The 85,060-nt window shown below is 44.7% G+C and carries 83 protein-coding genes; 42 read left to right on the top strand and 41 right to left on the bottom strand.

Translation table 11 applies throughout. From position 1 onward, the window contains the following. Positions 1 to 126 precede the first annotated feature (126 nt). Positions 127 to 777, bottom strand: coding sequence for an orotate phosphoribosyltransferase (pyrE, locus tag PV763_RS05380; protein WP_044108820.1), 651 nt, complete (start codon positions 775 to 777; stop codon positions 127 to 129). 40 nt (positions 778 to 817) lie between these two features. On the opposite strand from pyrE, the gene PV763_RS05385 reads away from it, so the two are divergent. Then, on the top strand, positions 818 to 1,636 hold the full coding sequence (locus tag PV763_RS05385) for an exodeoxyribonuclease III (RefSeq protein WP_180038179.1): 819 nt from the start codon (positions 818 to 820) through the stop codon (positions 1,634 to 1,636). A 473-nt stretch (positions 1,637 to 2,109) separates the two neighbouring features. Then, positions 2,110 to 2,460, top strand: a complete 351-nt coding sequence (locus PV763_RS05390) for a Spx/MgsR family RNA polymerase-binding regulatory protein (RefSeq protein WP_191112658.1) — start codon at positions 2,110 to 2,112, stop codon at positions 2,458 to 2,460. Positions 2,461 to 2,533: 73 nt separating this feature from the next. On the opposite strand, the gene PV763_RS05395 is transcribed toward PV763_RS05390, so the two are convergent. Then, positions 2,534 to 2,971 carry a DUF2147 domain-containing protein gene (locus tag PV763_RS05395; protein WP_005105342.1) on the bottom strand — a complete coding sequence of 146 codons (438 nt, stop codon included), beginning with the start codon at positions 2,969 to 2,971 and terminating at the stop codon, positions 2,534 to 2,536. Between the two features lie 156 nt (positions 2,972 to 3,127). On the opposite strand from PV763_RS05395, the gene PV763_RS05400 reads away from it, so the two are divergent. After that, entirely contained in the window at positions 3,128 to 4,039 is a 912-nt protein-coding gene (locus PV763_RS05400) for an alpha/beta hydrolase (RefSeq protein ID WP_044108817.1), read from the top strand. Positions 4,040 to 4,101: 62 nt separating this feature from the next. Here PV763_RS05400 and PV763_RS05405 read toward each other — a convergent pair whose 3' ends face one another. Continuing rightward, on the bottom strand, positions 4,102 to 4,671 hold the full coding sequence (locus PV763_RS05405) for an FMN-dependent NADH-azoreductase (RefSeq protein WP_044108816.1): 570 nt from the start codon (positions 4,669 to 4,671) through the stop codon (positions 4,102 to 4,104). 342 nt (positions 4,672 to 5,013) lie between these two features. Between PV763_RS05405 and PV763_RS05410 the strand changes: the two genes are divergently transcribed. Further along, positions 5,014 to 6,210, top strand: a complete 1,197-nt coding sequence (locus PV763_RS05410) for a GGDEF domain-containing protein (RefSeq protein WP_191112659.1) — start codon at positions 5,014 to 5,016, stop codon at positions 6,208 to 6,210. A gap of 25 nt (positions 6,211 to 6,235) precedes the next feature. Here the strand turns inward: PV763_RS05410 and dsbD are convergent, their stop codons facing one another. The 4 genes from dsbD to PV763_RS05430 form a co-directional block, all read right to left on the bottom strand. Further along, positions 6,236 to 8,077 (bottom strand): protein-disulfide reductase DsbD, encoded by a 1,842-nt coding sequence (dsbD, locus tag PV763_RS05415; protein WP_191112669.1) that lies wholly within the window; start codon positions 8,075 to 8,077, stop codon positions 6,236 to 6,238. Between the two features lie 19 nt (positions 8,078 to 8,096). Continuing rightward, positions 8,097 to 8,852, bottom strand: coding sequence for a transporter (locus PV763_RS05420; protein ID WP_191112660.1), 756 nt, complete (start codon positions 8,850 to 8,852; stop codon positions 8,097 to 8,099). A gap of 21 nt (positions 8,853 to 8,873) precedes the next feature. Next, positions 8,874 to 9,416, bottom strand: a complete 543-nt coding sequence (locus tag PV763_RS05425) for a hypothetical protein (protein WP_039902494.1) — start codon at positions 9,414 to 9,416, stop codon at positions 8,874 to 8,876. Between the two features lie 127 nt (positions 9,417 to 9,543). Further along, entirely contained in the window at positions 9,544 to 9,909 is a 366-nt protein-coding gene (locus PV763_RS05430) for an HPF/RaiA family ribosome-associated protein (RefSeq protein ID WP_004647220.1), read from the bottom strand. A 1,006-nt stretch (positions 9,910 to 10,915) separates the two neighbouring features. Here PV763_RS05430 and PV763_RS05435 point away from each other — a divergent pair. The 4 genes from PV763_RS05435 (at position 10,916) to PV763_RS05450 (ending at position 13,904) form a co-directional block, all read left to right on the top strand. After that, positions 10,916 to 11,641, top strand: a complete 726-nt coding sequence (locus tag PV763_RS05435) for an outer membrane protein OmpK (RefSeq protein WP_191112661.1) — start codon at positions 10,916 to 10,918, stop codon at positions 11,639 to 11,641. Positions 11,642 to 11,722: 81 nt separating this feature from the next. Beyond that, positions 11,723 to 12,235, top strand: a complete 513-nt coding sequence (locus tag PV763_RS05440; protein WP_278356825.1) for a GNAT family N-acetyltransferase — start codon at positions 11,723 to 11,725, stop codon at positions 12,233 to 12,235. A gap of 172 nt (positions 12,236 to 12,407) precedes the next feature. Beyond that, positions 12,408 to 13,130: a hypothetical protein gene (locus tag PV763_RS05445; protein ID WP_338840402.1), complete on the top strand. Its 723-nt coding sequence runs from the start codon at positions 12,408 to 12,410 to the stop codon at positions 13,128 to 13,130. A 66-nt stretch (positions 13,131 to 13,196) separates the two neighbouring features. Then, positions 13,197 to 13,904, top strand: a complete 708-nt coding sequence (locus PV763_RS05450) for a phospholipase D family protein (RefSeq protein WP_004281281.1) — start codon at positions 13,197 to 13,199, stop codon at positions 13,902 to 13,904. A gap of 243 nt (positions 13,905 to 14,147) precedes the next feature. On the opposite strand, the gene urtE is transcribed toward PV763_RS05450, so the two are convergent. The 7 genes from urtE to PV763_RS05485 all read right to left on the bottom strand — a co-directional run bounded on the left by urtE (position 14,148) and on the right by PV763_RS05485 (position 22,593). Then, the gene (gene urtE, locus PV763_RS05455) at positions 14,148 to 14,846 is read right to left on the bottom strand and encodes an urea ABC transporter ATP-binding subunit UrtE (protein ID WP_039902488.1); all 699 of its coding nucleotides are present in this window, start codon (positions 14,844 to 14,846) and stop codon (positions 14,148 to 14,150) included. A 10-nt stretch (positions 14,847 to 14,856) separates the two neighbouring features. Then, positions 14,857 to 15,675, bottom strand: coding sequence for an urea ABC transporter ATP-binding protein UrtD (urtD, locus tag PV763_RS05460; RefSeq protein WP_004281279.1), 819 nt, complete (start codon positions 15,673 to 15,675; stop codon positions 14,857 to 14,859). Beyond that, complete coding sequence (gene urtC, locus PV763_RS05465; RefSeq protein WP_338840400.1) at positions 15,672 to 16,745, bottom strand: urea ABC transporter permease subunit UrtC; 1,074 nt, start codon at positions 16,743 to 16,745, stop codon at positions 15,672 to 15,674. Before urtC ends, urtD begins: the two co-directional genes overlap by 4 nt. Positions 16,746 to 16,749: 4 nt before the next feature. Beyond that, entirely contained in the window at positions 16,750 to 18,384 is a 1,635-nt protein-coding gene (urtB, locus tag PV763_RS05470; RefSeq protein WP_420937472.1) for an urea ABC transporter permease subunit UrtB, read from the bottom strand. Between the two features lie 94 nt (positions 18,385 to 18,478). Beyond that, positions 18,479 to 19,759: an urea ABC transporter substrate-binding protein gene (gene urtA, locus PV763_RS05475; RefSeq protein ID WP_338840397.1), complete on the bottom strand. Its 1,281-nt coding sequence runs from the start codon at positions 19,757 to 19,759 to the stop codon at positions 18,479 to 18,481. A gap of 358 nt (positions 19,760 to 20,117) precedes the next feature. After that, positions 20,118 to 21,998, bottom strand: coding sequence for a DNA topoisomerase IV subunit B (gene parE / locus PV763_RS05480; protein ID WP_338840396.1), 1,881 nt, complete (start codon positions 21,996 to 21,998; stop codon positions 20,118 to 20,120). A gap of 1 nt (position 21,999) precedes the next feature. Continuing rightward, positions 22,000 to 22,593 carry a YqiA/YcfP family alpha/beta fold hydrolase gene (locus PV763_RS05485; protein ID WP_004729106.1) on the bottom strand — a complete coding sequence of 198 codons (594 nt, stop codon included), beginning with the start codon at positions 22,591 to 22,593 and terminating at the stop codon, positions 22,000 to 22,002. Positions 22,594 to 22,839: 246 nt separating this feature from the next. On the opposite strand from PV763_RS05485, the gene PV763_RS05490 reads away from it, so the two are divergent. Continuing rightward, positions 22,840 to 24,171 (top strand): hypothetical protein, encoded by a 1,332-nt coding sequence (locus tag PV763_RS05490; protein WP_004729104.1) that lies wholly within the window; start codon positions 22,840 to 22,842, stop codon positions 24,169 to 24,171. 52 nt (positions 24,172 to 24,223) lie between these two features. On the opposite strand, the gene PV763_RS05495 is transcribed toward PV763_RS05490, so the two are convergent. Together PV763_RS05495 and gshA are read right to left on the bottom strand one after the other, a co-directional pair. Continuing rightward, the gene (locus PV763_RS05495) at positions 24,224 to 24,751 is read right to left on the bottom strand and encodes a disulfide bond formation protein B (protein WP_004729102.1); all 528 of its coding nucleotides are present in this window, start codon (positions 24,749 to 24,751) and stop codon (positions 24,224 to 24,226) included. Positions 24,752 to 24,770: 19 nt separating this feature from the next. Then, on the bottom strand, positions 24,771 to 26,348 hold the full coding sequence (gene gshA / locus PV763_RS05500) for a glutamate--cysteine ligase (RefSeq protein ID WP_005245643.1): 1,578 nt from the start codon (positions 26,346 to 26,348) through the stop codon (positions 24,771 to 24,773). A gap of 211 nt (positions 26,349 to 26,559) precedes the next feature. Here gshA and PV763_RS05505 point away from each other — a divergent pair, with 211 nt between their 5' ends. From PV763_RS05505 to PV763_RS05515, 3 genes are read left to right on the top strand one after another with little or no spacing between them, the layout of a single operon-like run. Further along, complete coding sequence (locus PV763_RS05505) at positions 26,560 to 27,099, top strand: DUF924 family protein (protein WP_420937473.1); 540 nt, start codon at positions 26,560 to 26,562, stop codon at positions 27,097 to 27,099. Positions 27,100 to 27,150: 51 nt separating this feature from the next. Then, a complete protein-coding gene (locus PV763_RS05510) occupies positions 27,151 to 27,702 on the top strand; it encodes a CC0125/CC1285 family lipoprotein (RefSeq protein ID WP_004729097.1) in 552 nt (183 codons plus the stop codon). An 11-nt stretch (positions 27,703 to 27,713) separates the two neighbouring features. Beyond that, positions 27,714 to 29,015 carry a DUF445 domain-containing protein gene (locus PV763_RS05515; protein ID WP_004729096.1) on the top strand — a complete coding sequence of 434 codons (1,302 nt, stop codon included), beginning with the start codon at positions 27,714 to 27,716 and terminating at the stop codon, positions 29,013 to 29,015. A gap of 88 nt (positions 29,016 to 29,103) precedes the next feature. Here PV763_RS05515 and PV763_RS05520 read toward each other — a convergent pair whose 3' ends face one another. Next, positions 29,104 to 29,391: a DUF2798 domain-containing protein gene (locus PV763_RS05520; RefSeq protein ID WP_004729094.1), complete on the bottom strand. Its 288-nt coding sequence runs from the start codon at positions 29,389 to 29,391 to the stop codon at positions 29,104 to 29,106. Between the two features lie 259 nt (positions 29,392 to 29,650). Between PV763_RS05520 and argS the strand changes: the two genes are divergently transcribed. Both argS and PV763_RS05530 read left to right on the top strand, forming a co-directional pair. Beyond that, positions 29,651 to 31,441 (top strand): arginine--tRNA ligase, encoded by a 1,791-nt coding sequence (gene argS, locus PV763_RS05525; protein WP_004729091.1) that lies wholly within the window; start codon positions 29,651 to 29,653, stop codon positions 31,439 to 31,441. A 204-nt stretch (positions 31,442 to 31,645) separates the two neighbouring features. Next, positions 31,646 to 32,263: an SPOR domain-containing protein gene (locus PV763_RS05530; RefSeq protein ID WP_005245641.1), complete on the top strand. Its 618-nt coding sequence runs from the start codon at positions 31,646 to 31,648 to the stop codon at positions 32,261 to 32,263. 316 nt (positions 32,264 to 32,579) lie between these two features. Here the strand turns inward: PV763_RS05530 and asd are convergent, their stop codons facing one another. From asd to PV763_RS05555, 5 genes are all read right to left on the bottom strand, one after another. Continuing rightward, a complete protein-coding gene (gene asd / locus PV763_RS05535) occupies positions 32,580 to 33,431 on the bottom strand; it encodes an archaetidylserine decarboxylase (protein WP_044108796.1) in 852 nt (283 codons plus the stop codon). Further along, positions 33,428 to 34,276, bottom strand: a complete 849-nt coding sequence (locus tag PV763_RS05540) for a sulfurtransferase (RefSeq protein WP_044108795.1) — start codon at positions 34,274 to 34,276, stop codon at positions 33,428 to 33,430. Before PV763_RS05540 ends, asd begins: the two co-directional genes overlap by 4 nt. Positions 34,277 to 34,461: 185 nt before the next feature. After that, the gene (pncB, locus tag PV763_RS05545) at positions 34,462 to 35,667 is read right to left on the bottom strand and encodes a nicotinate phosphoribosyltransferase (protein WP_044108794.1); all 1,206 of its coding nucleotides are present in this window, start codon (positions 35,665 to 35,667) and stop codon (positions 34,462 to 34,464) included. 119 nt (positions 35,668 to 35,786) lie between these two features. Further along, positions 35,787 to 36,317: an ankyrin repeat domain-containing protein gene (locus PV763_RS05550; protein ID WP_129716209.1), complete on the bottom strand. Its 531-nt coding sequence runs from the start codon at positions 36,315 to 36,317 to the stop codon at positions 35,787 to 35,789. Positions 36,318 to 36,501: 184 nt separating this feature from the next. Next, positions 36,502 to 38,016: a catalase gene (locus tag PV763_RS05555; RefSeq protein WP_129716249.1), complete on the bottom strand. Its 1,515-nt coding sequence runs from the start codon at positions 38,014 to 38,016 to the stop codon at positions 36,502 to 36,504. Positions 38,017 to 38,243: 227 nt separating this feature from the next. On the opposite strand from PV763_RS05555, the gene dtd reads away from it, so the two are divergent. After that, positions 38,244 to 38,684, top strand: coding sequence for a D-aminoacyl-tRNA deacylase (dtd, locus tag PV763_RS05560; protein WP_044108792.1), 441 nt, complete (start codon positions 38,244 to 38,246; stop codon positions 38,682 to 38,684). A gap of 10 nt (positions 38,685 to 38,694) precedes the next feature. Here dtd and PV763_RS05565 read toward each other — a convergent pair whose 3' ends face one another. From PV763_RS05565 to serB, 5 genes are all read right to left on the bottom strand, one after another. Beyond that, positions 38,695 to 39,135, bottom strand: a complete 441-nt coding sequence (locus PV763_RS05565; RefSeq protein WP_044108791.1) for a hypothetical protein — start codon at positions 39,133 to 39,135, stop codon at positions 38,695 to 38,697. 63 nt (positions 39,136 to 39,198) lie between these two features. Then, positions 39,199 to 39,678 carry an SCP2 sterol-binding domain-containing protein gene (locus PV763_RS05570; RefSeq protein WP_044108790.1) on the bottom strand — a complete coding sequence of 160 codons (480 nt, stop codon included), beginning with the start codon at positions 39,676 to 39,678 and terminating at the stop codon, positions 39,199 to 39,201. Between the two features lie 141 nt (positions 39,679 to 39,819). Continuing rightward, positions 39,820 to 40,155 carry a ciprofloxacin tolerance protein AciT gene (gene aciT / locus PV763_RS05575; protein ID WP_004647188.1) on the bottom strand — a complete coding sequence of 112 codons (336 nt, stop codon included), beginning with the start codon at positions 40,153 to 40,155 and terminating at the stop codon, positions 39,820 to 39,822. 373 nt (positions 40,156 to 40,528) lie between these two features. Continuing rightward, a complete protein-coding gene (locus tag PV763_RS05580; RefSeq protein WP_004647187.1) occupies positions 40,529 to 41,599 on the bottom strand; it encodes an RNA-guided endonuclease InsQ/TnpB family protein in 1,071 nt (356 codons plus the stop codon). A 166-nt stretch (positions 41,600 to 41,765) separates the two neighbouring features. Beyond that, positions 41,766 to 42,986, bottom strand: a complete 1,221-nt coding sequence (gene serB, locus PV763_RS05585) for a phosphoserine phosphatase SerB (RefSeq protein ID WP_004647186.1) — start codon at positions 42,984 to 42,986, stop codon at positions 41,766 to 41,768. Positions 42,987 to 43,063: 77 nt separating this feature from the next. Here serB and PV763_RS05590 point away from each other — a divergent pair, with 77 nt between their 5' ends. Next, entirely contained in the window at positions 43,064 to 44,317 is a 1,254-nt protein-coding gene (locus PV763_RS05590) for a hypothetical protein (RefSeq protein WP_420937474.1), read from the top strand. Positions 44,318 to 44,411: 94 nt separating this feature from the next. Here the strand turns inward: PV763_RS05590 and ppk1 are convergent, their stop codons facing one another. The 4 genes from ppk1 to mhpT form a co-directional block, all read right to left on the bottom strand. Continuing rightward, the gene (gene ppk1, locus PV763_RS05595; RefSeq protein WP_374956089.1) at positions 44,412 to 46,475 is read right to left on the bottom strand and encodes a polyphosphate kinase 1; all 2,064 of its coding nucleotides are present in this window, start codon (positions 46,473 to 46,475) and stop codon (positions 44,412 to 44,414) included. A 178-nt stretch (positions 46,476 to 46,653) separates the two neighbouring features. Further along, positions 46,654 to 47,601, bottom strand: a complete 948-nt coding sequence (locus PV763_RS05600; protein ID WP_420937475.1) for a bile acid:sodium symporter family protein — start codon at positions 47,599 to 47,601, stop codon at positions 46,654 to 46,656. Between the two features lie 128 nt (positions 47,602 to 47,729). Then, positions 47,730 to 48,359 (bottom strand): bifunctional nicotinamidase/pyrazinamidase, encoded by a 630-nt coding sequence (gene pncA / locus PV763_RS05605; RefSeq protein ID WP_004729069.1) that lies wholly within the window; start codon positions 48,357 to 48,359, stop codon positions 47,730 to 47,732. A gap of 308 nt (positions 48,360 to 48,667) precedes the next feature. Continuing rightward, entirely contained in the window at positions 48,668 to 49,873 is a 1,206-nt protein-coding gene (gene mhpT / locus PV763_RS05610) for a 3-(3-hydroxy-phenyl)propionate transporter MhpT (protein ID WP_121979811.1), read from the bottom strand. 724 nt (positions 49,874 to 50,597) lie between these two features. Between mhpT and dapA the strand changes: the two genes are divergently transcribed. From dapA to purC, 3 genes are read left to right on the top strand one after another with little or no spacing between them, the layout of a single operon-like run. Then, positions 50,598 to 51,497, top strand: coding sequence for a 4-hydroxy-tetrahydrodipicolinate synthase (dapA, locus tag PV763_RS05615; protein ID WP_004647179.1), 900 nt, complete (start codon positions 50,598 to 50,600; stop codon positions 51,495 to 51,497). A gap of 14 nt (positions 51,498 to 51,511) precedes the next feature. Further along, positions 51,512 to 52,117, top strand: coding sequence for a hypothetical protein (locus tag PV763_RS05620; protein ID WP_004647178.1), 606 nt, complete (start codon positions 51,512 to 51,514; stop codon positions 52,115 to 52,117). A gap of 37 nt (positions 52,118 to 52,154) precedes the next feature. Next, positions 52,155 to 52,874, top strand: a complete 720-nt coding sequence (gene purC, locus PV763_RS05625) for a phosphoribosylaminoimidazolesuccinocarboxamide synthase (protein ID WP_004281247.1) — start codon at positions 52,155 to 52,157, stop codon at positions 52,872 to 52,874. Between the two features lie 309 nt (positions 52,875 to 53,183). Here the strand turns inward: purC and PV763_RS05630 are convergent, their stop codons facing one another. Continuing rightward, positions 53,184 to 54,452: a replication-associated recombination protein A gene (locus PV763_RS05630; RefSeq protein ID WP_005261508.1), complete on the bottom strand. Its 1,269-nt coding sequence runs from the start codon at positions 54,450 to 54,452 to the stop codon at positions 53,184 to 53,186. A 263-nt stretch (positions 54,453 to 54,715) separates the two neighbouring features. Between PV763_RS05630 and PV763_RS05635 the strand changes: the two genes are divergently transcribed. Next, positions 54,716 to 56,854 (top strand): putative bifunctional diguanylate cyclase/phosphodiesterase, encoded by a 2,139-nt coding sequence (locus tag PV763_RS05635; RefSeq protein WP_191112988.1) that lies wholly within the window; start codon positions 54,716 to 54,718, stop codon positions 56,852 to 56,854. A 19-nt stretch (positions 56,855 to 56,873) separates the two neighbouring features. Here the strand turns inward: PV763_RS05635 and PV763_RS05640 are convergent, their stop codons facing one another. Next, a complete protein-coding gene (locus tag PV763_RS05640) occupies positions 56,874 to 57,326 on the bottom strand; it encodes a YcgN family cysteine cluster protein (protein WP_004647175.1) in 453 nt (150 codons plus the stop codon). A gap of 192 nt (positions 57,327 to 57,518) precedes the next feature. Between PV763_RS05640 and PV763_RS05645 the strand changes: the two genes are divergently transcribed. Beyond that, positions 57,519 to 57,677, top strand: a complete 159-nt coding sequence (locus PV763_RS05645) for a DUF1328 domain-containing protein (protein WP_004647174.1) — start codon at positions 57,519 to 57,521, stop codon at positions 57,675 to 57,677. Positions 57,678 to 57,800: 123 nt separating this feature from the next. On the opposite strand, the gene murJ is transcribed toward PV763_RS05645, so the two are convergent. Both murJ and ampD read right to left on the bottom strand, forming a co-directional pair. Next, positions 57,801 to 59,351 (bottom strand): murein biosynthesis integral membrane protein MurJ, encoded by a 1,551-nt coding sequence (murJ, locus tag PV763_RS05650; RefSeq protein WP_171248494.1) that lies wholly within the window; start codon positions 59,349 to 59,351, stop codon positions 57,801 to 57,803. 60 nt (positions 59,352 to 59,411) lie between these two features. Next, positions 59,412 to 60,002 carry a 1,6-anhydro-N-acetylmuramyl-L-alanine amidase AmpD gene (gene ampD / locus PV763_RS05655; protein WP_180180779.1) on the bottom strand — a complete coding sequence of 197 codons (591 nt, stop codon included), beginning with the start codon at positions 60,000 to 60,002 and terminating at the stop codon, positions 59,412 to 59,414. Between the two features lie 181 nt (positions 60,003 to 60,183). Here ampD and nadC point away from each other — a divergent pair, with 181 nt between their 5' ends. Further along, on the top strand, positions 60,184 to 61,029 hold the full coding sequence (nadC, locus tag PV763_RS05660) for a carboxylating nicotinate-nucleotide diphosphorylase (RefSeq protein WP_420937476.1): 846 nt from the start codon (positions 60,184 to 60,186) through the stop codon (positions 61,027 to 61,029). Between the two features lie 100 nt (positions 61,030 to 61,129). On the opposite strand, the gene PV763_RS05665 is transcribed toward nadC, so the two are convergent. Next, a complete protein-coding gene (locus PV763_RS05665; RefSeq protein ID WP_005261504.1) occupies positions 61,130 to 61,327 on the bottom strand; it encodes a hypothetical protein in 198 nt (65 codons plus the stop codon). A gap of 182 nt (positions 61,328 to 61,509) precedes the next feature. Continuing rightward, positions 61,510 to 62,226 carry a ribonuclease PH gene (gene rph, locus PV763_RS05670; RefSeq protein WP_044108782.1) on the bottom strand — a complete coding sequence of 239 codons (717 nt, stop codon included), beginning with the start codon at positions 62,224 to 62,226 and terminating at the stop codon, positions 61,510 to 61,512. A 210-nt stretch (positions 62,227 to 62,436) separates the two neighbouring features. Here rph and PV763_RS05675 point away from each other — a divergent pair, with 210 nt between their 5' ends. Then, positions 62,437 to 63,138, top strand: coding sequence for a TetR family transcriptional regulator (locus PV763_RS05675; RefSeq protein WP_044108781.1), 702 nt, complete (start codon positions 62,437 to 62,439; stop codon positions 63,136 to 63,138). A gap of 55 nt (positions 63,139 to 63,193) precedes the next feature. On the opposite strand, the gene PV763_RS05680 is transcribed toward PV763_RS05675, so the two are convergent. Beyond that, on the bottom strand, positions 63,194 to 63,808 hold the full coding sequence (locus PV763_RS05680) for a thiol:disulfide interchange protein DsbA/DsbL (RefSeq protein ID WP_121979808.1): 615 nt from the start codon (positions 63,806 to 63,808) through the stop codon (positions 63,194 to 63,196). Between the two features lie 227 nt (positions 63,809 to 64,035). Here PV763_RS05680 and ubiG point away from each other — a divergent pair, with 227 nt between their 5' ends. From ubiG to PV763_RS05750, 14 genes are all read left to right on the top strand, one after another. Continuing rightward, entirely contained in the window at positions 64,036 to 64,764 is a 729-nt protein-coding gene (gene ubiG, locus PV763_RS05685; RefSeq protein ID WP_004729050.1) for a bifunctional 2-polyprenyl-6-hydroxyphenol methylase/3-demethylubiquinol 3-O-methyltransferase UbiG, read from the top strand. After that, complete coding sequence (locus tag PV763_RS05690) at positions 64,761 to 65,450, top strand: HAD family hydrolase (RefSeq protein WP_004281234.1); 690 nt, start codon at positions 64,761 to 64,763, stop codon at positions 65,448 to 65,450. The genes ubiG and PV763_RS05690 overlap by 4 nt, the downstream gene beginning before the upstream one ends. Positions 65,451 to 65,489: 39 nt before the next feature. After that, positions 65,490 to 66,236: a YciK family oxidoreductase gene (locus tag PV763_RS05695; protein ID WP_005094903.1), complete on the top strand. Its 747-nt coding sequence runs from the start codon at positions 65,490 to 65,492 to the stop codon at positions 66,234 to 66,236. A 156-nt stretch (positions 66,237 to 66,392) separates the two neighbouring features. Next, entirely contained in the window at positions 66,393 to 66,812 is a 420-nt protein-coding gene (locus PV763_RS05700) for a hypothetical protein (protein WP_420937477.1), read from the top strand. Positions 66,813 to 66,993: 181 nt separating this feature from the next. Beyond that, positions 66,994 to 67,149 carry a hypothetical protein gene (locus PV763_RS05705; protein WP_171254894.1) on the top strand — a complete coding sequence of 52 codons (156 nt, stop codon included), beginning with the start codon at positions 66,994 to 66,996 and terminating at the stop codon, positions 67,147 to 67,149. A 305-nt stretch (positions 67,150 to 67,454) separates the two neighbouring features. Next, the gene (locus tag PV763_RS05710) at positions 67,455 to 67,841 is read left to right on the top strand and encodes an RcnB family protein (RefSeq protein ID WP_004281230.1); all 387 of its coding nucleotides are present in this window, start codon (positions 67,455 to 67,457) and stop codon (positions 67,839 to 67,841) included. 243 nt (positions 67,842 to 68,084) lie between these two features. After that, positions 68,085 to 68,453: an RcnB family protein gene (locus tag PV763_RS05715; RefSeq protein WP_278357547.1), complete on the top strand. Its 369-nt coding sequence runs from the start codon at positions 68,085 to 68,087 to the stop codon at positions 68,451 to 68,453. A gap of 132 nt (positions 68,454 to 68,585) precedes the next feature. Continuing rightward, complete coding sequence (gene argA, locus PV763_RS05720) at positions 68,586 to 69,929, top strand: amino-acid N-acetyltransferase (protein WP_004729045.1); 1,344 nt, start codon at positions 68,586 to 68,588, stop codon at positions 69,927 to 69,929. 333 nt (positions 69,930 to 70,262) lie between these two features. After that, positions 70,263 to 71,219: a sulfonate ABC transporter substrate-binding protein gene (locus PV763_RS05725; protein ID WP_219307928.1), complete on the top strand. Its 957-nt coding sequence runs from the start codon at positions 70,263 to 70,265 to the stop codon at positions 71,217 to 71,219. Positions 71,220 to 71,243: 24 nt separating this feature from the next. Beyond that, the gene (locus PV763_RS05730) at positions 71,244 to 72,239 is read left to right on the top strand and encodes an aliphatic sulfonate ABC transporter substrate-binding protein (protein ID WP_253174959.1); all 996 of its coding nucleotides are present in this window, start codon (positions 71,244 to 71,246) and stop codon (positions 72,237 to 72,239) included. A 36-nt stretch (positions 72,240 to 72,275) separates the two neighbouring features. Next, a complete protein-coding gene (gene ssuD / locus PV763_RS05735; RefSeq protein ID WP_420937478.1) occupies positions 72,276 to 73,451 on the top strand; it encodes an FMNH2-dependent alkanesulfonate monooxygenase in 1,176 nt (391 codons plus the stop codon). Beyond that, positions 73,451 to 74,266: an aliphatic sulfonate ABC transporter permease SsuC gene (gene ssuC, locus PV763_RS05740; RefSeq protein ID WP_004647159.1), complete on the top strand. Its 816-nt coding sequence runs from the start codon at positions 73,451 to 73,453 to the stop codon at positions 74,264 to 74,266. Before ssuD ends, ssuC begins: the two co-directional genes overlap by 1 nt. Positions 74,267 to 74,287: 21 nt before the next feature. Continuing rightward, positions 74,288 to 75,094 carry an ABC transporter ATP-binding protein gene (locus PV763_RS05745; protein WP_420937479.1) on the top strand — a complete coding sequence of 269 codons (807 nt, stop codon included), beginning with the start codon at positions 74,288 to 74,290 and terminating at the stop codon, positions 75,092 to 75,094. 313 nt (positions 75,095 to 75,407) lie between these two features. Further along, positions 75,408 to 76,028, top strand: a complete 621-nt coding sequence (locus tag PV763_RS05750) for a TetR family transcriptional regulator C-terminal domain-containing protein (RefSeq protein WP_004281222.1) — start codon at positions 75,408 to 75,410, stop codon at positions 76,026 to 76,028. 66 nt (positions 76,029 to 76,094) lie between these two features. On the opposite strand, the gene PV763_RS05755 is transcribed toward PV763_RS05750, so the two are convergent. Continuing rightward, positions 76,095 to 76,658, bottom strand: a complete 564-nt coding sequence (locus PV763_RS05755) for a 5'-nucleosidase (RefSeq protein ID WP_420937480.1) — start codon at positions 76,656 to 76,658, stop codon at positions 76,095 to 76,097. A gap of 231 nt (positions 76,659 to 76,889) precedes the next feature. Between PV763_RS05755 and ribF the strand changes: the two genes are divergently transcribed. The 5 genes from ribF to PV763_RS05780 all read left to right on the top strand — a co-directional run bounded on the left by ribF (position 76,890) and on the right by PV763_RS05780 (position 82,488). Further along, positions 76,890 to 77,891 (top strand): bifunctional riboflavin kinase/FAD synthetase, encoded by a 1,002-nt coding sequence (gene ribF, locus PV763_RS05760; protein ID WP_086044246.1) that lies wholly within the window; start codon positions 76,890 to 76,892, stop codon positions 77,889 to 77,891. Positions 77,892 to 77,955: 64 nt separating this feature from the next. Continuing rightward, on the top strand, positions 77,956 to 80,802 hold the full coding sequence (gene ileS, locus PV763_RS05765; RefSeq protein ID WP_420937481.1) for an isoleucine--tRNA ligase: 2,847 nt from the start codon (positions 77,956 to 77,958) through the stop codon (positions 80,800 to 80,802). Then, complete coding sequence (lspA, locus tag PV763_RS05770) at positions 80,795 to 81,334, top strand: signal peptidase II (RefSeq protein WP_005261481.1); 540 nt, start codon at positions 80,795 to 80,797, stop codon at positions 81,332 to 81,334. The genes ileS and lspA overlap by 8 nt, the downstream gene beginning before the upstream one ends. Then, positions 81,327 to 81,809: an FKBP-type peptidyl-prolyl cis-trans isomerase gene (locus tag PV763_RS05775; RefSeq protein ID WP_164542857.1), complete on the top strand. Its 483-nt coding sequence runs from the start codon at positions 81,327 to 81,329 to the stop codon at positions 81,807 to 81,809. Before lspA ends, PV763_RS05775 begins: the two co-directional genes overlap by 8 nt. A 136-nt stretch (positions 81,810 to 81,945) precedes the next feature. Continuing rightward, the gene (locus PV763_RS05780; RefSeq protein WP_004281216.1) at positions 81,946 to 82,488 is read left to right on the top strand and encodes an NADPH-dependent FMN reductase; all 543 of its coding nucleotides are present in this window, start codon (positions 81,946 to 81,948) and stop codon (positions 82,486 to 82,488) included. Between the two features lie 268 nt (positions 82,489 to 82,756). Here PV763_RS05780 and PV763_RS05785 read toward each other — a convergent pair whose 3' ends face one another. Next, positions 82,757 to 83,152: a tautomerase family protein gene (locus PV763_RS05785; protein ID WP_039902475.1), complete on the bottom strand. Its 396-nt coding sequence runs from the start codon at positions 83,150 to 83,152 to the stop codon at positions 82,757 to 82,759. A 460-nt stretch (positions 83,153 to 83,612) separates the two neighbouring features. Beyond that, positions 83,613 to 84,785: a PQQ-dependent sugar dehydrogenase gene (locus tag PV763_RS05790; RefSeq protein WP_420937482.1), complete on the bottom strand. Its 1,173-nt coding sequence runs from the start codon at positions 84,783 to 84,785 to the stop codon at positions 83,613 to 83,615. Positions 84,786 to 85,060 lie beyond the last annotated feature (275 nt).

An 85,060-nucleotide genomic window follows, 5' to 3' on the forward strand; every position in this document is an offset into this window, starting at 1 on the left:
TGAATCCTGGTCGTTAAAGTGTTTGTTTGCACTCATATTTTAACTGTTAGGACTCAGGTTTTTTTATTTAAAGCAAACTATGGGACAGCAGTGAGCTTAAGCTTCCTTTTCTATGCCAATCCAGGCTTAGATCCCATATTTAACACGGTAATCTTCCATTTTCGCCAAAGCTTCTAGGTCGCCTTTCGCTTCCAGATAGTCCATTAAATCTTTCATGGTAACTAAGGCATGTACAGGAATCTCAAGCTCTTGCTGCACTTCCTGAATCGCAGATAAATCACCCTGACCTTTTTCCTGACGATCAAGCGCCACGAGTACACCGGCAATTTGGGCACCGGCATTTTTCAGGATGGTGACGACTTCACGAATCGCCGTTCCTGCGGTAATTACGTCATCAATGATCCAGACTTTTTTACCTTCTACAGAAGCACCCACCAATACGCCACCCTCACCATGGTCTTTGGCTTCTTTGCGATTAAAACCCCACGGCACACTTACCCCATGATTTTGTGACAAAGCCACAGCAGTTGCTGCCACAAAGGGAATGCCTTTATAGGCAGGGCCGAAGATCACTTCAACATGGTCACATTCAGTCAGTTTTGCAGCATAGCCAGAAGCCAGCAGTGTCAAGGCTTCACCATCATTCAACAGACCCGCATTAAAAAAATAGGGACTCACACGTCCCGATTTTAAAGTAAACTCACCAAATTTAAGCACACCGCGTGATAATGCGAGTTCGATAAAAGCTTGCGGGTTAAACTGAGCTGGCGTTGACATGAGGTGCTCCTAAATCCATTAATTAAGGTAAGACTTGCGCATGATACCAAAGAGTAGCTATCCAGGTGATCAAAAAATTCTTCGCGTCGTTTCAATTAATGTCAACGGCTTACGTTCATCTGTCACCAAAGGCCTATTGGAATGGATGGAACAGTCGGATGCCGACGTGATTTGCATGCAGGAAAGCCGGATCACGCATGCGCAGTGGACCGATAAATTCAAGCCTGAAGGCTGGTACACGCACCTGTTTCCTGCCGAGCGTCCGGGTTATGCCGGTACTGCCATTTATAGCCGTCTGCCTTTTGTGTCTTTAACCGATGGCCTGGGTTTTGAACTGGCCGATTCACAAGGCCGTTTTATTGCTGCTGAATTTGACTTGGGTCTAGAACAAACTGTACAGATCTGTTCCCTGTATCTGCCTTCCGGTTCATCGGGTGATGAAGCGCAAGCACGTAAAGATCACTTTCTGGAAGAATACGCAAAAATTCTGAAACAGTGGCGCGATGAAAATAAATCGGTAATTGTCTGCGGTGACTATAATATCGTGCATAAACGTATTGATATTAAAAACTGGTCAGGCAATCAGAAAGCCTCGGGTTGCTTGCCGCATGAACGTGCCTGGCTAGATCATATCTACGATGAGCTTGGTTATGTCGATACTTTCCGTGAAGTCCGCAAAGAAGCCGAGCTGTATTCCTGGTGGTCAAACCGTGGACAAGCACGCGCCAAGAACGTTGGTTGGCGGATTGATTATCAGGCCTGCTCTCCAGACTGGAAAGAGCGCACCGTTAATGCCTGGGTCTATAAAGAACAATGGTTTAGCGACCATGCCCCCGTGATCATCGACTACAAACTATAATCTACATTATTTAATTGAGTGAACACACGTTCACTCAATTAAGGCTTATCTCTTACATGACATGACGTATTTTTTGGGTTTATCTCAATGTAATAACATAGCATTATAGCGCTACGGCACAAGGACATGTCAGGACGACAACATAAGGACAGGACGCCGTAGGACGAAAATAAAACAGACTATAGATTTAGCTTGTTTTGCATGGATGTGACATTGGACGTTGGATTGAGACCCGCATGATCAGGATGATTAAATGCGGGTTTTCTATTTCTATCATTCCCAAATTTCTATTTTTCTTATTAAGTAAGTTATTCTTTTTCTTAGCGCTCATGTTAAAGCTGCTTGATGTCATTTTGATGACATGACTTTTCTGCTATTTAAAGCTTTTTCCTTTTTTTCATTTGCTTTTACATGGTCTGCTGCTGCCAATTTGGTTAAGCTAGTTCATGATTTAAATTTTTTAGATGGCAGCTATGTTCAAAATTTACGGAATTAAAAATTGTAGTTCGATGAAAAAAGCCTTTGATCTGCTGACGGAGCAAGGTCTGAGTTATGAATTTCATGACTATAAAAAACAGGGCATCGATGCTGAAACCATCAAAACCTGGCTGGATGCCTTGGGTCAGGACGTGGTTTTGAACAAGAAAGGCACTACCTGGCGTAAACTCAGTGAAGAAGAGCAACAGACCGCCCTGTCGAGTGAAGATGCCTTAATTAATGCATTAACCACCCATACCAGTTTAATCAAACGTCCAATACTGGCAACATCTACAGGATTTATTGCCGGTTTTGATGAAACAGCTTATCGTGGCTTAGCCTGCTAATATCATGTATTGAATAACACTCATAAAAAAAGCCTGACATCGGTCAGGCTTTTGTATATCTGCTTAAAATAAATTAGTTGGCACGAATCCAGGTCTGATTACGACCCAATGCCGCTACGCCGATGAAACCACGTAGCTCAAGTTTCTTACCGCCGTCTGCCAGCTGGCCTTTCAACTTATAGGTTTTACCGGATTGTGGATCAAGAATCGAACCGCTGTCATAACTGGTCCCGCCAGCATTTTTCAGACCTTTAACAATGGTCAAGCCTTTCAGAGATTTGTTGTGATATGGACCTTCACATTTCTTGCAGGCATTTTCTTCACCTGGAGTTAACACAGACTGAATACTGGCTGACAAAGTGCCGTTCTTTTGTTCAGTGAATTTAACCATGGCCTTAGGCTGCTTGGTTTTATCATCAATGGTTTTCCATACCGTGCCATTTAAAGGATCCGCGGCATTCGCCAATGCAGATAAGCCTAGTAGTCCTAACGTAAGCGCTATTTTTTTCATTTTTCTTCATTTCCTTAGTCTGAAAATAGACCCATGTAGTATTAAAAAGTCACAACAATTTTTCAATTTTTAGCTGTGACTATTTAGTGTAACCTTGTAAATATGGTTGGTAAATAATCTACACGATCAATAAAAGCACAAAAAGATGGAAGGAAGATGAAGATAAGCCCGCTAACGAAACAATTAATTACAGAAAGCTTTTTAAAAACGGCCATTCGTGCCCCGAGCAGATTCAGTCTTCCACCGAGTTCAATGCGCATTGCTCTGGAACAGATGTGCAAACTTTTCCCTCAGGATAAAACGGTACAGATTCGCTCGCTCCGACTGGCCGGACTGCGCGCGGAAGAAATTAAGCCGCAGCAGGAATCGACCCAGCTGATTTTTCATATTCATGGCGGCGCATTTTACTTAGGTTCTTTAAATACCCATCGCGCCTTTATGACTCAAATTGCGGCTCGAACCCAGATGCAGGTACTGCATGTCGATTATCCGCTATCACCTGAATCTGCCTATCCAGAAGCATTAGAAGCCTTGTTTGATGTCTATAATCTGCTGCTGGATCAAGGTGTTCAGGCCAAAGATATTATTCTGTCCGGCGATTCTTGCGGTGCCAATCTGGCCTTGGCGCTGGCACTCAAAATACAGCAGGAAAGTCTTCCACAGGTCAGCGGTCTGATTCTGCTGTCTCCACTGCTAGATTTAACGTTGACCAGTGAATCTTTACGTTATAACCAGAAGCATGATGCCCTGCTGTCTCTGGAAACAGTTCAAACCGGGATTGAATATTATGTACCGCGTTCAATTGATCGGGGTGATCCGGAAGTTTCTCCTTTTTTTGCCGATTTAACCGGTTTGCCACCGATTCATATTCAGGTAGGTTCCAAGGAAATTCTGCTGGATGATGCTAGCCGTTTTAAAGAAAAAGCGGAACAGGCGGGTGTCGAGGTCGAATTTAAACTGTATACCGGCATGTGGCACAACTTCCAGATGTTCAGTGCCTGGTTCGATGAAGCCAAGCAGGCCCTGACCGATCTTGCAGAATTTGCCCATCGTCTGGACCGGGATTAAACATAATTCAATGCATAAAAAAGGTCAGCCGTAGCTGACCCTTTAAAGAGAGGTTTTAGATTTTAAATGGCCTGAACCTGCTGTAATGCAGTTTGCAATGCTTGGGCTTTAACCGCTTCGCCCATATTGACCCCTTCAGCACGAATCACTTCGATATCATTCACACCGGTAAAGTTAAACACGGTTTTCAGGAAAGCCTCCTGAAAATCAGCCGGGCTTTGCTCGCCATACACACCACCACGGCTGCTGGCGATATACACTTTTTTATTACCCGCCAAACCTACAGGACCTTGTTCAGTATATTTAAAGGTACGTCCCGCGACACAGATCCGGTCAATCCAGGCTTTTAGGGTCGATGGCAAACCAAAGTTATACATCGCTGCACCAATCACCACGATATCCGCCTGCAAATATTGCTCTAAAATTTCCTCGCCCAATGCCGTCTGTTCTGCGTTCTGACCCATTAAAATTTCGGCGGTAAGATGGGGAATAGGCTGTGCAGCCAGATCCAGATATTCAACTTCAATGGCCTCAGCATATTTTTGCTGCAATTGTTCCACCACGGCCTGAGTCAACTGACGCGAAATAGAAGCATCTCCTAAAATACTGGAATCAATCTGTAAAACTTTCATGGCTTCGCTCTTTATCTTTGGTTGTTTCTAACAATGCAGCCATTTTAACGATTGACTATATTGAAATAATTAGTACAAATAAAACACATCATCCTGAATTTAGAACGAAACTGTATACCTCTTAACCTCTTTAATTTTGATTAAGACCCTTTGACATAGCCTGGATCACTTGCGCTATCGGCAAAGACTGAGCAGATCAGATATCAACTAAATCACAAAAATGTTTTAAATATTGTTGTTTATCAAGCATTCAAACTTATGTTATCTTGTGTAAATAAAGTTATAAATATCCAATAAGTCTTAAAAAAAATCTGCCATAACAATTAAAGTCAGACCGGGACCATGAAGCGAATATCGCCTGTATTAGAAAAAGTGCTAAGACACAGAATCAAGAAATATCTGGTCGAAGATGAAGTCGTGATGAACTGGCGCATCCTGAAGAAATGCATCCTGATGCTGACCTTGGGATGCGGAGTACATCTGACCTGGCTCGGCTGGGATATTTTCGTGTTATTAAATCCCGAATATTGGCAATATGTTCATCTAGAACGGGTCTATACACAAATTACTCTGAACAGCAGCTTTCTGGTAATTCTATTTCTCCTGATTTTTCCCTGTTATAAATTTCAGGGGAATCAGCTGATTGAACGTTATCTGCCTTATATGGCAGTGGGTACTTTTGTTATCTCATTGTGTCGTGACGCCTATCTCGTCGGGGTGATCAGCCCTGTGGCCACGACCTCCTATGTCTGTTTAATTATGGTGGGACTGGTGCTGTTCCATCGCACGCTGGTTTATAGCATGCTGATTCCAGCGTCAATTTTCCTAGGCGGATGTGCCTATTTAAGTTTCAGTCATCAATTGCCTTATTCACCGCTATTTAATATCGATGACAAGCTTTTCTATAATGGTTTCTGGCTGTTATCGATGCTGTATTTCATTTTGCCAATTCTGGCCGTCTGTATGGTCTTATTCGAGATTCTGCTCAGTCAATGGCGGCATCGTGAGCAGCTGATCAAACAACTGAGTCAGATTGATCCGCTTACCAATCTGTTTAACCGCCGTAGCATCAACCAATGTCTGGATAAACTGAATGCCGCAGCAACTCCGAATTACGCCTTGGTCTTACTGGATCTGGATCATTTCAAGAAAATTAATGATCACTATGGCCATCATAAGGGCGATCAAACCTTAGTTGAAGTGAGTGCTGTGCTGAACCAGCAATTGCGCGAAAGTGATGTGGTCGGCCGTTTTGGTGGGGAAGAATTTATTTTGGTGCTTAAAAATACCAGTCTGGAAAAAGCCGAACAAGTGGCTGAACGCTGCCGTATCGCCATTCAGCAATTGCAGATTTTCAGTGATGAGGGTGAGCTGATTCCGGTGACCGCCAGTTTCGGGATTGCTATTTCTAGCGCGGAATTACGCCCACAACAATTATTGAGTCAGGCCGATCAGGCGCTTTATCAAGCCAAAGCCGGTGGGCGTAATCTGGTCAAAGCCTATGCTGAACCGGTTCCAGTACAGATACAGGTCTCTTAAACGGGTTCAGCTTTTTAAGACTTGATTATGGATTTTCACTTTGAGCTAGTGCTTGCAGCTGTGCTAGCAATTCTGCCTCGCTAAAGGCACCGGTCAAACGCAAGCCACGAATTTCCTGCTGCTGTGCATTCAAGAATAAATACGTTGGCGGTCCTAGAATTTCCCATTGGTTTAACAGCGCTTGATGAGAGGCATTATATTGGCTTAAATCCAGCTTGATCAGGAAATATGGCGCAAGCGCCTGCTGCACCGCTACAGATTTTAAAATACGATGTTCAATCGGCTGACAGGCAACACACCAATCGGCGTAGATATCAATAATGATCTTTTGCCCTTGTGGAGCCTTGTCCAAAATCTGCTGAAATTCTGCTGCACTGCGTGCTACATGCCACTTGGCTTCTGTGCTCGCCTGCTCCACAAAAAAACGCTGACTGTGCTGATATTGGCTATAAGCAATATAAGGCACGGCCAGTACCAGACATAGGATATACAGCCATCTTAGACCAGTGCGATGCCAGAAAATCCGGAACAGTACGTAAGCCACGAAGACCATGCCCAAAGCTAAGGATAACCACTGTAACGCAGCTTCTGAAATCAACGGGCGAATAAAATATAGCGCCAGCGCCAGCATGATAAAGGCAAAGAGCACTTTGATCTGATTCATCCAGTGCCCGGCTTTAGGTAGAATCCGCGCCCCCAGAATACTGGCCAGCAATAAAGGCGTGCCCATCCCAAAACCCAGGGTAAACAGCAGTAAAGCCCCCTGCCACTGACTTTGTGTCTGGGAAATAAACAATAATGCACCTGCCAGCGGTGCGGTCATACATGGCCCCACCAGAAGCGCCGAAATCATGCCCATAACGCCGGCACTGACCAGACTGCCTCCCTGCTGCATGGCCTGTGCCCGATCCAGACGATGAACCAGACGTTGCGGCAATTTGATTTCAAACAGGCCAAACAGATTCAGAGCAAACAGAACAAATAGCACACTAAAAGCGATCAGGGTTCCCGGTTGCTGCAACCAGCGCTGAAAATTCAGGCCGGCCGAAGACGCAATTAGGCCGAGTACCGCATAGACAGCGGCCATACTGCTGACAAAAGTCAGTGCAATCATCCAGGCTTTCAGGCCTTTACTGTCACGTACGATCAGCGAGGTCAGAATCGGCAGCATCGGCAAGGAACACGGCGTAAAAGCCAGTAAAATTCCCAAGCCAAAGAACAGTAAAAGCCCATAGCCCAAAGAGCGTTCAAGCAGTTGGGCTGACCATTTCTGGTCTTGTGCTGCATAGGGTTCGGTTTGTGTGTGGGCTGATGCAGAGAGTCCATCTGCTGCAGACTCTGAGGAATCCGCTGTATTAAACAGGGTATTGTGTTGCAGTGATGACGTATTCAGATCAAGTAAACGCTTTGCTCCTGATCCGGCAGCTTCAAATTGCACCAGACCGGACAAATCGGTCTTGAACTGAATGGTTTGTGGCGGATAACAGATCCGGTCTTTGGCACAACCCTGCCAGCTGACCTGATAGGATTGCCCCGCCTGAGTCGGAATCTGAAACTTTAACTGCTGATAATAAACCTGGGTATGTCCATAGTTATCATCATATAAATCTTCAGCGGGTGGCAACTCAAACGACACCGGCTGATTGCCCTGCCGGACTTCAATTTTATGCTGATACAGATAATAGTTGTCCGGAATCTGCCAGCTCAGTTCAGCCTGCTGCTGACTGGTAGAGATCACGCTCACAGGAAAGGCCTGCTCGGCAGACAACAATGCAGTTTCTGCCTGAACAGGACTGCTGAACAAGGTGCTTCCCAAAATAACCGGCGCAAGCATTTTCCCCCAGGTCGGGAACTGCGAGTATTTCATCATCTGTGAGTTGAATAACTTAGAACAGCACAGAGAAACCTAGGCCTGAGAAGTAACTTCGATCTGCACCATCCAGATCCACACCGACATTCGCATCTAATTGGACACGATCATTTAAGGCATACATGACCCCGGTACCGAGCGCGTATTGATTATCGACACTTTCAGCTTTACGGTAAATCAGTTCAGAATAACCTGACCAGCGATCAGTAATGCGGTAGCCTAGAGAAGGAATCGCAGACACTGCCCAGTTGCTGTCCTGCCATTCATAACGCATGGTCAATGCGGTACTGACCAAGTCATTATATTGATACGACACGACAGAACCCAAGCTGTAAATATCTTCTTCATTAGTGAAACCGGCATTGCCTGTTGCAATGATAGCTTCGGCCAGCAAAGCCATACTGAGTTTGTCATCATCCAAATCAATGGCCTTTTTCAGACCAATACTAACATCGCCCAGACCATCATCTTCTTCAGTCTGGCCATTGGATTTCACTTGTGTCCAGGTCGGGCCAGCCCAACCTAAACGCAATTCCAGATCATCACTGAGTCCGGTACGTAACAACATATCTGCACTGAGGGTGGTCTCGGTCTGATCGCCCGACTTGCTATAACGCGCTGTAGGCAAGCCTTGCTCCCAAGCGACATTTCCGACTGGCGTAATTCCAGTACTCAGACCCTCACCTGGTCGATCAAATTCAAAATCTGCTGCGAAAAGCTGTGCACTACAACCGGCCAGTGCAATCAAACCCAAGGTTTTTAATGTTGTCATGTTGGAGCTCTTTATTAAAATTTAACTGAGTTCTTTGGTCATTTTTGCGCCATGCTTGCGAAGCAGTTCTAGCGTCTGTTTTTCTTCGTCTAAAGCTTCTGACCAGTTGATTTCATCAAAATCACAATCAAAGAATAGATCACTAATTGAAGATAAAATAGTCATGCCATCTTCATCTTTGCTATTTGGATCGACTTTTTCATCCAGTAAACGCTGTACGGCAGGCGCGCATGCGGCACTTGCGGCATCCCAGAGCGGGCCATAAATTTCTTCTGCATCCCACAAATGCAGATTCACTTTGGCCTGGATCAGTTCTTCCAGAATCTGTAAATGTACGGCCAAACGTGCCTGTTTCTCATCTTCTGAAAGTGGTGTACCGGCTTCATACAGCTCACACACCTCTTCCCACCATTTAAACAGGCCATCTGACCAGACCGAAATCACCGGGCCTTTGTCATGATCAATAAAATTCGGGTTGAGTCCATCTGCCAGCAGCTGTTTGACCTGGTCCAGATTTAATTCTTCGAGTGCTTGCACAAAAAGCTGTTGTTGCGCAGTTAACATGATGGAGCTCACTTTGATTCGTTTTCGACTATTATGCCGAATAAAGCAGGATTTGTTGTGCTTCTCATAACTATATTTTTGTTTAATACGAAAAAAGCCCCGCAGGGCTTTTTCAAATCAGTTCGGCTTAGTCTTCGATATCCGCAGTATCTGTGTCTGCTAGTTCGAGAGCACCAGGACGAACATTGTCTTTTTTCTCGATCACATGTTCCAGACTACGTTTTAGTCGGTCAATTGCACCATGGATCGCGGTATCGACATTATGGCCACGGTGATTGACTACGACAGGTTTCAAGCCTGCAGGGCGCGCTTCAATCATACAGCGAATATCGTCATCGCCGCCTTTGGCGCCATTTTCATCACTGAGATGGACTGAAAAATGGGTAATACGTTCGCTGTGGCGCTGGAATTCTTGATTTAATTCTTCCCGTACATAAGTAATTAAACGATCACTATTCTGAATGTGGTTATCGGTACGAAGTTCAATATTCATATATTACCATCCTCAATCTTTGTAACTTTTGAGTGCAAAATTTTTATCTTGGCACGTTTGTAGCTTGCTGTTTCGCATCGCATTTCACTTCTTCAAATGATTGGAATCACACCCTCCATTTTGAATGATGAACACATTTTTGAGTCTGCAGAATCGTGTCCTTATATCTTGAATATCGGCTGTATCTTGGAAATATGCAAGTGATATTTTGGTTTTTTAGCAAAAGAATAATCCATTGTGACAACTGCTTACTCAGCTCAAAAATACAGGATTTTTCAAACGGAAATTTCACAACCTTTCACATGATTTAATTTGAAATAATTTTTTAGCCAGACCGATAAATCGCTTAAATAACACTCGACCAGGAAACCTAAAAAAGGAGGAATTAAAAGTATTTTTTATCGAAATTAGCTCACTTTTACCTAATAATTTATCTTATAAGATCAGCGCCTAGTCAGCCTTACAGTCCTGAATAGATCATTTGCTTTATCATTATTTAGTTGCTTTTGCATAACCGGGAAAAATACTCTTTCGTCATTTTAAAATAACAACCTGCAAAATAATTTTTTATTGAAATATAAGACCGTTCAATCTCACTTGAAGAGGCTGAGAACAGGCTTATAAAACGACGGTCATTTGAGATTTTCAAACTAACCTCATTACACAAACAGAACAAAGCTGTTCAGCCTCAGGCCCAAATTAATTACTAAACAATCTGTATATCCCCCCCTATTTTTTACTGATTTTGTAAGTTAATCATCGTAAATTGAAGTGATTTTATATTTTTAGTTATACATTCAGTCTTTTAAGGCACTACATATTCAACTTTATTTAAAAAATAATAATTTAGAGAAGTATCAGCGAAAGGCAATGAAAACTGAGGAAGATGATCGTCTGCATTCAACTCATGAGGACTGAAATATATTTAGGTCAGCGATCACTTTTAACTTTATTTTTACTTATTAATCTGTATGCTTATTCTGCTTTCTCGGGGGGATAGATTTAAATGAAATTTACACAACTTGCGGCACTTTGTGCATTGGCTTCAACTGCAGCATTTGCTCAAGCAAAACCAGTTTGGCAGGACTTTAGCGTTACAGGTCTTTATGGTGAAAACTATGCTTACCCTGTCGTTGGTGATGAAATAGAGCAACGTACTGTGACTGCTGAATATGCTGCTGGTCTTAAATATGGTGACTTCTTTGCTTTTGCTGACCGTAGCAACACAGATGCTGGTAATGACACTTATTTCGAAGTTGCACCACGTTTAAGCCTTGGTGCGGTAACTGGCCAAAAACTTGAACTGGGCCCTATCAAAGATGTATTGATCGCAACAACTTGGGAAGGCGGTCAAGGCTTTAACAACTACTTGTATGGTGTTGGTTTTGCTTTAAATGTTCCATATACAAATTATGCAAATGTGAACTTCTACAAAGCTGAAAATGATGGCAGTGAAGATGATTATCAAATGACGATCACTTACGCAGTCCCATTTAAAATTGGCGGTGAAGAGTTCTTGGCTGATGCATTCTTAGACTGGTCAACAGCTGAAAAGAATGGTCACGCAAGTGAGTTAAACTGGACATCTCAGTACAAATGGAATGTAGGCAAACACATTTCTCCAGAAACAAAATTGTATGTGGGTATTGAACATTCAGTTTGGAATAACAAATATGCCATTAAAGGCCTAGATCAAAATGATGTTAGTGCATTGGTTAAATACCATTTCTAATTGATGTATGATCAAAAGCAGAACTCCGGTTCTGCTTTTTTTTAAACTGTGATTTCAGATCAACCTTACCAGAACAAGAATATGCCTGATTTTGACATTCGACCTGCGACCGAACATGATCTTGAAACCATCCTCAAGATTTATAATCAGGAAGTACTTTATGGTACTGCGACCTGGAACAGAACAGCCTTTGATCTGAACTATTTCAAAATCTGGTTTAAACAGCTTAAAAATCAGAATTTCCCGGTTTTTGTGGTTGAAGATATTCAAAATCAAGTCATTGCTGGCTATGCCTGTTATGATCAGTTTCGTAGTATTCAGGGCTTTCAACAGACGGTAGAACATTCCATCTTTTTAAATCCAGATTATGCAGGGCAAGGTTTGGGTTCTAAATTATTACAGTATTTAATTGAACAGGCTCAAGTACAGAAATTGCATATCATGGTCGCAGCGATTGATTCAGAAAACACCTCATCGATTCGTCTGCATGAAAAACTGGGTTTCGTTCAAACTGCCTATATGCCGCAAGTCGGACAGAAGTTTGGGCAATGGCGTGATTTGGTCCTCTTACAACTGAATCTGGATCAAGCTTGATTCATTCTTAGTTTAAAGCTATTCCAGAACTGCTTTCTGGACACTCCTCTTTAGCTTTTTAATACTTGGCCATCACGATATTTGGTTGTTATCCAGTTTAATAAGCACAAGTTCTATTTACTTATACGAGCGGCTATGTTTTATTCAGCTCAAAATCATACTGAATAACACCATGTATAAATCTCTATTGTCTATTGGTCTTTTAAGTTTAAGTATGCTCACTTTTGCTGATTCAGACTTTGAAAAAGAATTGTGTTCAGGCTGTAGCCAAGTGCAAAGCTATGCAAATAATGGCAAGAAATTCTACGACCAAAAACAATATCAAAAGGCCATAGCGCAATTCAAACAACAAGCCGCCTGGTCATCTTTTTGTGCGATGAATGTAGAAGACGGTGGTACAGCTTTTTCTGAGCGTGATATCACCACGGCATTTAATAATGTTGGCTTAAGTTATGCCAAGCTTGGAAAGCCGCAATGGGCACGCGCCTGGTTTTCCGTTTTTCCGAATGCTAAAGCCAGCCAGTTCAATCTAAAACAGTTGCCTGCACCAGAAAAACCGAAGAATCTTGCAGGCAAATATGTCCGCTATGCAGGTTTTGGCCAGTGGAATACGATGGAAGTTAAACGGGCTTCGAATGCCTACCAAATTGAGTTTAATGGACTCTATATGGGTTTGCGCAGTCTGATTTATGGACCAAATATAGGAGAATTTTCAACCCGGATGCCATTGAATAAAGCTCAGACCAATTACAGCGTAGAAGATTGCAAAATTGATTTGAAATTTCAGTTTAACGCTCAAATTGGACAACAGATTGCGGTGAATAGCAGCAATCCGATGTCTTGTGGTTTTGGACATAATGTCTCGGCGGATGGCATGTATTTAAAGGTTGAGTGATTGCTGATTCAGCGATATCTTATTGCCCTATAACAAACATAATATTCAAAATATTACAGGGAAAATATGGCTAAATTTCTAAATACCAGTGCAACTAATTTTTTCTTAGAAGAACTCATTAAAAATGCCAAAGAACGTCTAATTTTAATCAGTCCGTATTTACGTCTCAATGACCGCATCAAAGAATTATTAGAAGACAAAGACCGGCTAAAAATTGATGTTCGCATTGTCTATGGCAAAAGTGATTTGCATCCTGAAGAAATCAAATGGATTCAAAAACTGGACTATGTGCGTTTGAGTTTCTGCAAAAACCTGCATGCAAAGTGCTATCTCAATGAATCGGAATGTATTATTTCGAGTTTGAATTTATATGAATTTAGCCAGGTCAATAACAATGAAATGGGCATTTCAGTTCGTAAGTATGAAGATGATGAGGTTTTTAAAGATGCGTATGAAGAAGCGCAGCGTATTATTCGGATTAGCGAAGAAGTCCGGATCAGCTTAGATGAAGTCAAAGCTAATCCGAACACTGAGGATTTAGGTCAAACTGATGAAGAAGCTAATGCCTTTAGTAAATTGACCACCTCCAAACTGGCTGCCAAATATAAAATTAAAACAGCAGATTTACTTGAAAAGTTAGTGGATAAAGGCTTTTTAAAGCTGAATGACACGGGTAAACATTTTTTAACTGACCAAGGCAAATCCATCGGTGGTGAATACCGTCCAAGTCAGTACGGCGGCTATTTTTTATGGAATGAAAATACGGAGATCTAATCCCTCCATTATTCAAAAAAGAAAATTCCCCTCTCTTTAAGAGATGAGAAGCTCTGCTTCGTAAGAAGAGATTTAAAATTTAATCCCTCCAAACCTCCCTTTCTTACGCTTCGATATAAAGCAGTGCTTATATCTTGCTTAGGGAGGCTTTTTCCCTCTCCTTCTAGGAGAGGATTAGGGAGAGGTAAATAAAGATAAACCCTCATCCCCCGCCTTCTCCCATAGGAGAAGGAGCTAAAAGCCTTAAATCGCCACCAACTCCCGAATACCTTTCTCAGGCATTTCACTGCCCACACCTTGCGCTACAACCTGCCCACGTGCCATCACGGTATAAGCATCAGCAAGTTCTTCAGCAAAATCATAGAATTGCTCTACCAACACAATCGCCATCTCACCCCCATCTGCCAGTTTACGAATGACCCGACCAATATCTTTAATGATTGACGGCTGAATACCTTCAGTCGGTTCATCCAAAATCAGCACACGCGGTTCAGAAGCAAGTGCTCGTGCAATGGCAAGCTGCTGCTGCTGACCACCAGACAAATCTCCGCCACGGCGGTGCTTCATTTCATCCAACACAGGGAAAATTTCATAGAGATGCTCAGGCACTTTGCGTGTCTTTGCGCCTTTAAATTTCGCCATACCAATGAGGATGTTTTCCTCCACAGTTAAAGTTGAAAAAATATCTCGACCTTGGGGCACATAAGCCAGACCTGCACGGACACGCTGTTCAGGACTGAGTTTCGAAATGTCCTTGCCATCCAGCAAAATCTGTCCGGATTTAATCGGTAAAATACCCATCAGACATTTAAGGAGCGTGGTTTTCCCTACACCATTGCGCCCAAGCACCACCGAACACTCACCCACAGGTGCAGTCAACGACACATCACGTAAAATATGACTGCCACCATAAAATTGATTGACGTCTTTGACTTCTAACATCACGGTCTCCTTAACGTCCTAAATACTTTTCAATGACATCTTCATTGGCTTGTACTTCTGCCAATGTGCCTTCTGCTAAAATTGCGCCTTGTGCCAATACCGTGACTTTTTCACTAATCGTATCGATAAAGCTCATGTCATGCTCAACCACAACGAGGGTGTGATTTTTCTTGAGTTCTAAACACAGCTCCGCCGTGCGCTCGGTTTCGGCATCGGTCATGCCTGCTACAGGTTCATCCAGTAAAATCAGTTTTGGACGTTGCATCAACAACATGCCGATTTCTAACCATTGCTTTTGACCATGCGACAGCAAGCCAGCAGGTTTATTAATGAACTCTTGCAGACGAATTTGCGCAAGTGATTCATCCAGGGCATTTTGGGCATCGGGATCGAGTTTGCTAAAGAAACTCTTTTTCACGCGCTTGTCTTTGGGTGCTGCTAGAAGCAGATTTTCCATGACGCTGAAATTTTCAAACACCGTCGGTTTTTGGAATTTACGTCCAATGCCTGCTTCAGCAATTTGCTCGGTACTCATTTTGGCTAGGTCATAGTTTTGCCCGAAAAATGCAGCGCCTTCAGTTGGACGGGTTTTTCCGGTAATCACATCCATGAGGGTGGTTTTCCCCGCCCCGTTCGGTCCAATGATGCAGCGTAATTCCCCTTCTTCGATATACAGCGATAAATCATTTAGGGCACGAAAGGCATCAAACCAGACACTGACTTTTTCCAGATACAATGCAATGCCATGGGTAAAGTCCGCGCCTTGTTCTTTTGGGCGACCATAGCCTTCAGAAGCATGACCACCATGCGGTTGCAGGATCTCGCTCATTCGCTACGCTCCTTTTTAAAACGGTCAAACAGACCAATAATGCCTTTCGGTAAGAAAATGGTGACCACAATAAATAGCGCACCCAAAATGAGTAACCATGCTTCAGGATAAGCCGAGGTGAAATAGGTTTTTACCCCGTTAATGACACCTGCACCAATTAGTGGGCCAATTAAAGTGCCACGACCACCCGCTGCCACCCACACCGCCATTTCAATCGAGTTCACCGGGTTCATTTCACTTGGATTAATAATGCCTGCTTGCGGCACATACAGCGCGCCTGCAATCCCTGCAATCACAGCAGAAAGCACCCAAGCAGAGAGCTTGTACCAAAGCGTGCGATAACCCAAATATTGCAGACGGTTTTCGCTGTCACGAATCGCCCCCAACACACGACCATAGGGTTTATTCATTAAATGACGTAAACCGATAAAGCACAGCAACAACACCAAGGCAGTAATAAAGCACAGGCTGGCACGCATAGATGCCGAGGTAATATCCATCCCTAAAATGGTTTTAAAACCGGTAAAGCCGTTATTGCCACCAAAGCCTGTTTCATTACGGAAGAAAAGTAATGCAGCGGCAAAAGTCATGGCCTGGGTGATAATCGAGAAATACACGCCTTTAATTTTCGAGCGGAAAGCAAAGAAACCAAAAATAAAGGCAATGATGCCCGGCACTAACACCACAAGGGCAAGTGACCAAAGGAAGTATTCCGTACCGACCCAAAACCACGGCACTTCAGTCCAACTGAGGAAGCGCATAAAGTCAGGAATGCCCTCACCTGCCGATTGGCGCATTAAGTACATCCCAAAGGCATAACCGCCAAGAGCAAAGTACAAACCATGTCCCAAACTTAAAATTCCGGTATAGCCCCAAACTAAATCCAGTGCCAAAGCGACCAAGGCCAAGCACATGATTTTGCCAATCAAGGTGACCCAATAAGCGGATAAATACAGTGCTGAATCGGCAGGTAACAAATGCAACCAAGGCAATGCCAATAAAATGGCAAAGCACACGGCAATGGCAATACCGCTATGCGGTTTGTCTGATAATAATTGTGTAATCTTCATGTGCTTACTCCACAAAACGGCCTTTGATGGCAAACAAACCTTGTGGACGTTTTTGAATAAACAAAATCACAAGCACCAAGAGAACAATTTTTGCCAGTACCGCACCAATACCAATTTCCAAGGCGGTACCGCTAATACCCAGACCAAGCGCTGCAAGAACTGCACCCCACACCTGACCTACACCACCGACAACCACCACCAAGAAGGCATCAATAATGTAGTTTTGCCCTAAATCTGGCCCGACATTACCGACTTGTGCCAAGGCACAGCCTGCAAGACCAGCAAGACCTGAACCTAAACCAAAGGCCATCATATCGATACGACTAGAACGAATACCGACTGCTCGCGCCATTTGACGGTTTTGTGTCACCGCACGAACGAAGAGACCAAAACGGGTTTTATTCAGTAGGTAAACCAACAACAAAAGCACTGCAATGGTAAAGACAATAATCGCAATACGGTTATAGGGCAGCATCAAGCTTGGAGTAATCGAGATCCCGCCTGATAGCCACGAAATATTCGACACTTCGACATTTTGCGCACCAAAAGTCATGCGTACCAATTGCATCAAAATCAGGCTGACCCCAAAGGTTGCAAGCAAGGTTTCAAGTTGACGACCGTATAATGGACGAATCACGGTACGTTCAATCAACATACCGATCAGTCCACTCACCAAGAATGCCGCAGGAATCGCGGCGATTAAGTACCACTCGACATAGCTACCCAAATAGCTTTTAAACAGACTTTGCACCACATAAGTAGTATAGGCGCCAATCATAATGAGCTCACCATGCGCCATATTGATGACACCGAGCAAACCATAAGTAATGGCTAAACCGAGTGCTGCAAGCAGTAAAATACTCGCAGTACTCAGCCCTGAAAATAAATGCCCAGTCCATTCACTGGCTTGAATCCGGGTTTTAATACTGCTTTTCGCTTCAAGCAAAGCCGCTTTCAGCTCAGGATGGATAGTCGGCTGTGTCAGCTCATTGTCGATCATCGCCAAGACATCGGGACGATTGGAGTCTTGCAAGGCTTTCGCCGCTTGAATTTTAACTAAGACATCTGCATCTTGATAATCCAGACGCGCTTTAAGCTGGGCCAAACGGGCTTTGACTTTGTTATTTTGTTCGTTCAAATACAGGGCATTGATGTGAGCAACATTCAGCTCTGCCAAGTTGCTTTCATAAATATCAATCGCTTCTAAACGCTCAGAGGCATCATCCGACTTCAACTTGCTTTGTGCCAAACCAAAGTTGAGCGCTTTACGCAAGGTATTCACCAAAGTCACTTGTGATAAGTCACTCGGCCAGTCAGTCACGATGTCTAGACTCGGGTAGCTGAGTAGTTTTTTGTCCGATTCTAAAATATAGGTTTGACCATTGGAACCACTATAAAGCTGCTCATTTTCAACATATTTTGCAAGCTGATCTAACTGTTCAATACTGCCCGGCCATTGCTTCAGTAAAGCACGACGCTGAGCAAAATCACCTTGCACAAATTGCTGGATTGCATCTTGTTGTTGTATCACTATGATTGAATTATTGTCTTGTAAAGAAGTTTCTGCTGTTGCCATTTGCATACAAAATATTTGTATAAACAACAGAAAAATAGTGGCGATATTCACACGAATATTCATTATATACACCCCTATTCCATTGGAAGTTTTCCGTGGAGAGTAAGAAAAAAATCAGAGGATGCCTGCTACGGCTGTAGCAGGCAAAAGATAGGTATTATTTAGGAATGTACGGGCTCCAAGGCTCTGCTTGAATAGTTTGAGATGTTTTGTAGACCACATCAAACTGACCATCACCACGAATCTGGCCAATCATGACTGGCTTGTGTAAGTGATGGTTACTTGCATCCATTTTTAGGGTATAGCCCGATGGTGCTTTGAATTCCTGACCTGCCATCGCTTCACGGACTTTATCGACCTCTGTAGAACCTGCTTTTTCAACGGCTTGCTTCCACATATTAATCCCGACATAGGTCGCTTCCATTGGGTCATTGGTCACCAGTTTGTCAGCATTTGGCAGTTTGAATTCCACCGCATACTGCTTCATTTTGTTGGTGAATTCGGTATTGACCGGATTCTTCACTGACATGAAATAGTTCCATGACGCCAAATGACCCACTAATGGCTTGGTATCAATACCACGCAGTTCTTCTTCACCTACCGAGAACGCCATCACTGGAATATCAGAAGCTTTAATGCCCTGATTACCCAGTTCACGATAGAATGGTACGTTGGAGTCACCATTGATGGTCGAGATCACCGCGGTCTTTTTACCAGCTGCGAATTTTTTCACATTGCCGACAATGGTTTGATAGTTGCTATGACCAAATGGCGTGTACTCTTCCATGATGTCCGCATCAGCCACGCCTTTAGACTTTAAGAAAGCACGTAAAATCTGGTTGGTTGTACGTGGATACACATAGTCTGTACCGAGCAGAACAAAACGCTCCGCTTTACCGCCCTCTTCGCTCATCAAGTATTCCACGGCTGGAATGGCTTGCTGATTAGGTGCAGCACCGGTATAAAAAATATTTTTGGATTGTTCCTGGCCTTCGTACTGTACAGGATAGAACAATAAGCCATTCAGCTCTTCAACCACTGGTAAGACAGATTTACGTGACACCGACGTCCATGCACCGAAAATTACCGCGACTTTGTCTTGGGTAATCAGCTGACGTGCTTGCTCTGCAAAAAGTGGCCAGTCTGATGCTGGATCGACCACCACAGGTTCCAGTTTTTTACCCAGTACCCCACCCTTGTCATTGATTTCCTTAATCGCCATTAAGGCCGTGTCTTTCAGTGAGGTCTCAGAAATTGCCATGGTGCCGGACAATGAATGCAGGATCCCGACTTTAATCGTATCGCCGCTGTCTGCGACTTTGCTTTCCGCGGCCGGGGCTTCTGCTTTTTCAGCAGATTTTGAACACCCCGTTAATGCAACAGCCGCTGCCATGGTTGCGGCTAAAATACTTTTTGAAAATAAATTGCGTTGGAACATCAGATTTTCTCCAAACTTTATGATGGTGCATTTTTCATGCTTGTCTTGTTGTACATCTGGATGGAGTGATTCAATTTCTGTGCCAAGGCTTCAAAAAATAAAAAAATTCACTTTAACTGATCTCATTATTTGTATTATGAATCATGTATTTAGTCATACTAAAAAGACTTAAAGCCCTATTGCAATGTAGAACTCAGACTCAACTTTAAATAAGTTGCATAAAGACCAATCAAAATATGCCAAAACTAAGATAGAAGATGATGTACAAATAAAGTGCAGCACCTTGAATATTTTTTGCACTGTTTTAAAACAAAAAATCCCGCGCTTGCGGGATTTTTTATTGCTTAAATTCGATAGTTTAAACCACCAAATCAGCCAGATTACCTTTTTGCTCTAACCAGTCTTTACGGTCACTGGCACGCTTTTTCGCCAAGAGTTTATCCAATAAACCTGCGGTATGATGAGCATCATCCAGATCCAGTTGCACCAGACGGCGCGTGTTTGGATCAAGTGTGGTTTCACGTAACTGGCTGGCATTCATCTCACCCAGACCCTTGAATCGAGTAATTTGCGGATTCTTGGTTTTGCACTTTTTCAGGATGCTATTCAGCTCGTCTTCATCTAAAGCGTAGTGCACATCTTTATTGTCATCAATCCGGAATAATGGCGGCATTGCAACATATAGATGGCCCTCTTCAACCAGTGTCGGGAAATGTTTCACAAACAATGCGCACAGCAAAGTGGCAATATGCAGACCATCCGAGTCGGCATCAGCCAGAATACAGATCTTGCCATAACGCAGTTCCGATAAGTCATCCGAACCCGGATCAACGCCAATGGCAATCGCAATATTGTGTACTTCCTGAGATGCTAGAACTTCGTCCGAAGAGACTTCCCAGGTATTCAGGATCTTGCCACGAATTGGCATGATCGCCTGGAAGTTCTTGTCACGTGCCTGCTTGGCTGAACCACCCGCAGAATCCCCTTCCACAATAAACAGTTCTGACTGATCCAGATCATGGCCTACACAATCCGACAATTTACCTGGCAAAGTTGGACCTGCCACAATCTTTTTACGTTCTACTTTTTTCGCAGCTTTTAAACGGCGACCGGCTTTAGAAATGGCCATTTCTGCCAGTTGCATGGCGATGTCAGAATTCTGGTTCAACCACAGTGCAAAGGCATCTTTGGCAATATTCTGCACAATCCCTGCTGCTTCACGGCTCGACAGACGTTCTTTAGTCTGACCCGAGAATTGTGGTTCCTGAAATTTCAATGACAGGATATAGTTGACGCCGTCCCAGACATCTTCGGCAGAGAGTTTCATATTCCGTGGCAGCAAATTCCGCAGTTCACAGAACTCGCGCATCGCATCAGTCACGCCTGAACGCAGACCATTCACATGGGTGCCGCCCTGTGCGGTCGGAATCAGGTTGACATAAGACTCCTGAACACTTTCACCGCCTTCAACGTTCCAGCAAATGGCAAATTCTGCGCTGGCACGTTCCGCATCCCCTGTTGCGACAAAAGCCGGTGCCGGAATAATTTCACGGTCTTCCAGCTCATCCATCAAATAGTCGACCAGACCATTTTCAAACTGCCAGGTGATCTTTTCATCATTGATCTGATCAATATAATTGATCTCAAGACCTGCGGCCAACACGGCTTTGGCTTTGAGATTATGTTTTAAAGCTTTTAAGGCAAATTTTGGTGAATCAAAATACTTGGCTTCCGGCCAGAACTGCACCATCGTCCCAGAGGCACGTTTCGGTGCTTTACCTGCCAGCACTTCAAGCGGTGCCACCGGTTCACCATTTTCAAAGGCCATTTTATACAGGTTACCCTGACGCTGAACTTCAACTTCTACCCGGGTCGAAAGCGCATTGACCACTGAAATCCCGACGCCATGCAAGCCACCGGAAAACTGGTAATTATCGGTACTGAACTTACCGCCGGCATGCAGTTTGGTCATGATAATTTCAATACCGCTCTGGCCATATTCCGGGTGAATATCCACCGGCATACCACGGCCATTGTCTTCAACTGACAAAGAACCATCTTTATAGACCGTGACGGTAATCTTGTTGGCATGTCCTGCCAGTGCCTCATCGACAGCATTATCAATCACTTCCTGTGCCAAATGGTTGGGACGAGAAGTATCGGTGTACATGCCCGGACGACGACGTACCGGATCCAGACCAGATAAAACTTCAAGAGATTGAGCCGTATATTGAGACACGTTATTCGGTTTCCTTTTTTATGCAGTCCAATAAAAACTGTAAGACGAACGGAATTTTCTCCGCAAAATCATCTATCCCGTGACTGCCATGCGCTTCAGTCATCAGCATTGCAGGGGGATGCGCAGCACTATAATAACGATGTGCTTCACGATAATCCAAAACTTCATCGCCTTGTTGCAGCAGAACCAGTATTTTGTCTGCATCTTGTGCAACAGGCAGGGCCAATTGTTGCAGTTGTATCAAATCTGCCTCATCCAGACACCAGTTGGGATGTACCTGATAAGGCAGTTGCTCGTCAAACAGTTCACGAAACAGTTGCCATGGTCGCATTGCCGGATTGATCAGTACAGCAGGCACAGCATGCTGTGCGACCAGATGTGTCGCATAAAATCCGCCGAGACTGCTGCCCAATAACGCCACATCATGCATCGATTCAATCAGGCCAGAAACATGTACAATGGCAGCGTTCGGTGACATGTTTAAATCGGGTAAATGTACCTGAATTTCAGGATACTTTGCACAGTAATGTTGCAGCAATTTCCCCTTGATCGAGTTCGAATTACTTTTAAAACCATGCAAATAAATGATATTCATGAACTACCAACAAAAAACCCATCAATCATCAAAATTTAATTTAAATAATGTGAAGTACACTACGTTATAAGACCAGTTAATTGCTTAAATTGTCTGACAAAAAAGCTCAAAATCTTCTCTCATTCTCGTTATTTTAAGCTGAGACCCTCAAAATCAGGAAACTCAACAAGAAAAAGAATTTATACCGCGAAGTTCTTTAAAAAGAAAGATGGCACCACATGCGGCTCATTGAAAGGACAGGATCAGATGCCAAGTTTGACACCGTTACATGAAACCTATTGTCGATGGGACCGAACCCCGCCGAGTCAGGCCGATGTACTGGAAGGTCTGGCGCAGCTGGTGACGATGCGCTTTAACGATGTGGTTCAGGAGCTGATCAAGAGTATTCAACGCGAAATCTTAATGAGTATTTTTGGTTTAAGTGAAAATAATTCAGAAAAAATTCAGAATATTCCTTCAATCGTGCGGCTCTATCAAATGTCTTATGACATGCTGTTTCATTACGGCAATACCCTGATTGCCCCTGCTTTGCGCCAGATTATTGAACGCTTTCCTAAACTGCATAATAAACCGCTGACACCTTCCTTGCATTTCCTGGTCAGTGTCTTAAATGGCATTATCGGGGATTATCTGCTGAAATATCAGAATCCTCTGGCCTTGCCGATGGTGATCTATGACCATTATGGCTCGCTGCAAAAAGGTGAGCTAAGCGGTCGTATTACTTTGTTTGTACATGGCTTATGCATGAACCATTTAGACTGGTCAAATCGCAAATATGAGGGCATTGGGGCAAAATTACTGGCGCAGCGTGACCGCAATACCATGCTCTATCTGAATTACAATACTGGACGCCGGATTTCTGCCAATGGTCGAAGTCTGGCGAATACCTTACAGGATCTGATTGCTCGCAATCCGAGAATTACCAGTATTGACCTGATCGGGCATAGCATGGGTGGTCTGGTCTCTCGTAGTGCGCTGTTTTATGGCAAGCAGAATGTCTATAGCTGGGTCAATATGGTGGAAAATCTAGTCTGTCTGGGTTCACCGCATCATGGTGCGGTACTGGAACGTTTTGGTTTTAGCTTGCAGGACAAACTCGGACATTTTCCATTGATCCGGTTGCTTGGCCATCTGGTCAATATTCGCAGTAACGGTATTCTGGATTTACGCCATGGTAGCGTCCGAGATGATGACTGGGAGCATAATCCGCTTCGGATCGGCTTTATGGACGATCACCGTAAACCTGCCCCGATTCCATCTCATATCGATACCTATCTGGTCGCCGGCACCATCGAGTTTGAAAACCGCAAGAACAAGACCTTGCATGTGATTGGCGATTATCTGGTCAGTATTGAAAGTGCTTTGGGCGAGCATCCCAATCCGCGCTTTCAGCTCAAAGTCCCAGATGCAAACAAGGCGATTTTCTATGGCCTGAACCATTTTGAAATTCAGTATCATCCGCTGGTGGCCGAGCAGGTGGCGCGCTGGTTCTATCCAAGTGTAGAAGATGAAGCCTTTGATCAGATTCATGAATATGTGATGGATCTGGACAGTCTGGAAGGCATTGCCCTGACCTAAACTTAAGCAAAATAAAAAAGCCCTCGATTGAGGACTTTTTTTAAATGCGGAATTAATATTTATCTCTGAGTCGTTTAACCGCTACGGTTTTATATTTACGCAGCAATTGCCATAAACTGACCAGCAATAAAATACTAAAGAAGATCAAAGACCAGACAGGCAAGGACTGACCCAAGAAAGTCCAGTCAATCGCAGCACATTCCCCCGAACCATTTAAGACCTGCTGCAGTACGGACTGCATTGGCAGGGTTTCCAGCCAGTATTCCAGACCGGGACCACAGCTCGGTACCTGATCCGGTGGCAGGTTCTGTAACCAGACATGACGCGCAGCCACGCCCACAGACCACAAAATACTGAGCGAACCCAGCAAGGCATACAGCCGCTTCATGACATTGGATGCAGGATTATGCAGGCATGCGATTAGTGAGATGATCCCGAGTCCGATTAATCCGACACGCTGAAACACACAGAGCGGACAAGGCGCCAGACCTTGTACATGCTCAAGATATAAGGCAAATGCCATGCCGATGACAGCAGCCAGAAACAACATACCACTCACGAAGCGATAACCCCATTGCATGGTGAATCCTCTTATTTTTTTATCGATATTGGGCTAAATAATCAGAAAAACTGACGCTGCTATCTTGCTCGAGTTGCTGTTGCTGCTGCAATGACTTTTGTGACATTTCTTCAAAATAAGCCAGGGTTTCCGGGCTGAGCTGATGTTCTTCATAGACACTGCTGTGCTGTTGGGCCAGATGTTGGCCAAAATGCCACATACCGCCCTGCTCACGTGTATCCCCGACCACCAGAGCAGACAAGGTGGCATCGACTTCATCGACCCGGATCATCATGGTTTTTAAAGCATCAGTATATAGAGTACTGTCATAGGCCGAATTTAACAGCTTGGCCAAGGGATGCATACGCTGCAAATGCATGGCACACCAGTCTTCAATCGGATAAGACTGGCCATTTTCCATAATTGCGGCATTTGGCGCACGGCCACGGTTGACGACCTCGGCTTGATTCTGCTCAATAATATCCTGTTCATCACTAAGAAGCGCCGGACTGTCTTGCAATAAACAGTACAAGGCTACCACTTCAAGGAAACCGGCCGTATCTTCATTAATGCCAATCGGGCTGTATGGATTGACATCGACTGCGCGCAGCTCGACATAGGCAATCCCACGATTTTCCAGTGCCTGTGACGGCGTTTCACCCGCGATCGGCACCTGTTTCGGACGCACCAGACTGTAATATTCATTTTCGATTTGCAGCACATGATCATTGATCTGGATCGGCTGGCCATTGGCATCATCCAGTCCCAGACGACTAAACGGTTTATACGGCGTTTTGACGGCTTTTTGCAGCCCGTCCAGATAGTCCTGCAAATTATTGTAGTGAATACCGAGCTGTTTCTGCGCAGAGTTTTGATAACCAAAACGTCCCATACGCAGCGCAGTCGCATAAGGCGAATACAAGGTGCCTTTCACCAATGGCAGCAAGAAATGATCACGGCCAGTCATAAAGCACTGGCAAACCGCCGGACTGGCCCCCACCAGGAACATCACCAGTGGAGTCAGACGAATAAAGTTGCGGATCAGGCCCATATAACGATGACTGCGATAATCCTGCAAGCTCAATGCTTGCAGCGCCTCGTCCTGTTCCTGCTGTTGTAAGGCCTCGAACAGATGATCCGGGAAAGACAGGTTGTAATGCACGCCTGAAATCGTCTGCATACGGCGACCATAACGCACGCCTAAACCATGACGATACAAGGTTTTAAACAGGCCGATATTCGAGCTGCCATACTGTGCCAGCGGAATGCTGTCATCGCGGCTGTCCAGCATACACGGCATCGACAAAGGCCAGAGCTTTTCATCATTTTCCAGATGACGATGGACAATCGCATGAATATCGCTGAGATAGTCCAGCGCTTTTTTAATACTGTCCTGTGGCGGAGTAATAAACTCCATCAATGCTTCAGAATAGTCCGTGGTGATATGTGGATGAGTCAAGGCTGAACCCAAGGCACGAGGATGCGCTGCCTGTGACAGGAAACCATCACTTTGCATACGTAAGCTTTCACGCTCGATACCACGCAACATGCCTTTGATGAGTGACGACTCGACCCAGGTCGGTAACACATTTTGGGAAGTCGATTCAGGTTGACTCATTACAATCTCGCTTAAGGGGGCTAAATTATTAAATTAAAATCATCGGTTTAATCAGTATAACGTGATTTCGTGCCGGCATATGACAGGCTGCCTAGTTTTCAGGCAAACCATTGATTTTTAATTTGGCAAATTTTTAACACAAACTTCCTCTATAAGACATGGAAAATTTGTGATTTTATTAACAAATAGATGCTAATGAATTGTAAATATTATGAATTATCAAGATATTTTAGACTTTTGGTTTCATGCGGACAGCCAGCCCTTATGGTTTAGCCAAAGTCATGAATTCGACCAAAGTATTGCGCAGCAGTTCATGAGCACCCATCAGCAGGCAGCCCAGGCTGAACTTTGGGGCTGGCGTAAAACCGCAGAAGGCCGGCTGGCCGAAACTATTGTGCTAGATCAATTTTCACGAAATTTATTCCGTGATTCTCCCCAAGCTTTCGCCCAAGACAGTCTGGCACTGGCCTTGGCTCAGGAAGCCATCAGCCTGAACCTGGATCAACAGCTCAGTCCGGAACAGCGTGCCTTTCTGTATATGCCATTTATGCACAGCGAATCCAAACTGATTCATGAATTCGCCTTAAAACTGTTTCAGCGTCTGGGCAATCCGACCAATCTGGAATTCGAGAAAAAGCACAAGGTCATTATTGACCGCTTTGGACGTTACCCGCACCGAAACCAGATTCTGGGTCGTGCATCGACCGATGAAGAACTTACTTTCCTGACCCAGCCCGATAGCAGTTTTTAAGATTTTTTAAGACCGCTGTCCGGACTGGATCATTGCATCAGGAGATCGAACATGAAAAACATGCTACTGGGATTGAGTGTGATTGCTGCCATCAGCCTGACTGGCTGTGCAACCACACCCTCAAAGCCCTTAACATTTGATCAGTTAGGTCGCTACAGTACCACTCCCCTCAACAGCAACACTTACCGTATCAGCTTTCAGGCCCGTCCCAATATGAGCTTTGGCACAGCTGAAGAAATTACCCTGCTCAAAGCCGCACAGACTACCGTACAAAATGGCTTTCAGTTCTTCAGGGTACTGAATGATCCAAGTAACCGTACTCAACAACCTCCACGGCAGGCCATCGTCTATCCGGCACCGAGCTTTTATCCGTACGGGTATTACCGCCGATATCCGGGGTTCTGGCCAGACCCATTCTATGACCGTCCCTATACCGTGACTCTGGATCCTGCCCAGGTGGCCTATACCATTGAATGCTTCAAGGCCAATCAGGCGCCTCAAGATGCCTTTGATGCCCGCTTGATTTTACATTCACTTGGGGCTAAATATGGTTTAAGTCCATCCGGTGCAGTGCTGCAACCGCAACCGGCCAATCCCTCCTGACAGGATGATCTATGCAGACAGAGCGTATCTCCCCGAGCTTACAACGCAGTAAACGTTTCGCGACCATCGCCCTGGTGGTCGCCGTACTGACCTGGTTGGCATTGATGGTGGCAGCCAAATTGCTACCCGAATATGTCTGGCTCATTCATATTCTGATGCTCTCGGCAGAAGCGGGTGTGGTCGGTGGCCTGGCGGACTGGTATGCGATTACGGTGCTGTTTCGTAACCCTTTTGGCAGATTGCCCATTCCCAAGTTTTTACGTGACCATACCGAAATCATTCCACGTAACAAGGCCCGTATTGCAGAGTCAATGGGCCGTTTTGTGCAGGAAAATTTTCTTTCTCCGCAAATTGTACAGCGCAGTCTGGACAGTACCGACCTGAGTCTGGCTGCAGGACGCTGGCTGGCCAATCCGCAAAATAATGCCCAAGTGACTCAGGTCATTCAGCAGACGGTGCCTAAAATCTTTGAATTTGTGGGACAGGAACAGATTGCCGGATTTATCCAGAGCAATAGTGTGCAATGGGTCAAAAACACCCAGATCAATACCTTGGCCAGTGAAATGCTACGCGCAGTACTGGACAATGATTTCCATCAGGATGTGTTACAGCGAGGACTGGATGTGGTACATGCTTGGATGACCTCTCATCCCGAACAGACCCGGGAACTGACCCGTAACCTGTTTAAGGAAATGGGTGTGTGGAAACTGGCCAAAGGCGCCAGCTGGATCGGGATTGACGTGCAGCAACGCAGTATTGATTCCGTGATCGGGCGCGTTGAAGCCATGCTGGCCGATCCAGATCATCCATGGCGACTTAAAATTGAGAACATGGGACATAGCTGGATGTTGCAGCTGGCGGATAATGACAGTGAAGCCAGCCAGCGTCTGAATGAAACCAAAGATGCCTTACTGGATAGCCCACAAGTGCTGAATTTTATCAGCGGTGCGGTGGTGATTTTATGTGATGCGATCAAGGCTGACTTGCAAAAACCGGATTCGGGGATTGCGGAAAATCTTAGAATTGCCATCCAGCAGGTCGGAGAAAATATTATCTCGAATGCCTCGGTACGTGAGCTGCTGAATAAACGTCTCAGCGGAATCGCGGTTGACCTGAGTGACCAGTATAGTGAAAAAGTGATTCGTTTTATCAGCGAGCGCATTCACGAATGGGATTCAAGCGAGATGATCGACAAGATTGAAAATGAAGTCGGCGGCGACCTGCATATGATCCGGGTCAATGGAGTCGTGGTCGGTGCCTGTATCGGTCTGGTGCTTGGGATTATCCGGGCGGCGGTAGAGCATTTAATTTAAAGATGACGCTATTCGTCCCATACATCCCGACTTTTAAAATATCCAAGAATTGACTCCAGCCAGATCAAATTTAAGATTTAAAAAATGATCATTTGGGTGGCTGAGATCCGGACATATCGACCAATAGCCCAGTGAATTTACGTACAAAAGGCAATAAGGTCACTACAATCGGAAAAGCAATCGCCCAGGAAATCATCCAGTTATGAAACCAGAGTGCTATAAATCCATCAATCCAGCCAAGATTACGCAGCATATTGATCATGGAAATAATGCCACTCATCAGGCAGGACAGGATAAAAGGCACAATAATCAATGCCCATTTTGCAGGGAGTTTAGGAATATGACCGATAATGGTCGGACGTTGTGATGCAGCCACGACATGCTCTTTTTACTGTTTTCAGATGACTAATATAAGCCAAATTCTGTACGGTGGAGCATTGTTTTTTTCATCTGAAATGTTGAGCTAAAAACTGGTTTTATTTTCATGGGATTAATCCGGTTATTTTCCCTTTCTTTAATCAAAAACTTCTAACGAAGTGATCCTCTACTTTTTATTCCCTAGAAATGCTTTTACCTAAACAGCCTGAAATTTGCTATATTTGCTGTTTTTCTGCGATCTCTATTTTCGACTGATTATGAATACGGCAATACAAGCAGCTCTCGATCATGCAGTGCACACTTTACAGGCACAAGGCGTACTCCCATCTGACTGGAACAATACAAGTAATTTGACGCGTACCAAAGACCGAAGCCATGGTGACTTTGCGTCGAATATTGCCATGATCGCGTCGAAAGCTGCGGCTATGAAGCCACGTGATTTAGCGGAAAAAATTCTTGCTGCCCTGCCTGAAGTGGCGGATATCAGCAAGGCAGAAATTGCCGGTCCTGGTTTTATTAACTTCTTCCTGAATGCCGACCAGCGCTTTGCAGTCCTTGATCAAATCCAGGCACAACAGGCGACTTATGGTCGTACCCAGGTCAATGCGGATAAACGTATCCAGGTTGAATTCGTGTCTGCCAACCCGACCTCCAGCCTGCATGTGGGCCATGGTCGTGGTGCCGCGTATGGTATGACGGTTGCGAACTTGCTTGAAGCGACTGGCGCCAAAGTCGATCGTGAATACTATGTTAATGATGCTGGCCGTCAAATGGACATTCTGGCGACTTCGACTTATCTGCGCTACTTAGAATTAACGGGTCAGGAACTGGTGTTCCCGAAAAATGCCTACCAAGGTGACTACGTTAAAGAAATCGCGCAAAGCATTATTGATCAGGATGGCGACGCCTATGTACGTCCTGTGGCTGACGTGTATAAAAACGTGCCTGAAGATGTACAGTTTGCAGCTGAATTAGATGCAGATGGTAATAAAGTCGTATTGTCTGGCGATAAAGAAAAACACATCGATGGTTTGATCTTTAATTCACAAGCGTTAATTGGCACAGGCTACCGCGTATTCTTGCAAGCCGCGCTTAAAGCTATCTTAGATGATATTAAAGATGACCTAGGCGAATTTGGTGTAACCTTCAATCAATGGTTCAGCGAAGAATCATTGACAGACAAAATTGAAGAAGCCTTACAGACCTTAGATCAGCGTGGTTTCCTGTATGAACTGGATGGCAACATCTGGTTTAAATCGACTGCATTCGGTGATGAAAAAGACCGTGTCGTGAAACGTCGTAATGGTCAGACCACTTACTTCGCGTCTGACATCGCTTACCACCTGAACAAGTTACAACGTGGCTATACCGATATTATTGATATCTGGGGTTCAGATCACCACGGTTATATCGCACGTGTAAAAGCAGCGATTGATGCGCTGGGCTATGACTCGAAAAAATTAACGGTTCTTCTGGTTCAGTTCGTGAGCCTATGGCGTGGCGGCGAGATGGTACAAATGTCATCCCGTTCAGGCCAGTTTGTGACCTTGCGTGATCTGCGTAAAGAAGTCGGTAATGATGCCGCTCGTTTCTACTACGTAATGCGTAAGTCTGAACAGCACATCGACTTTGATCTGGATCTTGCTGTGTCACAAAGCAAGGACAACGCCGTGTATTACATCCAGTATGCACATGCCCGTATCTGTCGTATGTTAGAAAAAGCAGCTTCTACCAACGTTAACTTTGATGCTACAGCGGCACGTAATTTGGCGGCTAAGCTGGAGCTTGATGCTGAAACTGAAATCCTGGCCAAACTAGCGGCCTATCCGGAAATTCTGGTCCGTGCTGCAAACAGCTATGAGCCACATCAAATTGGTAACTACCTGAAAGAGCTGGCAGCATTGTTCCACGGCTGGTACAACGACAATAAAGTACTCGGTGATGATGCTGAATTGACTCAAGCGCGCTTATTGTTATCAGTGAACGTACGTCAGGTACTGCGTAACGGTCTGGAACTGCTTGGTGTATCTGCTCCTGAAAGCATGTAAGCAAAACCTTGCCGTTTATCTGCTAAGCAGATATTTTGTAACTTTAGCTACGTGCTTGAAGATACAGGTAAATTAAAATTCTGTGTGATTTGTGATCTAGAGGATGACTTTTATATCCTGATCACATAGGATGAAGTAATAGTAAGGGCATAACTGCTGTTATGCCTTTTCTATATGTCCCGATTAATAAGAGGAAAATCCCAAGTGTTTGGAAAAACGCAGCGCGGTGTATCTGAAAGACCGAATAAGCCTAAAAAGCCACTTATTCCAACCTGGCTTGGCACACTCGTGATCATTTTAATCGTGTTAAGTTTTTTGATGGCACTGATGCTCTGGAAGCCATGGGAACCGGTTAAACCGAAAACTCAAACAAGTGCTGAATCTGTCCAAGAAGAAGATACCAATAAAGATTACCGTTTTTATGATCTGTTGCCGCAGCAACAAGTAACGCCGATTCCTGAACAGGCCGTCCCTGAAAACAAAAATCAGGATACAGTAGTGATTGTAGAAGCGCCTCGACCTGAAGTGGCTACACCTGAAGCGACGACGACTGAACCTGGTTTAGAAGCCAGTGAAGCACCTGTTGCCGCTCCGGCCAGTTATATTCTGCAAGTGCGCAGCTTTGATGATCCAGATCAGGCCGATGCCCGCCGCGCCGAAATTATTCTCAATGGTTTATCTGCTGATGTGGTACGCAGTGTAGAAAATGGTAAAGTCTGGTATCGCGTGGTTTCTGGCCCTTACGATTCTGCAGAAGCTGCGATTATCGCGCAGCAAACCTTACAAAATAGCGGGATCGATTCTATCGTCGTGAAACGATAAACCTTAGCAATAAAAAAGCGCCTGATGGCGCTTTTTTATTGCTTTTTAGCTCCTCCCTTTTAAAAGGGAGGCTGGGGGGATTAGCTAAAAATTAAATCCATCTTTAGAAAGGGGGAAGCTCCCTCACCTTCTAGGAGATGAGAAGCACGGCTTCGCAAGGAAGAGGTTATTTTAAAAGCCCCTCCACCTAGCCTCCTCCCTGAGCGAGATTCAAAGCAATGCTTTGAATTAAAGTGCAAGAGAAGGAAGTTAAAAATTTTAATCCCCCTCGATCCCCCTTTTTCAAAGGGGGAGGCAACAAGAGGTTAAAAGTATCTTATAGAGTATGTCCCAGCGCTTCACCCATATTCACCAAAGAATTGGCCTTGAATGCAGCATCCCACTGCATTTTATTTTCTTCAAATAAAATCACTGCAGTTGAACCGAGGTAGAAACGACCCAGTTCTGCCCCTTTTTCCAGGAACAGGTCATGCTGATTAAGTTCGATTCGTCCTGAAGGCTTCACTTTGCCGGTTGCCACGGTTTCAATACCCGCCACAATCATCGCGCCGACCAATACCACCGCCATACGGCCAATTTCAGTATCAAACAGGCAAACCATACGTTCATTGCGTGCAAACAGGCCCGGAATGTTTTCTGCGGTCACCTGGTTTACCGAGAACAGCTCGCCTGGAACATATAGCGTTTCAGTTAATGTTCCGGCAAATGGCATATGCACCCGATGATAATCACGTGGCGACAAATATACGGTCGCGAATTCACCATTTTTGAATGGCTCAGCCAGTTGCGGATCAGCAATCAGGGCTTCAACGGTAAATTTCTGGCCTTTGGCCTGAAACACATCGCCATTTTCAATTTTACCCAGCTGGGAAATCGCACCATCTGCAGGCGAAACAATGCTCGTAGCATCTGGATCAACCGCACGGATACCTTCTTTTAGGGCACGCGTAAAAAATTCATTAAATGACTTGAATTTCAGGGCATTGGCCTGTTCAGCAATCGACATATCAATGCCATACTGCGCCTTAAAGGCAGTAATTGCAGCAGTTTTGATAATCGGGTTTTCGCTGGCGGCAATTTTACCCACCACCCGAGACAAGCGATGTTGCGGTACTAATCGTTGAGCTTTAATAAAAAACTGTTGTTTTAAACGTGATGTGATGCTCAAGATGGCAGCTCCCCTGTAGCGATTGGACTATCGAGGCGGTTGCCCCATTCACTCCACGCACCATCATAGGCTCGAATTTTCCAGCCCAGTAAACGACCCAGAATATAGGCCAAACCTGAGCGGTGATGGGACTGGCAGTACACCACAACGGGTTGATTCAAATCAAAGCCCAGTTGTTCCAGACGCTGCTGAGTACGTGGTAAAGGCTGTAATTTTAAATGATTTTCACGATTAAGGGCAGTACTCCATTCAAAATGACGTGCTCCCGGAATGTGACCGCCGCGTCGAGCCGCTAGACGCAGGCCAGTATATTCATCTTGTGTACGGCAATCCCAAATTTGAACCTGTTGATTTTCAACCTGTTGGCGCAGTTCATCATAGCCAATCTGAAAATTCGCCTGATGCTCAAGATTGACCTGCAACACGTTCTTCACTGGTGCAAACTGTTCCTGACTGGAAGAAGTCGGCAAACCGGCACCGAGCCAGGCATGAATCCCGCCATTCAACAGACTGGTATTTTCAAAACCCAGACAATGCAGGTTCCAGAGCAAACGCCCTGCCCATGCCCCGCCCTCATCATCATAAGCCACCACATGATGCTCAGGAGAAATATTCAGATAATCAATGAGAGCCTGCAAGCCTTCCGCGTCCGGCAACAGTCCCATCGCCGTTTCTTCCTGACGCACCAGAAGTTTAGGCTTTAAATGCAAGGCGTGCGGAATATGCAGCTGCTCATACACAGAGGCACGGCTCAGGTCGACAATACGAAGTTTTTCATGGCCCAAATAGGGAACTAAATCTTCTGCCTCAATCAGCAGGCCAAAATTAAAAGCTGCAGCGGTCATCGTTATCATGGCTATTATTGGTCAAATCCTGTTGATCTTAGCACAGCTGGTTTTTACACTGATGCGCTTTCTTTGCAGATGATTAGCAAGATTTTAGCTAAACCCTGGTCTTAAATAAGCTTGCATAAAAAAAACCGCATCTGCATAGACACGGTTCTTTAAGATTATGAATTGTTCAAACTGACTTAGACAGGTTCATTGATCTCAAAAACCTGACGTAAATAGGCCAGGAACGTATCATTATCGGTCATGGTCTTGCCCGGGCTATCCGAGATTTTGGCCACTGACTGACGGTTACATTCCACCAGTTTCAATACAATATTCAGCGGAGTCTGTCCCATATCATTGGTCAGATTGGTACCAATCCCGAAACTGACCTGGAAACGGTCTTTAAAGTATTGATGCAGTTTCCAGGCTTTTTCCAGATTCAGGCCATCACTAAAAGTCAGCATCTTGGTTTTGCTGTCAATTTTCAGCTTTTTATAATGCGCATAGGCCTTGTCACCCCATTCATAAGGATCGCCACTGTCATGACGCAAGCCATCAAACAGTTTGGCGAAGTACAGGTCAAAGTCGCGCAGGAAGGCATCCATCCCCACCACATCGGTCAAGGCAATGCCCAAGTCACCACGATATTCCTGCACCCAGCTTTCCAGTGCAGATTTCTGGAAATTACGCAGACGTACGTCCAGCGCCTGAAAAGCTTGCAGGAATTCATGCGCCATGGTGCCAATCGGGGTAATCCCCAGCTCTTTGGCCAACAGTACATTACTGGTACCACGGAACACATGCGGTGCAGCTTTGTGAAATTCTTCGACCACATGCTTTTGCCAATCGAAACTGTAACGGCGACGCGTACCAAAATCTGACACCAAAAATGGTGGATCATTGGGGTTTTGCGCAGCATCATACTGCTTTAATAACTCGATTTTGGCTTTTAAACGGCGCTCGCCTTCCGCCAACACTTCAGGTGTGCGAATGCGGCTGAAATACAGTTCATTCACAATCGCCAGTACGAAGATCTCAAACATCATCGCCTGAACCATCGGGCCTTCCACCACAATATCCAGACGGCCTTGACTGTCGATACTGGCCTTAATGAAACGGCGCTTGAGCTGGAACAGTTCCAGATAATCCACAAAATCGCTTTTGATAAACCGTAAGCTTCTTAAGTATTGCAGTTCATCTTCTTTGAATTTGAGCTGACACAGCAAGTCCAGTTGATGATTGAGATCATCCAGAATATCCGTCAATGGATAGACTGTATCTTCCAGATTACGACAACGGAAATGGTAGACACTATGCGTTTGCGGAAACTTGTGTAAGACCACTTGTAACATGGTGAATTTGTACAAGTCAGTATCTAACAGAGAATGGATAATTGGAGCCATAACTAAGGGAATATCGCTGTGCTTATCTCTGCATTAAAGCATAAAAAGTCATGCAATAATGCAGGATTTACGTACAGCTGGCTGTATTTGCGACAAAAGTATCAGAAGCATAACCCGCTTTATTTCTGGGTGTTGACCTGAGCTTTTTCCTGTTCCTGAATCAGTTTCTGCAACTGTTTTTCCTGACCAATGACTTTGGCAAATTCGGCTGTGGTCTTTTGTCCGGTTTTTTGCGCCTGGGCATCACAATCTATCTGACGCAGCTGCTTGGCAATCGCAAATTCCATCTTGAATAAAGCTCCCATCAAGGCCGTATTGCCTCGATTGTCTCGAGCACAGCGGTCGGCACCATGTTTAAGCAAACTACTGACAATATCCTGATGACCATAATACGTTGCCATCATCAACGGCGTATAACCGTCTTTATTGCGTACATCGACCGGAAAGCCGTGTTTTAAGAATTCATGAATGACTTCGCTATTGCCAATTTTGGCGGCAGCAAAGAACAGGGCGACCAATTCCTGTTGTGAGTTCATTTGAACATTGTCCGCAGTTTTAGCGGGGGAGATATCCTTCGCGACAGTCACGTTTGCGAATGCGGAACCTATCGTGAGAATACTGGCTAAAAACACAGATGACATAACTTTCATGATGAACTCCAGCAGAAATCGAATTCATTTCAATACGGTTGAATCTTGAAATGCATTTTAAATTCGAGCAAACAAGTTGCCTGTAGAACTCCCCCTAGGGTGCAGGAAAGGTTTGGAATTCTACAGGACTTTACGGAGGTGACTTCTTAAGCCCTAGTCACCAATCCTGATCGACCTATCGAAATCAGTCTTTGAGTTGCGCTGCTTTGGCTTTAACAGTCGCGAGGTTACCGTTTACCGCCTTGGTCATACGTGTACCGTAGTCCGCATCTGCCTTATAGAAGTAAGACAACATGATGTGCTTGGTTTCTGAATCTTTCACTGCACCTAAGTCAGCAGCAAGGTTCATGATCAGGTCATCTTTCTCTTTAGCCGTGTATGAACGGTACAGCTCACCTGCCTGCTTGAAGTTCTGCTCTTTCACACCAATTTGCTGTACATGACCCGATAATGGTGTTTGTACCGCACGTGCTTTTTCAGTTGCAGCTTTTGGCTCTTTACGGCTTGGCTCATAGTTCACATCCGAGTCACGCTCAGAGATATTCATGTAGCCATCCTGATTATTGTTGTTCACATTTACCACTGGACGGTTCACCGGAATTTGCTGGTGGTTGGCACCTAAACGGTACATTTGGGTATCCGAGTAAGAGAAGATACGGCCTTGCAGCAGACGGTCTTCTGATGGCTCGATACCTGGTACCAGGTTGCCTGGCGCAAATGCCGACTGTTCAGTCTCATTGAAGAAGTTCTTCGGCATACGGTTCAGGGTCAAAGTACCCACTTTGGTTTCTGGAACCAGCTCAGTTGGCCAGATTTTAGTTGGATCTAGCGGATCAAAATCAAACTTGCCCAAGTCTTTAGGATCAAGCACCTGAATATACAGATCCCATTTCGGGAAGTTACCTGCATAGATGTTGTTATAAAGATCATTGGTCAAGTGGTTGAAATCTTTACCTTGCTGCTCAGCCGCTTCTTTCACGTTCAAGCCCTTCACGCCCTGTTTCGAGCGGAAGTTGAATTTCACGTACTTGTATTCACCTTTGTCGTTATACAGTTTGTAGGCATGTACACCGAAACCGTCCTGTTCGCGGTAGCTGGTTGGGACACCTTGCTTGCCATAAACATAAGTCAGCATGTTGGTTGCCCAAGGCTGGCTAGACAGGAAGTCAAATACACGGTTGGCATCTTGTACATTGGTGACCGGGCTTGGTTTCATCGCATGGATGAAATCCGGGAATTTGATCGCATCACGGATAAAGAAGACTGGCGTCTGGTTACCGACTAAGTCCCAGTTACCTTCCTGGGTATAGAATTTGATGGCGAAACCATGAGGGTCACGTAGGGTTTCTGGTGAACTTTTACCATGAATGACGGTAGACATACGCACAAAAACTGGAGTTTTGGTACCGGCCTTGAATAAAGAAGCAATTGTTAAATCAGACAGATCTTTCGTAGTAACGAATTCACCATAAGCCCCTGTACCACGTGCGTGAACCACACGTTCAGGAATACGCTCACGACCAAAACGTTGCAGTTTTTGAACCAGTTGCACATCTTGCAGCAAAGTTGGACCTTGTGGACCCGCAGTGATCGAGTTCTGGTTGTCGCCAACTGGTGCCCCGTTATCTTTGGTTAATGGTGCAGCTTGTGCAGCTGTCACCGTTGCAAGCATTGCAACCAGTAATGAACGCTTAAACATTTCTAAATCTCTCAATTTATTACCTTTCCTGCATGGGCTAAGATACGCCAACACAATAAATAGATAAAACAGATTATTTTTATTAATTCAATCGCTTTAATGAATTTATAAAAATTAATCAATTGATTTTCATATATTTAAAGCTCATAAAAACGGCATCTAATACTGCTCCAGATTTTATTCTTGCTACAATCACCTCCATCTATCGTTATCAGTCCATATGTAAAATGCGTGCCTTATTACAAAGAGTTTTAGAAGCTAAAGTCGTGGTCGAGGGTGAAACCACTGGGGAAATTGAAAAAGGAATTCTGGTTTTTCTAGGTTTAGGTAAAGATGACAATCTGGAAAAAGGCAAAAAGCTGATTGATAAGATATTGAAATACCGTTTCTTTGATGATGAACAAGGGAAAATGGGCTGGAATGTTGCCCAAGCCGGCGGTGGTTTATTGCTGGTTTCACAATTTACCTTGATGGCACAGACCCAGAAGGGTTTACGTCCAGACTTTGGCCCCGCTATGCCACCTGCCGAGGCTAAAGCACTTTATGAGCAGCTGGTAGAATATGCCCAAAGCCAGTTTGAACATGTACAAACCGGTATTTTTGCAGCCGATATGAAAGTGCATCTGGTTAATGATGGACCTGTGACGTTTAATCTGGAAGTGGAATGATTTATTTTTATCAGTACTTTGATTTTAGATTGAACGTGGTATCCGCCTCCATATTTGAATTGATTTTAATCCTGATATCGCCGAAGCTGCCTGCTTCAATATAATTATTCACGGCTGCAAACTTAGTCAATCGAAGTTTATTAGGTATTGCTTCGCTGTGGCCTCCCCCTTGCGGATGATTGGGCAAAGGCAATCCGAAGATTGTTAGCCCTGTATCTCCGCTGGAATGGATCTTAAAAGCAATGCTGTCTCCTACAGCAATATTTTTTAGTTTTTCCTCTCCACCCTTATATTGAATGATGACGACAGCTAAATGCTGTTCACTCTGATTTTCCAATAGAATATCAATATCATTCGAAGCAGGCTTACAGGAAATAAGCATAATCAAGATCAACCCGACATAGATTATTTTCATATCACTGTGATTATTATTATTTTTCGACTTATCCATTAAAAAACCGATTACATTTGCATGCAATCGGTTTTTAGTTATTTTTAAAGCTTAGCTCTAAACTTAACGACCCGTTTTCTCTTTAATAAACTGACGTACCATTTTCACTTTTTCTTTGACTGGCTTTGGCAGTTTTGGTGGAATCATTTTTGCCACCTGGTTAAACCAGACCAGCAGGCCAAAGTCGCCTTCCATCTTAATCGTGCCGCTTTGCATCCCGGTCATAAATGCCGTCGGGTCACCTTTGACCAAGGTCTTCACGCCCTGCTCACTGTCGGCAAACTGCAACACAAAATCAGCTTTTTCAGCATCACCCGAAACCGTATCGATATGACCGTTATCCACAATAATCTGACGTGCCATGCCTTCATCCGTACCAATCTGGATACGGAATTGACGTCCATGTACCAGTTCAATGAATTTTGGGCTGGTACGTGCCAACTGCTTCATACGTAAAGCTAAACCTGCGACCAGTAAGTCCAGCGGATCTGTACTCATATCAATAAGAGGAAGTTTTAACACAGGAATGGACGACAGTTTCATGGAGGATGCCTATTCTAATTGTACGAAAATTGACAAATATCCTAGCATAGTTCTGAGCTAGGTGGATTATGCAGTTTGTATCATATTTCCAAACTGAAAAATGCACCCGTGGGTGCATTTTTTTCATTGCAACTTGTAGAATTAACGGCTTGAAAGCTGCTGCTGGTCGTCTTCATACACTGGCGTATGTTCGATGCAACGGCGTTTTGCCAAAGCACGCTCAGCACGACGATCTTCACGCAACAACAGGCCAGTCACGACCATCATGACCGCAGTTAACGCACTCAGATAACTATACGTCATTGGTAGCTCAAACCAAGTTTGAGTTCCTACACGAATCACCTCGATCAGGCCCCATACCAGCATCCCGGCCGCCATAAAGCTTAACCAGCGACGATAAGGCGAGAAGAACACAGCAAGCACAGCTACAGCGACTAAACTGAAGCCCACAATCGTTGCTAAATTCGCTGTTACCATATAACCCCCTCCATCCAGATAGATAGTTTCCGCTTGATATTGCAACGCTTCTATCTATTGAATTTCGTTAAATCAATAAAATGGAATCTGTTGATTTGTATCTCTATGCCTGCATTATGCTGAGTTTTTTGCATAAAAAAAGTCCTGTCATCCAGCCTAACGACATACTTTGTCGCGATATTATATTGTCATTACATTTTTTGCTTTTCACATTTTTGTGGATCAATGACTGCGCCAATGTTGGCGTGTCATTACAAAATTATCAGTAGTTTTTTTAAGTGAAAAAATTATTTTTCCGTTTAAGATGATCGATGTTTTTGTAGCCATATTTCAACTCTTCCTTATATAACTCACATCATAAGCATTGACATCCTCACCCACCTGAAAGGAGGGTGATTCCTACTGCTAGACGCTTATGCCCAAGCGCAAGTATGTTCTTAGCACTGTTCAAATCCCGATCCAGGACACTTGAGCAGTTTTCACATTCCCATACTCTTATTCGCAAATCTGCTCTACCTTTCGGACTGCTTGCGGTGATCTCACCACAGCACGAGCAGATTTGGGTTGTGAAACTTTCGTTGACTTCCTCAAACAATACACTTGCGTTCTCGCATTTATACTTGAGCATTGTTTTGAGTTCTGAAAATCCTGTATCTAAAACCGATTTAGCCATTTTAGTTTTCACAAGTTTTTTAGCACTCAGGTTGCCAACAATAATCAGTGCATTTTCTTTTACAAGCATGGTGCTTGCTTTGTGCAAATGATCTTTACGACAATTTGCAATCTTGGCGTGTAATGCACGAACACGCTTTTTATTCTTCGCTCGTTGAGCAGTACCTAGTTTTTGTTCATATTTTCGATAGAACTTTGGATTTGAAATCACAGTACCATCAGAACAGGTGGCTATATCTTTTAAGCCTAGATCAATGCCAATAGCTTTAGTTGCAGTTGGTTTATCTAACTTAGGTGAATCCACGACCAGGCACACATACCAACGCCCACGACTGTCCTCAACAAATGAGCCTGTTCTAACGGCATATTTGTTTAAACCGTAGCTATCCCATAAGCCAAATTTGGTTTTTCCATACTCAACCCATCCCTCAGCATATTTCAGTCCTGATTTTTTGAATGGTATCCAACCAAGCGATCTTCTTGCTGACTTCTTGTTACTTACACGCCATTTTAATTTTGCTTTTCTAAACTGTTTTCTTTTAGCAGCATATTCTTCCCTAATTGCATCCACCGTTTGGCTATGCAGACCACACAATTTTGAAGTCCCTTTTGTGTATTTAGCCATATCGAATGCTGAGAAAAAATCACCTGTTCTTTTTAGGTGTTTGAAACTTAAATCATTGACATAATTCCAAACAAAGTTCACCTCAGATGCTAATTGGTCTAGCACCTTGCAATGTTTGTCTTTTATGCGTAATTTAAGTGTTTTCATGGGCTTATATTAGCTCATGTTGAATTAAAATTATTGATTCTTAAAAAATAAACGACATTTCATGTCGTGTCGCTTATATCTCTGACCTGAAGAACAGAGTTTTACGCTCCATTTGATAAAAAAACGCGACCCAAAGGTCGCGTTTAAAATCAAGCAAAGCCTGTACTTATGCACGGTTCAGGTCTTTATCATGTACGCCGAGCAGATACAGCACACCGTCCAGACCGACGCTAGAAATCGCCTGATTGGCATTTTGGCGTACCAGAGGTTTGGCACGGAAAGCCACCCCCAGTCCTGCAATGGATAACATAGGCAAGTCATTGGCGCCATCACCGACTGCAATGGTTTGTTCCAGGGAAATTCCCATCTCCTGGGCGATTTCACCGAGCAAGAAGGCTTTACGCGCGCCATCGACAATATGGCCTTTGACTTCACCGGTAACCACACCATCCTGCACATCAAGCGCATTGGCATGTACTTCATCAATATCCAGTTTAGTTTGCAGATATTCCGCAAAATACTGAAAACCTCCAGAAAGAATTGCAGTACGGTAACCCAATGCTTTCAAAGTCGAAATCAGGCGTTCAGCCCCTTCAGTAATGGTCAGGCGCTCGGCAATTTTCGGCAGTACCGATGCGTCCATACCTTTTAACAAGGCAACACGGGCACGGAAGCTTTGCTGGAAGTCTAGCTCGCCTTGCATGGCACGTTCGGTAATTTCTGCAACCTGCTCACCAACACCGGCTTCAATTGCCAATTCGTCAATCACTTCCTGCTCGATCAGGGTCGAGTCCATATCAAAGCAGACCAGACGGCGGTTACGGCGATAGGCATTGTCTTCCTGAACCGCGACATCGACATTCAGTTCATTCGACAGGCTGAGACAGGCCGCACGCATGGCAGCTGCATCCAGCATTTGTCCACTGAGGCCAAACTGGACACAGGCACGTTTTGGACCGGCACTCTGACCATCTAAAACGGGGCGACCAGACAGACGGGTCACGGTTTCAATATTAAAACCCTGGCCCGAGACAATCTGGGTCACGGCTTGCAGATGAGAGGCATTTAATTCAGGGGCCAATGCCGTTACGATATAACGTGTGCGTCCACCCTCTTTGACCCACTGCTCATATTCAGTTGCAGAGATCGGTTTAAAGCGCACGGTTAACCCGATATCATGTGCTAGAATCAGGATCTCCTTCATGGCTAATGCGGTTGCAGTCTGGTCTTCAGAGGCAACAACAATACCTAAGGTTAGCTGATTATGAATAACCGCTTGCCCTACATCTAAAATCTGTAGGGAATGAGCGGACAAAACCTGCATTAATCGTGTAAATTGATTAGGCTGGTCAGGTCCTAAGAATGATATAAGAATGATTTCTCGCATGAATTGACTCGGGTCTGAGCTACAACTATTGTTAGAATCATAATCGAAATTGAACAGAATTGCCTTGGAAGTTTACGTTGAATGCGCCTAGACAAGGGCTATTTGCTAGCCTATTGATTGTAAGTTTTGCTCTGCATACCTTTTTACTGGTATTGGCAACCACTCACCAACTGAATGAAAACCGTGCCAATCAGGGACAGCTGATCACCAGTCAACTGGTGACAGACAGCCTGTCTGAGCTTGAACCGCCCAACCGCGTTTCTCTGGCTTTGCTGGCAAATCGTTATGCCACCAATCCAAGTGTAGCTTCCATTCGAATTCTGGATGCGAAAGCTCAGGTTTTAGCCACTGGTGGATTGACCAAAACTCGCGAGGGTGAAGTTTTTGTCCGTGATGCGCTGCAAAACGAGAAAAAAGTCGGTGTGATTGAAATCACCCTGATTGAACCAAGTATTGGTGAAATTCTGCGCACGCAATGGCTGGCGATTCTGTTCTCGTTCATTATTCACGCGTTAATCTGGGTGGCTTACCGTGCCATTGCCCGTCCAAGCCGGACTGAATATCTGGCGCGCATCAATAACGAATCGCGGCTGAAATTCGAGATTCAGACCCTGACCCAGGCATTGGAACAGGAAAAGCATAATGCGGCACTGGCGATTGCCCAAGCCCAACAGGCAGTGAAAAATAAAGCCAAAGAAAAAGAACATAAGCCGGCGGTACTGGAGAGCGATAGCCTGAGCTTAAACATCCAGTTCTACGATCCAAAACAATTACTGGATAGCGTGAATAAAACCGTTTCAGTGCCTTATTTCAATCTCTGCCAGATTTTCCTGAATAAAGCCACCGAACTCTGTGTGCAACGCTATAAATTGAATAGTTCTGATATTTGTACCGTACATAAATTTGATGAAAAAGGTGCCACCATTAGTATCGCGGCAGACAAACCGAATGCCCTGGCCTCCCTGACCATGATCAGTGCCGTGTTCCAGCTGCTTTCGGAAGTGCTGTATAAACGCTATCGTGAAGAAAAACGTTTTGTGCTACAAACCCGTAGCGCGATTGCTTCTAAAGTCGAGGAGATGCAGCTCAGCTCGGTACAGGCCGCTGAGCGCCTGACTCAGCATCTGGTCGCGAAAGAAAGTGCCTTACATGTACCGAACACCTTGCTGAAAGATGTGAGTGATCACTTCCAGCTGGTCAGCATGCCGAATCCAACCAATGTCCTGACCCGTCATGCTTTTGTGGTGAATGGGATGGATGCTGAAAGCGCCGAGCTGGCACAGACTTTTAGAACCGAAATTCTAAAATCCAAACAGTCCAAAGCCTCATAAATATCACTGAATATTGCAATTAAAAAAGCCGGATTCAATATCCGGCTTTTTGATGGGTACAAAACAAATACGCCAGCGTATCTTGGCCTACCCTTTAAATTTTTAACTGTTTTTGTTCCAGCAGATATTGCTGGGCATTATAAGGCTGGGCCGGATACTGACAAGGGACTTTATGCCACTGACCATCGGCATCTAACTCCCATGCATTTTGACAATCTTTTAAATAGCTAATCAGGCCATCTTTATAAATCCGTTTTTTCAGCTCTGGATCCAGCACCGGGAAACAGGTTTCAACTCTGGAAAACAGGTTGCGCCCCATCCAGTCGGCACTGGCACAATACAGTTTCTTGGCGCCGCCATGCTCAAAATAATAGACTCGGGTATGTTCCAGGAAACGTCCGACGATTGAACGGACCTGGATATTTTCTGACATGCCGGTGACTTGTGGAATCAGGCAGCAGATTGAACGCACAATGAGGTCAATTTTCACCCCAGCCTGTGACGCCTGATACAGGGCAGCAATCAATTGCGGTTCAGTCAACGCATTCACTTTGATGATGATATGCGCGGCTTTTCCAGCCAGGGCAAATGCCTTTTCCTGCTCAATCAGTTTCAGCAGTTCGCTATGCAGGGTAAACGGTGCATGCAGCAAGGCTTTCAGTTTGGCCATTTTGCCCATGCCGGTCAGTTCCTGGAACATGCGATGCACATCTTCACAGATATCCGGCTGTGTGGTCATCAGGCCATAATCGGTGTACATGCGGGCATTACCGGCATGATAGTTTCCGGTGCCCAAATGCGCATAACGCAGTAATTCCTGATTTTCACGCCGGACGATCAGAATCATTTTGGCATGGGTTTTATAACCGACGATGCCATAGACCACCACTGCCCCGGCTTCTTGCAGGATATTGGCCACCATAATATTGGATTCTTCATCGAAACGTGCCCGCAGTTCAATCACGGCTGTGACTTCCTTGCCATTCCGTGCGGCTTCTGCCAGCACCTGAACAATTTCCGAATCCGGACCACTGCGGTACAGGGTCTGCTTGATCGCCAGCACCGCCGGATCCTTGGCCGCTTCGCGCAGCAAAGTAATCACCGGCTGGAATGAATCAAAAGGATGATGCAGCAGCACATCCTGCGCTTTCAAAATTTCAAAAATACTTTTCTGTTTACGGAAAATTTTGGGAATCACCGGACTAAAATGCGGATACTTTAATTCCGGACGCTCAAAGCTGGTACTCAGGCGGGACAAATTGATTGGTCCATCAATCCGGTACAGTTCCTGTTCCGTCAGATTAAATTCATCCAGCAAATAGTCGATGATGTTCTGTGGAGAGTCATTTTCAATTTCCAGACGTACTGCACGACCAAAGCGGCGCGAACACAGTTCGTCTTTTAAGGCCACGGCCAGATCATCGACATCTTCCGACAGTACCAGATCGGCATTGCGGGTGACCCGAAAGGCATAACATCCGGTCGCTTTCATGCCGGGAAACAAATCACTGATATGCTGCTGGATGATCGCAGTCAGAAAAATCTGGGTGGTATTATTTCCGGCAACGTCTTCCGGAATTTTAATCAGGCACGGTAAAGAACGGGGTGCCGGCACAATTGCCATCTCGATTTCACGGCCAAAGGCATCTTTACCTTCCAAGCTGATAATAAAGTTCAGACTTTTATTCACCAAACGTGGAAAAGGATGTGAAGGATCCAGACTGATCGGGGTCAGTACCGGTTGCACTTCTTTGGCAAAAAAGGCTGCAATCCAGGCCTTGTGTTTTTCCAGAAGATCCTGATATTGAAGAAACTGAATCCCTTGCGCCTGGAGTTCAGGCAAAATTGCATGATTCAGAACCTCATACTGTTTGTTCACTGTGGCATGAATGGACTGGGACAGTTCTTGTAGAATCAGCTCGGTGGGTACAGCATCAGGCGTCCGGGTAGTCGCATTCAGATCTTGCTGTTTCATCAGCCCGGCAATCCTGATTTCAAAAAACTCATCCAGGTTACGGGAAAAAATAATCAGGAAGTTTAAGCGCTCTAAAATCGGTAAATTCGGATCGAGTGCTTGTGCCAAGACACGACGCTGAAATTCAAATAAGGAAAGTTCCCGATTAAAATAGGTCGCTGACGAATGCTGAAATTGTTCCATGCCCTCTCAATGCTGCTGATTACAGTCTGTTGTTTCACATCATTGAGGGGCGATCTTAGGCAGACTTTATGACACTTATGTTACAAAGCTTGATAAATCTATATAGATTAATATTTTAATTTCTTCACATTATAAAAAATCATCCTCTGGCTTGTTGCGCGCTGTCATCAAACTGCAATTAGGTGTCTGTTTTTTCAGTTTGTCTGGCAGCCCAATAAGTGGCTAAAGCTGGCCCTGAAATATTATGCCACAGGCTAAAAATGGCGCTTGGCAAAGCTGTCATTGGAGATGCAGCAAAATGGGTCGCCGCCAAAGCCACACCCAGACCAGAATTCTGCATACCGACTTCAATGGATACTGCACGACAGTCTATTTCTGCCAAGTGAAATATACGACTGGCCCAATAACCCAGTAAATAGCCCATACCATTGTGTAAGGCCACGATTCCTAAAATCATTAACCCAGACTCCAGAATCTGGGCTTTACTGCCGGCAATAATCGCCGCGACAATTGCCACAATCGCAATCACAGAAATCAACGGCATGACCTGAATATAGGCCGTGACTTTTTGCTTGAGTAGCGCCCGTACGATTAAGCCCAGAATAATTGGGAATAACACCACCTGTAAGATCGACACCAGCATCGACCAGGCATTGATCTCAATCCACTGACTGGCCAACATATAGAAAATGGCCGGAGTTAAAATGGGCGCCAGTAAAGTCGAAACCGAGGTACAGGCGACCGACAAGGCAGTATTGCCCTTGGCCATATAGGTAATCACATTGGATGCAGTTCCGCCCGGACAGCAACCCACCAAGATTACCCCGATCGCAATCTCTGGTGGCAGCTGGAACAGCTTGCACAGCAAAAAGGCCAAGCTCGGCATCACCATAAACTGGGCGACGACGCCAATCGCTACTGCCTTCGGAATTTGCAAGACACTTTTAAAATCACCTATCGTCATGGTCATACCCATGCCGAACATAATGATGCCCAACATCCACGGAATATAAGCCCGTAACCACACAAAAGCCTCGGGGATCATCAAGGCAATGCCGGAAAAAAGGACCACCCATAAAGCAAAGGTTTTTTGGACAAATTGGCTAAACTGGAGCAAGGCTGACATGGGTTTCATCCAGGTGACATTAAGGGAGAAAAAGCAAGATAAAACAGGCACACGTTGATGCCTGATTTTTTATATTTAAATATAAATAAGATCAAAGGAATATTTAAATTCTATCCCTATCCAGCTTTTTAAGCAGCTTGAACAATATCTTTCACATAGATACGTTTTACGCCATGCGACAGCATATCCTGCCAGGCATGTTGCAAGGAACCATTCAGGTCAATGCCCTTGGTGGCATCGGCAATCACATAGGTCTTAAAGCCCAGTTCGCAGGCATCGATTGCAGTCCAGGCCACACAAAAGTCCGTAGCAATCCCGACCACAAATACGGTATCAATCCCACGTTCACGCAGATAACCAGCAAGACCGGTAGTGGTTTTCTGGTCGGCTTCCATAAAGGCCGAGTAACTGTCGATCTGGGAATGAAAGCCCTTGCGAATGATGAGTTGTGCTTGCGGTAAATTTAAATCCGGATGCAGTTCGGCATCGCGTGTCCCTTGCACGCAATGCTTTGGCCATAAAACCTGACTGCCATAATCCAGCTGAATGCTGTCATAGGCTGCTTTGCCGGGATGGTTGTCTGCAAAAGAGATATGGTTGTCCGGATGCCAGTCTTGGGTCAGGATAATATGCTTAAAATGCTGCCCCAATAGATTAATATTTGGAATAATCTGGTCAGCATTGGCTACAGCCAGATTGCCTCCCGGGGTAAATCCTCTTTGTACGTCTACGACCAGTAAAGCGACATTATTCTGCATCTGTTTTCATCCATTGAAATTTCGATTTATGCCCAAGCATAGCGCAAAATACTCGAGGATTTTTAGCCCTGCTGCTAAAAATGGCATGACTGTGTATTCTCGGCATGTGTATATGAGCAAATCAATAGATTCATTGTTTTTGACAAATATGAGATGAGTTCCGGGCTTGTATCAAGCTAGATCTCTACAAAAAATAAGTTTTAAGATATAAAGTGATGAGCCTTTCTAATTAGAAAACAGTATATTTAATTCTTAAATTCTGAAAATAAAAAAGCCTGCAAAAGCAGGCTTTTTAAAATCTTGGAACATTACACTTTAGTGCGGTTCACCAGGAACAGCATACATAATGCAGAGATGATGATACATGGGATCGCAGCAGTAATGATCCCCGCAGCGCCAAAACCTGCCGTCAGTAACTGACCGGCGATGACTGGACCCAGCATGGCACCGATACGGCCAACTGCAGACGCAACACCAACACCAGTACCACGCACTTCAGTCGGATAAACGATACTACCGAAGGCATACAGTACACCCTGACAACCAATCACGAAGGCACCGGCCAATGCGGCGGCCATATACATCTGGTTCAGCGAGCTTGCACCATTCAGCGCCAGTAGACCTGCCAGAATGCCCCCGTACATCAACAGGATCACATAGGCTTTCTTCCAGCGGTCGGTCAGCATACCCAGAATAATCGTACCCAGGGTCGCTGTAACCATGAAGTAGAATTGTGCGGTTGAGCCATCTTTACGTGTGAAGCCGAGTTCCATAAACAATGATGGCAACCAGCTCAACATGATGTAAACCACCATCAAGGTAAAGAAGTAGCTTACCCAGATACATAGCGTACGTAACAGGTTGTCCGAATTAAACAAGTCCTTGAATGAACCCTGCGGTGCAACAGCAAGTTCTGCAGCCGTTTTGTTCTGTGCTTTCAGGTATTCCTTCGATTCAGGCAAAAATAGCATCATCAGCGGAATGGCAAAAATCGGTAACAGGCCACCAAGATAGAAAACATTTTTCCAGTTGGCACCAAATTCAGTCGCAGCAACCAAAGATAAAATCGCTGCACCGACTGGCATACCGCAGTACATCAAACCTACTGCACGGCCACGATTTTGTGGAGAGACTGCTTCAGAAGCAAGTGTAATCAGAATCGGCATCGCGCCGCCCAGACCTGCTCCAGCCAGGAAACGCACTGCCAGCAAGCTGTTAAAGCTATTGACCCAGACGGTACATAAGGTAAATACAGCAAATATTGCTGTCGACCAGATCAACACTTTCTTACGGCCAATGCGGTCCGCAAATCGGCCACCAACCAGTGCACCCGGTAATAAACCCAGAATCCCTGCACTAAAAAACACACCCAACTGGGAACTATCGAGACCAAAATGCTCACGAATACCTGCAGCAGCAATTCCGGCTGCCTGAATATCTAAGCCTTCAATCACCGCAATCAGAAAACAGATGGCGACCGTGACGATAGCATGCTTATTGTCTGATTTTTCCATTGGATTATCCTTGTTCAATCAGCGTTACAAAAGACAGCCATCATCTATGAGCCTGATTGCAGAAATAACTATCAATAAGTTGAACGTTTTGCTTGGATATTCCAAAAGGGGCTGAAGTAAATCAATTGAAGATGCTGACTGATAAAGTCGCAAAAACACTTAATCAGAACATCATAAAGTTCAAGACTTAGACTTTAAGGCTTATACATCAAGTTAAAAAATTAACCGATAAGAAAAAAAATTCTCAATTTATTGATATTTAAAAAAGATTAGTCTTAATAGTTTTTGTCTTTATTTGTCTGGGTACAAGAGTGCGATCAAGATGTACGAGATCTCAATTTATCCAATATAACTATTATTCCAAAATCAAAAGGCATAAAAATCGCAGTTTTCAGCTGATCTTTTTGCACAAGCCTTATCATTATTGGGTTCATTTGGGGCAATATCTTCTTTTGTCTAGACTAGAGACATAACTTTGGTCTCAGGATTTTGCTTTATAAATCATCTTATTTATTACTTGATTGTTTCCAAAAGGCTTTGTATAAAGAATTCAGTAGCTTTTACTAAAGCATATTGTTCTTATGCGTTTGATCAGTCATAATTTGCATAAGCAATATTCAATTCAATGCAAATCTATTGAATTTGCTATAAATCAAAATACAAATCCATCCCAATTTATGTTTTCTCATTCCTTTCGGATGGACAAATAGGATAGTTTTTTAAAATGACTCAGCAAGCACAGACCATTCAAGGTTCCATAGTCGCAATCGTCACCCCTATGTTTGAAGATGGCAGCGTAGATTGGAAGGGTCTCGAGAAGCTGGTTGAATGGCACATTGCAGAGGGCACCAACAGTATTGTCGCCGTTGGAACAACAGGCGAAGCCTCTACTCTCAGCATGAGTGAACACACCCAGGTGATCAAAGAAATCATTCGTGTGGCCAACAAACGTATTCCTATTATTGCCGGCACAGGTGCGAACTCGACCCGTGAAGCGATCGAACTGACCCGCGAAGCCAAAGAGCTAGGGGCAGATGCCGCTTTACTGGTAACGCCATATTATAACAAACCGACTCAGGAAGGCTTGTATCAGCATTATAAAGCTATTGCTGAAGCTGTTGACCTGCCACAGATTCTTTATAATGTTCCAGGCCGTACCGGTGTGGATATGGCCAATGAAACCGTGATTCGCCTGGCGGATATTCCACAAATTATCGGTATTAAAGATGCGACTGGCGATGTACCGCGCGGTGCTGAACTGCTACAAGGTCTTGTAGGCAAAGACATGACTGTTTATTCGGGTGATGATGCCACTGCATATCAGCTGATCGGTCATGGTGCCAAAGGTAATATCTCGGTCACAGCGAATGTGGCTCCGAAAGCTATGAGCGAAGTGTGTGCTGCCGCCATTGCCGGTGATGCAACCACAGCTGAACAGTTAAATGCTCAGGTTGCAAATTTACACAATATTTTATTTTGCGAATCGAACCCAATTCCTGTGAAATGGGCACTCCATGACATGGGCTTAATTGGTACGGGTATTCGCCTTCCATTAACACCACTTGCAGAACAATATCGCGCTCCGCTTCATGAAGCACTGGTCGAAGCGGGCGTTATTAAATAAAAGAGCACAAGATTATGCAATTACGTTTAGGACTTAGCCTTACACTTTCAGTATTCAGTTTGGCAGGTTGTAGTTCAATGGCCTTTAATAACGGCACTTTAGACTATAAAGAGACTACTACCCTGGAAGCTTTACAATATCCTGAAGGCGCCATGGTTCGTCCTGCAACGCCATTGTATCCTGCTCCAACAGTTGATCCGCTTGCAATTGAACATGCACCGAAGCTTGAAAACCAGCGTGGCAACCGTTTTGCCTTGCCACGCCCACAAGCCCAGACTGAAAACTCAAATACAGCTGATCTAACCGAAACCAATACAGTGGGTCAACCACAGTTGGTCACTGACGGAAATCTTAATCCGCTGCTTAAAATTGAGGGAAATTCTGCTACAATTTGGCAATATACACTTGCCACCCTCAGCAGTCTGAATCATAGCATCGTTGCGCAGAGCAAAAATCGTTACGAAGTCACGATTAAGGTCGACCAGCAGACCTATGTATTAAGATTATCTTCTGTCGGTTCGAGTAATAACCTCGCTGTGTTCAATGCCGATAACAGTTTTGCCGACCGTGAAAAAGCTGCAGAACTGCTCAACCAGATTTACCAAAATTGGCCAGCCTAGACATTTCTAGGCATTTTTTTTTGTAAAAGGTTCCCTCATGTTAAAACAAACCTTGCTCTATACTGGTAAAGCGAAATCTGTCTACACCACAGACAGTTCAGACCATCTGATTTTAGTCTTTCGCGATGATGCCTCAGCATTCAATGGCGAAAAAATTGAGCAACTAGATCGTAAAGGCAAGGTGAACAACCGTTTTAACGCCTTCATCATGGAAAAACTGGCAGAAGCGGGAATTGAGACCCACTTTGAAAAGCTACTGACTCCAAATGAAGTGCTGGTGAAAAAACTGGATATGATCCCGGTTGAATGTGTGATCCGTAACTATGCAGCAGGTTCTTTATGCCGCCGCCTGGGTGTGGAAGAAGGCAAGGAACTGACTCCTCCAACATTTGAATTGTTCTTTAAAGATGATGCGCTTGGCGATCCAATGGTCAATGAATCACAAGCCATTGCTTTAGGTTGGGCAACTGCTGAACAATTGGCGAAAATGAAAGAATTGACTTACCAAGTGAACGACGTGCTTAAAGCATTGTTTGACGCAGGTAACATGATTCTGGTCGATTTCAAACTTGAATTTGGTGTGTTCCACGACCGTATCGTACTTGGTGATGAATTCTCTCCAGACGGTTGCCGTCTATGGGACAAAGACACCAAGAAAAAACTGGATAAAGACCGTTTCCGTCAAGGTTTAGGCGGCGTGGTTGAAGCCTATGAAGAAGTGGCTGGCCGTTTAGGTATCAACCTGGACAACATCTAATCTGGAAATGCGCAGATTCGAAAAAACCGAGCTTTTTAGCTCGGTTTTTTTATTTCCGGTTTTTAATCGGAAAAATAAATTTTTATTATTAAAATGATCGTTTTTACATCAAAAACTATCTGCATTAATATTATCTCATACCAGGCAAATCAGTGAATTGATGCACTTAGCTCCATATTTGCCGACCAGATTTTTCCTCTACCCTCTAGGATGTTATCTCCCTCAAAAAACATCCTACTTTCAGCCCAATTCACCTTGAATTGGGCTTTTTTTACTCTGTTCAATTAGTTGAGATACCCAGCTTTATTGCTACTGTTGTTGCTGTTGCCAACGGCGTTGCTGTAAACGCTCCCCTTCAACTTCACGTTTATTACGTGCTGATTCATACAGTTTGGTATTTTTCAATTCTGGCGGCATATATTCTTGCAGCACAAAATGCTCAGGATAATTATGCGGATACAGATAATCCACGCCATAGCCCTGTTCTTTCATCAGTTTGGTCGGTGCATTCCTTAAGTGCAAAGGCACTGGCAGATTTGAGGTTTTATCTGCGAGTTCCATCGCCTTGTTAATCGCCAGATAGGTACTATTACTTTTGGCACTGGTCGCTAGATAAACCGCACATTGTCCCAAAATAATCCTGCATTCCGGCATGCCTACGGCTTGCACAGAACGGAAACATTCACCAGCCAATAGCAAAGCATTTGGATTGGAGTTGCCGATATCTTCGGATGCGGCAATCAACATGCGCCGTGCAATGAATACCGGATCTTCACCGCCTTTGAGCATGCGTGCCATCCAGTACAGGGCCGCATCTGGGTCACTGCCGCGAATTGATTTAATAAAGGCCGAAACTAAATCATAGTGCTGCTCACCAGACTTGTCATAGCGGGCAATATTTTGCTGTGCCACTTTCACCACCACCGCATTGGTAATGATATTTTCCATATCCGCTTCAAAGGTACTGGCAATCAGATCCAGTAAATTCAGCGCCTTGCGGGCATCTCCTGCCGCGAACTGGATCAGGGCATCAAATTCTTCAATCAGGATATGTCTTTCCTGTAAGAAAGAGTCATTTTGCAAGGCTTGCGTCAACAAAGTCTGAATCGATTCAGCACTCAACGCATTCAGGCTATACACCTGACAACGTGATAACAAAGCACTATTCACTTCGAAAGACGGGTTTTCGGTGGTGGCGCCAATCAGGGTAATTTTGCCTTTCTCGACCGCATTTAATAATGCATCCTGCTGGGATTTATTAAAACGGTGAATTTCGTCAATAAACACCACTGGCGTCAGCAAATCGCCACCTTCGGCAATGATTTCACGTAGCTCTTTCACGCCGGTATTCAGGGCAGACAGACTGATAAAAGGCCGGTCTACCGCTTGAGCCAATAATAAGGCAATGGTAGTTTTGCCGACCCCGGGAGGTCCCCAAAAAATGATCGAAGGCAGATGCCCCTGATCAATCATCTGGCGTAAGGGCGCATGTTCTCCCAGCAAATGTTCCTGCCCGATAATCTGTGTAAGGTCGCGTGGCCGTAAGCGTTCTGGAAGCGGGATATGACTATCTGACATGTTATTATTGGCTCAAACTAAATTCTGATCTCATTCTAACATCAGCAGTTTTGATTCCAAGAATGCAAACATCAAGCATAAAAAATTAATTTATGTAGATATCCTCTATTTTTTTAATTCTGAATGAATTAATCTCTATAAAAGCGAATAATTTGAACATGATTAATTGTGAATTAATTACAGTGTAATTTTCATATTGTTTATTCTAATTAAAAGAAACTTATCTCGCCCCTTGGGCACTTTTGGGTTGTAGTGGTGAATGCATGAAGCATGATAAATTTGAACAGGGAGCTGTGAGTCGGTCTAAGCCACTGACGTCATCATCACTGATTGCACCCCACGTTCACTTGTCTGAATCGGTTTTGTTAAAAAATCTGATCGATGCCTTACCGCAACCCTTGTGGGTCAGCAACAAAAAACATCTGCAATATTTTAACGATGCCTTGACTGATTATCTTGGCGTGAACCTGAATGAACAGGGTCATCCGCAATGGCAGAGCTTTATTCATGCAGAAGACTTGCAGCTGTTTTTAGCGCAGTGGCATGCTGCGCTGGATCAGCATCAGAACTTTGAAACCCAGTGCCGGATTAAACGCAGTGATACCCATTATCGCATGTGTACCCTAGCGGTAAAATTTCATCATGAACCTGAACATTTGCTGCAATGGGCCGTTTCCCTGACTGATGTGCATGATTATTTTGAAATCCAACAGCAACTTTCTCAGATTGTTTCAACCCAGGAAAACATGTTGGATGCCAGCGCAGACTGCATCAACATTATCAGTCCTGAAGGCGAGATTCAGCATAGCAACCAAGCTGGCTGTCTCGCACAAGCAAATGAGACCGCAGAACAAGATCAGGACCGTTCATTGTGCTGGTTAAATCGCTTAAGCCCTGAAGCCCGAAAATCCGGGCAACGTGCTTTGAAACAGGCAGCCCAAGGCTTAAACAGCCGTTTCTCCAGCAAAATCCAGATCAAAGATCAACCGATCCAATATTGGGATCATCTGCTCACCCCGATTCTGGATCAGCAGAATATTACTCAAAATATCCTCTGTGTATCACGTAATATCAGTCAGCAAAAAATTGCAGAAACGCGTTTAAAAGAAGTAATTAAACGGGATGAACTCACCGGCCTGTATAATCGTAGTACCTTCTATAAAACCTTTAAGCAGGTGCTTTTAAAGGCCAAACAACAGCAGACCATGGCGGGTTTACTGCTGATTGATCTGGACTATTTCCGGCATATTAATGACACCTTGGGCCATATTGCCGGCGATCATCTGCTACATGTCTTGGGCAAACGTTTCCAGACCTGCTTCGGGCCAAATACCATCATCGCCCGTTTGGGTGGCGATGAATTTGCCGTACTGGTCAAAAATCTGGAAAGTGAAGAGCAGCTGCTGGCAACGGCGCAAATGGCCTATGCCCAGCTGGATCAGCCCATCAATTATGTCGGCAATAGCATCAGCAGTGCCATGAGTATTGGCTGTGCCATCTATCCACGTGATGCATTGAATACCTCTAATCTGCTGAAATGTGCTGATATCGCCTTAAATGACCTGAAAAATAGTGGTCGTGGTGGCATCCGCATGTTTAATCAGGAAATGTGTGGGTCACTGGAAAATATAACCAAGCAGCTGACTCTGGCTCGCAAGATTATTCTGGCCGATCAGATCATTCCCTATTACCAACCTAAAGTACGTCTTTCTGATGGTGCAGTGATTGGTTTCGAAGCACTATTACGCTGGCAAGATCAGAATCAGAACATTCAGTTACCTTCCGAAATTTTTGCTGCCTTTCAGGACTATGAGCTGGCCTCACGCATCAGTGAGACCATGCAACTGAAAGTCTTTGCAGATATGAGTCGCTGGCAGGCACAAGGTCTGGATCTGTTACCGATTTCCATCAATGCTGCACCGGTCGAATTCCTGCGCGATGACTATGCCGAAAAACTGTTGGCACGCCTGTCCAATTTCGATATTCCGGCCCACAAAGTTGAACTGGAAATTACCGAACAGAGCCTGTCCGAGCATGGTGCCAATTATGTGGTTCGCGCCCTCAACCTGCTGAAACAGGCTGGAATCCAGATTTCGCTGGATGATTTCGGCACTGGACATTCTTCGCTGACTCGCTTGCAGGACTATCCGGTCGATTGCATCAAGATTGACCGCAACTTTGTAGAACGCATGAACAGTGACCCGTCTGCCCTGGCTATTGTCAAAGCCATTACTCAGATAGGCTCTAGTATTGCACTGGATGTTCTGGTGGAAGGAATCGAGAATACAGAACAGCTGGATACCCTGATCCATTGTGACTGTCAGATAGGACAAGGATTCTATTTCTATCGCCCGATGGCCGGTGCTTCGGCTCAGGCTCTACTCCATCCAGCAGATCAATAAACGCATCACGCAGGCCGATTTAACGCACCCAACGTACGATATAGTCTTCGATGTCATCTTCATGAATGTCGCTTTCACTCAGGCAGCGCCCTGCTGCCGACTTACGTGCCTGAATCACACTTTCCCGTGAACCGCTGATCAGATAATGCCAGGATGGCAGGCTTTTGCCCTGCTCTACCCGGCGATAGGCACAACTCGAAGGCAACCAGTGAATCGTTTCCAGCTTCTCTGGCGTGAGCTGAATACAGTCCGGCACATATTGCAAACGATCCGAATAATTGGAACAACGCGCAGTGCTACAATCCAGTAATTTGCAGGCCACTTTGGTATATGCGACTTCCTGAGTATCTTCATCTTCCAGCTTAATCAGACAACATAATCCGCAACCATCACACAAGGCCTCCCACTCGACTTGCGTCAGTTCAGCAAGTGAATAGTTTTTCCAGAATTCGGGACGTAAAGTATCGCTCATGATCAGGTCGGCACATTCAAAAATCAGCTTATTATAGCAGCCAGAACCCTGCAGACCTACCGCCTCAAATTCTTATTACTATCACGTAAACTATTGTTAAATCATAGACAGTTCATCAACAAAACACTAACAGTCGCTGGAATCGTTTATTTCTATACTAAATTTGAAAATAAAAACACATGGAGAATATATATGTTTCGCTGGGCTATTATTTTTGCTGTTATTGCATTAATTGCGAGTCTACTTGGTTTCGGTGGCGTCGCAGGCTTGTCTAAGGATTTTGCAATTATCTTGTTGGTAATTGCGGTGATTCTTGCGATCGTTGGTTTTCTTTCGCGCGGCAAGGTCTAGATTTACGCTAGACCTGTTCAAAGCAAGTGTTAGCTTTCAAAAAACAAGAGCCTTCTGGCTCTTGTTTTTTTATGGGTATTTTAATGATCTATTTTGATCAAAAATACTTCTTTCAATATGAACTTAAGGTTTTAAATGACGTGGTCTAAAACCCGCTACCAGCAAGGCTGCAACGTACGCCACCACACCCACAACACATAAGATCAATACTTCTAAAACACGCATCCATTGTGATACATCTGCGTTATACCAGCTTAGGGCATAGGCCAGAGCCGCAATCATCACCACATTGGCAAACATGAATTGCAGGAAGATTTTTTTCCAGTGCGAACCAAAACGGAAAATATCACGCTTATGCAGATAATAATAAAGCAAACCGGCATTGACCATGGCTGAACCCGTCGATGCCAACGCAAGGGCCATATGCTCTGCTTCCCAGTCAATCAGCTTGAAGAAACCGATAAAGATCACGTTCAGAATCGCATTGGCCGCCACAGCCATCAGACCGACCCGCACCGGGGTTCTGGTATCCTGCTTTGCATAAAAACCGGGTGCAAAGACTTTAATCAACATAAAGGCAATCACACCACCGCTCATACATTGCAGTGCCAATGCCGTCATCTGGGTATCTTCAAAGGTGAACTGACCACGTTCAAACAGGGCCTGAATAATCGGAGTCGACAGCATAAACAGCGCAATACTGGCGGGTAGACCAGCCATCACAATGACTTTGGCTGCCCAGTCCATCATGCCACGGAATTTTTCCGGATTCTGTTCAGTATGTCGTGCTGATAAGGACGGCAGAATCACAGTACCAATTGCAACACCAATGAGTCCTAGTGGCAATTCAGTCATACGCTCGGCACTATACAACCAAGACACCGAACCATCCTGCATGAATGAGGCCCAAATGGTATTTAATAGCAGGTTAATTTGCGTGACAGATACACCAAATAATGCCGGCAGCATCAACTTCATGATGCGATCTACGCCTTCATGCTTGAAGTCAATTTTCGGTGGAATCAGCAAGTTTTTACGCCACAATTCCGGAATCTGGATGGCCAGCTGTAAAATACCAGCAATGATCACAGCCCAGCCCAGCGCCATAATCGGCTCGGCCATATAAGGCGTAAGCCAGAGCGCTCCGGCAATCATCGCCACATTCAGCAAGACCGGTGCAAATGCTGGCGTGCTAAAAGAGCCATAACTGTTCAGAATACTGCTGGCAAAAGCCGTCAGTGACATGAACAGCAAATAAGGAATGGTCAGGCGGAACATGTTGGTCGCCAGAGCGAACTTTTCAGGATCGCTATGGAAACCGGGCGCATAGATATACATGATCAATGGCGCAGCAATGATCGCGACCATGGTCAACGTCGTCATGACCGTCGCCAGACAGCCAAACACCCGGCTAATCAAGATCTGGACTTCGGTATGCGTGCGACTGGTTTTATATTCGGTCAGTACCGGAATAAACGCCTGTGAAAATGCGCCTTCGGCAAATAAACGCCTGAAAAAGTTTGGAATACGAAATGCGACTACGAAGGTATCGAAGTCTTTACCAGCACCAAAGACATTCAGTAAAACAATATCTCGAACCAATCCCAGTACGCGTGACAACATGGTCATCGCACTTACAATGACGGTCGAACGCCAAAGCGCCATCCTATTCACCTAATGTATAAATTTGTGGCTATTGTAATGAAACTTTTGTCAGAAGTTCATTGCTTAATTTCATCGCTCAAGCGAGCTTGAGGTGTTTTTATAATGCTGTAACTGTGTACGAAAATCAGCCCAGTTAAAATACGGTCCCGGATCGGTCTTACGGCCCGGTGCAATATCCGAATGCCCGGCAATATGCTGCTGAATCTTAGAATAATGCTGTTGCAGACAGGCCGTGACTTTCACCAAGGCCTGATATTGTTCAGTTTCAAAAGGCAAGTCATCACTGCCTTCCAGCTCAATCCCGATCGAATAATCATTACATTCTTTTTTGCCCAAATAGGTCGAGCGGCCGGCATGCCAGGCACGGTCATTAAAATTGACAAATTGCAGTACTTCGCCAGATCGTAAAATCAGCAAATGGGTCGACACCTGCATTCCTTCAATGGTTTGAAAATAGGGATGTACCGACCAGTCCAGCTGATTCTGAAAAAACTGCTCAATATAACCGCCGCCAAACTGTGAAGGTGGCAGGCTGATATTGTGAATCACCAGCAATTGAATCTCGGTCTGTTCTGGCCGCTGATTAAAATTGGGAGACGGGATTTGACGTGCACCGATTAGTTGCCCGTCCGTGACCTGAAACTCAGCTGCCTGTTGCATAAAACCGTTCTCCCCAAAATAAAATCTGCAAGATCAGCATTGCAGCCGACTTCATGCTAAAACTTTCAAGGAGAAATCTCAATTCATCCCGGCAAACTGGATGAAAAATCGCTCATCTTTTATGTAACGGTGCTAAGATAAGGCGCAATTTTCACGGCTTAAAAAAGATACGGAAATACTCATGCGCATATCTCAAGCTTTGCTCGACCAGTCGATTCAGATCAATATTCAACAAGCACTTTCAGAAGATATCGGTGACGGTGATATTACTGCTCTGCTAACTCCTGAAGATGAACAGGCCACTGCCACCATCATTAGCCGTGAAGACATGGTTTTGGCCGGTCAGCCTTGGGTAAATGCCTTGATTCAGGCCTATGATCCGAGCGTTGAAGTGATCTGGCTGAAAAATGATGGCGATCATGTTCAAGCCAATCAAGCATTTTTAAAACTGGCCGGATCTGCACGTAGCCTACTCACCGTGGAGCGCCCTGCGCTAAACTTTGTCCAAACGCTGTCTGCGGTTGCGACTAAAACCGCCCACTATGTCAAAGAGCTACAAGGCTTAAATACCAAACTGTTAGATACCCGCAAAACACTTCCGGGTCTGCGTATTGCACAAAAATATGCCGTGGCCATTGGCGGTGGTCAGAACCATCGTTTGGGCCTGTTCGATGCCTTTTTGATTAAAGAAAATCATATTATGGCAGCGGGTGGCATTATCCAGGCGATTGCCAAGGCCCATCAGATTGCGCCGGGCAAACCAGTTGAAGTCGAAGTGGAAACTTGGGATGAGCTGAATCAGGCACTCGAAGCCCATGCCGATATCGTGATGCTAGACAATTTCACTCAGCAGCAGATGATCGACGCGGTGCAACATGTGGCCGGTCGCTGCAAACTGGAAGCCTCAGGCAACATCACGATTGATAATTTACGTGAAGTCGCGAGTACCGGCGTAGATTATATTTCTATGGGTGTATTGACCAAAGATGTCAAAGCCATTGATCTGTCGATGCGTTTCAATGCTTAAGCCTAAATGGGATAGATGACCGTAGAGGGTGCGAAGCACCCTTTTTTTATTTTTAGAAAAATTTTTTGCGTATATTTTGCTCAATTTTCTATCTTAGACCTTAATCATCATCGTCGTCCCGATTACCTCGGCGATCGCGGTCATCATCGTCACCATCACGGTCGTTATATCTTCCGCTATCCTCATCACGATCCTGATTTAATACTGAACGCTCGTCATCTTCACGATTATTGCCCCAGTCACAGGCAGTTAATCCAAACACGCCCAGCAATGAAATTGCACAAAGCCACTGTTTCATGTCGCATTCCTCATTGTGATCTCGCCTGATCCAATATCGGTTTAAAACCGGTTCAGATATAGCCGATTCATGTCGGATTTTTGTCAGGAAGTTTTGTAATGCATTTTTTGGATACAGTTGCAGAGTGAAATTTCAGGCATAAAAAAACGCATCCGGAGATGCGTTTCTCAGCATGGGATGGATTACCAGCCTAAAGCTTCTTGCTGTTTTTTCACCAGTTCCTGGATGCCTTTCTCGGCCATTTCCAGCATGGCATTCGATTGTGCGCGGGTAAATGGTTTGTCTTCTGCAGTACCTTGAATTTCAATAAATTCACCAGCCTGAGTCATCACCACATTCAAATCGGTTTGACAGTTTGAATCTTCTTCATAGCAAAGATCCAGTAAAACTTCATCTTTGAAAATACCAACAGAAACCGCAGCCACCAAACCTTTTAATGGATCATGTTTGATTTTTTTTCTTTCCAGCAAGACGTTCATGGCATCGACCAAGGCCACCGCAGCACCGGTAATCGCTGCAGTACGGGTACCGCCATCGGCCTGAATTACATCACAGTCGATGGTAATGGTATTTTCACCCAGCTTTTTCAGATCGACCATTGAGCGCAAGCTACGACCAATCAGACGCTGAATCTCCTGGGTACGGCCACTCTGTTTGCCACGTGCCGCTTCACGGTCACTACGGGTATGAGTTGAACGTGGCAACATGCCATATTCAGCAGTCACCCAGCCTTGGCCCTGACCTTTGAGGAAACGCGGTACAGAACTATCCACACTGGCAGTACAGAGTACTTTGGTATGACCAAATTCAATCAATACAGAGCCTTCCGCATAACGTGTATAGTTACGGGTAATTTTCACTTCACGTAATTGATCTAATGCTCGCTGGTCGATACGCATAATAAGTCCTGTATGGGTTCAAAATAATTGCGGCTCAGTATAGCAGAAGCCTTTGCCAAGATTAGGCAGCCTGGTGATTCATTTACAAAATCAATGCATCAGCTCGCTACGAGATGTCAAAATTCTGCCGATCTGTGGCAATACGATTTGATTTAATTTTTGCTAGACTAAAACTCCCTATGAGGGAAGCCAGTGACAGGAAACCCATTTATGTCCTTACGTGAAGATCGCAAGCAGCAAAGTCATCAGGCACTACTCGATGCGACACTAGCATTCAGCAGTCAGGGTCGTGCTTTCAGTACGATCAGTCTGCGTGAAGTTGCGAATGCGGTCGAACTGGTACCGACGGCGTTCTATCGGCACTTTCAGGATATGAACCAGCTGGGCCTGGAATTGCTGGATCAGGTTGCGATTCATATCAAGGGTGTCCTCAATCAGCTGGGACAGGCTTATCTGTATCAGCCGAATACCCGAACTCACACGGGACTTGAACTCTTTTTTCAGGCGGTCGAATACCATCCTGAACCCTGGATTTTTTTTGTGGCAGAACGTTGGGGCGGTTCGGACGTATTACGTGCCGGAATTGAACGGGAAATTCATTTTCTGGCTGAAGATGTCATGCATGAACTGGCCAAGATGCAATCTACCCGACATATTCAGGCACCACAGGACTTGCAGGCTCTGGCACAGATGCTGATTGAGCTGTTTCTGAACTGGGCCATGGGCTGGATTCATCTGCAGCATCAGGCTGATCCAGATCTGCGCCGCGCCCAATCCAATGCCTTTAAAACCCAAAGTGTGCTACAGATGCAACTCTTGCTGCGTGGCATTTTGCACTGGTACCGGCGACCTGCCGAAACAGTTGAAACCGCAAGCCCTGTGCTCAATGAAGCGGTCATTCCTCCAGTCTAAATAAAAAAAACCTGCATCATGATGCAGGTTTTTTTTACTGATCGTCAGTTCAGACTTATTTGGCTTTACGCTCTTTCTCGATCAGGTAATTCACCACCTGAATGACTTTGGCATCATTACCCTGCACAATATATTTACCATTCACGGTCACTGCCGGAACACCACTTAACTGATACTGAGCAGCCAGATTTTTGGCTTGGGCAATTTTCGAAGTGATCGGGAAAGATTTATAGGTGCTGTTAAATTTTGCTTCAGAAATACCATAGCGGGTATAGAACTTAGCCAGTTGTGCCTGTTCTAAAATTGGACGTTGCTTGTCATGAATATCATGGAATAATTGTAAATGTGCTTTTTGACGCACACCCAATGCTTCAGACACATAATAAGCACGTGCTGCCTGTTCCCAGAGTGGATTCATTGCAGCCGGCGTACGTACAAAACGTACATCTTTTGGTAATTTTTTCAACCAGCCCTGCATATGTGGTTCAAGCGCGAAACAGTGACCACAGCCGTACCAGAAGAATTCACGTACCTCAATTCTGCCCGGTTTTTCGACTTTGACTGGTTTTGCAACCACCTGATAGTCCTGACCTGCCACAAAATTGGCCATAGCATTGCCTGAAAAGGCCAAAACAGATGCGGCAACAGTGCCTAAAAGGAATTTTTTCATTCGGATTATCGTCCTCTAAATCATTATGCTTAGTTTATGTGTTCACTATAAATCAATTATGCCGGTTTCGTTTTCATTCTGTGAACTTTTTTGCTGCTTTTATCGCTTTTTCTGCCAGAATCGCTACACTAAACCATCGAACTGATTTTCAAGGTTTTAAATCAGTTTCTCTGGCCATTCGGCACATATATATTTTTAGCTAATCATGACTGATTGAGGTGACACCGATGTCGCAATTGAATGTTGATCCACAAGAAATTGCCAAGTTTGAAGCATTTGCAGCTATATGGTGGGATCAGCATTCCGAGTTCCGCCCCTTGCACATGATTAATCCACTGCGTTTAAACTGGATTGATGAACATGCCGGAGGCCTGAGCGGCAAAAAAGTGCTGGATGTCGGCTGTGGTGGCGGTATTCTGGCCGAAAGCATGGCGCGACGCGGTGCCGATGTACTCGGGATTGATATGGGCGCAGCCCCTTTAAATGTGGCACGCATCCATGCCGAACAGGAAGGTGTGAACAATATTGAATATCGTCAGGTGCCGGTTGAGCAACTGGCAGAGGAACAGGCTGGCCAATATGACATCGTGACCTGCATGGAAATGCTAGAGCATGTGCCAGATCCGGCATCGATTATTCAGGCCTGTCACAAGCTGGTCAAGCCAGGTGGTCATGTATTCTTCTCGACCATTAACCGTAATCCAAAGTCCTATTTATTTGCGATTATCGGGGCAGAATATGTCTTGCGCATGCTGGCCAAAGGCACCCATGATTACAGCAAATTTATCAAGCCGTCTGAACTGGCACATGATATTCGTAACGCTGGTTTAAAGCTCAAAGACATGACCGGTCTGCACTATAATCCGCTGACCAAGCGTTATTGGCTGGCACCGAATGTTGATGTGAACTACATGGTTTATACCGTGAAAGATAGCGCAGCAGAGACCACAGCATGAAAGCCGTTTTATTTGACCTAGATGGAACCCTGATTGATACCGCTGCCGATTTTATCCGAATTATCCAGCAGATGTGCCGTGAAGAAGGCCGCCCACTGGTTGCACCCGAGCTGATTCGTACCCAGGTCTCCGAAGGCGCTCGCGCTATGGTGAAACTGGTTTATCCGGAACTGCAACTGGAAGATCCGGTCTTTCTGCAACACCGTCAGCGCTTTCTGGACATGTACGGCGCAGATATTGCGGTCGATACCGATCTGTTTGATGGCATGTATCCATTACTTGAACAGCTAGAGGAAAATGACATTCCTTGGGGGATTGTGACCAATAAACCGCGCTGGCTCAGCGAGGCTTTACTGCAAGCGCTGAACCTGAGTGAACGCTGCGCAGTGCTGGTATGTCCGGAAGATGTCACTCGGACCAAACCCGATCCTGAACCGATGTATCTGGCAGCCAAGCAACTGAATCTTGCCGCGGAAGACTGTATCTATGTCGGAGATCATCCCCGAGATATTGATGCCGGCCGTCATGCCCAGATGCTGACCATTCTGGCTGCTTATGGTTATTTGCCGTTGCAATACAAAGACGATTTAAACGCCTGGCAGGCCGACCATATCGTGCATACTGTGACAGAATTACATCAATTGATTCAGACACTAGTACTGAAGCAGCATACTGCGGTATCTTGAACGCTTAACACTAAATAATAAGAAGTGAGGAGGTAGATAATGAAATATTCAGCATATCAACCTCGCCCCGATCTGCTCAAGGATCGTATCATCCTAATCACAGGTGCGGGCGATGGCATTGGACGTGCAGCAGCAATCAGTTATGCCTTGCATGGCGCAACTGTGGTGCTGCATGGGCGTACCTTAAACAAACTCGAAGTCATTTATGATGAAATTGAAAGTTTGGGTGCGCCGCAACCTGCCATCTTGCCGCTACAACTATCGAGTGCGTCAGAACGTGATTATGAGCTTTTGCTCGATACGCTAGACCGTCAGTTTGGTCGTCTGGACGGCATTCTGCACAATGCCGGCATTTTAGGCGAACGGGTTCCCTTGGCGGATTATCCGGTCAATGTCTGGGATGATGTGATGGCGGTCAATCTGCGTGCACCCTTTGTCATGACCCAAGCGCTGTTACCGTTATTATCCAAATCCGAACATGCTTCTGTGGTTTTTGCCAGCTCAGGTGTAGGCCGCGAAGCCCGCGAACGCTGGGGTGCGTATTCGGTTTCTAAAATTGCTATTGAAGCGGTAAGCCAGTTATTTGCCAAAGAGCAGGTACATCCGAATATCCGTTATAACTGCATCAATCCCGGGGCAACGCGGACTGCCATGCGCGCCAAGGCCTATCCGAATGAAGATCCGAAAACCCTGCCTACCCCCGATTCAATCATGCCGGCTTATCTATATTTGATGGGTAATGACAGCCTGCATATGAATGGCCAGAGTATTGATGCACAGGATTAAATTATTCTGTCTGTCATTCAGGGAGCAATCGCTCCCTTTTTATTTCATTTTTAGTCATATTCAGCGCATAAATCTTAAGTAAGTTCACCCCGCTCGCATTGAGTTTCATTAAAATAACAGCATACTAAGCCCCACTATATTTCACTCGAGTGCATCATGACTGAATTAAACAATATTACGGTGACCCATTTAGACGATGGCATGGTGTCGCTGCTGATTGATCAACAGCCTATTTCAGAGAAATACGGCACCAAGTTTGAAGCCAGTATCGTGGATGACATCAAAGCACTCGAAAATGCTCAGAAACTCAAATTGTTCGAGCAATTTGTATTTTCACATCAGGATCTGAATTTTGAACATGCCTATTATTATGTGACCGGAATTGAAAAATTAGACGATTGTTATCGTCTGGCCAAGCATTTTGTTTATCGCATTAAGATTGAAGGACAACCAGAAATCGAACATGTCATCAGCAATCAGGGCAAAGCCATGACCGCTGAAGATGTACGTACTTTTATCCAGGCACATGTACATAAATCACTAATGGATTATACTGACCTGAACTACGCTTATTAAAAGCCAAGCAATTTATAGAGAGAGTACTTTTGAAAAGTACTCTTTTTTTAGCTGATTTTTTTAAAAAAAGAATTTATTAATCGAATTTTCACATCATTTTTATAAAATTATACGGTTTTTCAAATAAATCTATATGAACTATGCTTCTTATATCGCCAGATAGATCAGACAGGAGTACAGCATGGCTGACCAGAAACGAAAAATTGAAACAATTCATAAGATTGAACAATTACAATTATCACAGGCCCTGATTGTGGCATTAGATGATGCCCTGCAAGCGGAATCAGTCGCTGAAGCGATTCACTCCTTACAGGGTCTAGCAGAACAATGGAATTAATCTTGAGATAAACCGATAAAATTTTCTGCCATTTCAGTAGAGGATTGATTATTTTACGAGTGATTCAATGCTGCTTTTTTGAACAAAATCATCGATTTTCGCTTGCATGTTTGCCCTCGCTTTGATCAGATAAGAACATAGCTCTTTATACCGAGCCTTATGATCAAGACCGCAGTCTGATATTATGACATCATCATAATATCTCTGCATTTGTTATAAAACTTGTGCCTGTTCTTCACAGTTTCTCTGCAATTTTTCCGTACATTAGGTACTGTAGAAGATGAACAATTTAATGAGGGTTCAACATGAAAAAGGTTTTGGTGGCACTGGCAATTTCTTGCAGTACATTCATGCTGAGCAATGTCGTCATCGCTGCCCCTCATTTCAATGATGAATCCCGTATGGATTCACGTCATGGTCATGACAAGAAGAAAGCCCGTGAGTTCCGAGAGGAAGATCAGCAGGATAACCGCCGTATGCGTGAAGAACGCGGGGTGAAACGCCTGCAACAGTTACGCTGGCAGCCGGGTTATGTGATGCCGCAGCATTATCGTGGCAATGGCTATAAAGTTGAATATAAAGACCATCGCCTGCCTCGACCTGACCGCAAGCAGCAATGGTACAAAGTCAATAATGACTATATTCTGGTGGATTCTGAAAACAACAGCATTATCCGGATTGTGGGTGACTAGTTCATAAGAGCATTCAAATTTAATCTTCTTTCAGGCCCAACCATGTTTGGGCTTTTTTATTTCACTGGCTGAAAATTGTTTATCCGCAAATCTTGCTGCTTTTCCAGTTTTCAGACTGCGTGATTCATCTACTAAATTTCTTCATGAATTTAACAATTTAACTAAATAGCCCTCACGCTTTCTATGTACTTGTTCGCTAATTTAGTCTCATCGAAATTAGATATACATCTTAAGGTGAGAGCCATGAAAAAAGTCTTAACTACAATCGCGTTATCTCTAAGTGCTTTGTTAGCTACTTCTGCAATGGCAGCACCACAGCATGACTCGCGTTATGACCATAATCCGCATAAACCGGCACCACACTGGAATGCCAAAGATAGCAAGAAATGGAATGACGACCGCCGTCATAACAACCGTATGGTCAATCCAAGCCGTGATTGGCGCGTAGGACAAACTTTACCTCGTCAATATGACAACAACCGTTTTGAAGTGAGTGATCGCGAAGCACGCCGTTTACCAAATACCGGCCGTTTCCAGCAATGGTACAAGGTCAACAATGACTACGTTCTGGTGAATGAGCGTACCAACAAAATTGTACGCATCATGAACTAAGCTTTTTCCATTACTGCTCGTCTTGCAGACACCTGAAGTCCCCTTCAGGTGTTTTTTTATATCTGCACTTCCACTTGCATTTTTTTTCATTAGAATCAAAGCTGGATCTTCAATCATTGAAATGGGCACAGCATGACTTCAGCAGAAACGTCACAAAGCACAACTTTGCAATATGTGCACTGGTTTCGCCATTCTGCGCCTTATATCAATGCGCACCGCAATAAAACCTTTGTAATCATGTTTGATGGCGAAGCCGTCTTAAATGATAACTTTCAGCATATTATTCACGATATTGCTTTATTACATTCTTTAGGCATTCGGCTGATTCTGGTACATGGTGCACGTCCGCAAATTAACCAGAATCTGGCTCAAAGCCAGATTACGACGCCTTTTTACCAGCAGCGTCGGGTCACCACACGTGAATCTTTAAGCTGCGTGATGAATGCCGTCGGTTCGATCCGCCTACAAATTGAAGCACTGCTGTCTATGGGACTGGCCAATTCGCCGATGTATGGCGCCCGGATTGATACCGTTTCAGGGAATTTTGTCACCGCCAAGCCGTATGGCATCCGCGATGGTATCGATTTTCAGTTGACCGGTGAAGTGCGCGCGGTTGATACCGATGCGATTCAGCGCCATCTGGACAGTCATAATATTGTGGTGCTTGGCCCGACCGGTTATTCCACTACCGGAGAAGTTTTTAATCTGCTGGCTGAAGAAGTCGCTACCAAAACTGCGATTCGCCTCAAGGCAGATAAACTGATTTTTCTCGGTAAGCAGCATGGTCTGATGGACAGTAACGGCCAACTCAAACGCGAAGTGACACCGCAACAACTGGATGATTTTATTCCGGTCGAGCAAGATGCATTGGAAAGAGGATTACAGTTAAAAGCCGCACAGGAAGCCTCCATGAACGGCGTACATCGGGTGCATCTGATTTCTTATGCCTATGATGGTGCCCTGCTGGAAGAACTGTTTACCCGTGATGGTTCCGGCACTCTGGTCACCGATGCACATTATGAAGAAGTGCGGATGGCAGATATTCAGGATGTCGGTGGCCTGATCGGTTTGCTGCGTCCATTGGAAGAAGAAGGTATTCTAGTTTATCGCTCCCGTGAACGTCTGGAAAATGAAATCAACCAGTTTGCCGTAATCGAACGGGACGGCATGATTCTGGCCTGTGCCGCCCTCTACCCGATTCCGACCACGGGTGATGAATTGCGTTCTGCAGAAATCGCCTGCGTTGCAGTACATCCAAGTTATCGCAAGTCTAACCGGGGTAGCCAGATCCTGCATTATCTTGAAGAAAAAGCCAAAAGCATGCAGATTCAGCAGCTGTTTATTCTAACCACCCGCACCGCGCACTGGTTTCTGGAACAGGGCTTTGAACCGGCTTCAGTCGATGATCTGCCGGATGCCCGTCAGGCTTTTTATAATTATCAACGCAATTCCATTGTTTGCAAAAAGTCACTTTAAAGTGACTTTTTCTTTTGGTGCCTTAGCTTAATTTTAGATAAAGATATCTGGCAATCTCGATTTAAATTTTAAAATTGCAATGCTGCTTTTCAGCTAAACATATCAGCAGATTAGATTTAAAGAAATAATTATAAATTTCATAAGTTTGATTAACTTAAATAGTAAATATTCATTTTTATATAAATCACTTTTTCGCATAAGTTTTGCGCTTTTTTATTTACCTTTTTTCTTCATTAGAAATTCCTGAATAGTTATTTTTTTGAAAAAACAAAAACGATTAGCGTGTGTCTAAGTTTTCATTCACTAGTTTGTCATTTTCGGGAGTTTTGATTCATGCGCCAATCTCATGTTCAGTTTTTAGCAAAGACTGTGGTACTTGGTACTGCGATGGTGGGTGTCATGATGCTTTCAGGCTGCTCGAAAAAAGAAGAGACCATTACCCTGAATATCGGTTTCCAAAAATACGGCGTATTACCTATTTTAAAAGAACGCGGTACGCTGGAAACCAGCTTAAAACAGCAAGGGGTCAATGTGAAATGGGTAGAATTTCCGGCTGGCCCGCAATTGCTTGAAGGCCTGAATGTCGGCAGCATCTCTTTTGGTGAAGCCGGTGAAGCACCACCGATTTTTGCCCAGGCGGCCAACTCAAATCTGGTCTATGTGGCCAATCAGCCGCAAGCACCTAAGGCCGAAGCCTTGATTGTACCGAAAGATTCACCAATCCAGTCTATTCAGGATCTGAAAGGCAAACGGGTAGCCCTGAACAAAGGTTCAAATGTGCATTACCTGCTGTTAAAAGTTCTGGAAGCCAACAAGCTGACACTCGGTGATATTGAAGTGATTTATCTACCACCTTCCGATGCACGTGCTGCATTTGAACGTGGTGCAGTTGATGCCTGGGTCATCTGGGATCCGTTCTTTGCAGCTGCTGAACATCAGATTGGTGCGCGTGTCATTGCCAGCGGTGAAAATGTGGTGAGCAACCACCAATTCTATCTGGCAGATCGCAAGTTCGCAGAAAGCCATCCTCAGGTGGTACAGGCGGTTGTCAATGAACTAAACCTGACCACGGACTGGGTCGCAAAAAATCAGGACGCTGCCGCTCAGCTCCTGCAAAAACCGACAGGTCTAGCCGTCGATGTCTTAAAAACCTCTATTTCACGCATGGGCTTCGGTGTTAAACCCCTCACGACTGACGTGATTCAAAAACAGCAACAGGTCGCCGATGCGTTTTATGCGCAGCAGCTGATTCCACAAAAGCTGAATATTGATGCAGCAATTATTAAATAACAGCAGAATAATTCGAGAATAAAGATGAGTCATTTAAAAACAGTTTCTTATATCAGTTTAGCGTTATTGAGCTTTAGTCTGACTGGCTGTCAGAAACAGGAAGCACAGCAAAAGACTGCTGCAGACACCAAAGCAACACAACCGGTAAAAACCATTGCGATTGGCTTTCAGAAATCAGCCTTGAATCTGCTGGTGGCACGCGATGAAAAGCTATTAGAACAACAATTCCCGAGTGCCAAAATTGAATGGAAAGAGTTTCCGGCAGGTCCACAAATGCTGGAAGCCTTAGCGGTCGGTGCAGTGGATTATGGCTATGTGGGAAATACTCCGCCTATTTTTGCACAGGCGGCAGACAAAGCCCTGAGCTACGTGGCCTTTGAAAAAGTGGCGGGAAATTCTTTGGCCGTGGTCGTGCCGAAAGACAGTGCGATTCAAAACATTCAACAGTTGAAAGGAAAACGGATCGCGGTTCAAAAAGGTTCAAGTGCCCATGAACTTCTGGCCAAAACCCTGGAAAAAGCAGGATTGGAGTGGTCAGAGATTCAAGCCATTTGGCTTCCCCCTGCGGATGCACGTGCTGCTTTTGACAAAAAAGCCATTGATGCCTGGGCAATCTGGGATCCCTTTCTGGGTGCAGCCGAGTTCGACAGCAAGGTTAAAGTGCTGATTGAATCCAGTGACTTTCCACAAACCTACTCCTTTTATATCGGCAATCCCGAATTTATTCAGAAGCATCCGGATAGTCCCGGGAAGTTTATTCAGGCTTTAAATGCCTCTGACCAGTGGATTCTTAAAAACCAGGCTGTAGCTCTAGATATTTATCAGAAAAGTACCGGTCTGAAACCAGAGGTGGCAAAGATTGCATTTGAGCGTCGTCTTAAACCTTCGCCGGTACAACCATTAACGACGGAAGTGATCAAAGCCCAACAGAATATTGCCGATCTCTTCCAGCAGGTTCAACTGATTCCCAAAACTATCAGCGTTCAGAAACATATCTGGTCGCCAGCAGCCACACATTGATTAGCAAACAAGATGATTTAATTTAAGGAATATCACATGAAAATTTTCTGGTTTATCCCCACTCATGGCGACAGTCGTTACTTAGGCACCAGCAAGGGCGCACGTGTTGTAGATCATGCCTACATGAAGCAGATTGCCGTTGCGGTAGATAACTTAGGTTATGAAGGTGTCCTGATTCCAACCGGCCGTTCTTGTGAAGATCCATGGTTAACCGCAGCCAGCCTGATTGATGCGACCAAAAAATTAAAATTCCTGGTGGCGTTGCGCCCGGGTGTGACCACGCCGGCACTGGCTGCACGCATGGCTGCGACCTTTGACCGTTTGTCCAATGGCCGGGTGTTGCTAAATCTGGTCACTGGCGGTGACGAACAGGAACTAAAAGGTGACGGCGTCTATGAAGATCACAAAACCCGCTATAAAACAGCAACTGAATACACCACCATCTGGCGTGAAATTTTAAAACGCTCACATACCGGTGAAAGCTTTAGTTTCCATGGCGAACGCTTAAGTGTCGATGATGCAAAATTGCTGTATCCACCCATTCAGCAGCCGCATCCGCCTTTATGGTTTGGTGGCTCATCGGATGATGCCATTGAGCTGGCCACGGATCAGGTCGATACTTACTTGACCTGGGGCGAGCCACCGGCAGCAGTCAAAGAAAAAATTGCAGTGGTAAAAGCCAAGGCTGCAGCTAAAGGTCGTGAACTGAATTACGGGATCCGTTTACACGTGATCGTACGCGAAACCAATGAGCAGGCCTGGGCGGCGGCTGAAGAACTGATTCAATATGTGGGTGATGCCACTATCGCTGCAGCCCAAGCCAAGTTCAAATCCATGGACTCGGTCGGTCAGCGCCGTATGGCAGAACTGCACAATGGCGATCGCAGCAAACTCGAAGTTTCTCCAAACCTCTGGGCAGGTGTGGGTCTGGTTCGTGGTGGTGCAGGTACGGCACTGGTCGGCGATCCGGAAACTGTCGCTGCACGTATCCAGGAATATGCCGATCTGGGGATCAGCACCTTTATTTTCTCAGGCTATCCACATCTGGAAGAATCCATCCGTTTTGCAGAACTGGTATTCCCTTTACTTCCACTGGAAACCCAGCAAAAACTCACTCAACCAAACTTGACCGGTCCATTTGGTGAAATCGTGGCGAACAACTACACACCGGACGAGAACAAGCAGGCTGAGAAAATTAAGGAGTCTGCTTAATGTCAAAAGTCGTTTCCGTTGAAACCCTGACCCCAAAGCAGGTTTCACGTGGAACAATTCTGGGGCAGCATCTGCTGCCCTGGCTGGTTCCAATTTTCTTGATTGCAGTTTGGCAAATTGCCTCTAGCACAGGCCTGCTGGAAAGCCGGATTCTGCCTGCACCGAGTGCCGTGGTTTTAGCCTTCTGGAATTTATTGCTCAGCGGTGAACTGTGGACGCATGTGCAAGTCAGTGCGGGGCGTGCCATCAGCGGCTTACTGGTGGGTGGTGGTTTGGGCCTATTGCTGGGTCTGTTAAATGGTTCATCCAAAACCGCCTCTACCCTGCTCGATACGACCTTGCAGATGATTCGGAATATTCCTGCACTGGCCCTTATTCCCCTAGTGATTTTATGGTTCGGGATTGATGAATCTGCCAAATTGTTTCTGGTGGCGATTGGGGTATTTTTCCCGATTTATATCAATACCTATCATGGGATTCGTTCTGTCGATCCGCAATTGATCGAGATGGGCAAAAGCTACGGCTTAACTCGCTGGCAACTGTATAAAGAAATTATTCTGCCGGGTGCGATGCCGTCAATTCTGGTCGGACTGCGTTTTTCTCTGGGTCTGGTCTGGGTACTGTTAATCGTTGCCGAAACCATTTCTGCCCAGTCCGGTATTGGATATATGACCATGAATGCACGTGAATTTTTACAAACCGATGTGGTTTTGGTAGGTATTTTACTGTATGCCCTGCTCGGCAAACTGGCCGATGTTCTGGCCGTGGCCTTAGAGCGATTCCTGCTGCGCTGGCATGCCGGCTATCAAAAATAAAGAATAAATGAGGAGCATGTGATGACTGATCTCAGTTTAGGGCGTCATGCCAATGACCCGATTGTGCCACTGGACCAACCTGCGGCAGATATCAATCCTGCTGCAGTGATCGGTGCCGAAATTATCATTGAACAGCTGCATAAGTTTTACGGTTCGGTCAAAGTTCTGGAAGATCTGAACCTGCATATCCAGCCGGGTGAATTTCTGGCAATTGTCGGTCGCAGTGGTTGTGGTAAAAGTACCTTATTGCGCCTGATTGCCGATCTGGAACAGCAAAGCTACGGCGAAATCAAATTCAAATCAGCCCGGCATATTCGCGAAGGCATTACTGCCGATGATATCCGGGTGATGTTTCAGGACCCTCGCCTGCTGCCTTGGCGTAGCATCAAACAGAATGTACAGTTAGGCCTGGGCAAAGAGCAGCATGCCAAAGCCTCTCAAATGCTGGAAAAGGTCGGACTCAAAGAAAAAGCCGGACTGTGGCCTTCACAGCTTTCTGAAGGACAACGGCAACGTACCGCCTTGGCGCGGGCATTATCGCATCAGCCGCGTATTCTGCTGCTGGATGAACCCCTCGGTGCTCTAGATGCCCTGACAAGACTGGAAATGCAAAACCTGATTGAACGCCTATGGACCGAGCAAGGCTTTACCGCCATTCTGGTCACGCATGATGTCAGTGAAGCCGTGCAACTGGCAGACCGGATTATCTTGCTGGACAAAGGCCATATTGCCAAAGAGTTTAGGGTCAATTTGCCACGTCCCCGGCAAAAAAGTGTGACATTTGCAGAACTGGAACAGCAGGTCTTGCAGGCAGTTTTAGCGACCTAAATACTCAATCCAACCCAAAATCGCGCATGGTTTTGGGTCTTATTCTTATAAAAAATACTTTTAAGGACATTTTTATCAGATTCATTTCAGTATTATTCTTCTCTTGCATTGATGAAGAAAAAAGATGAATAAATGAAGTATTTTCAGAAACTTGAATTTCTCTCCCGGTGTAGATGCATTTAGCCTGTTTTAAATATTGATCTAGATAATAAATCATCATTATTCAAAAAATTAGCCTGTGACTGTGTGCACAAATCTGATGATTTGCCGTACAATTGAGGATTCCCTTTTTCATTGTTTTTTATATTTGCTAATGGAACAAAAAAAGAGTACTCAAAAACGCAATCAGCTGCTAAATGCTGCACTAGACGTATTTTCCCTATATGGTTTTAATGGGGCAAGTCTGGATGAAATCGCACAAATTGCAGAAATGCATAAGTCGAATATTTTCTATTATTATGAAAATAAAGAAGCCCTGTATGTCGAGGTATTAACTACCGTTCTACAAAAATGGCTGGCGCCTTTACAAACCCTTGAAGCTGAACTTGAACCTGAAGAAGCGATCACCAATTATTTGATGCAAAAAATTGAAGTATCACGTACCCAGCCTAAAGCATCCCGTTTATTTGCTTTGGAGGTGATTCAAGGTGCACCGCATATTCTGGAAATTTTAAAAGGTCCGCTGAAAAAACTGGTTAAGCGTAAAGCCAAAGTGATTTCCAACTGGCAGGAGCAAGGCAAGATTTCTGCAGATATTGATCCTGAGTTACTGATTCTGAATATTTGGGCGATTACCCAGAACTATGCAGACTTTGCCACTCAAATGGAAATGGTCACGGGTAAAACTTTGCGTAACCGCAGCATGCAGCAACGCATTATCCAGCATACGGTACACATGATGTTATACGGCGTGATTCCACGTACGGATAAATAAGCAAGCGCTTCTGATTGGCACACGACCATAGCTGCTATGGTCGCCGAGCAAACTTAACTTTCCTATTTATTTTACCATTTGATATAAATCTAATAATTTTTTCGCACCCAATAACAGATTTTCTTCCCAATCCAGATGCGCAGTCTCATTGGCTCCATCACTAATGTATTTCACTGAAATCAGCCGAACGCCCAGCTTTTTACAGACTTTGGCCAAGGCATAGCCTTCCATATCGACCAAATTACACGCCACTTTTGAAATACCGGTTTCAAAGCTGTCGCCTGTCCCACAAATCCCTTTCGGCAAATGGTCAAAGAAAGAATCCAGCTCAATGGCACCCGGGAAATGCTGATCCATCGGGGTCATGCCGACCTCAAAGCCGAGGGGTGAAACGTCCATATCACGCTGTACAAATTGCGTGACTTCGACCAGTTCATGCGCATTGAAATGTGAACTCCCCGCGCTTCCCAAATTCAGCAAGGTACTGCAACCGGTGTTCTGAATCACCTCAAAAGCTTTAAAAGCCGCATTGACTTTACCAATCCCGCTGTAATGCACCCGAATGCCTTCTGCTTCAAACAAGCCTTTGGATTCATTGGGTAGAGCCATGATGAGCGCCAGATCGGACATTCGAAACACCTGATATCAAGAAAAACCCTGACATTAGAAAACAAAAATGTCTGAATGAAAAGCACCAGTACCCTGATCAGACATACTTAGCGCGTAGAAAAACCAGCCGGCTTAATTCCAAGGAAGATGAATTTTCAAGAAAAATATTGCATAAAAACACAACAGCAAGACGAAAGCGCGAGATTATGGCAATATATAGCCTCTCGATATTTCTAAGCACTTGATTTGCCCATGCAGCTGCTCCGTCTAAATGCTTTAGCCTCTCATTCTGAATTACCCAAAACTGCCGTGACCATCGGTAATTTTGACGGCGTGCATTTAGGCCATCAGGCGATGATCCGTCAGCTGCAACAGGTGGCCAAAGCACAGGGTTTAAAATCTGTGGTGATGATTTTCGAGCCGCAACCACTTGAATACTTTCAGGGTTATGATGCTCCACCGCGTATTTCATCGTTGCGTGAAAAAGTTGAATATCTGACTGAGCTGGGTGTGGACTATATCGCAGTGGCGAAATTTGACCATACTTTTCGCAGCCTGACTGCAGAAGCTTTTGCCGACATTTTAAAAGAAAAACTGAATGCCCGGCATCTGGTCTTAGGCGATGATTTTCACTTTGGTAAAAACCGCCAAGGCAACAGCGAATTCCTGCGCAATTACGGCTTTGAAGTGACCAATTTAAATACCATTGCTCTAGATGGTGAACGGGTCAGTTCCACCCGGATTCGCCAGACCTTGCAAGCTGGTGATTTAGCCTTGGCCGCACAATTGCTGGGTCGTCCCTATAGCATTACCGGGCGGGTGCAATATGGTGATCAGATTGGTCGAACCATTGATTTCCCCACTATTAATGTACGGCTCAACCGTCATAAGCCCTGCCTGAAAGGGATTTATGGGGTTGAAGTTATTTGCGAAACCTTATCCTTAAAAGACAAAGTAAAAGCCGACTCTGCAGCGCAAACAGGTATCGCGGGTTATGACCCAACTGCCCTGTTTGGGGCAGGTCATGTCGGCACACGTCCTGCCATTAAACAAGCACATCCAGAGTGGCGATTAGAAGTACATTTTCCAGATGTTTCTGCTAATCTGTATGGCCTGTTGATGCGGGTGACGTTCTTAAACTATTTACATGGCGAAAAGGACTATCCTTCGCTTGAAGCGCTAAAAGCCGGAATTGATGATGATGTCGAGAAACTGCTTGAGTTTCGTCGAAATCACCCCACATTTCCCTTTTAATATCCCATATTTTTATTGTAAAACGTGTCAGTGACATAACTGATTAGATTGGAAGACGACTTGCATGAGCGATAAGCAAACTCCTGAAAATGCAGTGGACTATAAAGCCACGCTAAACCTCCCAGGTACTGACTTTGCAATGAAAGCAAATTTGGCAGTACGTGAAGCGAAATGGTTAGAAGAGTGGTATGCCGACAACATTTATCAGCAGATTCGTGAATCGCGTATTGGCAAGAAAAAATACGTGCTTCATGACGGCCCTCCTTATGCCAATGGTCAAATCCATTTGGGTCATGCGGTCAACAAAGTACTCAAAGACATCATTATCAAAAGCCGTGTCATGGACGGGTTTGATGCGCCATATGTACCGGGTTGGGACTGTCACGGTTTGCCAATCGAACTGAAAGTCGAAGAAAAAGTCGGTAAAGTCGGCGTAAAAGTTGATGCTTCAACTTTCCGTAAAGCGTGTCGTGAATATGCCTACACCCAAGTTGAGCTTCAAAAGAAAGACTTCGTACGTATGGGTGTGTTCGGTGATTGGGACAATCCTTACCTAACGATGAACTTCAAACAAGAAGCCGACATCGTACGTTCACTGGGTGCAATCGCGAAAGCAGGTCATATCGAGCCAGGTCTTAAACCAGTCAACTGGTGTCTGGACTGTGGTTCATCATTGGCTGAAGCTGAAGTTGAATATGAAGATAAAAAATCGGATGCAATTGATGTCGGTTTCACTGTTGTTGATTTAGCTGATTTGTCTGCTCGTTTAGGCGTAGACGTTGCTGATCGTACCGATATCGTGATCTGGACCACAACACCTTGGACGATGCCTGCCAACCAAGCGGTTGCATTACATGCTGAGCTTGAATACCAACTGGTGAAAGCAACAGCCGAAGATAAAGCTGCACAAAACTTCATTTTGGCGAAATCATTGGTTGAGTCTGCGACTCAGCGTTATGGCTTTACTGCGTTTGAAGTGCTTGCTGAATTCACAGGTGCAAAACTTGAGAATTTAGTTCTTCGACATCCTTTAATTGCTGAACGCCAAGTGCCAGTGATTTTGGGTGAACATGTCACCGATGCGAGCGGTACAGGTGCTGTACATACTGCACCGGGTCACGGTGTGGACGACTATAAAGTTGGCTTACAGTACAACCTCAAAGTTGAAAACCCAGTCGGTGGTAATGGTGTGTATTTACCAACTTCGCCTATCTTCCCAGGCGAGCATATCTACAAAGCCAATCCAAAAATTATTGCAGCATTAACTGAAGCAACCAAGCTTTGGGCACATGTAGTGATCAAGCATAGCTACCCGCATTGCTGGCGCCATAAAACCCCGATTATCTTCCGTGCGACACCACAATGGTTTATCAGCATGGATGCTAAAGGTTTACGTCAAAATGCCTTGAATGCGATTGAAAACGAGATCAGCTTTGTACCGGACTGGGGTAAAAACCGTATCCAAGCGATGATTGAAGGACGTCCGGATTGGTGTATCTCACGTCAACGTACTTGGGGCGTGCCAATTCCGTTCTTCGTACACAAAGACACCAATGAATTGCACCCACGTACGCCTGAACTGATCGAAGAAGTGGCTAAGCTGATCGAACAAGAAGGTATTGATGGTTGGTACAACCGTGATGCCCGTGAGTTCATTGGTGATGATGCTGAACAATACAATGCTGTGCGTGACACGCTAGACGTTTGGTTCGACTCAGGTACAACGCATTATGCAGTACTGCGTGAACGTGAAGAATTGACTGATCCTGCTGATTTGTACCTTGAAGGTTCAGACCAACACCGTGGTTGGTTCCAATCCTCATTGCTTACCTCGATTGCGATTAATAAACGTGCGCCATACAAAGGCTTGTTAACGCATGGTTTCGTAGTGGACGAGAAAGGTCGTAAGATGTCGAAGTCGATCGGTAACGTGATCACCCCACAAGACATCATTAAAGATATGGGTGCAGACGGCTTACGCTTCTGGATCGCATCTGCGGATTACCGTTATGAAATGACCGCAGGTAAAGAAATCTTTAGCCGTGCGTCTGACGGTTACCGTCGTATCCGTAACACGCTTCGTTTCTTACTTGCTAACCTCAATGGTTTCAAACCATCAACAGATGCGCTTCCTGTAGATCAATTAATCGCACTCGATCAATACATCCTGCAACGTGCTGCTGAAGTGCAAGAAACCATTAAAAAAGCATATGAAGATATGAACTTCCATATTGTCACCACTGCTTTAACGAATTTCTGTATCAATGACTTAGGTGGTTTTTACTTAGACATCATCAAAGACCGTCAATACACCACGAAAGCGGATTCGCAAGCACGTCATTCTGCACAAACTGCGTTGTATCACTTGGTACAAGCATTCGTGCGTTGGATGTCACCAATCCTGAGCTTTACTGCACAAGAAGCTTGGCCGTTAATTCCTGAGCAATCAGAGAAATACGTGTTCACGGCTGAATGGTATGACATTCCTGTGGCTTCAACTGCAAATGTAGTATCTGAAGCTGAATGGCAAACGCTCATTGCTGTGAAATCTGCAGTAAACAAATTCATTGAAACTGCACGTACAGCAAAAACTGTCGGTTCTAACTTGTCTGCCAAAGTTGAACTTTGGGCAAATGCTGAATTAAAAGCAGTGCTAGATAAGTTAAGTGATGAGCTTCGTTTCGTACTGATCACATCACAAGTGATCGTCAATGAGTTTGATGCAGCACAAGGTGAAGCATCTGATCTTGAAGGCTTGAATGTGAAAGTTTCAGCGGCTGATGGCGAAAAATGTGTACGTTGCTGGCATGTATTACCAGATGTAAATACACATTCTGCACATCCTGGCCTATGCGGTCGTTGTATCATCAACCTTCCTACAGGCCAAGGCGAAGAGAGAAAATATGCCTAATACCCACACGAAAAAGGGCTTATTCCAGTTCTATCCACATAATTTATGGTGGGTTGGACTGGCCATTCTGGCGATCCTTCTGGATCAATGGACCAAATGGATTGCAGTGACAAATCTGAATTATGCAGATCCTGTTCCTGTGCTGCCCTTTTTAAATTGGACACTGTTACATAACTATGGTGCTGCCTTTAGTTTTCTGTCCGATGCCGGTGGTTGGCAACGCTATTTCTTTACTTCACTGGCAGGTTTAGTGTCTGTAATCTTTGTGTTTTGGCTGATGCGTATGCCAAAAGACATGAAAATTTTACCATTGGCGATTGCCCTGATTCTGGGTGGTGCCATCGGTAATTTAATCGACCGGGTCAGCCTCGGCTATGTAGTCGATTTTATTCATGTGTATTACCAGAACAGCCACTTCCCTGCGTTCAATATCGCAGATAGTGCTATTACTGTAGGCACTATTCTGATGCTGATTGATACCTTTTTCTTAGAAAAACATCGAATTCAACGGGCGCAAGCACAACATGACTGATTTTATTCATCCTAACGAAGAAACCCGGGTTGCAGACGGTTCTAAAGTCGAGCTGCACTTTTCTGTCGCAATCGAAAATGGCGTGGAAATTGACAATACCCGTAGCCGTGAAGAACCGGTCAGCCTGGTGATTGGTGATGGCAATTTACTGCCTGGTTTTGAAAAAGCACTGATTGGCTTACGTGCCGGTGACCGTCGCACGGTCAGCCTGCCACCAGAAGATGCTTTTGGGCCATGGAATCCAGAAAACATCCAGAAATTTGACACGGTAAAATTTGGAGACCGTCCGATCGAAGGTCACATGATCGAGTTTGAAGACAAAGCCAAAGCGACCTTGTATGGCGTGGTGAGATCGGTGAATGATGACATCACTGAAGTGGACTTTAACCATCCATTGGCAGGCAAAAACATCACTTTTGAAGTGGAAATCTTTAAAGTGACACCTGCGGGTCAGCAAGGTATTAAACTGATGTAAAACATCAGCTAATTGACTGATTTTGAAAAAGCTCCTTCGGGAGCTTTTTTATTTTCCGGATACAAATCATCTCTAGTCACCTTTCTGAAATCTGATTAATTTAATTTGATGATCAGACCAGAAGAAAGGATGAAACATGAAAATTTATATTGTGGTTGGAAGTGTGCGTGAGGGACGTACCGCGATTAAAGTGGCACACTGGGTACTGCAGGAAATTAAAAGTTATGCCTTTAGCACTTTAGAAACTGAAATTGTCGATCTAAAAGAATGGGATCTTCCGCTATTTTCTGGGGCTCATCCGCCATTGACCGGGATTTATGATCAACCCAAACAGCAAGACTGGGCCGACAAGATTGCGCTTGGCGATGCCTTTATTTTTGTCACGCCTGAATACAATCATGGCTATAGCCCTGCCCTGAAAAATGCCTTGGATTATCTCGGCAAGGAATGGCAAGGCAAACCGGCAGCTTATATTGGTTATGGTGCGACCAACGGCTCACGTTCAATTGACCAGATTCGTCAAGTCGGCACTCAACTTGGACTGGTGGATACCAATGCCGTGATCGAAATCCGGGACATCTTTGCGCGCAACAAAGATTATTCCTTCCAAGGCAATGAATTTGATAATAAAAACTTAAAAGCTGTGGTAGATAGACTGATTCAATATGTCAGTGCTTAATGACTGGACGACAGCCCTGTACGTTTTAGCCTACATGCAGCGCAGAGTTTAGCCGCTATGCAGTCATTTTATGCGAGGCTATAGTGAGTACATAGACAGACAGGAAGTCTGCAAAGCGATACGACAACAATAAAAAGCGCCAATCAACAGGACGTTGACAGATTAGACAGGAGTCAGATCTGAGAAGCAAATCCAGAAAAGCCTCGACAGGGTGTTGAGGCTTTTCTGTTTAAACTTTAGGTTTAACTAGAGTAGTGATCGGAATGCATCAAACATCAACCTTAAAGCCGAGATCAACATCACAGGCGGCCTGCCCTCCCCGGATCTCCCAATTTTCTAGTGCACTTTCTCTCAGATGAATCAGAATATGATCTGCAGGAATGCCGATTTCTCCGAGACTTTTGACCATCTGCTGATACAAATTGCGCTTGGTCTCCAGACTGCGGCCAGCAAAACAGTCAATACTGATCAAGGTAAAATATTCAGGCTGAGCTAAATGGCTCATATAATGAAAACGATGCGCTTCATGCACGACCAGACGAATATTACGATCATATTCAGGCAGCTGAAAGGCAGTTTTCACACAATGAAATACGCTGTTAAGCAATTGTTCCTCAACTGCTTGAGGATATTGTTGCCGAACTTCAATTTGAATCGTAGGCATAGGAGTTTCCTTTTTATTATTTTATGGACGTTTTTATTTATATCAGTTGATGCATATCAAAAGAGTTTTCTCTCGCTAACATACAGCAAAATCATCACCGCAGTTTATGATTTGGTCAGATGATCATTTTGAAACAGTATTTTTAAAATTATCTTTTAAAATTCGGCTGTCGGCTTTGACCTACAATCCATGCAGTTAAACTGCCCTATTGCGTTGTATCGCTTCAGGCTATATTCAGATCATACCAAGACAGGAAGTCTTGTAAGAAAAATAAAAAAATTCACGTAGCAGGATGCTGATCGGTATAACAGACATTATACCTTTAACAGAATATGAAAAGGCCTTCACAGGATGTAGAGGCCTTTTTCTTTCATGCCAGCATCAGCTTAAAAAGATTTTTATCCAGATGGTTAGCTTATTCAATATTTCATATTTAGATAAGCATCCTAAAAGCAGATGATTAAGGTGCTGTCATTTTTAACAGAGCTGCTCGCGGACCATCTTGAATCACCCACAGTGAACCATCCTGTGCCTGAGCAACCCCGCGAATCCGCTCTTTCATATCCAGACGTTGAACTTCTTTCACTGGAACCTGGGTGGTATCCACAATCACAATCGCCTTGGAAGACAGACCGGTAGCAATCGCTTTATTTTTCCATTTCGGAAAGACATTAGCAGTATAAAATATTAAATCTGAAGGAGAAATTACCGGAGTCCAATTCAGTGCCGGGGCCTCAAATTCAGGTCGGGTACTGTGGTCAGGAATCGGCTTACCGTCATAATGATCGCCATTGGATACCAGTGGATAACCATAATTTTTAGCTTTGACAATCTTGTTCAGTTCATCGCCGCCTTTCGGTCCCATTTCGATCACCCAAAGCTGCCCTTTCGGATCAAAAGCCATGCCTAGAGGATTACGGTGTCCAAGACTCCAGACCTGCTGGGCAATTTTACCCTGAGTCATAAACGGATTATCGGCAGGGATTGAGCCATCATCATTCAGGCGAATAATCTTACCGGCATTAGATTGCATGTCCTGTGCAGGGTTGAATTGCTGACGTTCTCCTGAACTGATCCATAACTTACCATCCGACCCGAATACAATCCGATGGGCATAATGTCCCTGGCCTGAAAATTTCGGCACTTGCGTCCAGATCCGTTCAATCTGTTTCAGTTGGGGGGTAGACTGTCTCAAATCAAGTTTGCCACGAACGACCACAGCACCATATCCACCTTGACCCTTTTCAGCATAACTCAGATATACCCATCGATTCTTTGCAAAATCTGGATGTAAAGCAACTTCACCTAAGCCGCCTTGGCCCCCATACGCAACCTGGGGTATACCTTTCACCTCGATTTTTTTCTTGGTTTTTGGATCAAAGAGCTGCAATTTTCCTTTGCGCTCAGTAATCAATAGTCGGCCATCATTTAAAGTAGTAATCGCCCACGGCTCATTAAATTGAGCCACCTGTTCAACCTTATATTTTTGCATGCTTAAAGAGACTGCATCCGATTTGGCAGCTGATGTAGATGCGTCTTGAATACTTCTAGAAGATGAATTCTCTGCATGACAGGCAGTAAATGCTAAAGCACAACAACTGAGTAGAATTTTTATTTTAAATTGCGACAACATCCTCTTCTCCATACTGATTTATTGTTCAAATTAACATCAAGATACAGAGTTTCTGGTCTAAATTCAGCATAGAAAAGTAAATAGATATATTTTAAAAATTATAAATAGAATTTCTCTTAATAAAGAATTAGTGTCTAAGCTTTTGATTAAAACCCGCGCATAAAAAAACACCCCCAACCGTTTGGTTGGGGGTGTTTTGAATAATGAGCTGGCGATGACTTACTCTCACATGGGTAACCCCACACTACCATCAGCGCTAAGAGGTTTCACTTCTG

The organism is Acinetobacter sp. AS5 (genome assembly GCF_048957595.1).
Lineage (GTDB): Bacteria > Pseudomonadota > Gammaproteobacteria > Pseudomonadales > Moraxellaceae > Acinetobacter.

Bases quoted from the DNA above. Each gene is read 5' to 3' on its own strand.
- serB (WP_004647186.1), bottom strand. From the start codon at position 42,986: ATGCGAGAAATCATTCTTATATCATTCTTAGGACCTGACCAGCCTAAT.
- PV763_RS05745 (WP_420937479.1), top strand. From the start codon at position 74,288: ATGACTGATCTCAGTTTAGGGCGTCATGCCAATGACCCGATTGTGCCA.
- purC (WP_004281247.1), top strand. From the start codon at position 52,155: ATGTTAAAACAAACCTTGCTCTATACTGGTAAAGCGAAATCTGTCTAC.
- PV763_RS05495 (WP_004729102.1), bottom strand. From the start codon at position 24,751: ATGCAATGGGGTTATCGCTTCGTGAGTGGTATGTTGTTTCTGGCTGCT.
- ribF (WP_086044246.1), top strand. From the start codon at position 76,890: ATGCAGCTGCTCCGTCTAAATGCTTTAGCCTCTCATTCTGAATTACCC.
- PV763_RS05690 (WP_004281234.1), top strand. From the start codon at position 64,761: ATGAAAGCCGTTTTATTTGACCTAGATGGAACCCTGATTGATACCGCT.
- PV763_RS05640 (WP_004647175.1), bottom strand. From the start codon at position 57,326: ATGAGCGATACTTTACGTCCCGAATTCTGGAAAAACTATTCACTTGCT.
- PV763_RS05580 (WP_004647187.1), bottom strand. From the start codon at position 41,599: ATGAAAACACTTAAATTACGCATAAAAGACAAACATTGCAAGGTGCTA.
- PV763_RS05750 (WP_004281222.1), top strand. From the start codon at position 75,408: ATGGAACAAAAAAAGAGTACTCAAAAACGCAATCAGCTGCTAAATGCT.
- PV763_RS05390 (WP_191112658.1), top strand. From the start codon at position 2,110: ATGTTCAAAATTTACGGAATTAAAAATTGTAGTTCGATGAAAAAAGCC.
- PV763_RS05725 (WP_219307928.1), top strand. From the start codon at position 70,263: ATGCGCCAATCTCATGTTCAGTTTTTAGCAAAGACTGTGGTACTTGGT.
- pyrE (WP_044108820.1), bottom strand. From the start codon at position 777: ATGTCAACGCCAGCTCAGTTTAACCCGCAAGCTTTTATCGAACTCGCA.
- rph (WP_044108782.1), bottom strand. From the start codon at position 62,226: ATGCGTATCGACCAGCGAGCATTAGATCAATTACGTGAAGTGAAAATT.
- PV763_RS05385 (WP_180038179.1), top strand. From the start codon at position 818: ATGATACCAAAGAGTAGCTATCCAGGTGATCAAAAAATTCTTCGCGTC.
- pncB (WP_044108794.1), bottom strand. From the start codon at position 35,667: ATGGCTCCAATTATCCATTCTCTGTTAGATACTGACTTGTACAAATTC.
- urtC (WP_338840400.1), bottom strand. From the start codon at position 16,745: ATGAAGATTACACAATTATTATCAGACAAACCGCATAGCGGTATTGCC.
- PV763_RS05715 (WP_278357547.1), top strand. From the start codon at position 68,085: ATGAAAAAAGTCTTAACTACAATCGCGTTATCTCTAAGTGCTTTGTTA.
- nadC (WP_420937476.1), top strand. From the start codon at position 60,184: ATGCGCATATCTCAAGCTTTGCTCGACCAGTCGATTCAGATCAATATT.
- PV763_RS05505 (WP_420937473.1), top strand. From the start codon at position 26,560: ATGAATTATCAAGATATTTTAGACTTTTGGTTTCATGCGGACAGCCAG.
- mhpT (WP_121979811.1), bottom strand. From the start codon at position 49,873: ATGGAAAAATCAGACAATAAGCATGCTATCGTCACGGTCGCCATCTGT.
- argS (WP_004729091.1), top strand. From the start codon at position 29,651: ATGAATACGGCAATACAAGCAGCTCTCGATCATGCAGTGCACACTTTA.
- ppk1 (WP_374956089.1), bottom strand. From the start codon at position 46,475: ATGGAACAATTTCAGCATTCGTCAGCGACCTATTTTAATCGGGAACTT.
- PV763_RS05410 (WP_191112659.1), top strand. From the start codon at position 5,014: ATGAAGCGAATATCGCCTGTATTAGAAAAAGTGCTAAGACACAGAATC.
- PV763_RS05710 (WP_004281230.1), top strand. From the start codon at position 67,455: ATGAAAAAGGTTTTGGTGGCACTGGCAATTTCTTGCAGTACATTCATG.
- gshA (WP_005245643.1), bottom strand. From the start codon at position 26,348: ATGAGTCAACCTGAATCGACTTCCCAAAATGTGTTACCGACCTGGGTC.
- PV763_RS05420 (WP_191112660.1), bottom strand. From the start codon at position 8,852: ATGACAACATTAAAAACCTTGGGTTTGATTGCACTGGCCGGTTGTAGT.
- PV763_RS05680 (WP_121979808.1), bottom strand. From the start codon at position 63,808: ATGAAAAAATTCCTTTTAGGCACTGTTGCCGCATCTGTTTTGGCCTTT.
- PV763_RS05570 (WP_044108790.1), bottom strand. From the start codon at position 39,678: ATGAAACTGTCGTCCATTCCTGTGTTAAAACTTCCTCTTATTGATATG.
- PV763_RS05675 (WP_044108781.1), top strand. From the start codon at position 62,437: ATGTCCTTACGTGAAGATCGCAAGCAGCAAAGTCATCAGGCACTACTC.
- PV763_RS05440 (WP_278356825.1), top strand. From the start codon at position 11,723: ATGCCTGATTTTGACATTCGACCTGCGACCGAACATGATCTTGAAACC.
- PV763_RS05550 (WP_129716209.1), bottom strand. From the start codon at position 36,317: ATGAAAGTTATGTCATCTGTGTTTTTAGCCAGTATTCTCACGATAGGT.
- PV763_RS05645 (WP_004647174.1), top strand. From the start codon at position 57,519: ATGTTTCGCTGGGCTATTATTTTTGCTGTTATTGCATTAATTGCGAGT.
- PV763_RS05665 (WP_005261504.1), bottom strand. From the start codon at position 61,327: ATGAAACAGTGGCTTTGTGCAATTTCATTGCTGGGCGTGTTTGGATTA.
- urtA (WP_338840397.1), bottom strand. From the start codon at position 19,759: ATGTTCCAACGCAATTTATTTTCAAAAAGTATTTTAGCCGCAACCATG.
- PV763_RS05445 (WP_338840402.1), top strand. From the start codon at position 12,408: ATGTATAAATCTCTATTGTCTATTGGTCTTTTAAGTTTAAGTATGCTC.
- PV763_RS05790 (WP_420937482.1), bottom strand. From the start codon at position 84,785: ATGTTGTCGCAATTTAAAATAAAAATTCTACTCAGTTGTTGTGCTTTA.
- PV763_RS05555 (WP_129716249.1), bottom strand. From the start codon at position 38,016: ATGTTTAAGCGTTCATTACTGGTTGCAATGCTTGCAACGGTGACAGCT.
- urtB (WP_420937472.1), bottom strand. From the start codon at position 18,384: ATGAATATTCGTGTGAATATCGCCACTATTTTTCTGTTGTTTATACAA.
- PV763_RS05405 (WP_044108816.1), bottom strand. From the start codon at position 4,671: ATGAAAGTTTTACAGATTGATTCCAGTATTTTAGGAGATGCTTCTATT.
- PV763_RS05515 (WP_004729096.1), top strand. From the start codon at position 27,714: ATGCAGACAGAGCGTATCTCCCCGAGCTTACAACGCAGTAAACGTTTC.
- PV763_RS05705 (WP_171254894.1), top strand. From the start codon at position 66,994: ATGGCTGACCAGAAACGAAAAATTGAAACAATTCATAAGATTGAACAA.
- PV763_RS05395 (WP_005105342.1), bottom strand. From the start codon at position 2,971: ATGAAAAAAATAGCGCTTACGTTAGGACTACTAGGCTTATCTGCATTG.
- urtD (WP_004281279.1), bottom strand. From the start codon at position 15,675: ATGAGCGAGATCCTGCAACCGCATGGTGGTCATGCTTCTGAAGGCTAT.
- PV763_RS05425 (WP_039902494.1), bottom strand. From the start codon at position 9,416: ATGTTAACTGCGCAACAACAGCTTTTTGTGCAAGCACTCGAAGAATTA.
- PV763_RS05400 (WP_044108817.1), top strand. From the start codon at position 3,128: ATGAAGATAAGCCCGCTAACGAAACAATTAATTACAGAAAGCTTTTTA.
- PV763_RS05490 (WP_004729104.1), top strand. From the start codon at position 22,840: ATGCCAAGTTTGACACCGTTACATGAAACCTATTGTCGATGGGACCGA.
- PV763_RS05775 (WP_164542857.1), top strand. From the start codon at position 81,327: ATGACTGATTTTATTCATCCTAACGAAGAAACCCGGGTTGCAGACGGT.
- aciT (WP_004647188.1), bottom strand. From the start codon at position 40,155: ATGGTAACAGCGAATTTAGCAACGATTGTGGGCTTCAGTTTAGTCGCT.
- PV763_RS05435 (WP_191112661.1), top strand. From the start codon at position 10,916: ATGAAATTTACACAACTTGCGGCACTTTGTGCATTGGCTTCAACTGCA.
- lspA (WP_005261481.1), top strand. From the start codon at position 80,795: ATGCCTAATACCCACACGAAAAAGGGCTTATTCCAGTTCTATCCACAT.
- dtd (WP_044108792.1), top strand. From the start codon at position 38,244: ATGCGTGCCTTATTACAAAGAGTTTTAGAAGCTAAAGTCGTGGTCGAG.
- ssuD (WP_420937478.1), top strand. From the start codon at position 72,276: ATGAAAATTTTCTGGTTTATCCCCACTCATGGCGACAGTCGTTACTTA.
- argA (WP_004729045.1), top strand. From the start codon at position 68,586: ATGACTTCAGCAGAAACGTCACAAAGCACAACTTTGCAATATGTGCAC.
- PV763_RS05565 (WP_044108791.1), bottom strand. From the start codon at position 39,135: ATGGATAAGTCGAAAAATAATAATAATCACAGTGATATGAAAATAATC.
- ssuC (WP_004647159.1), top strand. From the start codon at position 73,451: ATGTCAAAAGTCGTTTCCGTTGAAACCCTGACCCCAAAGCAGGTTTCA.
- ileS (WP_420937481.1), top strand. From the start codon at position 77,956: ATGAGCGATAAGCAAACTCCTGAAAATGCAGTGGACTATAAAGCCACG.
- PV763_RS05510 (WP_004729097.1), top strand. From the start codon at position 27,151: ATGAAAAACATGCTACTGGGATTGAGTGTGATTGCTGCCATCAGCCTG.
- PV763_RS05450 (WP_004281281.1), top strand. From the start codon at position 13,197: ATGGCTAAATTTCTAAATACCAGTGCAACTAATTTTTTCTTAGAAGAA.
- PV763_RS05695 (WP_005094903.1), top strand. From the start codon at position 65,490: ATGAAATATTCAGCATATCAACCTCGCCCCGATCTGCTCAAGGATCGT.
- PV763_RS05780 (WP_004281216.1), top strand. From the start codon at position 81,946: ATGAAAATTTATATTGTGGTTGGAAGTGTGCGTGAGGGACGTACCGCG.
- PV763_RS05730 (WP_253174959.1), top strand. From the start codon at position 71,244: ATGAGTCATTTAAAAACAGTTTCTTATATCAGTTTAGCGTTATTGAGC.
- ubiG (WP_004729050.1), top strand. From the start codon at position 64,036: ATGTCGCAATTGAATGTTGATCCACAAGAAATTGCCAAGTTTGAAGCA.
- urtE (WP_039902488.1), bottom strand. From the start codon at position 14,846: ATGTTAGAAGTCAAAGACGTCAATCAATTTTATGGTGGCAGTCATATT.
- PV763_RS05430 (WP_004647220.1), bottom strand. From the start codon at position 9,909: ATGAATATTGAACTTCGTACCGATAACCACATTCAGAATAGTGATCGT.
- PV763_RS05635 (WP_191112988.1), top strand. From the start codon at position 54,716: ATGAAGCATGATAAATTTGAACAGGGAGCTGTGAGTCGGTCTAAGCCA.
- PV763_RS05485 (WP_004729106.1), bottom strand. From the start codon at position 22,593: ATGAATATCATTTATTTGCATGGTTTTAAAAGTAATTCGAACTCGATC.
- PV763_RS05755 (WP_420937480.1), bottom strand. From the start codon at position 76,658: ATGTCCGATCTGGCGCTCATCATGGCTCTACCCAATGAATCCAAAGGC.
- dapA (WP_004647179.1), top strand. From the start codon at position 50,598: ATGACTCAGCAAGCACAGACCATTCAAGGTTCCATAGTCGCAATCGTC.
- ampD (WP_180180779.1), bottom strand. From the start codon at position 60,002: ATGCAACAGGCAGCTGAGTTTCAGGTCACGGACGGGCAACTAATCGGT.
- PV763_RS05620 (WP_004647178.1), top strand. From the start codon at position 51,512: ATGCAATTACGTTTAGGACTTAGCCTTACACTTTCAGTATTCAGTTTG.
- PV763_RS05785 (WP_039902475.1), bottom strand. From the start codon at position 83,152: ATGCCTACGATTCAAATTGAAGTTCGGCAACAATATCCTCAAGCAGTT.
- PV763_RS05600 (WP_420937475.1), bottom strand. From the start codon at position 47,601: ATGTCAGCCTTGCTCCAGTTTAGCCAATTTGTCCAAAAAACCTTTGCT.
- PV763_RS05700 (WP_420937477.1), top strand. From the start codon at position 66,393: ATGACTGAATTAAACAATATTACGGTGACCCATTTAGACGATGGCATG.
- PV763_RS05540 (WP_044108795.1), bottom strand. From the start codon at position 34,276: ATGACCGCTGCAGCTTTTAATTTTGGCCTGCTGATTGAGGCAGAAGAT.
- dsbD (WP_191112669.1), bottom strand. From the start codon at position 8,077: ATGAAATACTCGCAGTTCCCGACCTGGGGGAAAATGCTTGCGCCGGTT.
- PV763_RS05630 (WP_005261508.1), bottom strand. From the start codon at position 54,452: ATGTCAGATAGTCATATCCCGCTTCCAGAACGCTTACGGCCACGCGAC.
- pncA (WP_004729069.1), bottom strand. From the start codon at position 48,359: ATGCAGAATAATGTCGCTTTACTGGTCGTAGACGTACAAAGAGGATTT.